The organism is Rahnella bruchi (assembly GCF_003614975.1).
GTDB lineage: Bacteria > Pseudomonadota > Gammaproteobacteria > Enterobacterales > Enterobacteriaceae > Rahnella > Rahnella bruchi.
Map to the genome: position 1 here is coordinate 1 of NZ_QZWI01000019.1, position 97,329 is coordinate 97,329.

Consider the following 97,329-nt stretch of genomic DNA (forward strand, 5'->3'; position numbering starts at 1 on the left):
AATGCGCGTGCAGAACCGCCGTAGGTTTTAGCCAGAACGGTAGTGATTGCTGCAGTCAGGGTAGTTTTACCGTGGTCAACGTGGCCGATAGTACCAACGTTAACGTGCGGTTTGTTACGTTCAAATTTTTCTTTAGACACGGCTATATTCCTTACTCTTGTGCTCTCCCTTCATAGAGAGAGCACGGGATCATTGTGTTTAAACCAGTGGCTTATTTGCCACGAGCTTCAATAACGGCCAGGGCCACGTTATTCGGCGCATCATCGTACTTCAGGAATTCCATGGAGTAAGATGCACGGCCTTTGGTCAGTGAACGCAGCTGAGTCGCATAACCGAACATTTCGGAAAGCGGAACTTCAGCATGAATCACAACGCCAGTAGCGTTAGATTCTTGACCTTTCAGCATACCACGACGACGGCTAAGGTCACCGATGACGTCACCAGTGTTCTCTTCCGGAGTTTCTACTTCAACCTTCATGATCGGCTCAAGCAGGACTGGTTTCGCTTTCTTAAAGCCATCTTTGAAGGCGATAGAGGCGGCCAGTTTAAACGCCAGCTCGGAGGAGTCAACGTCATGGTAAGAACCGAAGTGCAGACGCACGCCCAGATCTACTACCGGGTAACCCGCCAGTGGACCAGATTTCAGCTGTTCCTGGATGCCTTTGTCAATCGCACCGATGAATTCACCAGGAATTACACCGCCTTTGATTTCGTTGACAAACTCATACCCTTTCGGATTTGTGCCAGGTTCTAATGGGTACATGTCGATCACAACGTGACCGTACTGACCACGACCACCAGACTGCTTAGCGTGTTTACCTTCAACGTCGGTAACTTTCGCGCGGATAGCTTCACGGTATGCAACCTGCGGCTTACCGACGTTAGCTTCAACGTTAAATTCACGACGCATACGGTCAACCAGGATATCCAGGTGAAGTTCACCCATACCTGCGATGATTGTCTGACCAGACTCTTCATCAGTCCAAACGCGGAATGATGGGTCTTCTTTAGCCAGACGGCCCAGAGCCAGACCCATTTTTTCCTGGTCAGCTTTGGTTTTTGGTTCTACAGCAACGGAGATTACCGGTTCAGGGAATTCCATGCGCTCCAGAATGATCACGTTATCCGGATCACACAGGGTATCACCAGTAGTCACGTCTTTCAGACCGATCGCTGCAGCGATATCGCCTGCACGAACTTCTTTAATTTCTTCACGCTTGTTAGCGTGCATCTGAACGATACGACCCAGACGTTCGCGCTGTGATTTCACTGGGTTAAAGACAGTGTCACCAGAGTTGACGAGACCGGAATAGACACGGAAGAACGTCAAGTTACCCACGAATGGGTCAGTAGCGATTTTGAACGCCAGAGCAGAGAACGGCTCGGCATCGTCAGAATGGCGAACTGCAGGAGTGTCTTTACCGTCATCCAACAAACCGTTGATAGCTTCAACGTCGGTTGGTGCTGGCAGATACTCAACAACAGCATCCAGCATTGCCTGTACGCCTTTGTTTTTAAACGCAGAACCACAGGTAACCAAGATAACTTCATTGTTCAGAACGCGCTTACGCAGAGAAGCTTTGATCTCTTCTTCAGTCAGCTCTTCGCCACCAAAGAATTTCTCCATCAGCTCATCAGAGCCTTCAGCAGCGGACTCAACCAGTTTCTGACGCCATTCTTCAGCCAGTTCTTGCATGTCAGCCGGGATCTCTTCGTATTCGAAGGTCACGCCCTGATCAGCTTCGTTCCAGTTGATAGCTTTCATCTTCACCAGGTCAACAACACCGGTGAATTTTTCTTCCGCGCCGATTGCCAGTTGCAGAGGCACCGGAGTTGCGCCCAGACGTTTTTCAATCTGATCAACAACTTTCAGGAAGTTAGCACCCATACGGTCCATTTTGTTAACGAACGCGATACGTGGAACTTTATATTTGTTTGCCTGACGCCATACGGTCTCAGACTGTGGCTGAACACCACCAACAGCACAGTAAACCATTACCGCGCCATCAAGAACACGCATGGAACGTTCAACTTCAATGGTGAAGTCAACGTGTCCTGGGGTGTCGATGATGTTGATGTGGTGTGGTTCGAACTGCTTAGCCATACCTGACCAGAAACAGGTGGTCGCAGCGGACGTGATGGTAATACCACGTTCCTGCTCCTGCTCCATCCAGTCCATGGTGGCTGCGCCATCATGCACTTCACCGATTTTGTGGTTTACACCGGTGTAGAACAGAACACGTTCGGTAGTGGTTGTCTTACCGGCGTCGATGTGAGCACTGATACCAATGTTACGGTAGCGCTCAATGGGTGTTTTACGAGCCATTTGATTCCTCTATAACTAGGACGTTCAAGTTCAGTTAACCCAAGCGGGTTGGCTTCTTGAAGCGCCCGCTTGGTTAGCATAACTACTGCGAAGTGATTACCAGCGGTAGTGGGCGAACGCCTTGTTGGCTTCAGCCATACGGTGAACGTCTTCACGTTTCTTAACTGCAGTGCCTTTGTTCTCTGCAGCATCAGAAAGTTCGTTCGCCAGGCGGAGAGCCATGGATTTATCACCGCGTTTACGAGCAGCTTCAACGATCCAACGCATTGCCAGAGCATTACGACGAACCGGACGGACTTCAACTGGAACCTGGTAAGTAGAACCACCTACGCGGCGGGACTTAACTTCGACAGTCGGACGAACGTTGTCCAGAGCGACTTCGAAAGCTTCCAGGTGGCCTTTACCGCTACGTTGAGCCAGGGTCTCAAGAGCAGTGTAGACGATTGCTTCTGCAGTAGATTTTTTACCATCTACCATCAGAATGTTTACGAATTTTGCCAGCAGTTCGGATCCGAACTTAGGATCTGGCAGGATTTTACGTTGACCAATGACGCGACGACGTGGCATGGAAATACTCCGTTGTTAATTCAGGATTGTCCAAAACTCTAAGAGTTTATTTTGACAGTAATGTGAAAATGTTTGGCCTTACTTAACGGAGAACCATTAAGACTTCGGCTTTTTAACGCCGTATTTAGAACGAGATTGCTTACGATCCTTAACGCCTGAACAGTCCAGCGCGCCACGGACGGTGTGATAACGCACACCTGGCAAGTCTTTTACACGACCGCCACGGATCAGGATCACGGAGTGTTCCTGCAGGTTATGACCTTCACCGCCGATGTAGGAGGTAACTTCAAAACCGTTAGTCAAACGCACACGGCATACTTTACGCAGTGCGGAGTTTGGTTTTTTAGGGGTGGTAGTATATACACGGGTACATACGCCACGTTTCTGCGGGCAAGCTTCCAGCGCTGGAACGTTGCTTTTAACAACCTTCGTAGAGCGTGGTTTGCGTACCAGCTGATTAATTGTTGCCATTAAAAAGCTCCTGGATTTTGGTTCATAAACTACTTTGTAAACGCGTGATAAATCGCCCCACAAAAAGCATTAGCTAATATGGGGACGCAGAATTTTAGGGCTGAGCTAAGAGGGTGTCAAGAAATATACAGCACTTGAGTAAATCACCATGCTGTTTGCTGGGTGTGTTTCTCAGTCAGCGCGACGAATCCAGTATAGTCGATCAATGTGATTTTGTGCGAAATTTGACCAACCAATCCTCTGGCCGCCAGATCTTCGCTGAGTACATAGATTGACTGAACATGCTGGCTGAGCAGCTCACAAGCCTCGCTGCCATCAAGCGCTGCGAGTACACCATCCTGCATCAGCAAAAGTGCGTCGTCCTGAGCAACCAGCTTAACAATTAATGAGAAATCACATTGTTGCGGGGAACGGGCAAGAGTAAAAAGCATGGAATTTCCTGATTTAAAACGTCATCACCACATCAAAACTGGCCAGTCGACCGCGAATTTCAGCCGCAGACAACGGCTCCACATCAAGCACCCATTTGTGTCCCGCAGACAAGCCGCGTGACTTTAGCGAGTCTTCACAGACAAAGCACTGATCGACGTCGTAAAGTGATAACACGCCGAATGTGGCGATATAATTACGGGCGAGAATTTTTTCCGGCTGCTGTGCCGGCATGAGCTGAAAGACCCCATCAGCCATGAAAAATACGCCGATATCTTCCGTCAGAGCTGACGTTGCCAGCAGCGCATCAAGGCCTTCTCTGCCCGCCGAAGTGCCGTGCGGGCCCTGAGTAAATACAAACGCTATCTTCTTCATTGCCTGTTCCTGCCATAGTTCATCAGAACTGCACCATACGGTCACAGGTGAGAGACGCTTCTGCGAGACTGCCCAATCCGGTAAGAGCGAACCCAGCTTGTAAATTCGTCTGCCCGTGTCCCTGATTATGCGCCTCTGTTTCGTCTATGACTCCGCGTCGCAATGCCGCTGCTACACAAACATTGAGGGCAACCTGATGGTCTGCTGCCATGCGCTGCCAGGACCTGACGAGGTCAAATTCATCGGAAGCAGGTGCAGAAAGCATATTGCCATTGAGAACGCCTTCACGATAAAAAAACACGCTGTCCAGTTGATGGCCGCAGCTTATCAACGCCAGTGCGAACTGATAAGCAGCACTGGCTTGTTGTGTTCCATAGGCAGGACCGGTTACCAGCAGGCAATAACGCAGTTTCAACGCTCATTCCCCACCAGATCCCCGCTTTTAAACTGGCGGATATACAGGTAAACCGTATGTTTGGAAATATTCAGGCGGTCAGCAACCTGATTGATGGCATCTTTAATATCAAAAATACCCTTTTCATAAAGATTCAGCACAACCTGACGGTTCTTCGCGTTGTTAGAAACATTGCGATCCGCGTTCACTTCTTCGATGGTGAATTCCAGCGTTTGCGCCACCAGGTCATCCACAGATGACGCGAAGTTTACCGACGATGCCACTTCCTGAGTCTCAGGTGGCATAAAGGTCTGAATAATTTGCGAGAAAGGTACGTCGAGATTCATGTTAATGCACAGCAGACCAACGACGCGTTGCTCACGGTTACGAATGGCGATGGTGACAGACTTCATCAGCACACCACTTTTCGCACGGGTGAAATAGGCTTTGGACACATTGCTGTCCGCACCGGTCATGTCATGCAACATACGCAGAGCTAAATCGGTAATCGGTGAGCCGATCTTACGGCCGGTATGCTCACCATTTGCAATACGAACCGCTGAACATTTCAGGTCTTCCAGTGAATGCAGAACTATTTCGCAATGCTCACCGATGAGCATCGCAAGCCCGTCCACCACGGCCTCGTATGAAGACAAAATCTCATGATCGACCTGGCTGAACGGACGTTGGTCCAGCAAATCCAGTTCACCGGTTTCGCCAGTTATAAGCGAATTAGACATCGAAGCTACCACCCTCTCTATCGCGCCTTCCAACGGGAGTCAGGACGCATTATTCATCATTCCACGGTCGCTACTGTATCAAAAACACAGAAAAAACGGCCTTACGATTATATGGATCTGTGACGTTATGCCGGGGAAACAAAAGCGTCAAGTTATCATCATAGAGTAACCGCAATAAAATGAAGGTCAGGCCCGAAGAAAAGTTAAAGGCGAAAAAAAACCGCCGCATTTAGCGACGGTTTTCTGCAACAGCTCAATAGCAAATCAGTTTGCTTTTGGTGCCGCTTCAGCTTCAGCAGGTTTTTCAGCTGCTTTCGGGTCAGCCTTTGGTGCCGCTTTCACGTCCAGCAGTTCAACATCGAACACCAGAGTAGAGTTCGCTGGGATCCCAGGGACGCCAGTTTTGCCGTATGCCAGTGCTGGTGGAATGACCAGCTTGATTTTGCCGCCTTTCTTGATGTGTTTCAGGCCTTCGGTCCAGCCTGGGATCACACCATCAAGACGGAAGGACAGCGGCTCACCACGGGTATAAGAGTTATCAAACTCAGTACCGTCGGTCAGCGTACCTTTGTAGTTCACCACAACGGTGTCGCTGTCTTTAGGTGCTGCGCCAGCACCTGGTTTTTCTACCTGATACAGCAGGCCAGATTCAGTCTTCTTCACGCCTTTTTCTTTGGCGAAATCAGCACGGAATTTGTCGCCTTTGTCAGCGTTAGCTTTAGCGTCCTGCTCCATCTTAGCCTGTGCAGAAGCTTTCACACGGCCTTCGAAGGTTTGCAGAGTTTGCTCAATTTCCTGATCGGACAGTTTGCTTTTGTTAGCAAACGCATCCTGAACACCGGCGATCAGCTGGTCTTTATCCAGTTTGATGCCCAGCTTTTCTTGCTCTTTCAGAGAGTTGTCCATGTAACGACCCAGTGATGCACCCAATGCATAGGCAGCTTGTTCGTCGTCACTTTTAAACTTGGTTTTATCTGTTGCTGCAGGAGCAGCTGCAGCAGGGGCGGTTGCTGGCGCAGTTGCAGCAGCGGCCGGTGCTGTGGCTTCAGCAGCCATAACCTGAGTGGCATTCAGGGCAATCGCCATGGTGGTTGCCAGCAGAGTTACTTTAAACAGTGATTTCATCCATTTCTCCAAGACCAGAAGCGTATGACCTCTGGTAATAATTACGAAAGTTCGGCGGTTACTATAACTGCCCGTCTCACGACAAAACAATCTCTATACACGCCATTAGCGTCATATTCAGACCTTTTTTGCATCAATTAGTTTCGTCTAATCGTGAAGAACAAACGATAAAGCGCCGCAGGAGTCAGGCAATTCAGCAGGTTTACGGGTAGAATCGCCGGTCTACAATACAGTATGAGGTTCCGGTCAGTGCTCAACCTGATCAACTTGAGCCGCACAATGAGGTAATGATTATGGACTCAAACACCGTTGAACAACGTCTGGAGATGCTGGAAAACAAGCTGGCTTTTCAGGAAATTACAATAGAAGAGCTGAATATGATCGTCACACAGCATCAGCTTGAAATGAGCAGATTGCACGATCACCTGCGTCTGCTGACAGACAAACTCCGCGCCAGCCAGCCATCAATGATTGCCGATCAGTCGGAAGAAGCACCGCCGCCGCATTATTGATGCTGTTTCTGACGTAACAAAAAGGCGCCTTCCGGCGCCTTTCGTTTTTATCACTCTGCAGGCAAAGTAATAATTAGTGGCAGCCGCAGCCGCCGTTACCACCACAACCGCCTTTTTTACCGTGATCATGACCGTGGTCGTGATCATGGTCGTGGCCACCGCAGCAACCTTCACCGTGTTCATGGTCGTGACCATGATCGTGGCCGTGTTCGCCGTGAACGTGGCCGTGAGCCAGTTCTTCTTCGGTCGCTTCACGGATTGCCACCACTTCAACGTGGAAGTTCAGATCCTGACCTGCCAGCATGTGGTTGCCGTCGACAACAACGTGGTCGCCGTCAACTTCAGTGATTTCTACCGGAACCGGACCCTGATCGGTATCAGCCAGGAAACGCATACCCACTTCCAGCTCATCAACACCCATGAACACGTCTTTAGGAACGCGCTGAACCAGGTTTTCGTCGTAGTTGCCGTAAGCGTCGTTTGCGCCAACATGCACGTCAAAAACGTCACCAATGGCATGGCCATCCAGCGCAGTTTCCAGACCGGAGATCAGGGAACCATGGCCGTGCAGGTAATCCAACGGCGCGCTCACCGGAGATTCATCAACCAACACACCGTCTTCTGTACGTACCTGATATGCCACGCTGATGACCAGGTCTTTTGCTACTTTCATGATAACTCCTACCGTTGGAAACTCAATTTGTTGTCTGCGGGCGTTTCGTCACGCACGCAACTTCGCTTAAGGCTAATTCAGTGACGGCCACTTTTCGATGAGATCATCCTGAAAAGCGCGACCGGATAAATTTGGCGAAGAGTGTAGCGGAAATCCGCGTCTCTGTACTACCAGCATAAAAAAACACGAGCAATAACGCTACTTCGGATCGAAAATACCGATCACCTGCTCTTCCGGGCGAAGCTTCTTGCTGACCTGAGCATCGGTCTGACGCTGATGGTGCCCGCACTTTACACACTCCACCACTTCAACCTGATCTTCCTGCCATAAAGCCAGCGTATCCATCGCCTTACATTTCGGACATACCGCCCCAGCGATAAACCGTTTACGGGTTGTAGCCATGTTACTTCTCCTGAAATTTGCGACATTGCGTCCGGTCATTTTTCATTCAGACGGTAAAATTATTTTCCGCCTGCCGGACTATTCGTCGTCGTCCCAGCCATCAAGCTGACGACGTTCGTTATGCATTTCGCTCTGGAAGATATCCTCCAGCTCGCGCCGCGCTTCTTTCACACGGGAAATCTGCGCCACGTCACCGCGGTTTTGCGGCACCAGTTCACGTAGCATCCGCATATCGAGGCGACGGAAATGTTGTTGCGCGCGGTACGCACTGTGCGGATGCATGCCCAGCGTGACCAGCGCCTTTTTGCCTAATTCCAGCGCACTGGAGAACGTCTCACGGGAGAAATTCGCCACACCAGCCTGCAACAGCTCATGCGCCTCAACACGGCCACGAGCGCGTGCCAGAATATTCAGATGCGGAAAATGCTGCTGACACAAATGCACGATAGTCATGGTATCGGCGGGCTCATCACAGGTAATCACGATCGATTTTGCCTTTTCAGCACCTGATGCCCTGAGCAGTTCCAGCTCCGTCGCGTCGCCGTAATACACCTTATAACCGTAAGTTCGCATCAGCCCGACAGCACTGATATCGCGCTCCAGCACCGTGATGCGCATTTTGTTCGCCATCAGCAAACGGCCAATCACCTGCCCGAAACGTCCGAAGCCGACAATAATCACCTGCGGCTCATCATCCTGCACAAAATGCTTTTCGTCACTCTCTTCGCCATCGTTGTAACGACGCACCAGGATCCGGTCGACCCATTGCATCAGCAGCGGCGTGGTCATCATCGATAACGTCACCACCACCAGCAACAGCGAAAGCTGCGACGAGGAAATCACTTTCTGCGCGCCAGCGGCCGAAAAAAGCACGAAAGCAAATTCACCACCCTGACTGAGCACGGCAGAAAACTGCAAGCGTACGGATGTCCGCAGGCCAAATATGCGCGACAGCCCGTACAGCACCGCGCCTTTGACCGTCACCAGAATAATTACGCCCGCCAGCACCAGCAGAATGTGGGTGTAGAGCACGCCCAGATTCAACGCCATGCCAACGGAAATAAAGAACAACCCGAGCAGTAAACCCTTAAACGGCTCGATAGCGATTTCCAGTTCGTGCTGATATTCGCTTTCTGCCAGTAAAATCCCGGCGATAAATGTCCCGAGCGCCATCGAAAAGCCCAGCGTATCCATAAACAACGCCGAACCCAGCACCACCAGCAGCGCGGCGGCGGTAAACACTTCGCGCACCCCTGAAGCCACAATCAGCCGGAAAATCGGCCGCAGTAAATAGCGCCCGCCGATCAGCATGCCGCCAAAAGCCAGCACTTTCAGACCGATCATCTCCCAGTTATTGCTGCCTTCAGAACCGCCGGCCAGAATCGGGATCAGCGCCAGCGCCGGAATAACCGCGATATCCTGGAACAGCAGCACGGCAAAACCCAGCTGACCGCCTTCGTTACGGGTCATGCCTTTGTCACGCATCAGCTGCAATGCCATCGCCGTAGATGACATCGCCAGCCCGATACCGCCAATTACCGCGGCCTGCCAGGAAAATTTGGTCAGATATAACAATCCGCCGAGCACCAGTGCGGTGAGGATCACCTGCCCGGCACCGACGCCAAAAATTTGCCGCCGCAGCGCCCACAGTTTGCCGGGATTCAGTTCCAGCCCGATGATAAACATCAGGAAAACCACACCGAGTTCGGAGAAATGCAGAATTTCGTCTACATCACGGATAAAACCCAGTCCCCACGGACCGATGGCGATACCGGCCAGCAAATAGCCGAGCACCGCGCCAATCCCTAAACGTTGGGCAACCGGCACGGCAACGACCGCGGCGAACAGAAACAGCAGGATCGCCATGGGAATATTGGAAACATCCATTATGCAATCCCTCCGTGCGGCAACGGGGATTTCAGCCATTCGCCGTAAGCTTCGGCATGACTTTGCAGCACATCAGGTTTCTGACGGCGCGCCCAGTAAATGATGATTGGCGTCATCCAGTGCATATGGCACATAGCAGACGTCAGCTCGAACGGACGCATAATGTCGGACATCGGATAACGGTTATAACCACCCGCACGGTAAGCGCCCTCCGGTTCACCGGTAGTCACCACCGAACGCCAGTATTTTCCATTGAGAGCATTCCCGCCCGCACCGCTGGCGAAACCGCGCGCGAGCACGCGATCCATCCACTCTTTCAACAACGCCGGACAGCTGTAGGTATAAAGGGGGTGCTGAAAAACAATCACCTTATGTTCGCGCAGCAGTTGCTGCTCACGGTGAATATCGATAAAAAAATCAGGATAGTGGGCGTACAAATCATGCACGGTGACATGTTCAAGCTGTTGTGCTTGTTGCAGTAAAACGCGGTTGGCGACCGAATCGGGTGATTCCGGATGGGCATACAGCAGCAAAACCTTTGGTGGCTGCGACATCAATACCTCCAAAGCGTCGTCAGGGTGCGGTTTTTCCGTTACCATGCTTCGCAAAGACAAAATGGGACGCGATACGTCTTGTTTAGATCATTATCATGACAATTTAACATACTCTCAACACGGCGCTTTATGATTGTTTTCTCCTCCTTACAAATCCGACGCGGCACTAATGTGCTGCTGGACAACGCGTCTGCGACCATCAATCCCGGCCAGAAAGTCGGGCTGGTGGGCAAAAATGGCTGCGGTAAATCCACCCTGATTTCCCTGCTAAAAGGTGAAATGAGCGCCGATGCAGGCAACCTGACGTTTCCGACCAGCTGGGCGCTGGCCTGGGTAAATCAGGAAACGCCAGCGCTGGACGAACCGGCGATAGAGTATGTTATCGACGGCGACCGTGAATTTCGTCAGCTGGAAGCCCAATTGCAGCAGGCTAACGAGCGGGACGACGGCCATGCCATCGCCACGCTGCACGGCAAACTCGACGCCATTAACGCCTGGACCATTCCGGCGCGCGCCGCCAGCCTGCTCAGCGGGTTGGGCTTTACCCAAAATCAGTTACAGCAACCGGTGAAATCGTTCTCCGGCGGCTGGCGTATGCGCCTGAACCTAGCGCAGGCGCTGATCTGTCGTTCTGATTTACTGCTGCTCGACGAACCGACAAACCATCTGGATTTGGACGCGGTTATCTGGCTCGAGAAATGGCTGAAAAGCTACACCGGCACGCTGGTGCTGATTTCACATGACCGTGATTTCCTCGATCCCATCGTTGATAAAATTATGCACATCGAACAGCAGTCGATGAACGAATATACCGGTAACTACTCGTCCTTCGAACGCCAGCGTGCGACCAAACTGTCGCAACAGCAGGCATTGTTTGAAAGTCAGCAGGAAAAAGTGGCGCACCTGCAAAGCTATATTGACCGTTTCCGCGCACAGGCGACGAAAGCCAAGCAGGCGCAAAGCCGTATCAAAATGCTGGAACGCATGGAGCTGATTGCCCCGGCGCACGTCGACAATCCTTTTCATTTTAGCTTCCGTTCGCCGGAAAGTTTGCCCGATCCGCTGCTGCGGATGGAAAAAGTCAGCGCCGGTTATGGTGACACCACTATTCTGGAGTCGATCAAACTGAATTTGGTGCCGGGTTCGCGTATCGGCCTGCTGGGCCGCAACGGTGCCGGTAAATCCACGCTGATCAAATTGCTGGCCGGTACCATGCCGCCGCTTCAGGGTGACATCGGTCTGGCGAAAGGCGTCAAACTGGGTTACTTCGCCCAGCACCAGCTGGAGTTTTTGCGTGCAGAAGATTCGCCGTTGCAACATCTGGTTCGTCTGGCGAATAAAGAAACCGAACAGCAACTGCGCGATTATCTCGGCGGGTTCGGATTCCACGGCGATAAAGTCACTGACCCGACCGGGCGTTTCTCCGGCGGCGAAAAAGCCCGTCTGGTGCTGGCCCTGATCGTCTGGCAGCGCCCTAACCTGCTGCTGCTCGATGAACCGACCAACCACTTAGATCTCGATATGCGCCAGGCGCTGACCGAAGCGCTGATCGACTTCGAAGGCGCGATGGTAGTCGTCTCGCATGACCGCCACTTACTGCGTTCCACCACCGACGATTTGTATCTGGTTCACGGCGGTAAAGTGGAACAGTTCGACGGTGATCTGGAAGACTATCAGCAATGGCTGGTGGATATACAGCGTCAGGAAAGCCAGCAGGATGCACCGGCCAAAGACGGCGGCGTCAACAGCGCGCAGTCGCGTAAGGACCAGAAACGCCGCGAAGCTGATTTCCGCAATCAAACCCAGCCGCTGCGTAAGCAAATTACCAAACTCGAAGCGCAGATGGAAAAACTGAGTACCGAGCTGGCAACCCTCGAAGAGCGTCTGGCCGATTCCGCGATTTACGATATCAGCCGTAAAGCCGAACTGACTGAATGTCTGCAACAACAGACCAAAGTGAAAGGCGCGCTGGAAGAAACCGAAATGACCTGGCTTGATGCACAGGAACAGCTGGAAGAAATGTCGAAGGCCTTTGATCTCGACTAATTGACCGTCTGCCAGAAAATGGAAAGGAGCCACGAGGCTCCTTTTTCATTTTATCTTAATGCCAGATCAACAACACACAAGCCGCAGTCAGAATACCCATCGCGATGTTGAAGGTGTACCACGCACGCTTGCTGCGCAGCAGGCGACCAATCACGGTACCGAACCCGAGCCAGATGATCCCGGAGACCAGATTCACCAGGAACATCCCGAGGCTGATACCGGCAATCGAATGGTTATACGCTGCGCCTGCCAGACTGAAACTCGCCACCGCGCCCAGCCCCATCAGCCAGGCTTTCGGGTTCAGGAATTGCAGCAACCAGCCCTGATATAACCGGATCGGCTTCGGGGGTGGCGCGCCGGTTTCCAGCTTTTCATAGGCCGACGTCGCAATCTTCCACGCCAGCCACAGCAGATAAAGACTACCGGCGATTTTGAGGAAAAGGTGTAACGCAGGATAAACCGTGATCAGCCCGCCAACGCCGAAGGCCACCAGCAGCAAAATACTTTGCATGCCGAGCATAATGCCGACCATCAGCCAGATTGAGCGGAAGAAACCGAAGTTAGCGCCAGACGTGGTTAACAACATATTATTCGGGCCTGGAGTGATAGCGGCGACCCATAAAAATCCGAGCATTGAGAAAAATAAACCGAGTTCCATTTAATTTGGGTACTCCGACCCGAAAGATGTGCGATAGCATTGAAGCTAACAGCGTGATATTGATCGCACAAGAGCCTCTTAAGAGAAATTTATTCATCTTATGGTTGAATCCTTTCGTCCCCTGCGCGGGGCCAGTAATCCGCACATCCAGACGCTGTTACCACGACTGGTGCGTCGGCATGCAAAACTTAAACCTCACTGGCAAAGACTCGATACGCCGGACGGCGATTTCCTGGATTTAGCCTGGAGCGAAGACCCGGAAAAGGCGCGTCATAAACCACGCATGATCTTGTTTCACGGGCTGGAAGGCAGCTTTTACAGCCCGTACGCCCACGGTTTATTGCAGGCATGGAAAGACAAAGGCTGGCTCGGCGTGGTGATGCACTTTCGCGGATGCAGTGGCGAACCGAATAAACTTCAGCGGATTTATCATTCCGGGGAAACCGAAGATGCGCGCTTTTTCATTCGCTGGCTCAATGAAACCTATGGCGAAGCACCAACCGGTGCCGTCGGCGTTTCGCTGGGCGGAAATATGCTGGCCTGTTATCTCGGCCAGGAAGGCGAAAATTGCACGCTCAAAGCGGCTGTTGTGGTGTCTGCACCGCTGATGCTGGAACCTTGTGCCTACCGGCTGGAACAGGGTTCATCGCGAATTTATCAGCGTTATCTGCTCGATCAGCTCAAAGGCAATGCCTCGCGCAAACTGGCAAAATATCCGGGAACACTTCCCGTCACGCTGGCGCAGCTCAAAGCCATGCGTCGCATTCGTGATTTCGACGACGCCATCACTTCAAAAGCGCACGGCTTTACCGATGCGCTGGATTATTACCGCCGTTGCAGTGGTATGCCGCTGCTGGCGCAGGTCAGAACGCCGTTACTGATTATCCACGCCAAAGACGATCCGTTCATGACGCCGGACGTCATCCCAAAAGCCGAAGATTTGCCGGAGTGTGTGGAATATCAGCTGACGGAGCACGGCGGGCATGTCGGCTTTGTTTCCGGGAGCCTGCGTCATCCGAAAATGTGGCTGGAACAGCGCATTCCGGCCTGGATCGCCCCGCATTTAGAACCAACGACCGAACTTAAAAAGGAAGCATTGTTGTGATTATTCCCTGGCAGGATCTGGACGCCGAACTGCTCACAAGCGTGGTGGAATCCTTCGTACTGCGCGAAGGCACCGACTACGGCGAGCAGGAACGTTCTCTGGAGCAAAAAGTCGATGACGTGAAACGCCAGCTGAAAAGCGGCGAGATCGTGCTGGTCTGGTCAGAATTGCATGAAACCCTGAACATTATGCCCCGCGGCCAGTTTCGCGCCGGACAGGAAGAAGTGCCGCAGGATTGGTAGGCTCGATCTAAAAAGGCATTCAGACAGCCTGTCCCTCTTAGAATAATTATGGTAACAATGGGATTAATTATGCGCTTTGTTTTCGCCAATTTTGCGGGGATTCGGCATTAATCTGGCGTGACGTTATGGAGTAAGACCGACTATGTCAGCAAAACATCCTGTCATTGCAGTTACCGGCTCCAGCGGAGCAGGTACCACTACTACCAGCCTGGCATTCCGTAAAATATTTCAGCAGCTTGGCCTGCGTGCGGCTGAGCTGGAAGGCGACAGCTTCCACCATTTCACTCGTCCGGAAATGGATGCGGCGATCCGTAAGGCGCGCGACCTCGGTCGTCATATCAGCTATTTCGGGCCGGAAGCCAACGACTTTGGTCTGCTGGAAAAAAGTTTTATCGAATACGGTAAAACCGGTACCGGCCGTTCGCGCAAGTATCTGCATACTTATGACGAAGCCGTTCCCTACAATCAGGTGCCGGGCACCTTTACGCCGTGGCAGGCGCTGCCAGAACCGACAGATATTCTTTTCTATGAAGGGCTGCACGGCGGCGTCGTCGCGGACAAAATTGACGTTGCGGCGCAGGTCGATTTACTGGTCGGCGTGGTCCCTATCGTCAACCTTGAGTGGATCCAGAAGTTGGTGCGCGACACCGGCGAGCGCGGACATTCCCGTGAAGCGGTGATGGATTCCGTCGTCCGTTCGATGGATGACTACATCAGTTACATCACGCCGCAGTTTTCCCGCACGCATATCAACTTCCAGCGTGTGCCGACTATCGATACTTCGAACCCATTTGCCGCAAAAGCCATTCCTTCCCTTGATGAGAGCTTTGTGGTGATTCACTTCCAGGGGCTGGATGATATTGATTTTCCGTATCTGCTGGCGATGTTACAGGGGTCGTTCATCTCGCATATCAAAACGCTGGTGGTACCGGGCGGGAAGATGGGACTGGCAATGGAGCTGATTATGGCGCCGCTGGTGCAGCGCCTGATGGAAGGGAAAAAGATCGAATAACGGACTCAGGCGTCGTTCATCAGCAACTGACGGATAAACCCGACATGCAATGCGACGCCAATCTGAAGAGCCTCTTCATCCAGACGGAAGCGCGGGTTATGCACCCCATAAGTCGCACCGATTTTTTCATTCCCGCTGCCAATAAACAGAAAACATCCCGGCACTTTTTGCTGATAAGAAGAAAAATCTTCCCCGCCAAATAGCGGCTGAGTGACTTCGCACAGCGCCTGTGGCCCCAGCGTTTTTTCAATCACCTGACGCGCAATCGCGCAGGCCTCGGGATGGTTATCGCCGTTCACATAGCCGCGCGTCCAGCGCAGTTCGTATGTCGCGCCATGCGCCGCCGTAATCCCTGAAATGATCTGCTCCATCACCAGCGGCACCTGCTCGCGGACATTACTGTGATGTGTACGCAGCGTTCCGGCGAGTTTCACCCGCTCCGGAATGACGTTATAGCTTTCACCACTCTGGAAAGTGGCAATGGTCAGCACCGGCACCTGAAGCGGATCAATACGACGCGCCACGACATTTTGCAGCGCAGTGACAACTTCCGCGCCAATCACCACCGGGTCGATACACAGATGCGGCATGGAACCGTGCCCGCCTTTGCCGGTAATAGTGATATCGAAATTATCCGTGGAGGCGCAGAAAACGCCCTCTTTCAGCCCCACTTCGCCGGTCGGAGAATTTGGCATAACGTGCAGGCCGAAGATTTTCGCCACTCCGTCCAGCACGCCCAGATCCACCAATTCCTGCGCCCCCCCTGGCGGCACTTCTTCTGCATGCTGGAAGATAAACCGCACCGAGCCATGTAACTCTGAGCGGCATTGAGTCAGCACTTTCGCAGCACCCAGCAGCATCGCCGTATGGGCATCATGCCCGCAGGCGTGCATCACGCCAGGCACGGTGGAACAGAAGGGTTCATCGTTCTCTTCCTGAATGGGTAACGCATCAATGTCTGCCCGCAGCGCGTACATCGGCCCCGGATGTGCCCCTTTCAGATCGGCAATCACGCTGTTGGGCGTCAGATGCGTCAGGATAAGACCGCCGAAACTTTCCAGCTGCTCTGTGATGTAGGCCGCCGTTTTATACTCCTGAAAAGAGAGCTCAGGATGGGCATGAATATGTCTGCGCCAGCGCAGAACGTCAGTTTTGACTTCAGCCAGCATTGCATCGAAATTAAAAGTCATCACTCTTTTCCTCAGTTAAGCCACATCGCGCATTGGCGCACGAGGTTTCATTGCCAGCGGCAGGATAGCCAGACCGGCCACCACCATCGCCAGCGCCAGAAATACAAACGTAGAAAGGTAACCATGGCTGGCAGTGATGAGATATCCCATCGCAATCGGCGCCACAAATCCGCCAAGGGTTCCGCCGGTATTAATGATCCCCATCGCTGCGCCCATAACGTCAGAAGGCAGGCGCTTCATTGGCAACGTAAAGACAGTCACAAAGGACGCCATCAGGAAAACGTAGCCGAGGAACAGGAACAGTCCGGCCGTGACCGCCGATGACGACGTAAAGACCAGCCAGATGCATAACGCGCTGAGCAGTGCGCAGCAGAAAATCACTTTCGGCTCTTTGCCCTGCATATAACGCCCGACCAGCCAGCCGGTCGCCAGTGAAGATATCCAGATACCCAGTCCGCCGGTGGCAACCACCAGACCCGACACATCAAGTGACATACCGCGCTGCTGCACCAGATATTTTGGCAACCATGCCATCAGACCGTATGACGGAATATTGATACAGAAAATCGAGACAAACAGCAGCAGGACAATCGGGTTGGTCAGCAGATCGCGATAACTGGTTTTCACCCCCGCACTGATTTCCGCTTTTGGAGGGTTGGGCACCAAAATCACAATCGCGGCGGCAATGGCAAACGCCAGTAATCCGAGAATGGAGAAAGAACCGCGCCAGCCAAGGTGATCAAGACTGTACACCGCAATCAGCGGCCCGGCAGTCATCGCCAGTCCGGCTGAAGACAACAGAATCGACTGCGCAAAGGTGCGCTGCTCAACCGCAAAGTTGGTGACCACAGCTTTGGCGCAGGATGCGGGATAACCCGAATGACCGACCCCGGAAAGAAAACGGAAGGTCACCAGCAGTCCCAGGCTAAAGCCCAGCGCCCCGAAGCACAGCGCGAAGCCACCCAGCAGGAACAGCGACATACCGAGCACTTTTTTATAGCCGAACCTGTCATTCAGCCACCCCGCGGGGATCTGAAACAGTGAATAAGCCAGGAAGAAAATTCCGGTGATATATCCCAGCTGTTCAGGTTGCAGATTAAACTCACGTTCAATCGGCAGTAATGCAAAGCCCATAACCGTTTTGTCGATATACACCACGGCATAGCCGACAAATAGCAGGAAGATCATCAGGGAACGACTTTTCATAGCGGATATCCCTTTTTGTTATCACTACGCCAGAGATTCACCCTGTCGGGCAAAAGATAAAATGCGACACGCATCACGTAATCAACTGAATAACAACGCATTATTATTGAGTTACTGACGCTATCAGCTTTACAGCGCGGCCATAAGATGCAATTTTTAGGCGGGTGATGCTTTTTACTGATAGGGATCGAAGTGCGCTATTTGCCGAAATTACAGCAACTGAAGGTTTTCCAGCAGGTTATACGCAGTGGCAGCATTCGCGGCGCGGCGCGGGCGATGGGGCAATCGCAGCCAGCGGTCAGCCGGACATTACGTGAACTGGAACAAGCGCTCGATACTCAGCTGATTGTGCGCGGCCATCAGGGGATGGCGCTGACCGAAACGGGGCGGGCGTTTTCCCGCCGGATGCAGTTTATTCTCGAAGAACTCGAGCGAGCCGCCGATGAAATACGCCAGATTGACCAGTATTCTCAGGGTTCTGTTGCCATCGGATTATCCTCTCTGCTGGCGCTGACGGTTCTGCCAGGTCTGACCGGTGAATTCAAGGCGCAGTTTCCGCAGTCCAAACTGCTCATCAAAGAGGGACAACTCTCGACGTTGTTGCCCGCGCTGCGTGAAGGGAAACTGGATTTTGCGGTCGGTACCGCCGGACCGGGATTACCGCTGGAAGATCTGGTGCGTGAACCCTTGTTCAGCGCGCCTTTCGGCGTTATCGCCCGGTGCGGGCATCCGCTGGCAGGTGCCACCACGCTTGAGGAATTACAGGACGCACGCTGGCTGTTACCCGAAACGGATATGGGGTATTACCAGCAAATCAGGCTGTCGATGGGAGGATTTCATCAGCAGGCAGCAGAAATGCCGGTGCATACTGATTCGGTGGTGTGCGGGCTGAATATAGTGTTGCAGACTGATTATCTGACTATTGTGGCGCGGGCGATGAAAGCGCCATTCGGACTGGAAGACAAATTGTGTCTGCTCAATATCGACGCCCTCCCGCAGGCGGAGTATTGCGTGCTTTACTCGCAAAAATCGCCGCTGACGTTTGCCGCGCGACGATTTTTGGATTTACTGCGCAACCAGTGCCAGTCCTACGACTGGTCATGATTTATTCGACGCTTAACACTTCGAAGCTGTGAGTAATCGTTGCCGCTTTGCCGAGCATCAGTGAAACCGAGCAATATTTTTCGGCTGACAGGCTGACCGCACGCTCCACAATTTTATCGTTCAGGTCTTTTCCGGTGACGATAAAATGCAGGTTGATGTGCGTGAACAGGCGCGGTGCTTCTTCGCGGCGCTGTGAAGTCAGTTTCACTTCGCAGTCCCGCACGTCGTTGCGGCCTTTTTGCAATATAGACACCACATCAATGGCGCTGCAACCGCCTGCGGACATCAGTAACATTTCCATCGGGCTCGGTGCTTTATCGCCCGCATTGCCATCCATAGTAATCTGATGGCCTGAAGCTGATTCCCCTAAAAACGTCAGCCCTTCTACCCATTTTACGCGTGCGTGCATGTCATATTCTCCCGGTGAATAAATTCGTCAAACTTTCCCCTCAGACTACCCTTTCACCCAAAATCTGGCAACGTAACCCGATCGCCATCATGCTGAAGCGAGACAACAGAAGACAGCATTGCAAACCTGTGCTACAAACAAAGCCGAAACATACTTTCCAGTGAATTGCGGTGACGGTTTTCGCGGTTTAAGAACAGAACCCACGGTGATAACGGCAATAATCAGGCTGTTTCACTCCGACACCCGCTTGCAGCATTTCTGGGGAGTTATATGCTGAAAGGGCGCTTTTGATTTTGAAGTGCCATACAGGGAACTCTGAGCCCTGTGATTTTGGGCAGCGATAACAACAGAGGATAATAGCAAATGGTTCTCGGCAAGCCACAAACAGACCCGACTCTTGAATGGTTCCTGTCTCACTGTCATATACATAAGTATCCTTCTAAAAGTACGCTGATTCACCAAGGTGAAAAAGCCGAAACGCTTTACTACATCGTGAAAGGGTCAGTTGCTGTCCTTATCAAGGATGAAGAAGGCAAAGAAATGATACTGTCCTACCTTAACCAAGGTGACTTCATCGGCGAGCTGGGACTCTTCGAAGAAGGTCAGGAACGTAGTGCGTGGGTTCGTGCAAAAACTGCCTGTGAAGTGGCTGAAATTTCGTATAAAAAATTCCGCCAGCTGATTCAGGTTAACCCGGATATTCTGATGCGTCTTTCCGCGCAGATGGCAAACCGTCTGCAAGTGACGTCAGAGAAAGTCGGCAACCTTGCCTTCCTCGACGTAACAGGCCGTATCGCTCAAACTCTGCTTAATCTGGCTAAACAGCCTGATGCGATGACCCATCCGGACGGGATGCAAATCAAGATCACTCGTCAGGAAATCGGCCAAATCGTCGGTTGTTCACGTGAAACAGTCGGACGAATTCTCAAAATGCTGGAAGATCAGAGTTTGATCTCCGCACACGGTAAAACGATTGTCGTTTACGGCACACGTTAATCCATTAAAAATTGGCGCGGCAGAACACTGTCGCGCCTTTTTTTTGGGCTAATCTTTACCCATGACGCTATGGCGAAGACTGTTTTACCATCCGGAAGTTAACTACGCGCTGCGCCAGACGCTGGTGTTGTGCCTGCCTGTTGGTATCTGCTGGATGTTCGGCAGCCTGCAAATGGGCCTGCTGTTCTCTCTTTGTCCTGCCTGCTGCAACGTCGCGGGTCTGGATACCCCACACAAACGCTTTTTCAAACGCCTGATCGTCGGTGGCTCGCTGTTTGCCGTAAGCAGCATTCTGTTGCAAGTGATGCTGGAAAGCTGGCACATTCCCCTGCCACTCATCATGCTCTCGCTGGCGTTACTGCTGGGCGTGACCGGCGAAATCAGCCCGCTTCATGCACGGCTGTTGCCCGGCGCACTGGTCGCGACCATCTTCACGCTGAGTATGGTCGGCGTGCGCCCGATGTGGCAGGCGCCGGTGCTTTTCGCCGCAGGCACCGCCTGGTATGGTTTATTCAACTGGGCGTGGTTTCGTATTTCCAAAGAACAACCGATGCGCGAAACCCTCAGCCAGCTCTATCTGCAACTCGCGGATTACTTCGAAGCGAAATACAGCCTGCTGACGCAACATACCGACCCGGAAACGGCTTTACCGCCGCTGCTGACGCGCCAGCAGAAGGTCATCGACCTGATTGCCCTGCTTTATCAGCAACTGCACATGCTGCCGCAGCACGGACATCATCATCACCATAAGCGGCTGTTCCAGCGTTTTCAGGTGGCACTCGATTTGCAGGAACACATCACAGTGAGCCTGCATCAGCCGGAAGAAGTGCAGAAACTGGTCGAAGAAAGCCACGCCGAAGCGGTTATCCGCCGCAATGCCCAGGTGATTTCCGCCCGTTTGCGCGTCATTGCCGACGACATTCTTTACCACCGTTTATCCGAGCGTTTTACGATGGCTAACGAACTGGCCGCGCTGGAGAAAATCGCCGCACGCAATCCGGAGAATCCGGTCGGCCAGTTTTGCTATTACCATTTCAGCCGCATTGCGCGACTTCTGCGGACACAACGTCCGCTGTACCGCCGCGATCTGATGAACACTCAGCCCCGTTTGCCTTTCTGGCCTGCGCTGAAAAGTTATCTCTCGTTCAAATCCGCCGCGCTGCGCAACGCCGCACGTCTGGGGATCATTCTGGCGATTGGCAGCAGCCTTGGCCTGTTCTTTAATCTGCCAAAGCCTTACTGGATTTTGCTGACCATCATGCTGGTCAGTCAGAACGGCTATAACGCTACGCGCGTGCGTATCCAGCACCGTGCGCTGGGTACGCTGGCCGGATTGCTGATTGCCGCCGGATTACTGAAACTGGAATTACCCGAAGGCATCACGCTGATGTGTATGCTGGTCGTTACTTTGGTGTCGTATACGGTGCTGCGCAAAAACTACGGGCTGGCAATGGTCGGGATGACGGTCACGGCGGTGTACACACTACAACTGCTGGCGATGAACGGCGTGCATTTTCTGGTGCCGCGGCTGGTGGATACGCTGATAGGCTGCGCGCTGGCTTTCGGCGGCACCATCTGGTTGTGGCCGCAATGGCAAAGCGGATTACTGCGTCAGAATGCGCATCAGGCGCTGGAAACCTATCAGGATGCTATCCGCTTACTGCTTGAAGAAAATCCGGACACCTCGAAGCTCGCCTACACCCGTATGCAGGTCAATCAGGCGCACAACAAGCTCTTCACGTCGCTGAATCAGGCGATGCAGGAACCGGGGTTTAACTCACATTATCTGGCGGATATGCGCCTGTGGGTGACCCACAGTCAGTTTATCGTCGAGCACATCAACGCCATGACTATTCTCGCCCGCGAGCACTACATGCTGCCGGAGAAGCTGGCAACAGAATATTTGCAGACCTGTGAAATTGCGTTGCAGAGCTGTCAGCAACGGCTGATGTATGACGGGCCGGGAAATGAGAACACGCTGATCAATGCACCGGAACTCCATCCCGATATGCCGCTGACCGAAATGGAGCGCCATCTGCGGCGTGTGATTTCGCACCTCAGCGTGATGCATACCATTTCGTCACTGGCGTGGAAGCAGCGGCCCCATCATGGGATCTGGCTGACGCGGAAGGCGTGATTTATAACTCCCTCCCCTGCGAAGGGAAGGAGCAGTCAGCCCACAACCCTTGCCACAGCCTTCTCAAACCGCGCCATCCCTTCTTCAATATCTGCGAAGTCGATAATAAGCGATGGTGCAAACCGTATTACGTTGGGTCCTGCGACCAGCATCATCAGCCCGAATTCGGCGGCGGCGGCGTGGAAGTCGCCTGCGCGGTTTTTCCAGGCGTCGGAAAGCTCGGCGCCGATCAGCAACCCTTGCCCGCGGAACTCGCTGAAGATGTGATATTTCTGGTTAATGGCATCCAGCGCGCTGATGAATTTCTCGCGACGCTCGTTGATACCGGCCAGTACTTCCGGAGTGTTGATAATGTCCAGCGCCACCTCGGCAACCGCGCAAGCCAGCGGGTTTCCGCCGTAAGTGGTGCCGTGTTTACCCGGCTCCATCACCGAGGCTACTTCTTCGGTTGCCAGCATCGCTGAAACCGGGAAACCGCCGCCCAGCGCTTTGGCACTGGTGAGAATGTCCGGCGTCACGCCGTAATGCATATAGCTGAAAAGCTTACCGCTGCGCCCCATGCCGCTTTGCACTTCATCGAGCACCAGCAGCGCCTGATGTTTGTCACACAGCTCACGCAGACCTTGCAGGAACTCTTTAGTGGCCGGTGTCACCCCGCCTTCGCCCTGCACAGGTTCGACAACAATTGCGCAGGTGTGATCGTCGATTACGGCTTTTACAGCGTCCAGGTCATTGAACGGCACGTGCACAATGTCAGCCGGTTTCGGGCCGAAGCCATCGGAATATTTCGGCTGGCCGCCGACAGACACGGTAAACAACGTGCGGCCATGGAAAGCGTTATGAAATGCGATGATCTTAGTTTTGTAAGGACTGTGGCGGTGCGAAGCATAATAACGCGCCAGTTTAAAAGCAGCTTCATTGGCTTCAGCGCCGGAATTGGCGAAAAATACACGGTCAGCAAAAGTCGCGTCGATAAGTTTCTGAGCCAGTCGCAGTGCCGGTTCGTTAGTAAAGACATTACTGAGATGCCACAGAGTTTCCCCCTGTTCGTGCAACGCTTTTACCAGAGCAGGATGGCAATGGCCCAGCGCCGTCACCGCGATACCCGCGGCGAAATCAACGTATTCCTTGCCCTGCTGATCCCACACGCGGCTGCCTTTACCCTTCACCGGGATAAATTTCGCAGGTGAATAAACCGGCAAAATCACTTTATCGAACGTGCCCCGATCTACCGCTGATTTTTCTGCCATAACACTCCGCCCTTACTGATATTGATGTGAAAATATAATCATAAAATATGCATAAAAAATCACAAACAGGCAAACAGAAATCGCACCTGATGGGTAAGTAATTTTTTCAGTAGTATTAACTGATTAGATTTTAAGGAAATTATCCAGAAGCTGATGCCCCTGCTCACTCAGGATACTTTCGGGATGGAACTGAACCCCATGCAGCGGTAAGGTTTTGTGCATGATGCCCATAATTTCGTCGCGTTTGCCTTCACGCTCTGTCCACGCAGTGACATCAAAACAGTCCGGCAGCGTTTCAGGGGCGACCACCAGAGAATGGTAGCGGGTGACCGTCAGTGGGTTATTCAGGCCGACAAATACGCCCTGGCCGGTATGGCGGACCGGGGAGGTTTTACCGTGGATCGCCTGACGCGCCCGCACGATTTTTGCGCCAAATGCCTGCGCCATCACCTGATGACCAAGGCAAACGCCGAGGATCGGCAGGCTAGCGGAAAAATGAGTAATGGATTGCAGGGAAATACCCGCCTGATCCGGCGTGCAAGGGCCGGGAGAAATCACCAGGTGCGACGGCGCAAGTTGTTCAATATCAGTCAGCGTCAGCTGATCATTACGCATCACTTTCACCTCAGCGCCCAGTTCGCAAAAATATTGGTAGAGGTTGTAGGTGAATGAGTCGTAGTTGTCGATCAGCAGCAGCATAGTGTTCCCGGTAAAAGTCGAAAATTTACCGGGCAATTCTACGCATTTTTCGGCACAGGCTTCAGCATTTTGTGGTTCTGATCGGGCAGATCAATGCTCATCATCGATTTCACTGATCACTTTGTTGAAGATGGCGACCAGATCGGTTTCATCGCCAAACACCGCCGTTTTATTGGCGGCAAGCCAGCTTTCACGACTGATTTTGGACCAGTCAATGTCATAACCGGCGTGGATAACCAGCTGCTCGACAAAAATCCTCAGCACTCGCCCGTTGCCTTCGCGGAACGGATGGAGAAGATTAAGGCCGGTATAGTAATGCGCCAGCCTCTCCGCAAGCTTATCCAGCGGCAAACCGACCAGAAATCCTCTTCCTCCAGCTCCTGCATCAGACCATTGCCTTCATTTTCGATGTATTCGAAATGGCAAAACTGGGTATCGTCTTTGTAGATGTCAATCTCACGAAATTCCCCTGCCCACGGATAAATATCCTGAAAGAGCGACAGGTGGATGGCGCAAAGATGTGGCAATCCCATCACGGCCGGACCGAGTGGCATCGCCGCAGCCCGCAATGCCGTAAAGGCCAGTTCAGCCTGTAGCAGGCGATGGGCTTCGCGGATTTCGAGAGCGTTTTTCAGGACATTGATGCCGGGATAGTAATAAGGGTCTGCACCGGCCACGAGCTTATCGTTCATAGTGCCCCCTCAGTTCGGCCAGACGTTGTACGATTTTCTCGTTATCCAGAGACACGACTTCCACCTCAAGGCCATCCAGCGCGCTGCTGGCCTGAAAGTTCTGCCGTTGACGTTCGCGAAAGAGTTTTTCCTGCTGTCTGAGTGTCAGTTTCTTGGCCATATTTCCTCCCTGGTTACCGCCATCGGGCGCATACCTTGTGGAGTTAAGTATAGACAGAGAAAAAAGGACGCCGGAAAACGCCCCCTAAACTCGGATTAATCGAAAGATTACTTTTTACGGCCCCCCATAATCGAGCCGAGTACGCCGCGCAGGATCTGCCGGCCCAGGTCACGCGCCATACTTTTGGCCGCCACCTGCACCACGCCATCGCGTTTACCCCCGCGCGGACCGGTGCTGCCGAACAGAATTTCATTCAGCCCGCCCATCAGCCCGCCGCCGGAAGACGTTGGTTCTCGCGGTTTCTGCGTGCCTGTCTGCTGCGGCGTGGCGACCGTGCCGAAACCTTGTGCGGTAATTTTTTCATACGCCGATTCGCGGTCAATGCTGTCTTCATAACGACCATACAGCGGTGACTGATTAATCGCTTTATTACGTTCATCTTCGCCCAACATGCCCATTTTGGATTCCGGCGCGATCACCATCGCGCGCTGTACCACTTCCGGACGCCCTTTTTCATCGAGGAATGACACCAGCGCTTCGCCGACGCCAAGCTCAGTAATAGCTGTTTCAGCATCGAAAGCCGGATTGGCACGCAGGGTTTGCGCCGCCGCTTTCACCGCTTTCTGATCCCGTGGCGTAAATGCGCGCAAAGCATGCTGCACGCGGTTGCCAAGCTGGCCGAGCACGCTGTCGGGAATATCCAGCGGGTTCTGGGTCACGAAGTAAATTCCTACGCCTTTGGAGCGGATCAGGCGCACCACCTGTTCGATTTTCGTCAGCAAAGCCTGCGGAGCGTCGTTAAAAAGCAAATGCGCTTCATCGAAGAAGAACACCAGCTTAGGTTGTTCCGGGTCACCCACCTCCGGCAAATGCTCAAAAAGCTCGGCCAGCAACCACAGCAGGAAAACAGAATAGAGTTTCGGCTGATTGATGAGCTTATCCGCCGCCAGCAGATTGATGATGCCGTAACCGTTCTTGTCGGTTTTCATCAGATCATTGATGTCCAGCATCGGCTCGCCGAAGAACTGGTTGGCACCCTGTCCTTCCAGCGTCAGCAGTCCGCGCTGGATGGCACCGATGGAAGCAGAGGAAATATTTCCGTACTGCGTCTGGAACTGCTTTGCATTGTCGCCGGTAAACTGCACCATCGCGCGTAAATCTTTCATGTCGAGCAGCAGCAAACCGTTATCGTCGGCAATCTTAAAGACCAGCTGCAATACCCCGCTTTGCACCTCATTCAGATCCAGCAAACGCGCCAGCAGCAACGGCCCAAGATCGGAAATCGTCGCGCGGATCGGATGTCCTTTCTCACCAAAAATATCCCACGGGATAATGCTACACGCCTGTGGCTGCCAGCCGGTGACGCCGATACCGGCAAGCCGGGCATTGAGTTTTTCCGAGGGAACGCCTTCTGCGCCGATGCCGGACAGATCGCCTTTCACATCCGCCAGAAACACCGGAATGCCGATGCGGGAAAACTGTTCAGCCATTCTTTGCAACGTGACCGTTTTGCCGGTACCGGTCGCGCCGGTAATCAGTCCGTGGCGGTTGGCCAGCGCGGGGAGGATCACCAGATCCTGCACCGGTTTGCCTTCATTCATGGCTTTTGCAATCAGACGGGCTTCACTCATTTCATTTTCCTTGAAAGTGGACGCAGGGCGTTCCTTAAAACCTATTAGTCAGCGAGATGGGCGTCAAGAAAGGGTCGTAAAATGGGCAAGAAAAAGCCCCCGGCTGGCGGAGGCTTCATCTTCTACTACAGAAAGGAACTGCAAGCCTAAGAAATTAAGGCAGCACTTTCGCAGACAAAATCACAATCGGTGTAGCCGGCACGTTCTGGTAAGGCCCGACGTTGTCCGTTTTCACCTGTGACATTTTGTCTACCACATCCATCCCTTTAATCACTTTACCGAATACCGCATAACCGAAATCACGCTGACCGTGATCCAGGAAAGCGTTGTCCGCAACGTTGATGAAGAACTGGCTGGTTGCGCTGTCTTTATCCGCTGTACGCGCCATCGCGACGGTACCGCGCAGGTTACGCAGGCCGTTGTCGGCTTCGTTCTTGATAGGTTCTTTGGTCGCTTTCTGCTGCATATCAGCAGTAAAACCGCCGCCCTGAACCATAAAGCCCGGGATCACACGGTGGAAAATGGTGTTGTTGTAATATCCGCTCTGGGCGTAATCAACGAAATTCTTCACAGAAACCGGTGCCTTAGCACTGTCGAGTTCCAGTTCAATATTCCCTGCTGAAGTGGTCAGCATGACGTGAGTTTGTCCGGCAGCAAAAACCGGCGACATTGCAGTCAGGGAAAGCACTGCAGTTAAGGCCACCAAAGTACGTTTAAACATGACAATTCCTTTCCAAAAATACAAATAACAGATCCCACTGATTCTAAAGAGCCTTTAACCTCAGCGCCAGACCTTTACGGTTATTTACGCTTCACGGTAACTTTTTCAGATATTTCAAATTGTTACTGCCAAATTCTGCAAGGTTAGCTGTTGAAATCAACGGGATAATCTTTATCAAGATGAATGGTTGTTTTTGCTGGCTGAGTTTCGGCTATTACCGAACCCTGACGAACAGAGTATCTCACAGGAACTTGCCTGCGCACCGCGTCAAAACCGCTTTCTGCGGGCAGGATCACCAGACTGGCGGCGTTGCCACTTTCCAGACCGTAACCGTGCAGATTCATGGTGCGCGCACTGAAAGTCGTAATCAGTTTCAGCCCGTCGTTAATTTGCTGATAGCCCATCAGCTGGCAAACATGCAACCCCATGTGCAGCACCTGCAACATATTAGAAGTGCCCAGCGGATACCACGGGTCGAACACATCGTCATGCCCGAAACAAACGTTAATCCCGGCATCCAGCATCTCTTTGACGCGCGTAATGCCGCGACGTTTCGGATAGGTATCAAACCGCCCTTGCAGGTGGATATTCACCAGCGGATTCGCGACAAAGTTGATACCGGACATCTTCAGCAAACGGAATAACCGCGACGTGTAAGCGCCGTTATAAGAATGCATCGCCGTGGTATGGCTGGCCGTCACCCTTGCGCCCATGTTTTCGCGCAGCGCAAGTGCCGCGACCGTTTCAACAAAACGTGACTGCTCGTCGTCAATTTCATCGCAATGCACATCGATAAGCGCATTGTATTTCTTCGCCAGCGTGAAGGTTTTGTGCAGTGATTCCACGCCGTATTCGCGGGTAAATTCGAAGTGCGGGATTGCGCCCGCGACGTCTGCGCCCAGCTTCAGCGCCTCTTCCAGCAGGGCTTCGCCGTCAGGGTAGGACATTATGCCTTCCTGCGGGAACGCCACAATTTGCAGCGTCACCCACGGCGCGACTTCGGCTTTCACTTCAAGCATCGCTTTCAGCGCAGTGAGCGTCGGGTCAGAAACATCAACGTGTGTGCGCACATGTTGAATGCCGTTGGCGATTTGCCATTTCAGCGTCTGCCACGCGCGCTGTTTGACATCTTCATGGGACAGCAACGCCTTGCGTTCTGCCCAGCGCTCAATGCCTTCGAATAATGTCCCGGACTGATTCCACGCTGGCTGACCGGCAGTCTGAGTGGTATCGAGGTGAATATGCGGCTCGATAAAAGGAGGTATTGCCAGCCCGCCTTCGCCGTCCAGAATATGTTCGCCGTAATCGGCATTATCCAGCTGAGAAGCAATACGGCGGATCACGCCGTCTTCGATATCTATTTGCCACAGCCCTTCCCGGTCGGGCAGGCGTACATTCTTAATGGTACGCAAAGGAGTTTTCGTCACGCGTTACCTCATCGTTTTCAGAAAGACTTCATCGTCAGAAATTTTAAAGCCAATCTTAGAACAATAGCCTGAAAGTGTTTATAAATCGAAAGGTTACATAAAAACTCAATTAAATCAGTCAAATACCACCTAAGGGGTATATTGGGAGCGGCTTGATTTGTATCAATACCCCCCGTTTCGCGCGCGTTATGTTTAGCCTTAGAAAATCAAAATTGAGGCAATTATGAGCAAAGTCAGACTCGCGATAATAGGCAACGGCATGGTGGGCCATCGCTTTATCGAAGATTTACTGGATAAAGCAGAACCGGGCCAGTTCGAGATCACGGTATTGTGTGAAGAACCGCGCGTGGCCTATGACCGCGTGCATCTTTCCTCCTATTTTTCCCATCATACCGCCGAAGAACTGTCACTGGTTCGCGAAGGCTTCTACGAAAAACACAACGTCAATGTGCTGATTGGTGAACGCGCCATTACGCTCAACCGCCGGGAAAAAGTGATTCATTCCAGCAGCGGACGGACGGTGTATTACGACAAACTGATTATCGCGACCGGTTCCTACCCGTGGGTTCCGCCAATCACCGGTTCTGACGGTCAGGATTGCTTTGTTTACCGCACCATTGAAGATTTACATGCGATTGAATCCTGCGCCCGTCGCAGCAAACGCGGTGCCGTGGTTGGCGGGGGTTTGCTGGGTCTGGAAGCGGCAGGCGCGCTGAAAAATCTTGGCGTTGAAACACATGTTGTTGAATTCGCACCCGGTCTGATGGCCGAACAGCTCGATGTCATGGGCGGCAGCCAGCTGCGCCAGAAAATCGAAAGCATGGGCGTGCAGGTTCATACCGCAAAAAACACCAAACAAATTGTTCAGGGCGGCACTTCTGCCCGTAAAACGATGGAATTTGCTGACGGCACCTTCCTCGAAGTCGATTTCATCGTGTTCTCCACCGGTATCCGTCCGCAAGACAAACTGGCGCGCCAGTGTGATTTAGAAATCGCTCCGCGCGGCGGCATCGTGATTAATGACCAATGCCAGACCAGCGATCCGGACGTGTACGCCATCGGCGAATGCGCCTCGTGGAATCAGCGCACTTTCGGTCTGGTCGCTCCGGGCTACAAAATGGCACAGGTCACCGCCGACCATCTGCTCGGTCGCGATAACGCTTTCACCGGCGCAGACATGAGCGCCAAACTGAAGCTGTTAGGCGTTGATGTGGCCGGTATCGGCGATGCGCACGCCCGCACGCCTGGCGCACGCAGCTACGTTTATCTCGATGAAAGCAAAGCGCTTTATAAACGTCTGGTGGTCAGCGAAGATAATAAAACGCTGCTCGGCGCGGTTCTGGTCGGTGATACCAGCGATTACGGCAACCTGCTGCAACTGGTGCTGAACAGCATTGCGTTGCCGGAAAATCCGGATGCCCTGATCCTGCCCGCCCACGCAGGCAGCGGCGGCGCGGTGATCGGTACCGATGCCTTGCCGGAAAGCGCGCAAATCTGCTCATGTTTTGACGTCACCAAAGGCGACATCATCAAAGCGGTTCAGGGCGGATGCCATACCGTGGCGGCACTGAAATCAGCGACCAAAGCCGGTACGGGCTGCGGCGGCTGTATTCCGCTGGTGACACAGGTTCTGAATGCCGAGCTGAGCAAACAGGGCATCGAAGTTAACAATCATCTGTGTGAGCACTTCGCCTATTCGCGTCAGGAGCTTTATCACCTGATCCGCGTGGAAGGCATCCGTTCATACGATGATTTGCTGAACAAATACGGCAAAGGTTACGGCTGTGAAGTCTGTAAACCGACCGTCGGCTCACTGCTGGCGTCGTGCTGGAACGATTATATTCTCAAGCCACAGAACACGCCGTTGCAGGATACCAATGATGTGTTCCTCGCCAATATGCAAAAAGACGGCACCTATTCCGTGATCCCACGCTCGCCGGGCGGTGAAATCACTCCGCAAGGTTTGCAGGCGATTGGCAAAATCGCGGCGGAATACAATCTCTACACCAAGATCACAGGTTCGCAACGCATAGGGATGTTCGGCGCGCAGAAAGACGATTTACCGGCTATCTGGCAGAAACTGATCAACGCCGGATTCGAAACCGGTCAGGCCTACGCCAAAGCATTACGCATGGCGAAAACCTGCGTTGGCAGCACCTGGTGCCGTTACGGTGTGGGAGACAGCCTCGGGTTCGGCATCAGTCTGGAACACCGCTACAAAGGCATCCGCACGCCGCACAAAATGAAGTTCGGTGTGTCCGGCTGTACCCGCGAATGCTCAGAAGCTCAGGGCAAGGACGTCGGGATTATCGCGACAGAAAACGGCTGGAATCTGTATGTCTGCGGTAACGGCGGGATGAAACCACGTCACGGCGATTTACTGGCCGCCGATCTGGATAACGATACCCTGCTGCGTTATCTGGACCGCTTCATGATGTTCTACATCCGCACCGCCGATAAGCTGCAACGCACCTCGGTCTGGATGGACAACCTCGAGGGCGGCATCGACTACCTGCGTAAAGTCATCATCGACAACAAACTCGGGCTTAACGATCAGCTGGAAGCCGAACTGGCACGCCTGCGCGAATCGGTCATCTGCGAGTGGCAGGAAACGCTGAACGATCCTGCGGCGCAAACCCGCTTTACCCACTTTATCAACAGCAGCCAGCGCGATCCGAATGTGCAGTTCGTCGGTGAACGTCAGCAGCATCGTCCGGCGCGCCCTGACGAACGTATTCCGGTGACACAAATCGCCGACGGGGAGGAAGTATTATGAGCCAGTGGTTAACGCTTTGTTCTGTCGGTCAGATCCTGCCGGGCTGCGGTGTTTGCGCACTGGCAGGCGAACAGCAAATCGCCCTGTTCCGTCCGTATGCCGATGAGCAGATTTTCGCGTTGTCGAATACCGACCCGTTCGCGCAGGCCAGCGTGCTGTCTCGCGGGATTATTGCAGAACACCAGGGCGAGCTCTGGGTGGCCAGTCCGCTGAAAAAACAACATTTCCGCCTGAAAGACGGCCTTTGTATGGAAGATGAAACGCATTCAATTTCCGCCTACGAAGTGCGTGTCCGCGGCGGGAATATTGAGCTGAATACCGCCAGTCTTCAGGCACAAAGCTGCTAAACTCCGCGCTTTCCACGCCGCCTCCGGGCGGCGTTGTTCTTTGTTTAAAATAATGTCGCTTTAAGAACGCTGTCTCAGAGAATATTTGCTATGGATTACCTGCCCCTTTTTTGTCAGTTAAAAAACAGAGCCTGTTTGCTGGTCGGTGCCGGTGACGTGGCTGAACGTAAAGCGCGCCTGCTGCTCGATGCTGGCGCAAAACTAACGGTTAACGCCCTCACCTTCACGTCGCAATTTCAAATCTGGGCAGATGAAGGCAAAGTCCACCTGCTGAAAGGCGAATTCTCCCCGCTGCTGGTGGATGAGAAATGGCTGGTTATCGCCGCGACTGATTCAGACGTCGTGAACCAGGAAGTCAGCGAAGCCGCTGAACATCGCCGCGTGTTCTGTAACGTGGTAGATGCGCCGGAAAGCGCCAGCGTGATCATGCCGTCGATCATTGACCGTTCACCGCTGATGATCGCCGTCTCTTCCGGTGGCAATGCGCCGGTACTGGCGCGCCTGCTGCGTGAGCGTCTGGAATCAATTTTGCCGCAGCATCTGGGTAAATTGGCACAGGTCGCTGGCGGATTACGCGCTCGCGTTAAAACACATTTCACCGATGCCTCCGACCGCCGCCGTTGGTGGGAAAAGCTGTTTAATCATCATCGTCTGGCACAATCACTGGCCAATAATGACGACGCGCAAAGCGGGCAATATCTCGAAGAACTGTTCAGTGAACCGGTCGATAAACATGGCGAAGTCATTCTGGTCGGTGCCGGACCAGGCGATGCAGGATTGTTGACTCTGAAAGGCTTGCAGCAGATGCAGCTGGCCGATGTTGTGGTTTATGACCGGCTGGTCTCTGACAGCGTGATGAATCTGATTCGCCGTGACGCTGAACGGATTTTCGTCGGCAAACGGGCGGGGCATCACTGTGTTCCACAGGAGCGGATAAACGAGATCCTGCTGGAACAGGCGCAGATGGGCAAACGTGTTGTACGGCTTAAAGGCGGTGATCCGTTTATCTTTGGCCGCGGCGGCGAAGAACTGGAAGCTCTGAAAGCTGCGGGTATCGCATTTTCCGTGGTGCCGGGTATTACGGCGGCCTCCGGTTGCTCAGCCTACAGCGGCATTCCGCTCACTCATCGTGATCATGCTCAAAGCGTGCGGCTCATTACCGGCCATGCGAAGCAGGATGGGGTTTTGGACTGGGCCTGTCTGGCCCAGGATCAGCAAACGCTGGTGTTTTATATGGGCCTGACGCAGGCCGGGGAGATCCAGCGCCGTCTTCTGGAAAACGGGCTGGCAGTAGAAACGCCTGTCGCGCTGGTTGAAAACGGCACCAGTCAGACGCAGCGCGTGGTCACCGGCAGCCTTACTGAGCTCGAAAATCTGGCGAAACAGGTACAGAGCCCGAGTTTAATTATTGTGGGTACCGTAGTAAGTTTGCGACCGAAACTGAACTGGTTTGCCAGCGAAACCCTTCTCTGACGCTTTTTTGCTCAAAAAAACTCCATTTATTTTATTAATCAATTCAGAGAAGTGAATTCAAGTTCACTTCTCACCCTCCACTTATAAGACAAATCTCATAACAGAATATAATTCCTGTTATCTCATCTTTGACATTCTAAATTCAAAATAATCAACCCATACAAATGGAATATTCAGAATCTTCACCTTAAACTTTAATTACGCCAACTGTGGCGTAATCTCCCGTGGAGGGTCAAATCATGCGCCATACCATTCATGTTGGTCATGTTAACAAGATTGCCCTGGCAATCTTAGTCGCCCTGTCACTGGCTGCCTGTAGCGGCAGTGGCGGCGGCGGTTCTTCTCATACGGCAAAAACATCCACTACCGGATCGGCAACCACCGGTGATGGAACCACTTCAGGCAGTGACGGAACCACCACCGCAGGCAACGGCAGCAATACCGGAACAGGAACCACCACTACAGGTGATGGCACCACTACCGCCGGAAACGGAACTGGAACGGGAACGGGAACCGGAACAGGGACAGGCACCGGAACAGGGACGGGAACGGGAACGACGTCTACCACACTCGCTACCGGCACCATCCTGAGCAATGCCGGTGGAGCAGTCAGTGGCCTGGGAACACAGGTCAGCAGCATCGCCAGCCAGACACCGGTTGGTAACCTTCCGGTCGCAGGCACCGGCGTTGTCACCATCATCGACAGCACAGGTAAAGCCGTTACGGACGTCGGCAGCGGTGTGCAAAACGGTGTGGGTCAGCTTGGCACCAATCCTAATGCCATCGGGACGACCGTCGCCGGCGTTCCCATCGCCGTGGCTGATTTAGGCACAGGTGTTTCTGGCCTCGGAACTTCGCTTTCGGCCAATACCCCCGGAACCCCGGTCAGCGGAGTGACAGCAGCAGCCGGCGGGCTGGTCAATAACGTCGGGAAAGTCGTGACGACGACGGGTAACGGATTAGCCACCAACGTGCAAAGCGGCGCGCTTTCCGGAGTGACGACGGCTGCAACCGGCGTAGTCACGCCTGTTGTCGCACAGGTACAAAACACCACCCAAACGGTGGGCGGTGCGACGGGTCTGGGCACTCCGGTTAATGGCTTGCTGAATCAGGTCGGGACAACGGTCAGCAATACAGGAACACAGCTCTCTGCCAGCACCCCAGCGCTGGCAGGTCTGGGGACAGCGGTTACGGACACCGGGCAGGCTGTTTCTAAAACCGGCACCATTCTGGTTCCGGCCAGCAGTACCACGACCACCACGGCCAGTAATTCTGGCGGTATATCGGCGGGTGCAGGTGCCTCGGTCTCGCAGTCAGGCGGTTTGCTTGCGGGTGTGGGTACCACCGTTGGTGGGATCACCGGCGGACTTGGCCTGAAGTTGAATAAAACACAGTAATTTTTAGTGGTAAAAAGCCCGTTCTCCGACTCTGCCGGAGAGCGGGTTTGCCCCCTCTGCTCAACTTTTGCCTGTGCGTTCAAAGGAATGTTTATGAGAATAAAATCCTGCATAGTGGCTTTATTGGGTTCTGCCATTGGTTACAGTTCGGCAGATATGTTTCCTACCCTGATCGACCCGAATAACCCGGCCAAACTGGCTGAGCCCATTTCACAGCCTCCGGCCAAATCACAAAAAATCAATCTTCCCCCTCAAAAAGCAACGCCAGGCCTGACTCCTCAGACACTGGTTGATGTAAAACACATTCAGTTTGTCGGCGGGACTCAATATCCGCTGGACTCTCTGGCCGCGCCCTTCGCCCCCTTTATCGGTAAGAAGGTACCGGTGTCGTCGTTGCTGGCAGCGACGGATTCCATCACGCAGCGCTATCATCGCGACGGATTTATCCTCTCCTATGCCTACATTCCGGCGGATAATTTCAAAGACGGCGTGCTGAAAATTGGTCTGGTCGAGGGGTACATTTCCGGCACCCAAATCCACAGCGACAATCAGCAGGTCGGCCGCTGGCTGAGCAAATTATCGCAACACATCATGGCGGAGAAACCGCTGACCCAGGACACCTTCGAGCGCTATACCCTGCTTATGGAGCGCACTCCCGATACAAAAATCAGCGCCTCAGCTAAAAACCCGGACAACATTTATGGCGCAACCACCCTGAATGTCGACGCCACACGCCCGCGAAACTGGAATATTGCCACCGCCGTTGACACCCGCAAGGGCGACAGCTCTGCGGTGGTTAACGCCACGCTTAGCGGCCTGAGCACCTACGGCGAACAACTGGGTATTGCGACGTTAATTCCGCTGGAAAGTGATACCCGCAAAACCTATGCCGGTCTGAACTATCAGCAATATCTCGGCGACGACGGTTTGCTGATGCAACTCAAAGGCAGCTATTACCAGCAAAAAGATAAGGATTACAACACTATTCTCTTTCTGCCCAACGGCATCACCGTGGGCTCACAGGATAAGCAAACCCAATATAACGGTGGCGTGGTATTCAGCTATCCGTTGCAGCTGACGCGCAAAAAACAGTGGACGGTCAGCGGCGGTCTGGATTATCTCGACAAAAAATATGAGTACGATTTACTGGCAAGACTCGGCGATCAGAAACTGCAATTACCCCAGGTAAGCCAGCGGATACGTTATCCTGCGGCAGAACTTTCCCTGACCGGATATCGTGAATACGATCAGGCGTACTGGAATACCACGTTCAACGTTCGTCAGGGGATCGACGGACTGGGCGCAACCAATTCGACACCCAACGCCGATCTGACCTTTACCCGCTGGAAATTTAATGGCGACTCGGCCTATCTGTTTGATAAAAAATGGCGGCTCAGTGCGTCGGTTGAAGGTGACTGGTCGGATAATGACTTACCGGAGCCGGAGCGGGTGAACTTTGGTGCCCTGCATTACGGACGCGGCTATCCGGACAGCGACGCGCAGGGTGATTATGGCGTCGGCGGGCAGGTGGAAATGCGCTATATCCATAGTCTGGAACAGGGAGTCTGGCTGAAAACTATTCAGCCGTACGCGGTAGTGGATGCGGCGCATACCGGTTTCAATCAGCAGGGGTTACCGAAGCAGAATCTGTCGTCATATGCCATCGGTGTAATGTTTGGTGATAACCGCCATTACACGTTATCTGTGGAAGCCGCGCGACCGATTGGCGACGCGCCGCTCGACAGTTCATCCCGCGACTGGCGTTATAATGCAACCTTCACCTACAACTTCAGTGCCGGATCCTGACGCCCTGAAAATAAAAAACCACGTCCAGAGACGTGGTTTTTAGGTTTGGTACCGGACCAGAATTATTCGTAGCTGACGAAACCGATAGCTTCATAGGCTTTCTTCAGCGTTACGCTGGCACGGGCGCGGGCTTTCTCTGCACCCTCTTTCATCACCTGTTGCAGATAAGCTTCGTCACTGCGGAAGCGGTTAAAACGCTCCTGCACTTCGGTCAGCATCCCTGAAACCGCTTCGGCCACAGCGCCTTTCAGATGACCATACATCTGGCCTTCGAATTCCGCCTCAAGCTCAGGAATCGCTTTGCCGGTGACACCGGAAAGAATATCCAGCAGGTTAGAAACGCCTGGCTTGTTCTTAATGTCATAACGGATGACGGGTGGCTCTTCGGAATCCGTCATCGCGCTTTTGATTTTCTTAGTCACCGCTTTCGGATCTTCCAGCAGGCCGATAACGTTTTTACGGTTATCATCAGACTTGGACATCTTCTTGGTCGGTTCCTGTAGGGACATCACGCGGGCACCAGACTTCGGAATGAACGGCTCAGGCACGGTAAACACATCGCCATACAGCGCGTTGAAACGGGCAGCGATATCGCGGCTCAGTTCCAGATGTTGTTTCTGGTCTTCACCGACCGGCACCTGATTGGTCTGGTACAGCAGAATATCGGCCGCCATCAGCACCGGATAATCGAACAGACCGGCAGTGATGCTTTCGCTGTTGGAGGTCTCATAGCGGGCAGACTTGTCTTTAAACTGCGTCATACGACCCAGCTCACCGAAATAGGTGTAGCAGTTCAGCGCCCAGCTCAGCTGGCTATGTTCAGGAACATGAGACTGCACGAAGATGGTACTTTTCTTCGGATCAATGCCGACCGCCAGATACAGCGCCAGCGTGTCGAGCGTCGCTTTGCGCAATTTTTCCGGATCCTGGCGCACGGTGATCGCGTGCAAATCGACGATGCAGTAAATGCATTCGTAATCGTCCTGCATTTTGACCCATTGACGCAGCGCACCCATGTAGTTGCCAATGGTCAATTCGCCGGAGGGCTGTGCGCCACTAAATACGATGGGTTTACTCATTTTATGCTTCCTGATCTTTTAAAGATGACAGCCCTAATGCGGGCAAAAGGTCGGCGAAATGGTCCAGCACGCGATCGGGTTTGGTCAGCGCGATAGTTTCACCATAGTTATAACCATAGGTCATGCCAACACACGGGCAGCCTGCGGCCTGTGCAGCATGAATATCATTGCGGGAATCGCCCACGAACACCATTTCACTGGCACGCAGACCCAGCAACGCTAACGTCATATAGACCGGCGCCGGATGCGGTTTTTTCGCCACGACATCGTCGCCGCCAATCACTACGGTGAAATAGCTGTCGATGCCCAGCGATTGCAGTAAAGGCGCGATGAAAGGCGTGGGTTTATTAGTCACCAGCCCCATAGGTATTCCGGCTGCGGCCAGAGCGGCCAGCGTCTCTTTCACCTGCGGGTATAAACGGCTGCCACCTGCGGCGGTATCGGCGTAATAGTGATCGAATTTATCGCGCACTTTCTGCAGAAATTCAGGCGACAAATCGCCTTCGGCCCATCTCACGGCGCGCTCAACCATGATATCCGCGCCGTTGCCAATCCAGGTGCTCAGGCGCTCAACGCCAGCAGCAGGCAGGCTGAAATCTTGCAGCGCCCGATCCATCGCTTGCGAAAGACCTGGCGCGCTGTCAACCAGCGTACCGTCGAGATCAAACCCTAAACCGAGGGCTTTCAGCGGCTCAGTCATGAGTGGCCTTAGCCAGCTCGCTGCGCATGTGGTCGATAACGGTACGGTAATCAGGCTGATTGAAGATGGCAGAACCGGCCACGAACATATCTGCACCCGCTGCAGCGATTTCGCCGATATTTTCGGCCTTCACACCACCGTCAACTTCCAGACGAATGTCATAACCGCTGGCATCAATGATTTTGCGAACCTGACGCAGTTTATCGAGCGTGCCTGGAATAAACGACTGACCGCCAAAGCCAGGGTTAACCGACATCAGCAGGATCACATCAAGTTTATCCATCACGTAATCGAGATAGCTCAGCGAAGTGGCAGGGTTAAACACCAGACCGGCCTTACAGCCGTGGCTTTTAATCAGTTGCAGCGAACGATCAACATGCTCAGAGGCTTCCGGATGGAAGGTGATGTAAGTGGCACCGGCCTCGGCAAAATCCGGGATGATGCGATCAACCGGTTTAACCATCAGATGAACATCGATCGGTGCAGTAATACCGTAGTTGCGCAGCGCTTTCAGCACCGCCGGTCCCATCGTCAGATTGGGTACGTAGTGGTTATCCATCACATCAAAATGGACAACATCTCCGCCAGCTTCCAGTGCTTTGGCCGTGTCCTCACCCAGACGGGCAAAATCAGCCGACAGAATGGACGGTGCAATCAAAAACTGTTTCATCCGCTTCTCCAAACGATAGGGTTATCGGTGGATTACCGCTGAACGGCAATCACCGGTAGAGCGCTAAAAGTTCATTCACCATGCTGCGTTTTGCAGCTTTACTGCTGATAGTACGCCGCGCCGAAACACGGTGCAGGTCTGCCTCTGCGTACCATTCCAGCGTTTGTGGTGTTTCGTGGTTGGAAATCAGCACCGGCACATCATTCTCATGGGAAAGCTGATACGCCAGCCGCGCCAGATTGCGCTGATCATCCATACTAAAACTGTTGGTGTGGTAAGCCGTAAAGTTTGCGGTCGCAGAAAGCGGGGCATACGGAGGGTCGCAATACACCACCGAGCCAACCTGCGCTTTCAGCAAAGTGTCCTGATAATGCTCACACACAAACACTGCATTTTTCGCTTTTTCAGCAAACCAGTGGAGCTCATCTTCCGGGAAATATGGCTTTTTATAACGGCCAAAAGGCACGTTAAATGCCCCACTGAGATTGTAACGGCACAGGCCGTTATAACAATGGCGGTTGAGATAGAGGAAAAGCACGGAACGACGATAAGGGTCGCTGCTGGCATTAAACTCAGCCCTCAGGACGTAAAAACGCTCTGATTCATTAAACTCTGGCGTGAAAAGCACACGGGCATCACGCACAAATTCCGCAGTGCGTGTCTTCACAATGTTGTAGAGGTTAATCAGGTCGTTGTTGATGTCCGCCAGAATATAAGCGTCATACTCGGTATTCAAAAATACCGAACCCGCGCCAACAAAAGGCTCAATCAGGCAATCTCCCGTCGGAAGATGACGTTTGATGTCATCAATCAACGGGTATTTGCCGCCAGCCCACTTCAAAAACGCGCGGTTCTTCTTCATGCCGTCAGTTAGCTACTTATACAATTCACAGCCGCGGATTGTATCCTGTTTTTAGACAGCAAATCGCGTTGAGATCAGTTTCATTTTTTCAGGTCTTGCTGTACCTGATGTACAGGTTTGACCCACGGTTTTTTCGCCTGAACTTCCGCAGGCAAGCTGGAAATGGCACGTTTGGCTTCTGCAGAAGAAGCATAGTTACCACTGACCAGCACAAACCACGGCTTCCCGTCGCGGGCTGTCTGATAGACCAGATAATTCTTCAGACCTTGCTGTTTAGCAAAAGCGTTCAGCGAGTTTGACTGAGATGCACCGCTTAATTGCAGAGTAAAGTGGGTGCTCGGCGCAGTTTTGATGGCCGATGCACTGCCGGAAGACGCGACAGAAGTTGACGCCGCCGGAGCTGATGCTGCCGATGATTTGGAAGCCTGCGGTTTCGCTGCATGTGCAGTGGAGTTCGTCGCAGCAGGTTTATGCTCTGCCGGTTTCGCCGTGTGCGCAGTCTGCGGATTACGAACGACCGGAGCCGGACGACTATGCGAGACAGATGGCTGAGAACCCGCCGGTGCCTGAGTGCGGGCAGAACCGTTAACGGTCGCCGGCGCCGTTGGCAAAGAAGTCAGTGACTGCGCAGCAGGATTCGTACCGCCCTGCGCGGCATTATCGACCTGATTTTGCTGGGAAGATAATGCATCACTCATATCGCCAGGCAAATCCACACGCTCTTTCGCCTGACCGTTATCCGGAACTGGCTGGGCTTCTGTTGGTGTGGAGGAAACCGGCGGTAAACCGATACTCTTCGGTTGCTGGCCATCAGCAGGCTGCTGACCATTAACGGCCTGTGCCGTATTAGCCTGAGCTTGTGCAGAAGGCTGAGCAGGTGCTGCAGCATCGTTACCGGCAAGATTAATGTCTTTCGGTCCGTTGTTCTGCTGGGCTGGTTGATTGGATGTTGGCGACTTCATGGCAGAGCCGATGCCGACAATCAGCAATACCAGCACCACAATACCGATGCCGATCATCACGTACTGGCGGGATACAGCAACTTTTGGAATGGAAGGAGACGGTTTGCGGGCGCGCGGCGGGCGGCGATCGCTGGTGTCTGGCTTGAGATCGTCTTCCGGTGTTAAATCATCCATCTAAAACCTCCAACCCGGCTAAAAGCCTTAACTGGCTTTACGCGGAGCAACTATCCTGACTAAAAATAAAGCTTTGCTGGGCATTGGTGAAATCGGTCGTTATCTGGCCAAAATGATGGCCGCAGTCTTAACGGCAATCTTCAATCGAAGCCAGCACCATTTCATGTGATACGCCGGAGCGTACTTCAGACTGACCAATAGCTTTTGGCAAAACCAGACGCAGCTCACCAGCCAGCACTTTCTTATCACGCATCATGTGCGGCAGATAAGACGGTGCGTCCATCACTTCGGGACCGGTCACTGGTAAACCTGCGCGAGTCAGCAAGGCTTTCACCCTGGCAATGTCGCCCGGACTGAATTGCCCCAGACGATGAGCTGTATAACAGGCCATCATCATCCCGGCCGCCACAGCTTCGCCATGCAACCAGTTGCCATAACCCATTTCTGCTTCAATAGCATGGCCGTAAGTATGGCCCAGATTCAGCAAGGCGCGCAGTCCGTTTTCACGTTCATCGGCCGCCACAACCTCAGCTTTCAGCTCGCAGCAACGACGGATGCAGTAAGCCAGCGCGTTCATATCCAGCGCCAGTAAAGCTTCCATGTTGTCTTCAAGCCAGATAAAGAAGTCGGCATCTAAAATAATGCCGTATTTGATGACTTCCGCGAGACCCGATGACATTTCACGGGCAGGCAGAGTTCTGAGACAGTCGAGATCAACCACCACCGACGCAGGTTGATAAAACGCGCCGATCATGTTTTTCCCGAGGGGATGGTTTACCGCTGTTTTACCGCCAACAGAGGAATCGACCTGAGAAAGCAGCGTGGTTGGCACCTGAACAAAGCGCACACCACGTTGATAACTGGCTGCGGCGAAGCCGGTTAAATCACCGACAACGCCGCCGCCAAGGGCGACAAGCGTGGTATCACGTCCGTGCGGCTTTTCAAGCAGCGCGGAGAACACGTCATTTAGAACAGCCAGGGATTTGTATTGTTCACCATCAGGCAAAATCACCTGATCAACACGAACGCCTGCCTGCTCCAGCACTGAACGGATTGCATCCAGATAGAGAGGGGCGAGGGTTTCATTGGTCACTATCATGACCTGATCGCCTGCCTTTACCGGCATAAAAGAAGCCGGATCGTGGAACAATCCGGCAGCAATCGTAATGGGGTAGCTACGTTCCCCTAACGTTACGGTAATCCTCTCCATGTCGTGCTCTGTGACCTTCTTTAACTGACACCCTCAGGCAATGATGGACACCAATAATCAGTTACTTTCCAGCATGTTAATAATCTGGTTAGCAACAACTTTGGCACTTTGATCATCGGTACGAATAGTGACGTCGGCAATCTCTTCATACAAAGGATTGCGCTCTCTCGCCAGTGCTTCAAGCACTTCACGTGGCGGAGCACTCACTTGTAATAATGGACGTTTTTTGTCGCGTTGTGTACGCGCCAGTTGTTTTTCGATGGTAGTTTCAAGATAGACGACAACGCCACGCGCTGACAAACGGTTACGGGTTTCACGTGATTTCACGGAACCGCCACCTGTCGCCAGAACAATGCCTTGTTTTTCGGTCAGTTCGTTGATCACTTTTTCTTCGCGGTCGCGGAATCCGTCTTCGCCTTCTAAATCAAATACCCAGCCCACATCAGCCCCGGTACGTCGCTCAATTTCGTGATCGGAGTCGAAAAACTCCATATTGAGTTGCTGAGCTAACTGTCGACCAATAGTGCTTTTGCCGGCACCCATAGGCCCAACCAGAAAGATATTGCGTTTCTCTGCCATGTTTTTCGGTATTACTAAGACAATTCGTTGATGATAACCCGCCCCGCCAATCAAATTAGCGGCGGGACCTAAACTGAAACCTCATGAGCGATATAGTGCGAGATCAGAAAAAAATTATCTCAACACTCTTGGTAGTTTGGCAACCGAATAAATCACTTTGCACGCCGCAGGAGGGAAACCGTACGTTTTTATCGGCGTGTCTGTCGTAATAAAAAGATCACGGTGCTCAATTCGGTAACCCTTGTAAGCTAAATCGACGGCAGCGTCAAACGCAGAAGCCTCTTGCGACACAAAAAGTTGCATGCGCTCAATGTTATTGTGCAATTTACGTTAAGTCAGAATACCCGCCTACTGCGTATGGATTAGGGTCGGAGTGATGAAAATTACCAACTCACGCCGCTGTTCATTTGTGTACTGGTGTTTAAACAAGGAACCGACCACCGGAATATCACCCAGCACCGGCACTTTGGTGTCAGTTTTTTGATTTTTACGCTGGAATATCCCGCCGAGCACAATCGTTTCTCCGTCCTTCACCGTCACCTGAGTTTTAATTTCCTGCTTGTCGATAGCCAGCGCCTCGCCTTCTGACTGTTTGATACTTCTTCCCGGCATATTCTGGCTTATCTGTAACGCCATCTGGATACGCCCGTCACGTAAGATTTTCGGCGTTACTTCCATTCCGAGCACCGCTTCTTTGAATTCAATCGACGTGCTACCACTGGCTCCGCTCGAAACCTGATAAGGAATTTCGGTCCCCTGCTTGATACTGGCCGTTTGCATATGGGCCGTCATCAGTCGCGGGCTGGCGATAATATCCACCTTGTCTTCCTGCTCAAGAGCGGTCAGTTCAAGATCCAGGATCCGACCGCTGATGTGCGCCAGATTAAAGCCCGCCGTGAATATCGGGTTTTCTACCGGCATCCCCATACTGAAATTGTTCAGGCGTACAGCTTTCGTGATCGGCTCATCACCGTTAAACCCCCATTGCACGCCCAACTCCCGCAGGCTTTCGCTGTTCATCGTCACGATATGCGCCGCCAGTTGTACCTGCTGCAACGGAAAATCCATTTCTTTTACCCATGGCGCAACAGCGTCTAACGCCTCCTGCGTGTCGCGTAATAACAAGGTATTGGTGCGGGTATCGGCTGAAGCATTGCCTTTCACCGAGAGCAAAGTCCCTTTCTGAGCATTCAGGCTCTGTGCAGTCTCTTTGGCATCTGCATACTGGAGCGGCACGGTCATGCTCATGATCGGGCTGTTCAGCGCCAGTTGTTCGGCTGCATCTTCCCTCTGCTGTCGCTGAATCAGCGGATCAACGACCGGAGACACCAGTAAAACATTGCCCTGCAACTCGCTGGTGAGATGATTCATTTTCAGGATGATATCGAGCGCCTGCTGCCACGGAACCTCTTTGAGCCTGACGCTGATTTGCCCTTCCACTCCCGGAGCAGTGACCAGATTAAGTTGCCGCGAATCCGCCAGTGCCTGCAAAACCATTCCGACGGGCGATGACGGAAACTCAAGAGAAATAAGCGCAGGGGCGGCCTTCAGCGGGCTGAGGTACAGACAAAGCAGAGCAAGAGCCCCTTTCATATTGATGTATTTCATTATTTTCCTTTCCATGGAGAATCGTTTTGCTTTCCTAAACGAAGTGTCTGACGCTGCAAACCGCACCGTGGTTCGATGAGACTGAGTTCTGCCTGCGAGGCGTTCAGTGTGTCGACTGTCCATGCGGGCGCTCCAATCTGATTACCAGCCTCGACTTTTGTCCAGTGACCATCAGGTGAAAGCAGCCAGCCAGATTGCCTGCCATCCGCCTGCGAGATGCCGCTCAGGATCCATTCAGACATCGCAGAAACGCCAAGACACGCTGAGGGAGCCAGGGGTGAGAACGGATCACGCGCGATCACCGCAACGGGGGAGGTAAAAGCAAATTCTCCTGCACGGGTCGTTTGTGTTAGCAGAACCGAGGCTTTTAAACCTGATGCAGTCATCCTGACCTCCGGCTCACTGAACGCAGGATGCTCCGGACGTTGCAGCAAGGCATAAAGAAAACGTGTGAGACCGGCAAACGTCAGCTGCAAATCCAGGGTTCCTTGTTCCTCTGTTTTTGCCTGTAACGCAGGCGACCAGCGAAGCAACTCTGCTCCGGCGTCTTTCAGCGGCTGAGCAAATTGTTGCGATAACGGCAAATTTTCCTGCACAAGTACTGCGTTACTTTGCAATTGCTGCCTGAGAACGCCCAGCGGAGGTAAACGCAGTAAAACCCTCTGCGACTGAAAAACGGTACGTTGTGCGACCCCAATCGCCTGCTTCAGTGCCTCCTGTTGCTGCCACAATCCGCGAAGTCCGGATAAATAAAGCAACAGCATCAGAACCAGCATACTGGCGATCAGAGACAGCACCTTTTGCCAGGCCGGTTTCTCCATCAGCGGCCCGAGGCGGTCGGACAAAAGCATCATCATGGTGCTTTCCCCTGTGCCGTCGCCGGAGGGATAAACTGAAACTGTGTTTTCATCACGAAGCTCAGTATCTGGTCGGACTGCTGCTGAACATCTGAAAGACTGACCTTGCCAAGTAACCCGCTGGTGGCCAGTACGTCCCGGAAAGACAAAATATCGTGATAAAACCTCCCTTCTCCCTTTAACGTCAGCGCTTCCTGATGTTCTGTTATTTCAGTCAATCGCACGTCTTCCGGGATCTGCGCAGCCACTAATTCCAGTAACCGGAGATAATCCTGGCTCCGCTTCAGCTGCTGAAAAGCAGCCTGCTCCTGCGCCTTCAGAGTTTTTACCTGTGCCGCAGCCGCGTTCACCTCTTGCTTCTGACGCGATAACACCTGAACAGAAGCATTCAGTGCCGACAAATGCAGTTGCAGCAGTGCCCTTTCCTGAACGAGCAAGGCAGTAAGCATCAGAAAAGCGATCGTCATGGCAGCAGGAAAAAAGACAAATATTTTTAGCCAGTAACGGCTCCGGCGTTGCAGGCGGAGTCTGCGCCATGGCAATAAATTCACCTGCAGCATTAGTGATCGTCCTGTCGCAGTGCCAGCCCGACTGCGGGCGCAAAATCACCTGGGTTTGCGGGCAGTGGCGCGGATAGCTGCGCAAAGGCGCTCAGCGGTGACCAGCACTGCATCGCCGGAGGCGGCGGTGTTCCGCTGAAAAAACATTCGCTGTGACATAGTGCCGCCGCACGATATTGCAGACGGATGCGTTCTGACAGTGACGCGTCTTCAGGTGTGGCCTCGGACAAACCAAACTGAAATGGCAAACTGTGTGGCGAGGCCCAGAGGAATCCGTCATCAAGCGGATGGACCAGCAGCGCATCACCGGGAAGACCGGCAGCAAACGCCGCCACCTGAAGTGCGCAGGGAGTCAACTCAATAGCATCCGGATAAAGCCGCGCCTGCGACAGACATTCCATCCACTGCTGGATTTCCTGTTGTCTGGCCGCCGTGACCACTACCTGATTGTCGCCGTGAGGATCTGCGCGGTAGTCCATCACCAGATGTTCCATGCCCAGCGGAAACGTTTTAGCCGCATGAGCAAAGACAAACGCGCTGCGGGCAGGTTCACGTAAACGGATATCCGGCGCCGCCATCCGTTGCTGCATAATTCGTTGTGCGGGAAGGGTAATTCGCAGAGAAAATGTCGTCGGGAGCATTTTTCGCCAGCACGATAAAATGGCGATCAGCGGCGCGGTCTCATGTAGTATCCCCTCCCGCAATGTGAAAGAAGGCAGCGGATGCTGCCACCAGTGACGTAATTGCCAGCCATTTCGCCGCCGCTGAACGGCGATCGCTCGGGCAAAACCGGCTTGAATATCCAGACCTACCTGCCATGCTTGTAGTCGCATTTTCGCCCAATCTCCATATCGTCAGGTAAATAAAAGAACGTATCCATGTTGCTGGCTTGCCTTTATACTACCGCGCGGTTGTTTATAAACTGCCCAATTGACACTTAATGGGAATTCTCAGGTGAAGTTCGTAAAGTATTTATTGATTCTTGCAGTGTGTTGCATTTTGCTGGGAGCCGCCTCGATATTCGGTTTGTATAAATATATCGAGCCTCAGTTACCCGATGTGGCCACGCTTAAAGACGTGCGTCTGCAAACCCCTATGCAGGTTTTCAGTGCTGATGGCGACCTGATCGCCCAATACGGCGAAAAACGTCGTATCCCGCTGAAACTCGACCAGATCCCACCGGAGATGGTACATGCGTTTATTGCGACTGAAGACAGTCGTTTCTATGAGCATCACGGCGTGGATCCTATCGGTATTTTCCGTGCGGCTTCCGTTGCGCTGGTGTCCGGGCACGCCTCACAGGGCGCGAGTACCATTACTCAGCAGCTGGCCCGTAACTTTTTCTTAAGCCCTGAACGCACGCTGACCCGTAAAATTAAGGAAGCGTTTTTGGCCATCCGCATCGAACAGATGATGTCCAAAGATGAAATCCTCGAGCTGTATCTCAACAAGATTTATCTCGGTTACCGTGCCTATGGCGTGGGTGCCGCTGCACAGGTTTATTTCGGTAAAGATGTCAGCCAGCTGACGCTGAGTGAAATGGCGGTGATTGCCGGTTTGCCCAAAGCGCCGTCAACCTTTAACCCGTTGTATTCCCATGACCGTTCGTTAGCACGCCGTAACACTGTGCTGGCCCGTATGCTCGATGAGAAATACATCACGCAGGCACAGTACGACCAGGCCCGCGCCGAGCCGCTGGTGGCGAATTACCACGCTCCGCGCATTGAGTTCTCTGCACCGTATCTGACAGAAATGGTGCGTCAGGAAATGGTGAAACGTTACGGCGATAACGCTTATAACGATGGTTACAAGGTTTACACCACCATTACCAAGAAAACTCAGCTGGCAGCGCAGGAAGCCTTGCGTACCAACGTCCTCAATTACGATATGCGTCACGGCTACCGCGGTCCGTCCAACGAACTGTGGAAAGTAGGCGAACCGGCCTGGGATCAGGACAAAATTGTTCAGTCGCTGAAAACACTGCCAGTCTATGGTCCGCTGTTCCCTGCGGTGATCACCGCAACGGATGACGCGCAGGCGACCGCGACCATGTCTAACCGAGCAGTGATCAGTCTGCCGTTCAGCGGCATGCGCTGGGCACGCCCTTATCGCAACGACAATGCTCAGGGTTCGACGCCGAAAAAAGTGTCTGATGTGGTACGTCCTGGTCAGCAGATCTGGGTGCGTAAAGTGGGCGATGTCTGGTGGCTTGCGCAGGTTCCGGACGTCAACTCAGCTATCGTTTCACTTAATCCAAACGACGGTGCGGTGGAAGCGTTGGTCGGCGGTTTTGACTTCAACCAGAGCAAATTCAATCGTGCTAATCAGGCGGTTCGTCAGCTCGGTTCAAACATCAAACCGTTCCTGTATACCGCAGCAATGGACAAAGGCCTGACGCTGGCGACCATTCTCAATGACATGCCTATTACCCGCTGGGATGCCGGTGCCGGTACAGACTGGCGTCCGAAGAACTCACCACCAACGTATTACGGCCCGATCCGCTTACGTCGGGGTCTGGGTGAGTCTAAGAACGTGGTGATGGTGCGTGCAATGCGTGCGATGGGTGTGGATTACGCGGCAGAATATCTGCAACGTTTCGGCTTCCCGGCTTCTAACATTGTGCATTCCGAATCTCTGGCGCTGGGTTCAGCTTCTTTCACCCCATTACAGGTTGTGCGTGGTTACGCCACGCTGACTAACGGCGGTTATCTGGTTGACCCGTATTTCATCACCAAAATTGTGGATGAGTCCGGTCAGGTTCAGTTTGAAGCGAAACCTAAAATTGCCTGCCGCAGCTGTAATATTCCGGTGATTTACGGCGATACTCAAAAATCTGCCGTGCTGTCAGATGACAACGTAGAAAACGTTGCAACATCGACCAGCAGCAACAATACCAGCGTTCCGACTCCGCAACTGGAGCAGGTACCGCCTAACTCACCTCAGGTTGATGCCGCGCAGCAATACGCGCCGCACGTGATCAGCACTCCGCTTTCGTTCCTGATAAGCGATGCACTGAACTCCAACATCTTCGGTGAACCAGGCTGGATGGGCACCGGCTGGCGTGCGGGGCGTGACCTCAAACGCCACGACATAGGCGGCAAAACCGGTACAACCAACAGTTCGAAAGATGCGTGGTTCTCAGGTTATGGCCCGAATGTGGTGACCTCAGTCTGGATTGGTTTTGACGATCACCGCCGGGATCTGGGCCGTTCAACGGCTTCAGGCGTGATCCCTGATCAGATTTCCGGTGCAGAAGGCGGCGCGAAAAGTGCTCAGCCAGCCTGGGATGATTACATGAAAGCCGTGCTGGACGGTGTGCCGGAACAGCCACAAACGCCGCCACCAGGCGTTGTAACCGTCACTATCGATAAGAGTACCGGTAAGTTGTCTGACGGCGGCGGTAACAGTCGTCCGGAATACTTCATCGACGGGACTCAGCCGACAGAACATGCCGTGCATGAAGTCGGGACAACCATCATGGATAACGGTCAGGAACACGAACTGTTCTGATTCATAAGCTGTAAAGCAAAAAGCCGGTCTGCATCAAGCATGACCGGCTTTTTTAATGGTGTGTTATCAGAGGTTCAGCGCGCGTTGCGCGTCAGAAAATCATGCGCAAGGAACAATGCGCTGACGTTACGGGCTTCGCAAAAGTCAGGGTGTTGCAGCAATTCCATCATTCGTGAAATCGGCCAGCGAGTTTGTGGCAACGGCTCCGGTTCATCGCCTTCCAGACTTTTCAGGTAAAGATCTTTGGCAATGACGATATTCATGCGGCTGGAAAAATAGGAAGGTGCCATCGTCAGTTTGGCCAGCACATCAAAATGTCGGGCGCCAAAGCCAACTTCTTCCATTAATTCGCGGTTAGCCGCCTCCAGAATGCTCTCGCCCGGATCAATCAGCCCTTTGGGAAAACCCAGTTCATAGCTTTCGATGCCAACAGCATATTCCTGGATTAACACCAGCTCATCATCAATGACAGGAATAATCATCACCGCTTCACGATCGGTTGGCCGCATACGTTCGTAAACACGCTCGGCCCCGTTGCTGAAAGTCAGATCAACGGATTCGATGGTAAATAAACGCGAACGGGCAACGGTTTCCACCTTGGTGATTTTCGGTTTTTGCAGGTGTTGTGTCATTTCATCCCCAACTTATTATTCACCTGACCAGAGGTGTTCTAATGGGTTCGTTTTTCTGTTTAAAGACCGCTATCAGTGAGCATTGTGCGTTATTGAGAACCAGAATCGCAATCTTTACTGCAAACCGGTTCTGCCCGCACTCATTTTTTGCACAAAAAGTCCCTAAAAAATCAGCAAAAAAAGCGTAAAAAGCACCCGAACACTCACGGTGGTCACATTTTTGCTTTAACAAAAACTCTGACACATCAAAATAGGATTATACCGATACCAGACAGTTCTTAAATGCAGGTATCCTCTACCGTGGTATTTTTGTGCATAATATTCAGCCAAAGAATAATAAAATTCCTACCTAAAGGGCACTCGCGCGCAGAATGTACATTCCATTTATGTATAATACTTTCACAGAGTTGACGTAAGTCACCCACGTCTGAACGGGGATCGGATGAGCACAGTAGTCGTGACATTGGTGTTGTTGTGTATCGCAATCATTGCCACAGCGTCTTATTTTTGGCTTGTATTGCGCCGCCGCCAACGCGACGAATCTGTCGTGCGTTTTTCCGCACCGAGCCAGCGCAAGCTTTCACAAAAAGAACGCGATGCCGTAGAACGTTATCTGCGTCAGCATGAAGGCCTCGGGCAGACGCCGATCACCCACCGTAATAATCTGATTATCCTGCAAGATAAACTGACGCTGACCACTAAAAGCGAAAACGTTTACAGCCTGAAACGCGCGATCACCCGCTATGGCGTGGCGAGCGAAGATCCAAACAAATGGCGCTACTTCCTTGATGCGACCGAAATTCATCTGCCGCCTTTCTGGGAGCAGTACATTGCGCAGGAAAACGAAGTTGAGCTGATCAAAACCCAGACCCTGCCGCTGGTGATATCCCTCAACGGCCATACTCTGGCCGATCATGTCTATGAAGGGCCGGTGCCGGTTTCGGCAGTGATACCTTCTCAGCCGCAAAACGCATCCATCCGGCATGAAGAAAGTGAACATATTGAACTGGTCAAAGTGCGCAGCGAAACCCGCGAGGAACGCGCCCTGACCCGTTCGAACGGCGTCAAAGAAGCATTGGCCGTTTCCGGTATTCTCCTGTTGTTGTTCATTACGTTGCAAAGTCCGGTGATATTTCTCCCGTGGATCCTGATGATTGCCGCAGCGCTGGCGGGCTGGGTTATCTGGCGGGTGGTGTCTGAGCGTTTTGGTAAAAACCGTAAAGAAATTCATTGCCTGCGGGGTTTGCCTAAACGCTGGGGATTGTTTGGCGAATCCAAGCAAGGTGATATCAGCAATATTTCCCTTGGCGCTATCGACCTGATTTATCCGTCACACTGGCAACCCTATATTGGCCGTGATCTGGGTCAGCCGACTGATGTCGAAGTGTATATGAACAGCCAGGTTGTCCGTCAGGGCGGCATTTTGTCATTGCATGATGAGGTCAAAAAATTCCCGCTTCAGCTTTGGGGCAAAAATCTGGTGCTGGCCACCAGCGCGTTCCTTCTGCTGCTGGCATTACTGGTTTATGTTCCTCTGGGCCTGCCGCTGAAGCTCAGCATCGCCTGGCTTCAGGGCGCGCAAAGTACCCAGGTTAACAGCGTTCAGGATCTGGAAAAGACCACGCTTCGCGTCGGTGATACTCTGAAAGTTCAGGGGACAGGCATGTGTTATGTGCCGCCGTCAGCCACCCGTACAACCTCCGGTTATATGCCTTTCGATTGTTCAGCAATCTACTGGAATAACGCCACGCCGCTGCCTGTTCCCCAGTCAGAAATCATTGAAGCGGCTACGGCGTTGCAAACTACTGTTAATAATCAGATGCATCCCGGTGAAAGCCCGGAGCAAAACATCAACCCGCAACTGGCTACCGCGATTGAGAAATCCGGCATGATCCTGCTGGATGACTTTGCAGATATCGTCCTGAAAACAGAAGCGTTGTGCGGGAACAGCAATGATTGCGTTCGACTGAAAAACGCGCTGGTGAATCTCGGGAATTCAAGTAACTGGAACTCGCTGGTCAAGCGAGCAAAAGCAGGTTCATTACAGGGCATCAACGTGCTGCTGCGCCCGGTAAGTGCGCAGTCGCTGAGTGAACTGGTGAATAACGCCACCTCGTCGTTCTTCATGCAGGAAACACGTCGTGCGGCTGACAGCCTAAACAGCCCCCCACCGGGAGGTTTCTTAATCAGCAACGATGAAGGCCGCGATTTAATTGAGATGCCGGTGCCACCGGTCGGGTTGTACGCCAATCCGCCGCAGGATCAGTGGAAGCAGCTGCAACATTTATCCACCCTGCTGCTTCACACCCCGTTCAGTGCGCAGGGTGTGATCACCAGCATCAGCGTTGATGCCAACGGAACCCGCCATATTTCATTGCACAGCGAACCCGACATCTCCACGCTGTGGCGTTATCTGGGCACCAGCTTACTGCTGTTCCTGTTATTCGGCATTTTGCTGGTGAACAGCGTGTTGTTTATCCGCCGCTTCGTAAAAGATAAGCGTCGTATTGATGATATCCAGCAACACTACAATTCGTGTTTTCATCCAACGCTCACGCCTGTGATGCCTCACATTCCTGGCTGAAAACCACTGGGTGGCTCTGCGCCACCCAGTGAGATTATGCTACCCTGATGCCCTTCCCTGCTTTTACTTTTTCTCTCCTGCGGCGCCCGCACCACCTCAGCCGCCAGGACATGGAGTTTTCATGCCCCCTGATTTTAACTGGAATTGCATTGATACCGTATTGCTGGACATGGATGGCACATTGCTGGATCTGGCGTTCGACAGCCAGTTCTGGTTGCAGGATGTGCCCTTAGCACTCAGCCAGCAACGGTCTATTCCGCTTGAAAATGCCCGTCAGGTCATTCATGAGGAATATCTGGCTGTGCAACACACCATGAACTGGTATTGCTTTGATTACTGGAGCGAGCGGTTGGATATGGATATCTATCAGATGACCACTAACATCGGCAAAAATGCGCGACTGCGTGACGATACGCTCCCATTTCTGACGCATCTTCGTGCAAGCGGACGTCAGACTATTTTGCTGACTAATGCGCATCCGCATAGCCTGTCCGTTAAAATTGAGCATACCGGTTTAGACCAGCACCTTGATTTATTACTTTCCACCCACACATTTGGTTATCCGAAAGAAGATCAGCGCTTGTGGTCGGCAGTACAAAAGCAAACGGGCTTTGATCCTGAACGGACGTTATTTGTCGATGACGGTGAACCCATCCTGAATGCGGCAAAAACCTTCGGTATCCGCTATTGTCTGGGTATAGAAAATCCGGATTCGACCATGGCAGATAAGTCATTTCAGAGCCATCCCTCAATTAATGACTTCCGTAGCCTGTTGCCTTCGATTCACCCCGTAACAGGCCCGGCTTAATCATTCCGGCAGGTTCAGGGGAGAAAAATGAAAGGTAAAAAGGACGACGACGATAATGCAGTACGTCTCGATAAATGGCTCTGGGCGGCTCGTTTTTATAAGACCCGCGCGCTGGCACGCGAGATGATTGATGGCGGCAAAGTGCATTACAACGGTCAGCGGGGGAAACCCAGCAAGCTGATGGAACTGAATGCCGAAATCACGCTGCGTCAGGGAAATGACACGAAAACGATCACCGTTCTGGGGCTAAGCACTCAGCGCCGCAGCGCGGAAGACGCACAGAAAATGTATCAGGAAACCGACGCAAGCATTGCCAGCCGGGAGAAAATCTCCGAGGCGCGCAAAATGAATGCAATGCCGCATCCGGACAGACGTCCGGACAAAAAGGAACGGCGGACCCTGATCAAATTTAAATATGGCGATTCTGAATAAATCGCCACAAAGAGAGAAAATTATGTCTAATCACGACCAACTGCATCGCTACCTGTTCAATCATCACGCCGTTCGCGGTGAACTGGTCTCGCTCAAAGAAACCTTCCAGCAGATTGTTGCCGGTCATGACTATCCAGCAGAAGTGCGTAATCTGCTGGGCGAAATGCTGGTAGCGACCAGCCTGCTGACTGCGACCCTGAAATTCGACGGCGATATCACCGTACAGCTGCAGGGCGATGGCCCGCTGAAACTGGCCGTGATTAACGGGAATAACAAGCAGGAACTGCGCGGTATCGCACGTCTGCAAGGCGATATCACCGAAGGCAGTTCGCTGAAAGAGATGATTGGCAACGGCTATATGGTGATCACCATTTCTCCGACCGTCGGCGAGCGTTATCAGGGCGTGGTTGGTCTGGAAGGTGAAAACCTGGCGGAATGCCTGGAAAACTACTTCATGCAATCCGAACAGCTGCCAACCCGCATTTTCATCCGTACCGGTGAAGTGGAAGGACAGCCAGCGGCAGGCGGTATGTTGTTGCAGGTTCTGCCCGCTGAAGATACCGATCCGGAAGAATTCAGCCATCTGGCGCAGCTGACCACCACCATCAAGGCCGAAGAGCTGCTGAATCTGCCAGCTAACGAAGTGCTTTATCGTCTGTATCATCAGGAAGAAGTCACCCTGTACGAACCGCAGGCAGTCTGTTTCCGCTGTACCTGTTCACGGGAACGCTGTGCGGGCGCGCTGCTGACGCTGCCGGATGAAGATATTCTCGAGATGTTGGAAGCTGACGGAAAAATCGAAATGCACTGCGATTATTGTGGTGCAGACTATGAATTTGACGCGATGGACATGGCGACGCTGAAAGCTGGCGGAGATGTTCACTCCGGAGATGATCACGTTCACTGATCGCTAACAGGCTAATATTGAGGGATTTTTCATCGAAAAGTCCCTTTTTTGTTTCTTTTGCATAACCTTTTCACATACCTTTCGAGTTTTTCATCACAATTCTGGAAAAACATTTACATCTCCCGTTATTCTTTGAGACTTGTCGCGGTTAAAACGCGACAAATACCTACAATAACAACTGATTTATCCCTACAGAGGGATTCAAAGTTCAGTGAGGAGCAGGGAAATGCCTACGACTATCGGGATCACCGCCGAAAAACTCGCCCTTTATGGGATCCATCAGAATAGCGAAATCGTCTATAACCCTGATTACGAAACTCTTTTCAACGAAGAGACGGCGCCGGGTCTCGAAGGCTTTGAGCGCGGGCAGGTAACAGAACTGGGTGCAGTCAACGTTGATACCGGTATTTTCACGGGTCGTTCGCCGAAAGATAAATACATCGTCCGCGATGACACCACCCGCGATACGCTGTGGTGGTCTGATCAGGGCAAAGGTAAAAATGATAACAAGCCGATGTCACAGGAAACCTGGACGTCACTGAAGGCTCTGGTCAGCAAGCAGTTGTCCGGCAAACGCCTGTTTATCATTGATGCTTTCTGCGGCGCAAATGCCGACTCCCGTCTGAAAGTCCGCTTTATTACCGAAGTTGCCTGGCAGGCGCATTTCGTCAAAAACATGTTTATCCGCCCGACTGAAAGTGAGCTGGAAAACTTCGAACCCGACTTCATTGTGATGAATGGGGCGAAATGTACTAATCCTGACTGGCAGAAACAGGGGCTGAACTCAGAAAACTTCATCGCTTTTAACCTGACCGAACGTATCCAGCTGATTGGCGGCTCGTGGTATGGCGGCGAAATGAAGAAAGGCATGTTCGCCGTCATGAATTATCTGCTGCCATTGCAGGGTATTGCATCCATGCACTGTTCGGCTAACGTCGGCGAAAAAGGCGATGTCGCGGTATTCTTCGGGCTTTCCGGCACAGGTAAAACCACGTTGTCGACTGATCCAAAACGCAAACTCATCGGCGACGATGAGCACGGCTGGGACGACGATGGCGTCTTCAATTTTGAAGGCGGCTGCTACGCCAAAACCATCAAACTCAGCAAAGATGCTGAACCGGAAATCTTCAAAGCGATCAAACGCGACGCATTGCTGGAAAACGTAATGGTCAGCGCAGACGGCAAAATCGATTTTGATGATGGCAGCAAAACCGAGAATACCCGCGTTTCTTACCCGATTTACCATATTGAAAATATCGTGAAGCCGGTTTCCAAAGCCGGGCACGCCAGCAAAGTGATTTTCCTGACCGCAGATGCTTTTGGTGTCCTGCCGCCGGTTTCGCGCCTGACGGCTTCGCAGACGCAATATCATTTCCTTTCCGGTTTTACAGCCAAACTGGCGGGCACTGAGCGTGGCGTTAATGAACCGACCCCGACATTCTCCGCCTGTTTCGGTGCCGCATTCCTGATGTTGCACCCGACGCAATACGCAGAAGTTCTGGTGAAACGTATGGAAGACGCGGGCGCGCAGGCTTATCTGGTGAATACCGGCTGGAATGGCACCGGCAAACGCATCTCGCTCAAGAACACTCGTGCGATTATCAACGCCATTTTAGATGGCACTATTGATGATGCCGAAACGTTCACTCTGCCGATGTTTAACCTGGCCGTTCCGATTGCGTTACCGGGCGTCGACGCTCATATTCTGGATCCGCGCAATACTTACGCCAGCCGCGAACAGTGGCAGGAAAAAGCAGAGCATCTGGCGCAGCTGTTTATTGATAACTTCGATAAATATACCGATACCCCGGCGGGCGCCGCATTGGTCAGCGCCGGACCGAAGCGGTAAGCGGCAATAATCCCTCATCAGGCGCGGGCTTCCGCGCCTTTTTTATTGCAACCGATCCGGCAGCATTTCAGAATGAGTGCATTGCTGTCAGAGGAACCTCATATGGCGACCATTACCGTTCGTAATCTCGATGACGATGTGAAAGAACTGCTGCGTATCGCGGCGGCCAGAAAAGGCCATTCTATGGAAGAAGAAGCGCGTTTAATCCTGAAACAGGCGTTAGTCCCTACGCAGCCTGACTTTGGTCTGGGCAGCCAGCTCCGCCAACGTTTCTCCACCGTGATTGCAGAGCCACTGGAACTGCCACCCGAATGATTATTCTCAACACTGCCGTCATTCTTGAGATGATCAATCCCAGACCACAAAAGAACGTTCTGCAATGGCTGGACGCACAGGACACCACACAGCTGTACCTGACCAGCCTGAGCGTGGCGGCCCTTTTCACCTGGGTTGAAACATTGCCGGTTCATCAGCCAAAAACCGCGCTTTCAGAAGCGTTGCTGGAGATGCTGAATCAGGATTTTGCCGGTCGCTTATTATCGTTTGATGCGGCAAGCGCACTGTATTACCCGCAGGTGGCGGCTGCATCAAAAGCGGTCAATATTGAGATGCCGGAGCGTGATATTCAGCTGGCGGCTATCTGCCTGAATCATCAGGCGACTTTGGCGACGGATCATGCCGACGTGTTTTCTCACACAAGCGTCGAACTGGTTAATCCGTGGGATGCGGGGGATACACCGAGATGGCGGGAAGAAGCGGCAGAATATTATGTGATGAGCAGGAAGAGCTGAACTGTGGATTGCCATCCGAACAGGCCTTAGGTCAAGACCGTGAGCTGCCGCCCACTCAGGCCTTAAGGGTGGCTTATCGCCACCCCCCTTAATCAAACCAGTTTCTGCTGAACCGCCACCGCTTTCAGCATCTCCACCGGTAACGGCAGATATGCCCGGATCCGTAATCCTCCCCGGTCACTCTTGCCGATATCCAGCGTGCCTGAATGAGCATCCACAATACGCTGAATAATTGCCAGGCCCAGCCCGGTTCCGCTGGTGGTTCGGGCGCTTTCACCACGCACAAACGGCTGGAAGAGATGTTTAAGCTGGTCCGGCTCAATTCCCGGGCCATCATCTTCAACCTGGAACCATGCACGCTGGAGTTCACGACCGCTGCTGACTTTAATCCAGCCATCGCCGTAACGGGCGGCGTTTACCACCATATTCACGACTGCACGCTTGATTGAAAGCGGGTGCGCATTCACCAGCAATTCACCGTCCGCCAGATCAGAGTCTATTTCACGCTCGTAACCACTTTCTGTCGCGATCACTTCACCCAAAATACCGTTGAGATCGGTGATTTCTGTCGGCATTTCCTGACCGGTGCGCAGATAGTCGATGAACTGCTCGATGATGGCGTTGCACTCTTCGATGTCTTTGTTGATCGACTCGGCGAGATAACCATCACCATCACTCATCATTTCAGTCGCTAAGCGAATACGCGTCAGTGGTGTTCGTAAATCGTGGCTGACACCGGCCATCAGCAAGGTACGGTCATCGGCCAGCAATTTGACACCGGCCGCCATCTGGTTGAACGCCCGCGTCACAGAACGCACTTCAGACGCGCCGTATTCCCGTAACGGCGGAGGAATAATGCCTTTACCCACCTGTAACGCCGCGTGCTCCAGTTCGACCAGGGGTCGGTTCTGAATGCGGATAAACAGCCACGCTCCACCTATCGCCAGCAACATGATGGCCAGCGTGTAGCGGAACAGCGGGGAAAAATCGCCTTGATGAATTTCAGTAAGCGGAACGCGTACCCAGATGTCAGGTGACAGCCAGGTTTTCAGCCACACAACCGGCGTATTTTTATTCACCTCGACGCGCACATCAGTAGGACCACCGAGCTGCTGCGCCATCTGCTGACTGAGGAATTCGTAATGCTGCGCCCAGCGCAGACCACTCTCCTCGGCTGCAGAGTTGGTGTAAAGGGAAATGCCCAGTTCGCGGTAAATTTCGCGACGAAATGCCGGTGGAACGGCCAGCAACGTACCATCTTCCAGCTGCAAGCGATCGGTCATCAGCATACGTACTTCGTATGCCAGGACCTTATTGAACTGCTGCAGGCTGGGAAGAATGGCGAAGTTAAGCACCACCAGATAGGTCGTCACCAGGCTGACGAACAGCAGGGTGACGATTAATAACAGTGTTCGGGCAAACGAGCTACGCGGTGAAAAGCGTATTCGTTTCATGCCTTACTGCCGTCCGGCACAAATACGTAGCCCAGACCCCATACGGTCTGAATGTAACGCGGATGCGCTGGATCTTCTTCTACCATGCGACGAAGACGGGAAATCTGCACATCGATAGAACGTTCCATCGCACTATATTCACGACCGCGTGCCAGATTCATCAGTTTGTCACGGGACAGCGGTTCGCGCGGATGGCTCACCAGCGCTTTCAGCACGGCAAACTCACCGCTGGTCAGCGGCATAGGCTCGTCTTCACGGAACATTTCGCGGGTACCGAGATTCAGTTTGAATTTACCAAACGAAATCACCGCTTCTTCCTGAGAAGGCGCACCCGGCAACTCATTCGCCTGACGACGCAATACGGCGCGGATACGGGCCAGCAGCTCACGCGGGTTAAACGGTTTTGGAATGTAGTCGTCGGCACCAATTTCCAGGCCCACGATACGGTCAACTTCTTCGCCTTTTGCGGTGACCATAATGATCGGCATCGGGTTACTTTGGCTGCGCAGACGGCGGCAGATGGACAAACCATCTTCGCCAGGCAGCATCAGGTCAAGAACCATCAGATGGAATGACTCACGGGTCAGCAGGCGATCCATTTGTTCAGCATTGGCAACGCTACGCACCTGGAAGCCCTGTTCAGTCAGATAACGTTCCAAAAGTGCGCGAAGGCGCATGTCATCATCGACCACCAGAATCTTGTGATTTTCTTGCATTTAAATCTCCCAAAGGCGTGAATGCCTGAAGCTTGTATTGTTAGAAATGTCAGCTAAAACAGACAGCGTTTAATGGTATATATTCTAGACGAAATTGTAACAATGATTATGGATTTCCTAATTTATCAACAATATCAGAGGAATCTTCTGCCACCTAAGATTGGTTTGTTACGGTTTGTCGTCATGAGGCTCCGGGCATCCACTACGTTCAACCTTCACCGCTGTTCATAAATCGCCCAGCCTTGCCTTTGTAGACAGTTAAGCGATATTTTATGAAACTAAATTTTCCCTAAAACAGCTCAATATATAACCCTCGGCCTGTACCTTAGTATTTTAAGAAACGGGTGTGTTCATACGTTTTCTATTAAATCGTTTAATTAACAAATACACTCAATTAATATTTTTGCATTTTAAATTTCCGAAAAATATAATGATCAATATCATGAATTAAATGCCAACAACGAATCATGGAAACAAATATATAATTTCTGTTTTCATATAAAAAACCCTCACAATAAAATCCCACCCTGTTCAATCGATAAAACAGTTGATAGACTCCGCTTTACACAGACGCTTCATTAATATTGCCTACCTGGCTTCAGGTGCATCTGTGATCCAACCTTTCAATTTTTTATTTCAGAATGGATGCAAAATGAAAAAGACAAATAAGCTCATGACTGGCGTTTTACTCCTGGCGTTAGCGGGAAGTAGTTATGCAATCGATGGGAGAATAAACTTCACTGGCGCTATTATTAAAACGGCCTGTGTCATTAATAATGGCAGCGATGTTGATGTTCAGTTAGGGACTTATTCCGCTGCTCAATTTCAGCAAATCGGTGACACTTCTCCTGAAATCCCCTTTACCCTGCCGCTGACAAATTGCCCTGTAGCACAAAAAGACACTGATCCGGTGCCGCACTTTGTCATCTGGATGGAGGCTGAAGCTGTGGATGCGACTCACCCGAATCTGGTCAAACTAGGGAACGCCTTTGGTGATCCGATGGCAGACGGTGTAGGTATTCAGATTATGGATGCGGCGACAAAACAAGTCATGCTTCTCAACACGCTGCCAACATTGAGTTATGACATCAAAACAGCCACGATGAATGTCAATCTTCTTGCGAATTACCAGTCATTCAAAAATCCAACCGATATTACCGCTGGACCGGCAGATGCCAGTGTCACCCTGGATTATCGTTAAAAACAGTACTCCCGGCAGATTCTTTACAGAATCTGCCAATAAATTTATCAGCCTTACCTTTTATTCATATCACTTATCCGAGAGTAATAAAGGCATGTGTGAACCGATACGCTTTATTATTAAAATCTCTATAATATTTTTTACTTTCATTCAGGTAAGCTATGGTGGAGGAATTCTTGTCGGCCAGACCCGTGTCATTTATGATGCTGATAAAAAAGAAGCCTCATTGCCACTAAGTAATAAGTCTGAAAAAAACCCTTTCCTTATACAGTCATGGATCGAGAACGGTGATACTAAAACGCGCGGGCCCTTTATTGCAACGCCACCACTGTTTCGCCTCAATGCAAATGAAGACAGTAACTTACGCATTTCATATACAGGAGGTGAATTACCTAAAAATAAAGAATCTGTATTTTATATTAATGTAAGGGCAATTCCATCAACACCTAAAAACAGTCTCAATGAACTCAGACTCATTATAAATACCCGGATAAAACTCTTCTACAGACCGTCTGGTCTGGAAGGAAAACCGTATGACGCTTACAAATTGCTGCAATTTTCCCGCACGTCAGATGAGCTGACTATTAAAAATCCCACGCAGTTTTATGTGGTTTTCAGCTATCTCAAGGTCGGAACCACCCTGTTTAAAGATGTGGAAATGGTCGCTCCGGGCGGACAACTCACCGTCAAACTGCCGGAAAGTAATCATAGCAATACCATTGAGTGGAGCTCGATTAATGATTATGGGGGCGACTCCCGGCCAGAAAAACGAACGCTTTAGCAGTCACCAAAAAACAATCAGTCAGATAAGCCTTTTGAAGTTCAGGGACGATAACAATGGATCACCCTCCGTTTCTAAAACATCCGGCCCGCTGCCGGCACCAGTTTCATCAGCACCGTTTGTTTTTGCTGTTCTGCATGACTGGTTTTGTGAATATCAGCGTAATGGGGGTTAAACCGGCGAGGGCTGCAGAAACAGTTTATTTTGATCCCCACTACCTAAAGCGTACCGGTCAGGAAACGGGGAGTGTCGACCTTTCGGTATTTACTCTTAGCGATAAAGCTCAGGTTCCTGGCCTCTATGACACCGCGATTTATGTCAATCATGACAAAGTCCTGCAACAGAAAATCTGGTATGACGCCTTGCCTGACGGATCCCTGGCTCCACAAATTTCGCCTGACCTGCTGCGGGCCCTGGGCGTGCGGGTCGATGCTTTTCCGGCATTATCCCGCCATCAGCACGATGCACCGCTAGGGGCTTTAACAGAATATATACCTGCTGCAACTGCCACTCTGGATTTTAACCGCATGAGGCTCGAGGTCAGCATTCCGCAGGCCGCGATGGATAAAAAAGCGAACGGCTATGTTGATCCCCAAAGATGGGATGATGGCGTACCGGTGCTGTTTTCCAATTACTCATTTTCCGGTGCTCAGCGTAAGAATCAAAATAGTAACAATGACTCAAACCAGTATCTGAATCTGCAGAATGGATTTAACGCGGGCGCATGGCGCTTTCGTAACTACAGCACTTACAGCAGCAGCGATGGACAGCAACGCTGGGACGCTATCGCCAGCTATGTCCAGAGAGACATCAAACAGCTCAAATCTCAATTGCTCATCGGGGAAAGTGCAACACCAGGTGATTTGTTTCCGAGTTTACAATTTAAGGGGATTCAGCTTTCCTCTGACGACAATATGCTACCTGGCAGCCAGCGCGGATTTGCCCCGACTATCCGGGGCATCGCCAGTTCTAACGCAGAAGTTACCGTCCGGCAGGATGGCTACATTATTTATCAAACCTATGTCGCGCCGGGTGCCTTTGAGATAAACGATATTTATCCCTCTTCTTATAGTGGCGATATGGAAGTCACCATCAAAGAAGCCGATGGCAGCGAACGTAAATTCAATCAACCGTTTTCCGCTGTACCGATCATGCAACGTCCGGGTCGCCTGAAATACAGCACCACATTCGGAAAATATCGTTCCACCGATAATGAGGATAAAGAACCTGACTTTGCACAGGGAACGGTGATATATGGCATCTCCAATGAAATTACCGTTTACGCTGGCACACTGGCCTCACCCGATTATCTATCTGGCCTGGTGGGCACAGGGTTCAGTCTGCTGTCTCTGGGATCTGTTTCTTTCGATGTAACCCACGCGCAAACTCAGCAGGACGACGGGCAGCGCGAAAGCGGGCAGTCCTATCGCATCCAGTATTCAAAAAACGTTGAATCTACTGATACCAATCTCACTCTCGCCAGCTACCGCTATTCGACCAGTAAATTCTATGATTTTGATGAAGCCAATCAGCGGCAAAATGACAATGATTCAGAAGATAATCATAAACGCAGCAAGCTCCAGCTCAGCATTAACCAGACGATATGGGAGGGCGCCAGCTTATATGCCACCGCTTACCAGCAAAGCTACTGGGGTGAGAGTGAGCAGGAAAAAAACCTCTCGTTCGGACTCAACACCAGCCTGAATGGGATCAGCTATAACCTTTCATACTCCTACAGCAAATTGCAGGGAGAAGAGGATGATCAGCAGATAGCCCTGAATATCCGCATTCCGCTTAGCCGCTGGCTACCTAACAGCTGGGCTACTTACAATGCAACCCATCAGAAAGGGGCGGAAACCCGGCAGCAAGCTGGACTCACTGGCACATTGCTTGATGATAACCGGCTCAGTTACTCGCTCCAGCAAAGTCATGCTAATCAGGGCGGCAGTGATAGCAGCAGCCTGAATGCCTCATATCGTTCAGCGTACGGCACGCTCAATACCGGTTATTACTACGATAAAGAATCGCAGCAAACCAGCTATGGTCTGGCCGGTGGCATCGTCGCGCATTCGCATGGCATCACACTTTCCCAGCCATTAGGGGACTCGTTTGCGCTGATTGATACTAATGGAGCGAGCGGCGCGCGCGTGCAAAATATTCCCGGCGTCAAAACCGACTGGCGGGGCTTTGCCGTGGTGCCTTATCTCACGTCCTATACCGAAAATCATATTGTTCTGGACACTACCACACTGCCTGCCGACGTTGATGTCACGCAAAACTCCGAACTGGTCATTCCGAACAAAGGCGCCATGGTCGTCGCACATTTTGATGCGCACGTTGGCGTTCGCGCATTGATTACGCTTATCCAGCCGGGCGGTAAAAAAGTGCCTTTTGGCGCAGTCGCCGTAAGCGAAGACCAGACGCAGGAAAACATCGTTGACGATGGTGGCGTATTGTATTTATCCGGGATCAAAACGGATGAACCGACAGTTATCCACGTGAAATGGGGCACTACCGCCAGTCAGCAATGCAAAGCCACGCTTAATCTGCAACCAGCGGCTTCTCAGATTCAGTCGGTAACAGCCTCATGTCTTTAAGGAAATTCACATGAAAATCACCAAACCTGGAACCTCCGTCGCTTTCGTCGTAATGACTGCGTTTCTCGCCGGGATTTATTCTGCGCAGGTTCGGGCCGGAGTCGCCACGTGTGAACCGGCGAATGGCAGCGCAGTGTCTTATGAAAATACGCTGATACGTAATTTACTCAGTCAGGATAATGTCAAAGGTGCATCCCTCAACCAGGCAATGAACAGCCCTCAGCAAAGCTATCACATCAGTTGTGATTGCACGGATTCAGATGCCTCCGGAGCCAACGGTGTCCTCATCATGTATAGCCTTGTGTCCTCACTGCCGCTTGGACATGCGACCAATTACTATAAAATTACTGATCATCTTGATCTGATGACGCAAATCACTCTTCCCAAAAATGGTGATGTGACCGTCCCCACCAGTAAAGCCGTCAGTGACAGCATTCATCACTGGGACAAAGACGGCACCGGTATTTGTCAGCAGCAAAAGACTCAGGATACCTTTGTCACCGGCTCGCAGGGTGTACTGACGTTTTATCTCACGACACCGTTTGTGGGTGAAATATCTATCCCCAGAACAGAAATCGCCAGAGTCTATGCTTCTTCGGCAACCACCGTGACGACTGCGCCGCCGCTAGGCGCTCCTGTTGCAATTCTTTATATCAGCGGGACACTGACCGCCCCGCAAAGCTGTGAAATCAATCAGGGTGAAGTTATCTCCGTTAATTTCGGCACCATTCAGGCCAGCCACTTCACTAAATTGAATAATGCACCGGATAATTTCCGGCCAGTGACATTTGATATCAGATACGACTGCACATCTCAGGGATTACCGGTGATCCCCACAGGTGACAAATTACTGATGCTGTTAGATGGTGCAGACGTGGAAAATCAATATTATCTGGTTGCGCGGCGCAGGCCTTCTGACAACAAAGCTGATATCGGCATTGTCGTCGAAGATTCTTCGGGAATTTATATGCCATTCCTACAGGGCGTGTTACCGATGAACCAAAACGGACTTGGCAAAATTACTCTCACAGCGATGCCGATAAATCTGGTGGGGGGCGAACTTGATACCGGTGATTTCCAGGCAATGGCCACCCTGAGAGTAGACATACGCTAAAACACAGATCACGCAGGCAGCGACGCCTGCGTGGCTGGCCACTAGTTCACAATCTCAATACTGATCAACCGGCTGTCCGCCCGTCCGTGATCGTCCACGGCGCGGATGCGATATTGGCCGTTGTTAATGGGCTGCCAGTCGATGGCGGATTTGCTGGCCGAGCTGCCAAGATAAATATCATCCACAAACCAGTACACCGTTTTACTGTCCGCATCGGTTACGGCGTTAAATGAAATCCGGTCGCGGCCCTGCTGAGACTGGCGCAGCGTATAAGTGGTGTTTTTCAGTGGCGAGGTAATGCGCGGCGGATTTCCGCTCACGTCCACGCCCTCATCTTTGCAGTGATTCACCGGCGGTTTGCGTTTGGGTAATCCGGCCTGAGCAAATACGTTCGCCAGATCCGATGGCCAGAACTCAAACACTTCCGTGCGTGTCCCGTTCTCGTCATAAGGCGGGCAGGCGACCTCTCCGGTCAGTTTATCGAGCCGTACCGGGCGATAAACGGTATCGACTTTTATCGGAGACTTGCCGGGAATAAACCAGGTTTTGCCTTTCTGCTGACACCACGGCGTCGGTAAATCACCGCTGGCAAGGCAGATATCCACCCGCTTCAGCCCTTTCGGGAGCGACCGTTTAGGCTCCTGCACGTCAGGATAACTGGCAGTAATGCTGTCGATAATATTGAAGAACAGCGGCGCGGCGGCGTCGGCACCGACAAACACGTTATTGCCTTTGCTGTCGAAATTTCCCTCCCATACCACTAAAACGTACGGGCCGAAAATACCGACACTCCATGCATCGCGAAAGCCCCAGGACGTACCGGTTTTCCAGTACACCGGCAGCGAGGACGGTGCCTGAGCCAGCGTATCGCCCGGACGGCGGTGCTGACGCAGCATATCCAGCGTCATAAAGCTGGCTTCTTCACTCAGCAATCGGACAGGAGTCTTCTGTTGCGGATCGGTTTTCTGCATGCGCAGCGGTTGTAACACACCGCGGTTCGCCATCAGGGCATACAATTTTGCCAGTTCCTGCATCGTCACTTCGCCGCCACCCAGCACCAGCGACAGGCCATAATGGTTTTCACTGGCCATATCGGCCACACCGGAAAGCCTCAGGAACTGATAAAACGTCGGCTGGCGCAGCTGAGATGCGACGTAAACGGCAGGGATATTACGGCTGAAATTCAGGGCATCGGTCGCGGTCACCGGGCCGAGAAAACGCCGGTCAAAATTCTCCGGCGCGTAAGCACCAAAAGCGGAAGGCACGTCTTTCAGGATAGTCATCGGATGCAGGACGCCCTGCTCCATCCCCAGCGCATAGATAAAGGGCTTGAGTGCTGATCCCGGCGAGCGTTTGGCATTAGTGCCGTTCACCTGCCCCTGGATATCGCGGTCGTAATAATCGGCGGATCCCACCAGCGCACGCACGCCCATATCGCGGGTATCGACCAGCAGAACGGCGGCGTTGTGAATACCACGGCTTTGATTGCGGGTGATAAACGCGTTGACCTGTCGCTCAGTCAGCCTTTGCAAACCGGCGTCTATCGTGGTGTCCGTCCGGGTATCCGTACCGGCAAACTGCTGATTCTGCTGGCGAAGCTGCTCGATAAAATGCGGCGCGATATAGGGCATCTGTTCCGGCTGACGCAGCGCCAGTGGCAATCTGAACAGGGAAATCTGGCTGCTGTCTGTGGCGTAATAATTTTGCCAGCGGACGAAAAGGCGGTTTCTCGCCTGTATCAGCGCACTGCCGATAACGCCAGTTTTAGGGTCAATGCGATAACTCGGCGATTGTGGCAAAACCGCCAGCGTCAGCGCTTCGGGTAAAGTCAGGTCTTTCGGCGCTTTATCGAAATAAATCAGGCTGGCCGCGCCGATACTCTCGATGTTGCGGCCATACGGCGCACTGTTCAGATAGGCTTCAAGAATATCGTGCTTGGAATAGCTCAGCTCAAGCTGTACCGCCCGCAGGACTTGCAAAATTTTGCCCGACGGAGTGCGGGTATTCAGATGCCAGTGCATTCGCGCCAGCTGCATGGTGATGGTCGATCCGCCCTGCATTTTTCCGCCCGCCACATAACTGCGCCAGAATCCACGCATCAGACTCAACGGATTGAAACCGGGATTGTAGTAAAACCAGCGGTCCTCATGCAGCAACAACCCTTTCACCGCCAGCGGCGAAATTTGCTCCAGTGGCGTCCACAAACGATAACGATCGTCATTAGCCAGCGTGATACGCATCAGCGTGCCCTGCCGGTCGTAATAAGTTGAGGAGAAGGGCTGCCCCTGAGAAAGAGGCGGATGCGGCCAAAGCCGGCAAGCCAGTACGATCAGCGCCAGTAAAAATACCGCCATCGCGATATTTTGCAGCAGACGTTTTGCTGTTTTGGAAAAGGCAGGAAAAGAGATCATCTTGCTACTCAGAACAGGTTACGCCCCGCCGTGAACGACGGGGCTACTGCGTTTTGTTATTTTTTAGCAACAGCCGCTTCGTCGGCTGGCACGACGATCAACTTTTTGTCGCTGACGGAAAGCGCCTGAACCTCACGGTCATACATCGCTTCACCGTAAGCTGGCGGGATCACAAAACTGCCGGTGTTGGTGGCTTTGATCTGATACACAAACTCCTGCACATCGGTGCTGGCGCTGCCGTAAATCACTACGCGGTCCTCACGAATATCGCTGTAATCCGGCGCCCAGGTGGAACCTGAGGCCGCCAGCGGTGACTGCCACGACGCAGAAGCTTCTGCGTCACTGTTTTCGTCACTGCTGTCAGATTCCGGTTCCGGTGGCGTTTGCTGAACCACTTCGAAGCCGCCCGGCAGCAAATCGACAATCGCCAGATTGCTTTTGCCTTCCTCTGAATTAGCACGGACTTTCAGATGCACGTTGATCTTCTGCCCCAGCGTGACCTGCGTGACCGCATTGCCTTTTTCATCCGTGTAATCGCGGGTAATTTCCAGACCGCGTGAAATCGCTTTCTTCGGTGGGGAAAGATCGTAACCGGCCTGTGTTACCACATACCAGGCGGGCGCATCGTTGCCGTTTTCAATGCGAAGTGCCTGCGTATCCGCAGTGAAACTGGCTTTAGCAAACAGCCCCTGAACCTGTGAAATCAGCTGCGGTTCCACATTTTTGGTTTTGCTGATTTGCGTGATTTTCAACGCGTCCGGTACCGTGGCCTGCGCCGCGACTTCGGCAGAATAACTCTCCAGCGCCAGAATACTCATCGCCGAAGAATACGTCGTATAGCGTTCCTCTTTCAGTGCCTTAACCATATTTTCCAGCACCTGCGGCGGGATAGCGGAGACTTTTTCCGGGAAGTGGCGGGTGATCAGATACAACCGCGTCGCGTCCTGCACCAGTGGATCGAAATAGCTCTGCGTCCACCAGGCTTTGTCATACGCCTTGCTCAGTTGCTTCCACGTTGGCTGCAACAGGGTGTTCGCTTCATCATCCATTTTCAGCAGACGATAAGATGAGGCCAGATACATCGCACTGAGATCGGTTTTCCAGGTGTCCGGATAACGTTGCTGCAGGGTGTCCTGCACCGAGGCCAGCGAACTGGTGGTGATTTCACCCTGACGCGTCAGCAGATACACCGCCCAGGCGCGCAAACGAAGCGTATATAAATCATCATTCTGATTCGCCGCCAGTTCGCGCAGCGCCGAATTAGCCTCTTCGAGCATACCTGCCGGTAAGGCGACGCCAGCGGCTTTCGCTTCCAGCAGATATTGCACCACATAAGGCGTGACAAACGGATCGGTTTGCGGCGACGAACGCCACAGGCCAATCGCGCCACTGTCATTCTGACGTGAACGCAAGACCGCCAGCATATCTTTCAGCTGCTTGCTGTTTTCGGCCTGACTCTGCACGCCTTTCATCTCCGGATGGAGAGTGCCGAGTATCAGCGGAACGGAACGGCTGACAATCTGCTCAGAACAGTAGTACGGATAGTTCGCCAGATATTGTGACAACCCGCTGGTCAGCACCAGCGGCGAGTTGGAGACCGCCGCAGTCCGCACCGAATAGGCATCAAACATCTGACGCAGGTTATCGACGTTCTGACTGCGGCCGCTCATGCGTCCCATCACCGATTGCGTACGGAACGGCATCGCCGGACGCACCGAGGTGCTGATCGTCCGGCGGCTGGTTTTATCAGCATATTTTTCATCTAAAACCCGTGCTTCAAACACCAGCGGCGCATCGCCCGGCAAAGCCTTAGCGCGCAGACGGAAGTTAATCACGCCTTCGCGTTTCTCAGCCAATGAGATGTTCTGATCGGCTTTACCCACTACTTCAAGTTGCGGCGGCACGCTCAGGTGAATCGCGACCGGAATGCTTTTTCCGTTCAGCCCCTCGAGGTTATTGCTGACCCCGACGCTGACGTCAAACTCATCGCCCGGTGCCACCATCGACGGCACATTCGGCGTCATGATGAAGTTATCGCGCACAGTCGCAGAAGTCTGCGCCTTACCGATTTTGTCTGGCGTAACGGAAATCGCCATCACGCGGATTTTACCGTTGAAGTAATCCGGCACCTGATAATCGAACTGCTTCTCGCCGTTCACTTCAGTAATGCCTGACCAGTACGCCACCGGTTTATCGCGCTTACGCTTGAACGGATTGACGTTCAGATCCAGCCCTTCTCCGGCATCTCCGCCCGGCGCTGCGGCCAGCTGCATCAGCTTGCTGAATTCCGGCAGGATAAGATCGAGGATCTGTGAGCTTTCCACACCCAGCTCGCGCTTGCGGAAGAAGTATTCCAGCGGGTCTTTCAGGCGATAACGCGCCACCTGCAAAATCCCCTCATCGACAGCGAAAAGCGCGACCTGCTGCGGACCGTCCGTCATCACGGTCATCGCCAGATTTTCACCCGGTTTTATCACTTCCGGCGCATCGACTTCGAGGTAGTTCTGGCGCGCTTTAGTGCTGATTTTAAACGGCATCACGCCGTAGCTCAGCGGGCTCATAAAGATTTCATTGGAATTCACATCACGAACGAACTGTACGTTGATGTAGCCATTGCCTTCCATTCCCGCAGGAACGCGGATTTTCTGCACCGAACTGGTGGTATCGGTGTGGAACCATTGCCAGCTGTAAACTTTATCTTTCTCAATAGTGATCAGCCCGCTGCCGGTATACGGCGCGTTGATGGCCACTTCAATTTCTTCACCCGGCTGATATTGTGCCTGATTGAGTTTCAGTTTTAGCTCGGCATTACGGTCCAGTGAACGGCTCAGATTGGCGTTACCGGCCACGGTGTAGCCGATGCGGTTCAGCACATTGCCTTTCGCATCTTCGACTACCAGCACGAAATCACCCGGTTTATCTGTCGCCAGCGTCAGGTCATTACCCTGCGTGGCCAGTGACAGCGGCTGTTCCGACAGCTGAACCTCTTTCATTTTTGACTGGTATTTGTAAACGCCAGAATCCTGTTTAGTCAGCACAGAGATATATTTCTGCTCGACGAGCGCAACTTTCAGATCCGGTAACGCAATCTTATTCAGCGAAGGATCGACCGCAATCACGTTCAGATGACGAACGGCGTTGTGATTGATGTAACCCAAATCGCCGTCGGCTTTCACCCCGACCAGATAGTCATAAGGCGAAACCAGTACCCGCGCCGTCGCGGCTACAGAACGGCCACCACCGGCCACAAAGGCTTCGGAAAGCAGTTGCAGCTGATAGGTCGCATCCGCGTAAGATTTCAGATCCAGCCCGATAGTCGCCGCGCCTTTTTCATCGGTGGTACGGTCTTCCAGTTCTGTTTCAAAACCGTCGTTGTTCTGGCGGTTCTCGTAGAACGCGTAATCCGGGAACTGATCGAAGCTCGGATACATCGGGCGCAGCGTCAGTTTTGACGTCACACGTCGATCCTGCGCAGGCGTGCCAAACAGGTTCTGCACATCAATATTGGCCTGCAACTCAGACGGTTTCACCCAGCCTTGTTTACGCTCCGGCGTCAGTTGCAGCTTCACCTTCAGCTGATCCGGTTCGAATTCTTTGACGTTGACCGGGGTATGGCCCAGCAAAGTCGAAGACTCATTATCTTTGCCGATGAGATACAGATAGACGTTCCATTCACCAGTCGGAGAATTATCGTCAGTCGTATAACTCAGCTCATTGAAACCGCTGGCACCGAGCGTCAGCGGGATCGTGCTCATCAGCTTGTCGCGCGGGTCATGAATTTCGGCACGCACCGGCACACCGGCCAAGCCGTTACTCCAGTCGGCAGCGCGGGTAATCAGACCGATATTGAACGTATCCCCCGGACGATAAACGCCACGATCGGAGAACAGATAACTGCTCAGCGTACGCGGGTCGTTCGGCGTGATTTCACCATCAACATCAAAACGGGAGAAATCGAGGCCGCGGTCGTTATTTCTGTCCGCAGGCAGGAAGGACACATCGCCCTCTTTTTCGACCAGGAACATCACCGGCTGGCGCTCGCTGGTATACACGTCCAGCGCAGGGAAACGCACATGGCCGTCTGCGCCGGTCATTTGCGTCAGCAAGGTCACGCCATTTTTGGCAATGACCGACACTTTCGCATTCGCCACCGGCGTGCCGCTGTGAATCGACTGCACAAATACGTCGCGGGTTTTATCCTGCGAACGCTTGGCAATAATCCCCAGATCGGTAACTACCACAAAGCGTGAATCGCCCACTGGTGCTTCGTCTTCGCTCTGGTAATCGTCCTGATATACATTGCCGTCGTCATCCGCTTCCGGTTTCACTTCTTTCTTCTTCGGATCCCATTCCGACAGCGTCAGCAGGAACACACCACGGTGTGAAGACGGATCTGTGGAGAGATAACGCGAGAGATCGACGCCCTGATAATTCACTTCACCCGGCTTGTCGTTGTTTACAGCAGTCTGATACTTAAAGTGTTCGGTAAAATACTCGTCATTGAGACGGTTAAATTCTGCCGATGAATACTGGCGGCTTTTGAATGACACGATGTGTTGCAGCTGGCCTGGGATCACCCGTTTGATATCCAGACGCATCCCCGGCACGTTGCGCGCCGCGACGCTGATCTGCTTATCGCCATTTACCGACAGCAGCGAGCCCTGCGACATAAATTGCAGGGATTTCGGATAATCTGGCACCGCAACAATCCGGTAAACTTTTTCCGGCATTTTGTAGCCACCGGAAGAGGTCAGAATGTTGTCGATTTCCACCAGCATGGCGCGGTGCGCCGGTGCATCAAAGCGGAAACTGAACTGTGGCTGATAATCACTTTCGGCGTCATTGAGCTGAATATTCAGCGGCGTGGACTGCGCGAGAACATTATTTTCCACGCTGTCGACTTCCCAGCTGGCGTAATCATCCGGGCCTTTGGCTTCATGCTGATCGTTCGGATTGTGCTGTGGCAGTAACCAGACTTTGACTGCCTGGCGGATATCTTTGTCTTTGACCGCATCGCTGAACCCAACGATCAGCGCACGCTGACCTTTCGCACCGTCGGCATCCACTACCTGCGCGCTGGCTTCGTTAAGCATCAGGCTGTAAAGCGTCGGCACGGACACCACGCCATTTCGGGCTTGCGTGGTCGGTGCAGAAGGCACCGACGCTTTCACGCCCTCACCGATTGTCACCCGCACGGAACCGCCGTGATCGAGCGATTTCAGGGGTTCTGAATGCACCCAGGCATTGATTTTTTTCTGGTCGTAGACCACGGAATAATTGAGTTTCGACTCCGTTTTGGCTTTCCCTTCTGTCAGACCAAGCGAAATCTGTTTTTCAAAACTGGCAACATCCACCGGTGCATTGAACTTAACGTTAAAAATCGCGCTACGTTTTTGCGGGTCCTGCGGATCCTGATAGTACTCGGCCTGCCCCAGCTGATAATCGAAAGCGGGAGCGGTGAATTCATAACGGGTTTTCGCCAACTTGATTTGAGGGGCGAGGAGGACGTCAGGTGTGAAATTGACTTCATATTTCGTGCCCATCGGCAGCGGATTTTTAGGTGAGAACACTAAAGTGTAGCCGCTTACCCATTTCCATTCGCCTTCGGCAGAAGGTTTCAGGGATATCCCTTTTTCAACGACTTTACCTACGTCGGTAATCGGCGCCACGGAGTTGCGGAAATTGAAAATTGCCTGCTGCGGCGCAGGTTTTTGCGCAGCATAATTGATGGATTCCGGGCCGCTTACGCGCACACTGGTGTCCTGATAAACCATCGGCGCCGGTTCGATGGGTTGTGGCCGGTTGAGCCACCAGTGCCAGCCGTAAACACCCGCGCCCGCAACGCACAGCAAAACCAGAATTGCCAGACTGATGGCTTTGGGGTACTTATCCACTCCGCCTTCAAGACGTGTAAAACCACGCTTAAGCCAGCCGGACATTGCCGTCCACCAGGCAGGCGCACGCCAGTCGATGTTGCCGACGATCGGTTTAAAAATGCGGCCCAGCAGACCCGCAACAAAGGCCAGCACGCGCAAGATGCCTTTTATCAATGTAAAAGGCAGACGAAGTAAGAATTTTAATAAATCCATTTGTACCTGTACCCCATCCCTATTGACGTATAAACGCGAGTGATATTTTTATTTAATTCATTGTATTACGTGAAATATCTGAAGGTAAAAAAACGTAAGAAACCGCACAAAAGGATAATAGCTCTCCGGCTAAAAAGCCATCATATAAAGCTTAGCAGTGAGCCGGGTTTTTCGGTCAATTTGTGCGCTGTCCAAAACGCGATTGTGTGAAACAATGGCGGCAGATTTCTGTGCAGGAAAATAGTGGGAAAGTGACCGGTAATATGAAAACGAAACTGATTACCCGTGAAGGCTACGACAAGCTCAAAACTGAGCTGGATTTCCTGTGGCGCGATGAGCGTCCGGAAGTGACCAAAAAAGTCACCTGGGCGGCAAGCCTGGGCGACCGCAGCGAAAATGCCGATTACCAGTACAACAAAAAACGGCTGCGTGAAATTGACCGCCGTATCCGTTACCTGACCAAATGTATGGAACAACTGCGCATTGTCGATTATTCGCCTCAGCAGGACGGCAAAGTGTTCTTTGGCGCCTGGGTTGAAGTGGAAAATGACGACGGCGACATCAAACGCTTTCGCATTGTCGGTTATGACGAAATTTTTGGCCGCAAAGACTACATTTCTATCGATTCCCCCATGGCGCGCGCCCTGCTGAAAAAAGAAGTCGGCGACAGTCTGGTGGTGAGCACGCCGGTTGGCGACGCGACCTGGTACGTCAACGAGATTGACTACGGGAAATGATCAGCTAACTCTCAAAACGCGCAGGCAGGCGGCCTGATGACTGGCATTTTTAGTCTTCAAACCGTATAACTGTGCCCTGCTTTTTTAAATGAAAGAACCGATACCAGACCTATGAATGATCAACTGAGCCGCATTATCGCAAGTGAATTGCAGGTTCGCCCGGAGCAGGTTGCTTCCGTGGTGCGTCTGCTGGATGAAGGTAATACCGTGCCCTTTATTGCGCGGTATCGTAAGGAAGTCACCGGTGGGTTGGATGATACCCAGCTGCGTCAGTTGGACACCCGTCTGGGTTATTTGCGTGAGCTGGAAGACCGCCGCCAGACTATCCTCAAGTCCATTGATGAACAGGGTAAACTCAGTGAAGATCTGGCGAAAGCCATTAATACCACGCTGAGCAAAACCGAGCTGGAAGACCTGTATTTGCCGTTCAAACCGAAGCGCCGCACGCGCGGGCAAATCGCTATCGAAGCCGGGCTGGAGCCACTTGCAGAATTGCTGTGGAACGAGCCGCAAAACGAGCCGGATGCAACTGCCGCAAAGTTTATCGATGCAGATAAAGGCGTGGCGGATACCAAAGCGGCGCTGGATGGCGCGCGCTACATTCTGATGGAGCGTTTCGCTGAAGATGCGGCGCTGCTGGCGAAAGTCCGTGAATACCTGTGGAAAAATGCCCATCTGACTTCCCGCATGGTCGATGGCAAAGAGCAGGAAGGCGCGAAATTCCGCGATTACTTCGACCATCACGAACCGATTTCTCAGGTGCCTTCGCACCGTGCACTGGCCATGTTCCGCGGCCGTAACGAAGGTGTCTTGCAGCTGGCGCTGAATGCCGATCCGCAGCATGACGAACCGCCAAAAGAAAGCTACGCCGAACAGCTGATCATCGACCATCTGGGGCTGCGTCTGAATAATGCGCCTGCCGACGTCTGGCGTCGTGCCGTGGTCAACTGGACATGGCGCATCAAAGTGCTGCTGCACCTTGAAACCGAGCTGATGGGCACCGTGCGTGAACGTGCTGAAGATGAAGCGATCAACGTTTTTGCCCGCAACATGCACGATTTACTGATGGCAGCACCGGCAGGTATGCGCGCGACCATGGGTCTCGATCCGGGCTTACGTACCGGTGTGAAAGTCGCCGTTGTGGATAACACCGGCAAACTGGTGGGTATTGATACCGTTTATCCACACACCGGTCAGGCCGCGAAAGCCGCACAACAGGTTGCAGCGCTGTGCATCAAACATAATGTCGAACTGGTCGCTATCGGTAACGGTACCGCATCCCGCGAGACTGAGCGTTTCTTCGTCGAGCTGCAAAAACAGTTCCCGGCGGTAAAAGCACAGAAAGTGATTGTCAGCGAAGCCGGTGCCTCTGTGTATTCCGCTTCCGAACTGGCGGCGCTGGAATTCCCGGATCTGGACGTTTCCATTCGTGGTGCGGTCTCTATTGCGCGCCGCTTACAGGATCCGCTGGCAGAGTTGGTGAAAATCGATCCGAAATCCATTGGTGTCGGCCAGTATCAGCATGACGTCAGCCAGTCACAGCTGGCGAAAAAACTCGATACCGTAGTGGAAGACTGCGTGAACGCCGTGGGTGTGGATCTCAATACCGCCTCCGTTCCCCTGCTGACCCGCGTGGCCGGTCTGACCCGCATGATGGCGCAGAATATCGTTAACTGGCGCGACGAGAACGGTCAGTTCCGTAACCGCGAACAGCTGCTGAAAGTCAGCCGTCTGGGGCCGAAAGCGTTTGAGCAGTGCGCGGGCTTCCTGCGTATCAACCACGGCGACAACCCGCTGGATGCCTCAACGGTTCACCCGGAAACCTATCCGGTGGTCGAACGCATTCTGGCAGCAACACAGCTGGCGCTGAAAGAGCTGATGGGCGATTCGAATGTGCTGCGCGGTCTGAAAGCCAGCGAATTCACCGACCAGCAGTTCGGCATGCCGACCGTTACCGATATCATCAAAGAGCTGGAAAAACCGGGCCACGATCCGCGTCCTGAGTTTAAAACCGCGACCTTTGCCGATGGTGTGGAAACCATGAACGACCTGATGCCGGGCATGATCCTTGAAGGCTCCGTCACCAACGTCACCAACTTCGGCGCGTTCGTCGATATTGGCGTGCATCAGGATGGACTGGTTCACATCTCATCACTGGCGAACAAATTCGTTGAAGATCCGCATACCGTGGTGAAAGCCGGCGATATCGTGAAAGTGAAAGTGATGGAAGTCGATCTGCAACGTAAACGTATCGCGCTGACCATGCGTCTCGATGAGCAACCGGGCGAAGCACCGGCACGCCGTTCATCCGCACCTGCGGCAGGCGATAACCGCGACAACCAGAAACGTCCTGCGCAAAACAAACCAGCTGGCCGCAATGCCGCACCTGCTGGCAATAATGCAATGGCCGATGCCCTGGCTGCTGCACTCAGCAAAAAACGTTAATTTTTCGCGTTTCCCCCCATACACGAAAGCCGCTGATATTCAGCGGCTTTTTTTATGTGTCTTTTTTCGACACTTTTTAAACTCAATCCTAATGAATCAATCACTGAGGTAAATCAATAAATCGTCACGGTTGCAGGCATAGGATAGCCATGCGGTGGAGAAACCCGCGAAGAGGAACACCTCTTTTCTTTTGTCTCCTTACGCGTACTAATTATGATAACTATTCTCGTTTGTACTTCTTTGCGTATTTACTACGCCGTCAGTTTCACACTGACAATTTTGCACCAGGGACAATTTCTGAGCAGTTTGTTCGCAACATAAATCGCTAATCAGTGGACTCACCGGGCAGGGACGCACGGCGCAGCAAGACCAAGCGTCGTCACCCAATAACGCCTGACATCCTCGCGAGGAACTATGCAACTTCAATCGAAACGTGCTTATAAAATCACCGGCTTTTCTCATGAAATCAGCCCGGCCTATCGTCAGAAACTGCTTTCTCTCGGCATGCTTCCGGGATCATTCTTCAACATCATTCGCGTGGCGCCGATGGGCGATCCGGTGCAGATAGAAACGCGCCGCACCAGTCTGGTCGTTCGCAAAAAAGACCTCGACCTCCTCAAGCTCGAGATGCTGGCCTGATTATTAATGATGAATGCTTTTGCAAGATTGTTTAGCGCGGCCTCTTAAGGTTTTCCGCGTTTTTTCCCTTTCTCACACGTAGATCTGAACGTATGAAAGCACTGACTATTGGCCTGATTGGTAATCCAAATTCAGGTAAAACGACCCTTTTCAATCAGTTAACGGGTTCACGACAACGCGTAGGTAACTGGGCTGGCGTCACCGTAGAACGTAAAGAAGGCCAGTTCGCGACAGCAGAACACCAGATTACATTGGTGGATTTACCGGGTACCTATTCGCTGACCACCATCTCCGAACAAACCTCGCTCGATGAGCAGATCGCCTGTCATTACATTCTGAGCGGCGACGCGGATCTGATGATCAACGTCGTGGATGCCTCAAACCTTGAGCGCAACTTATACCTGACCCTGCAATTGCTCGAGCTGGGCGTTCCGTGCATCGTCGCGCTGAACATGCTCGACATCGCCAAAATTCAGAACATCAATATTGATATTCCTGCGCTGTCTGCTCGCCTTGGCTGCCCGGTGATTGCCCTGATTTCTACCCGCGCCAGCGGTATCAAAGAACTGAAAGCGGCTATCGATGAATTGCCACAAGTAGCAGCGCTGGAACGCGTGAAATACCCTCCGGTTTTGCAACAGGAAGTGGAAGTCCTGGCCGCTGAAATGCCGCAGGACATGGCGCTGCAACAGCGTCGCTGGCTGGCTTTGCAAATTCTTGAAGGGGATATTTACAGCCAGACGCATGCAGGCAACGCGCAGGCATTATTGCCGCAGGTGAAAGTCAGGCTGGCGGAGCAAAAGCTGGAAGATCCGGCGCTGCTGATTGCCGATGCGCGTTACCAGAGCATTGCGTCACTGTGTGCAGACGTCAGTAACTCGCACCTCACCGCCCCAAATAAGCTGACGCAAGTGCTGGACCGCGTGATCCTCAACCGTTTCCTCGGTGTGCCGATTTTCCTGCTGGTGATGTACCTGATGTTCGTGCTGGCGATCAACATCGGCGGCGCGCTGCAACCGATTTTCGACATCGGCTCGGCGGCGATTTTCATTCAGGGTATGCAATGGGTGGGTTTCACCTTGCACTTTCCGCAGTGGCTGACCATTTTCCTCGCCCAGGGTGTGGGGGGCGGTATCAATACCGTTCTGCCGCTGGTGCCGCAAATCGGCATGATGTATCTGTTCCTCTCCTTCCTTGAAGATTCCGGTTACATGGCCCGCGCGGCCTTCGTGATGGACAGGCTGATGCAATCGCTTGGTCTGCCAGGGAAATCCTTCGTGCCGCTGATTGTCGGTTTCGGCTGTAACGTGCCGTCCATTATGGGTGCCCGCACGCTGGATGCGCCGCGTGAACGTCTGATCACCGTAATGATGGCACCGTTTATGTCCTGCGGTGCGCGTCTGGCGATTTTCGCCGTCTTCTCTGCCGCCTTTTTCGGGCAGGATGGCGCATCGGTGGTGTTCTCTCTGTATCTGCTGGGCATTGTCGTCGCCATCCTCACCGGCCTTCTGCTCAAATACACCATCATGCGCGGTGAAGCCTCGCCGTTCGTGATGGAGCTGCCGGTGTATCACGTTCCGCATCTGAAAAGCCTGCTGCTGCAAACCTGGCAGCGTCTGAAAGGCTTCGTGCTGCGCGCCGGTAAAGTCATTGTGATTGCGAGTATTTTCATTGGCGCACTGAACAGCTTCTCTTTCAGCGGTCAGGCGGTGGATAACATTAATGATTCCGCGCTGGCTTCAGTCAGTAAAGTGCTGACGCCGGTGCTGGCACCGATGGGCGTCCACACTGATAACTGGCAGGCGACGGTCGGTCTGGTCACCGGCGCGATGGCGAAAGAAGTGGTGGTGGGTACGCTCAATACGCTATACACCGCAGAACACATTCACAATGAAGAATTCGACGCTGCAAACTTCCATCTGCTTGATGAGCTGGGGGGAGCCGTGAACGAAACATGGCAGGGCCTGAAAGATACCTTCAGCATCAGCGTACTTTCCAATCCGATCGAAGCCAGTAAAGGCGATGGCGAAATGGGCGTCAGTTCGATGGGCGTGATGAGCACGAAATTCGGTACCGCCATTTCGGCTTACAGCTACCTGATTTTCGTATTGCTGTACGTGCCTTGCGTGTCGGTCATGGGTGCGATTGCCCGTGAAACCAGCCGCAGCTGGATGACGTTCTCCATCTTCTGGGGACTGAACGTGGCGTATTCCCTGGCGACCCTGTTCTACCAGGTGGCCACTTTCAGCAGCCATCCGGCGTACAGTGCGGGCGTTATCCTTATCGTGCTGTTGTTCAACGCCATCGTACTCACCTGTCTGCGCAAGGCTCGCAGCCGTGTCAGTCTTCATTTGCAGCCGCGTAATATTGCGGCCTGTTGTGAACCGGCTACCGGCAGCGACTGCCACTAGGAGACACGATGACTACGCTAATTCAGGTTCGCGACTCTCTTGCGCTGGCTGGCAGGGCGGATGCCCGCCAGCTCAGCCTTCAGCTGAATGCACCGCAGCCGCTGGTGCAGGCCATGCTGGAGCGGCTGGTGGCAATGCGCAAAGCAGAAACGGTAGAAGCGGATGACAGCTGTCTGAGCGGCAGCTGTAAAAGTTGTGCCGAGGGCAAGAAATGCCTGACGGTGTCCTACTCACTTATCCGCTAATGCCCTGACTGAATAGTCGCGCTGCGGCTATTCAGTTATCATCGTCAGGTCGCAACGGCCATCAATGCGCCGCAGGAGCCTGTATGATCGACAGTGAAATCACCTTCCGTAAACTCGAAATTTTCCTCGCCTACATGGAAAAGCAAAACATCACCCGCGCAGCCGAGCAGCTGGGTCTGAGCAGCGTGAGCGTGCATCGTGCCCTGCATTCGCTTGAAGAAGGATTACGCTGTCCGTTGTTTATCCATCGCGGCCGTAATCTGCTGCCTCTGCCCGCTGCCGAAGCGTTGCTGGAACATGCCACGCAGGTGATTGAGCAGATGGAACACGGGATCCAGGCAACGCAGCGCGCCGCCGGTTTTGGGGATAAACGCCTGAAAGTCGGCACCTTATATTCTCTGACGCTGGAAACCATTCCGCGCCTGATTATGGGGCTGAAACTGCGCCGTCCGGAGCTGGAACTGGAGCTGGTGATGGGGTCTAACAGTGATTTGCTGCACAAACTGGAAGACGGTCAGCTGGACGCCATCCTGATTTCGACCAGTGATTCGAGCGTGGATGCACAGCGCTACGATCAGTTACCTCTTTTTCAGGATGATATTTTTCTTGCCGCACCCGCCAGCGCAGAGCTGGCCTGCGAAGGAACAGCGGATTTACGCGATTTTAAAAAGAAGAAATTCGTTTCACTGGCAGAAGGGTTTGCGACTTACCACGGATTTCAGGAAGCCTTCCAGATCGCCGGTTTTGAGCCAGACATTGTCACGCGGGTGAACGACATTTTCTCAATGCTGAGTCTGGTACAAGCGGGCGTCGGATACACGTTGATTCCCGGCAGGATGAAGGGCGTGTATGAAAATACGGTGAAACTCCTGCCGCTGGCCGAAGCCTACCAGATGCGCCAGACCATTTCGCTGGTCTTCCCGCACAGCCGCGAGCACGATCCGAACCTCCTCGCCCTCGCCGCTGAAAGCCGGATGTACGCGCTAGCGAGCAGAAAGCGCTGAGAGACGTTCACTGTTTTGCGCAATCAATACGACCGGCCAATGCGTTTTATCAGGATGATCGCTCCAGATAGCAGACTCAGGAATGCTAACACCGTCATATCGCATTTTCGAACCGTCATAAGGATAAAATTGTCCTTTATCGGTATCAAGTATGAAAACCAATAATCCCGCTGAATCCTGCGCAAGGCGTTTCCACAGGGCGCGGCCGCCGGTGTAATGATCGTTATCACTCATCAAAGTGAGATGCTTGTTTACCACCAACGTTTCATACAATAACGTCGCCAAACGGTAATCCCGCATTCCAGAATTAACCACCACGCCTTCAACCTGAAATGCTTTATCGTCCTCCCAGAACTGGCGCACCTCAAGCAAGTCATGGTTGTTTTCCCTGCGTGCAAGCTCCAGCGTCGCTACGACGTGGTGTCGTTTTTCGCCCCGGTTGTCAGTTCTGGTTTGTGCTTCTGCAATAGCAATAAACGGAATTTTTTCATCATAGATGATCAACATATCAATGTTGTTGAATCGTATCTCATCGATAATTTCAAACCGTCTGGCAAGAGTGGCTGGACTGTACGACCTTTCAAGCACGATCATTTGCGAATCCCCGCGAATTAAAACTGGCATGATATCCCTTCGTTCAGAGTGGTTGGACAATAGCACATTGCACAAAAATCAAACAGCGCAAGGCGTTTCAACACCAACCTATCATGCCTTTAATTAGCGCTCATTTTCCCGTAACCGCGCTGCGAGACGTCCCGCAACATGCATGCCTGACTGGCATAAAGAGAGCGCTTCGCCCTGATCCATCGCGCGGCGGGTCAGACCGGTCAGCACTGCACCGGGTGGCATTTCAATCGCAAGGCGCACATCGCGCTCATACGCCGCGACCATCGCATCACGCCAGTTGACGGTGCGCGCCATGTTCATCGCCAAATCGTCGGCAATTTTTTCCGGCTGCCAGTACACTCGCCCTGTCGTTCCGCTGAGATAACCGCAGGTCGGGCGGGAAATGTGAATCTCTTTAAATGCCCCGACCAGCTTAGCCGCAGGCTCATCCAGCAACGCACAATGCGACGGCACGCTGACCGCCAGCTGATGCGTTTTCTGCGCGCCCAGCCCTTTTGCAAGCTGCATCACTTGCGCCATCGCGGCGTCGCTGCCGGCAATTACCAGCTGGTCTTCAGCGTTGATATTGGCGAGATACACCGGTGATTCAGCGTTGTTCACCTGCGCCACCAGTTCTTCCACCTGACTCTGACGCAGACCGGTAATGGCCGAAAGACCAAAACCCTGCGGATAAGCCTGCTGCATCAGTTCACCGCGCAGGGCGACCAGACGCACGGCATCATCAAAGTCGAGCGCTCCGGCAATCACTGCGGCAGGGAACGCACCAATCGACAGTCCGCTGCAAAAATCGGTTTCGATACCGTCGGCCTGACACTGTTTTGCCCAGATAACACCGGCAATCAGCAGACAGAGCTGTACGGCGCGGGTAGAGCGCAGAGTATCGGCGGTGTCGAGCAGCAGAACATCTTCGCCCAGTGCGAGGCTGGCCCGTTTTATGAGGGAATGCGTGAGGGGGTTATCCGGCAGGCGATGCAACATCTGTGGCACCTGCGGGCCCTGTCCGGGGAAGGTAAATAGGATTTTCATCGTGCTCCTTGCTTCTTTTAGCCGGGTTCAGTCCGCCGGCAATTGCCACGGGTCACGCACCAGTTGCGGGCCGGATGCCGTTTTCAGCATGACGTCACCGCCGCGCAGCCATTCACTGAGAGCAAATCCGCCCTGTGGCGTATTGATCTGGACATCGGTGCGGCAGGGAAGCCGCTGAAGCTGGGCGTAAAAATCAGAGAACCGGGAGGCGTCCACCGGCGTGTCACAGCGCACCAGTAAATCGAGATCGCTTTCAGCATGCATGACCGGAAGATCGCTGACCAGCGCGTAGGCACAGCTGCCTGTCACACCCCATGAAAAAGGCAGTTGCAGGCTGCACAATGTGATCAGCGCCTGCACCGGTTGCTGCGAAACGAAAGGTGAATGCAGCAACGCATTCACATCACTGACCAGAAATTGCGGAGTGACAACCCGCACCACCGCCGCCGGATCAATCCAGGCGGCGGCACGCTGAATGCGGGTCATCCCGCGAATACCCACAGGGATTGCGCCATCCGCACGCTTGTCGCGACGAACCACCAGCGGCAGCGATGCGCGCCAGCCGGTGTTTACCCACGCCGGTAAAATGTCATCGCTTTGCAAAGCGGAGCGGTCGCTTATCCAGACAAAATCATGGGCACGCGGGTCACACATATTCAAACCTTTCTGATTAGTGCAGAGCTGCCGTCAGGGAGATGAACAGCGGCAATGTCACGATACACAATACGGAGCTTATCAGCAGTGAAGCTTCTGCATCCGGAGACTGAACCCCGAAACGGTTACCGAACACGATACCGAAGAAACCAGCAGACAGCGCAATCATCAGGATAGCCGTGACCGCAATCTGGCCGCTCAGACCGAACGCCAGAACCAGACCCCATGCAATAAATGGCTGGACGAGGTTTTTCGCCACACAAGACAACAGCACCGGAGCGTTAATTTTCAGTTTACGCGCTGACAGGATAACACCGGTCAGGAACAGCGCAGACGCGGTCGCTGACAGGCCCAGCGGCTTAATCGATGCCAGGAAAATTTCCGGCATTTTAATGCCAATCGCTGACAAAATCACACCCAGCAGCGGTGCCCAGACAATCGGTTTTTTCACTGAACGCCACATCAGAACCGGCAGCAGTGCCAGGGAAGAACCCTGATTTTCGCCACTCAAACGCGCTTTCTCACGTTCGAGGATCAGCAGACAGAACGGCGTCATCAGCACGGAACCGCAGGCGATAGAAACCGCAACCGACAGTGAAGTCGACGGCGCGCCCCCCATCACACTGCTCAGAATTGGCAAACCGAGTGCCGCATAGTTTGGCAGTGCCACGGTCAGCGTCAGAACGGCAGCGTCCTGCGGAGTCTTTTTAAAGACTTTGGTGCAAATAAAGTAAATCGCCGCATAGGTTATCCACATGGCCAGAACCAGCACCAGGATCAGCGGTGACTGTTCCACAATGCCCGACCACGGGGTCTGTACGGTCGCTGCAAACAGCGCAGCGGGTAAAGCAAAATCCATCACGAAAATATTAAGTAAAGAGACATTCTGGTTATCCACCATTTTCGCTTTCCCGGCATAAAAACCGAGGATCATGATGACGAAAATAGGGGCAAGCGCGTGCAATATTACGTAAGTCATAGCGTTTTTCCTGAGGCAAAAAATGAATGCTCAGTCGGCGCCGGTGCGATGGTTTTTTTAGTATGACAGTCCAGTTGCAGACGACAGCAGGTCACCGTCCTGACAAAACGTCAGGGCGGGAACCCGCAATGCGGCTGCGTCACGCTGTTTGCAGGTGCGTTACCGGTTGAGACTGAAAGTTTTAACGAATTACCATTCCTGACGCATCAGCTGGCGAACGCGCTGCGAACTTGCGCGGTTTTCTGCACCCAGACGGTTGCTGAGGCTAACGCCTTCTTTGCGAGCGTCCTGGATGTTTTGCCAGACAGCGTTTTGTACGCTGGTGATGTCATCGGGTGTTGCCTCATCCGGATCAGCGATGTCGAGCAGTTGCGACAGCAGCCCCAGAGTGGCGTAGTTTTCGATGTCATAAGCCATCGGTGGAATGGTCGCGGCCAGTTTTTCCAGCGCGTCTACGGAGCGTAAAGTGATACGCGCGGCAGATTCTTTCCCCATCGCATGGATCATGACGCCATTGTTTTTGAAGGCGATCAGCTTGTTAGCCTGATAACCGTGCGCCAGAAACGCACCGGACATCGCTTTGCCGACAATCAGCCCGACCACCGGATGCCCGGCCAGACGAGCTTTGGCGTAAGCGCCTGCGGCACCGGCCAGCGCCTGATGAATGCCGAAGGCTTCTTCACGGCGGCCATAGGCCTGACTTGGCACATCAATCACCGCCACGATGGCGCGCTTGGTGCTGGCTTTGGCGTCAGCATCAATCACATCATTGACCACTTTTGCCAGATTCCAGCCTTCGAGCAGGCCGACTTCGCCGCCCGCAGCACGCGGATACTGATTATTTTTGTCCGGTACCACGGTGATGAAACGCACTGGCTGGTCATTCATCTTGCCGTCTGCCGCTTTCACGGAAGGGCAAAGACCGGTTACCGGTGTGGCGTCTTTGGTCAGTTGTGCGAACCAGTAATAACCCCGGCTGGCTGCATTGTTTGCTACGTTGCTCATGCGCGATCCTCCCGGTTAAACAAGGCTTCCGTCACTTCACGGCTGGCCTGCTGCGCGGTGTCAAAACCGGTCAGTTTTGGCAGGTAATAATCATAATTATCAGAACGATGTGTCGCAGGTACGCCCGCCTGAATAAAGGCCAGCACGCTGTCTTTCACTTCATTCAGGGAATCTTTCACCAACGCATCGACAAAACCGCTGTGATAACGCACTTCACCACCGGTCATGCTCCAGATAAACGGACGATCGCGGGAATCGTATTCATCAATACCGGCTTCCTGTTCGATAACCTGCGGGCCGTTCAGACCGAGACGGGCTTCGCGGGTCACAATCAGATAGCTGCACAGCGCGGCGGCAATCGACATCCCGCCAAAGCAACCGACGGTACCGGCAACCACGCCGATCACCGGCGTATAGCGGCGTAAATCGACAATCGCGGCGTGAATATCCGCGATCGCTGCCAGACCCAGGTTGGCTTCCTGCAAACGCACCCCGCCGGTTTCGAGCAGCAGAACGGCCTGCGTCGGAATACCGTTGCGGTTATCTTCTGCGGCCAGTTCCAGCGCAGCGGCCATTTTGGCACCGGACACTTCGCCCATGCTGCCGCCCTGGAAGCTGCCTTCAATCGCGACGACCACTGCGGGCTGGCCGTTAATCTGGCCTTTTGCGACGACCATGCCGTCATCGGCCTGTGGCACGATGCCCTGCGGTTCCAGCCACGGAGACATAATACGTTCGAAAGGCCCGAGCAGTTCGCGGAAAGTCCCGGCGTCCAGCAGTTTGCGGGCGCGCTGACGGGCGCTCAGTTCGATAAAGCTCTGATCCTGAACGGAAGTATCAGTTGGCATGTTCAGCCTCCTCAAAGACCTGTTCAATACGCAGACGGGCAACACCTGGAGTGGCGCCAAAGTCATTAATGTCGAGACGACCTGACGGTAATTCGCGCAGCGCATTCAGGCGGTTAAAAAAGTTCTGCCATAAGGTATGGCTGCCGTCGACGGATGTGGTGACGATAATTTTCAGCGCATTGGCTGTATCAGGTTCATACAGCGCTTCTAAATCGCCGGAACCTACCACGCCTGCTTCGGCGCGGCCTGCCAGCGGTTTTGCCGCCGGGTAGTTAAATTCAAAACGTTCCATAACACCTCTTTGTACTGATGTTAGTTAATTCGTATCCGGCTCAGACCACGCTCACGCGGTCGAGAAACAGCGTCGCAGCCAGTAAATCAGCGGCACCGCCGGGCGATGTGTTGTCTGCCAGCATCCGGCGTTCGAGATGACGTAACAGTTGTTTACCCGCCATCGTGCTCACCCCACCGGCTTGCAGCACTGCGCGCGCGCCCTGATGCATGGCGTCCAGTGCCGGCAAACCACCGCGTGACAACACGCAGGTATCCGCCAGTGTGGTCATCACCGCCAGTAAGGCATCAACCTGCGATTCGCTTTCGCTCGCGCCGCGTGCCCGGCTGTGATGAAGCTGCGGCAGTGCGCGGTCGATAATGTGCGGAAAACCACTCTGTGCTTCTTCACGGGCACCCGGCACCTGATAGCGCTGCACGGCGTGCGAACCTTTACTGAATTTTTTCGGGCTGAAAGCGTCGGGTAACGCTGCAATTTTTGCGGCGCGCTGCGCGATACTCTGCGGCAGCAAACGTTCCGGCTGCATGGCGACGGCGCTGACCAGCAGCCCCATTGCCCAGATAGCGCCCCGATGAGTATTCACTCCGCCAGTTTCGGCCATCATTTGGGCTTCGCCTGCACGTCCTAAACGACCCACTTCCTGACGCAGGGCGATATCCGCCGGGCGTTGCCAGCTGTGTAAAGCCAGCAAGTAGAAAGTGGATGTCAGGCTGCGCGCCGAACGCACCATCAGATCCAACGTTAAATCCTGATGTGCGCCGGAACTCCGGCTGTCTACCAGACCCGGTTTCGGGCTAAGCCGCGCTTCGTCGATCAGCGCCTGCGTCGCCGTTTCTGCCAGCCTTTCGGCCAGTTCTTCCGCTGTGAGTACAGCGCCAATCGTTAAAGTCTGCGGCATCTTGATTACCAGCTACGGAATTTGGCTGGCGGGTTATACAAGCCGCCGGACCAGTCAACCAGTTCGCTCACGCTGCCTGCCGCCAGTAAAGAACGGGTGGCGTCGGTGCGGCGAATGCCCATATCTTCCGGGAAGACCACCAGTTCCTGACGGCGCAGGTCGGCAACGCGTTTGGCGTCAACACCCAGACCGATGTCAGTGATACCGGCCACCGCAGCAACCATCGCGCGGCGTTCTTCCAGAGAGCGGGCGCGGTGCAGATAAGCGATCCCCTCTTCGGTCAGCACGTGCGTCACGTCGTCGCCGTAAATCATCACCGGTGCCAGCGGCATACCGGATTCTTTACCCACATCGACGGCTTCGAGTTTCTCAACGAACGTCGGTTTGCCACCGGCCTGGAAGGTTTCGACCATCTGTACGACCAGTTTTTTACCGCGTGCCATCGGATCCGGCTCTTCGATCATGTCGAGCCAGGCTGGGGTGGAGTGACGACGACCGTGCGGGTCATGTCCCATGTTGGGTGCGCCACCGAAACCGGCCAGACGACCACGGGTCACGGTAGAGGAGTTCGCCAGGCCATCGACCTGCAGGGTGGAACCGATGAACATATCCACCGCGTACTGGCCTGCCAGCTGGCAGAACGCACGGTTGGAACGCATGGAACCGTCGGAACCGGTAAAGAACACGTCCGGACGGGCACGGATATACTCTTCCATCCCCAGTTCGCCGCCGAAGCAGTGAACGGTTTCCACCCAGCCGCTTTCAATAGCCGGGATCAGCGTCGGATGCGGATTCAGCGTCCAGTGTTTACAGATTTTGCCGCGCAGACCGAGCTGCTCGCCGTAAGTTGGCAGCAGCAGTTCGATAGCCGCGGTGTTAAAACCGATACCGTGATTGAGCGACTGCACGTTGTGTTTAGCGTAGATGCCTTTAATCGCCATCATCGCCATCAGTACGTGAACCGGTTTAATCAGACGCGGGTCGCGGGTGAACAGCGGTTCAATGAAGAACGGCTTGTCGGCGACGACCACGAAGTCGATCCAGTCGCCCGGAATATCCACACGCGGCAGATCGGTGTCTTCTTCAACCAGCTCATTAACCTGCGCAATCACGATGCCGTTTTTAAAGGCAGCGGCTTCGACCAGCGCTGGCGTGTCTTCGGTGCTTGCGCCGGTATACAAGTTACCTTTGCGGTCCGCTTTGAAGCCGGCGATCAGTGCGATGTTCGGCACCAGATCGACGTAAAGACGGGAATAGAGCTCGATGTAGGTATGGATCGCACCGATTTCCATCTGGCCGTCTTCCAGCAACTGCGCAATACGCAGGCTTTGCGGGCCGGAGAATGCGAAATCAAGCTTGCGGGCAATACCGCGTTCGAAGAGATCCAGATGTTCAGCGCGGCTGACGCTGGGCATGATCATATGTAAATCATGCAGCTTCTCAGGGTTCACTTTTGCCAGTGAACGGGAAAGGAAGTCAGCTTGTTTTTGGTTGTTCCCTTCCATCACCACACGGTCACCGGAGGCGATCAGCGTTTCGAGGATAGGAATAATTTTGTCGGTGGGTAAGACTTTACCCTCGGCCACGGAACGGACACTGTCGATACGCCGTTGTTTTTCGCTGCGGCGGGTGTCCCACACTTTCGTGGTCTGCGGATGTTGCGGCATGCCAAACCTCCCTGGGTTGAGCTTGCTGAAGTTTTCCCGGCGTGATGAAAAAAAGAGGACGGTGGGAAGTTTCAGTCAAGTGGCGGTTGCATCACAATTGACCTGTTTAATTAGCGTGTTAAGTGTAGGAAGCGGTGAGATAACCATCAATTAAGGGCACTGACACTTCGTTACTCTGAGAGTAACGATTGAAGGGAATTCTTTAAAAACAGTTTGATACAGAACAAGGAATGAGAGCAATCACGCAAAAACAGGCGAAAAAAAGGGATGCACCAGGCATCCCTCTTTTGCAGATCAGAGAATTATTTGAAAACTTCTGCGGTCGCAGTGATTTTCTTTTTCTCCTGCGCAGCGATGACGACGTAGTATTTCCCGCCTTTTTCATCAGCCAGTTTGGAAAGCTCATCTTTAGCATCCATTGGCGCAGTGTATTCATTGCTGGTGGTGACGGTACCCAGGCTGGTGTAACCCTTTTCTTTGGCGTCTTCTTTGCTGATCATCTCAGCGGCCATTGCGTTCACAGAGAATAAACCTGCCAGAACAGCTGCAATAATAATTTTATTTGATTTCATGACATTACCTCTAAATTGGATGAGTAATTTTGGAAGAAAGCAGTCAAGATATGAACGGCAGGTGAATCTGTGCTGGCACGAACCTTCCTGGTCAACCACCAGATTTCTCCCCAGAGACACAAACGGGCGATGGAAAACCTTCCCCCTCTCACCTCCGGCATCTATCGGCTTAAGTATTAATCACCTTCGGGAATTATCCAGAAATTAGTAAAAAATATTTACATTGATTTTCATTCTGTAATCAGGAACGACGCAACAAGCTCACAAAATGCGTCCGAATGAGAGATAAACGGCGCATGCGCTGCTTTTTCAATGATTTCCGAACGCGAGTCCGGAAGTAACGCATCCAGCAAGGGCACCACTTTTCGCGGCACCAGTCCGTCGAGCGCGCCGTAAATACGCAACACAGGCAAGGTCAGCTTCGTCATAGGCTGGCGCAAATCGGCAGTGCGCAAAATCTCCAGTCCCCCATTGAGCACGGCTGCTGGTGGCATGGGTAAATTCAGGACAACCGATTTCAGCAAACGGGCATCCTGACGCGCGCTGTCACTGCCCATCGTCTGCAATGCCAGAAAGCGCTCGACCGTGCGCTGGAAGTCTTCGCTCAGCTGATGCTGGAACCCCTGAAGCACATCAGGGCGTATTCCAGGCCAGTTCTCCTGAGCAGTGAAGCAAGGCGAAGACGCCACGGTGATCAGTTTTTCCACGCGCTGTGGTGCGCTCAGTGCAATCTGGCTGGCGACCAGTCCGCCCAGCGACCAGCCCATCAGCGAGGCCTTTGGCGGCATAACCGCCAGAACTGCTTCGGCCATTTCCGCAAGCGTCATCGCCCCGAAACCCTCACTGCGGCCATAGCCCGGCAGGTCGATCAGATGCAGACAAAATTGCGGCGCAAGTCGCTCTGCGGTGTAACGCCAGACTTCGGCATTCAGCCCCCACCCGTGAAGCAGCACAAGATGGCGATCTCCCTCGCCAAATGTCTCCTGGTAAAGCGTGTTCATAGCGTATTGTCCGTGTCTGTCTGAATGGCAAAAGGAACCCGCCACTATGCTAACAATTGCCAGCCGCTGTTGGCTATGCCAGTGTCCGCTACATCTCGCCGTTCAGGGCATTTGCAGCCTGTGCCAGAAAACGCTACCCGCTGCACCGCCTTGCTGCCTGCGCTGCGGATTACCGTCCTCCGGCGGCAAGACCGATTGCGGGCGGTGCTTGCTAAAACCCCCACCATGGGACGCGATGATCTTCGCCAGCCCTTATGAAATGCCGGTAAGCGGACTAATTTTGCGGTTCAAATTCTCCGGCCAACCGGAACTCGACACCGCACTCGCCCGTCTGCTTCTGCTGCGCTGGCAGGAACGTTACCGGATGTGCAGTCTGCCCAGACCCGACGTGCTCCTCAGCGTGCCGCTGCACCAGAAGCGCTATTTTTCACGTGGCTACAATCAGAGTGAATTGCTGGCAAAGCCGCTGGCGCGCTGGCTGCATTGTGAATATTTGCCCGATGCCCTGAGCCGTGACCGGCGAACACCGCCGCAGCAAAGCCTGACCGAGGGCGAAAGAAAGTGGAATTTGCGCAAAGCCTTTACGTGTCATGTCAGTCTGCGGGGTAAACACGTGATGCTGCTGGATGACGTGGTGACGACCGGCAGCACAGTGCATGAAATCAGTAAAATACTGCGCAATCAGGGAGTTGCTTCCATTCAAGTTGCCTGTGTCTGCCGCACATTACAGACATGAGCACGTGCTGCTAACACCGGCGCAACACTGAGGGTGACGGGTAAAAACAAAGGGCGTATTATAACCAACTAGAGTAGTCAACTATTGAGCGAATGTTATGATCCTTATTACCGATGCTGCCCAAGAGCACTTTGCCAAATTGCTGGCAAGCCAGGAAGAAGGCACCCAAATCCGCGTATTCGTGATCAATCCCGGTACGCCGACCGCAGAATGCGGTGTCTCCTATTGCCCACCTGACGCCGTAGAAGCGACGGATACCGAACTGAAGTTCGAGAAACTGTCTGCTTTTATCGATGAATTAAGCGCGCCTTATCTGCAGGACGCTGTCATCGACTTCGTCACCGATCAGCTCGGTTCTCAGCTGACGCTGAAAGCGCCGAACGCCAAAATGCGTAAAGTGTCTGACGACGCACCGCTGATGGAACGTGTTGAATATCAGCTGCAATCGCAGATTAACCCGCAGTTAGCCAGCCACGGCGGTCGTGTTTCCCTGATGGAAATCACCGACGACGGTATCGCTGTTCTACAATTCGGTGGCGGCTGTAACGGCTGTTCCATGATTGATGTCACCCTGAAAGACGGCATCGAGAAAGAACTGCTGCAAAACTTCCCAGAGCTGAAAGGCGTTCGTGACCTGACTGAACACCAGCGCGGCGAGCACTCCTTCTACTGATCACCCGTTGATCAGCCGGAACATAAATAGCACCCTTCCGTTGGGTGCTTTTTTTATGCCTGCCTGCGCTGGTTCACATCACTGAGCAGCGCATCAATATGCTCATCACCAAACATCTCCTCCAGCGTTCGCGTCAGTTTTCTCCGCCAGTTGGGGTATTCATTATTGGTGCCAGGCACATTAACCGGCGTGTCCATATCCAGCCAGTCTTCCGGTTGCAGGCCGAGTAACGCGCTGGCACTGTCCGCCAGATAACGCTGTAGCCCGCAGTTAATCACCGGCGTCATCGGCATGCCCGCCGCCATTTTGCTGGTCGCTTTCGGCACACATTCTTCAAGATGCAATGCATTCAGCAAACCCTGCTTGCTGTGCTCACGCTCCCCGCGCAATTTCTCCAAAACCTGCGGGTCCGGATAAACACCCAGCGACGCCCCAAGCGTTAAATCCCCACCTTCCCAATAACCGCGCAGCGTGGGTAAGTCATGGGTGGTGACTGTCGCCATTGCCTGCGCAACATACTTTTCCGGCGGCCGGTAGAGGAAGTTTTTATCGTGCTCGAAATACAACACTTTGTAGGAGTACACTCCGCTGTTTCGCAGGCTGGCGATAATCTCTTTTGGTACGGTACCGAGATCTTCCCCAATCACCATGCATTGATGCCGCTGGCTTTCCAGCGCCAGCACACCGAGCAAATCCTCCAGTGGATAACGGACATACGCGCCATTCCCGGCCTCCTGATCCGCAGGTATCCACCACAAACGCAGCAACCCCATTACGTGATCGATCCGCAATGCCCCGCACTCCGCCATATTCGCCCGCAGCAAATCAATAAATGGCTGATAGGCACGGGCTTTCATTTCATGTGGATCAATGGGTGGAAGGCCCCAATTTTGCCCCTGCGGCCCGAGGATATCCGGCGGGGCGCCGATGGTTGCTTTCAGGCAATACAGCGCCGGATCCGACCAGGTTTCCGCCCCGCCCTGCGCCACGCCAACGGCCAGATCACGGTACAAGCCGATGGGCATTTTCAGCCCGACACTGCGCTGATAGCATTCAGAAAACTGCAAATGCGCCAGCCATTGCTGCCACTGATAAAACTCAACTTCGCTGGCGTAGCGTTCACTGAACTCCGTCACGTCAGCACTTTGGGCATCGCGATAGGCTTGCGGCCACACCGGCCAGCCCCACTGGCCCAAATCCAGGTCCCGCAGATGCACATGCAGCGCGTCAAACAATGCCTGTTGCCGCAGACTGTCACCGCCCACTTCGACGAAACGCCGGAATTCCTGCTTACGCGGACTGTTTCCCGGCAGCTCACAAAACAGCGGCCAGGCGAGTTTCAGCGCTGCGGATTTCAGCGCCATGACCAGCGGGTAATCGACATAATCAGTGCTTCTGGCCTGCAATAACGCATCATGCGTTTCTATGGAATTCCACCATGTTTGCGCAGCAGTGCTGGCGGTAAATTCTTCGACGGCGTTCACGTCGATATAGGCCAGATTAAGCCAGCGACGGGACGACGGACTGTATGGGCTGGCACTTTGCGGATTCGCCGGATACAGCGAATGAATGGGGTTCAGCCCGACGAACGCCCCGCCACGCTTTCCGACTTCTTCGACCATTTTTTTCAGGTCGCCGAAATCACCCACGCCCCAGTTATTTTCAGAACGCAGCGTGTAAAGCTGGACCGTCGCGCCCCATAGTTTTTTGCCCGCCAGCAGTGCGGGCGGTTCAAAACAGCGCGGCGGGACGACGATAATCCGGCACGACCAGACGTTATCATTTTGCGCTAACGTCAGCTGATGATAACCGGCGGGCAGCGCTGCGCCGAGGTTCAGCACTTTGCCTGCCTGAATCTCACCCTGCGATTGTTCGCCATTTTCCCGGATCAGTTGCCAGCTGAATGCACCGCTGACTTCCGGCGTCAGCAACACCTTTTTTCCTTGCGTAAAGACTTTGACTGGCGGCACCGGCGTAACTTCAGGCACAGACGTCGGATCACGTCCCATCGCCGCCAGTAAAGCTGCCCGAGTGTCATCGGATACTGTTTCGACGTCATCGGTCATATTGATAAAACTGTCTAAAATCCCAGCCCGTCGGGCTGCCTCAACGAGTTGCTTATCCTCCATGTCTGCTCCTATCGTTTGGCCTGCCAGATACGCTGCTGGTAATCGCGGATGGAACGGTCAGCGCTGAACATGCCGACGCGCGCCGTATTCAGCAACGTGCGGCGTGTCCATTCATCAGCATTGCGGAACAGAGTATCGACCTGTTTTTGCGCTTCACAATAGTCCGCAAAATCCGCCAGCACCAGATAGGGATCGCCGCCATCGAGCAGGCTGTGAAGCATCAGGTCAAAGGCTTTCTTATCGCCATTAGCGTAAAAACCGCTGGCCAGCTCGTCGAGTATTGCTTTGAGATGTTTATCTTTTTTCACCAGCGCTTTTGGCTTGTAGCCTTTTTTCAGCCGGGCTTTCACTTCATCGACGGTCAGGCCAAAGATAAAGATGTTGTCCTCGCCGACCTGTTCGGCAATTTCGACGTTTGCCCCGTCGAGCGTGCCGACGGTCAGCGCGCCGTTCAGCGCCAGTTTCATATTCCCGGTACCCGAAGCCTCTTTGCCTGCGGTAGATATCTGCTCTGAAACATCCGCAGCCGGGATCATCAGTTCAGCCACCGAGACACAATAATCGGGAATGAACACCACTTTGATGCGATCGGCGACGATCGGATCGTTGTTGATCTTCTCCGCCACCTGATTGATCGCATAGATAATATTTTTAGCGAGGTAATAACCGGGCGCGGCTTTGGCACCGAACAGGAAAACACGCGGCACGATATCGAGTTTCGGGTTATCGCGGATCTGGCGATATAAGGAAAGAATGTGCAGCAGATTGAGATGCTGACGTTTGTACTCGTGCAGACGTTTAATCTGCACATCGAAAATCGCGTCCGGATTGAGCCTGATCCCCATGCGATGCCAGACGTATTCCGCCAGCCGCACTTTGTTGTCATGCTTAATTTTGCGGTACTGCTTACAGAATTTTTTGTCTTTAACGCCGTCTTCCAGACCTTTCAGCAGATCCAGATTGCTTACCCAGCTGTCGGTTTTCAGACGCTCATCAATCAGCGCGGAAAGCGCCGGATTACACTGTTTCAGCCAGCGACGCGGCGTGATGCCGTTAGTCACATTGTGGAATTTTTGCGGCCACAGCTGGTGATATTCCGGGAACAAATCTTTTACCACCAGATCTGAATGCAGTGCCGCCACGCCATTTACGGCAAAACCGGCGACGACGCAGAGATTCGCCATACGCACCTGTTTGTCGTGATGCACAGCCAGCTTTGCCCAGACAGCCTCATCGCCCGGCCACTCTTTGCTGACCAGTTTTTTAAAGTTAGCGTTGATCTGTTTGATTATCTGGAAATGGCGCGGCAGCAGACTGCGCACCAGCCGCTCGTCCCAGGTTTCCAGCGCTTCCGGCATCAGCGTGTGGTTAGTGTATGCAAACGTGCGGCTGGTAATGTGCCAAGCGTCATCCCAGCTCAGCTGATGCTCATCGAGCAGCACGCGCAGCATTTCAGGAATGGCGATGGTCGGGTGAGTATCATTGAGCTGGATAACTTCATAGTCCGGCAGTTCACTGATTTTGCGGCCAAGAAAATGATGACGCCGCAGAATATCGGCCACAGAGCAGGCGCACTGAAAATACTGCTGCATCAGACGCAGGCGTTTACCGGCCTGATGGTTATCGTTCGGGTACAGCACTTTGGTGAGTTTGGCGGCTTCGACGCCCTGCTGTTCCGCTTTCAGAAACTCGCCGTCATTAAACTTTTCGAGATCAAACGGATGTGGATGTGTGGCTTCCCATAAACGCAGCGGCTGCGTGATGCCGTTGCGATAGCCCATCACCGGCAAATCCCAGGCCTCACCGCGCAAGGTGAATTCCGGTTCCCAGCGCGAAACGCCTTGTTCGTTTTTCACGACTTTACCGCCGATGCCGACACTGACCGCCAGCGAACTGTTATGGCGGAACCACGGGTATTCGTTGCGGTGCCAGTCGTCCGGCGACTCTTTCTGTTTACCATCGACAAAGCGCTGGCGGAATAAACCGTACTGATAATTCAGGCCGTAACCGATTCCGGGCTGCCCGACCGAAGCCATTGCATCAAGATAACAGGCCGCCAGCCGTCCCAGCCCACCGTTGCCCAGTGCGGGGTCGATTTCTTCTTCCAGCAGGTCTGTCAGATTGATATCAAACTGTTCCAGCGCTGTGGCAATTTTTTCGTACCAGCCGAGGTTAATCAGGTTGTTGCCGGTGAGACGCCCGACCAGAAACTCCATCGAGATATAGTTAACGTGGCGGGTGATTCTTTTGCTTTTGCTGCCGCCGGTGTCATTTTGCGGCGGTAACTGTTCAGCGACGGCGGCACTGACCGCGTGCCACCACTGATGCCGGGTCATATCTGAGGCTGAAGTGAGTCCGAATGCTTGCCACTGGCGGGTGAGCGCCGCCAAAAAAACATCCTGCTTGAACGTGTTCTTCGACATAGGGCAGTCTCTTTTCTGTCTGATGGGACGGAATGCTTCCGTGAGAAAAAGTGTGATCTCGCTATCTATGTATAAACCCTATGCTGGAAAAATGCTCACTTCGGGGATGAGGAAAAATGCATGAAATCATGTCGTAGGGAGGGAAGAGAGGCCCTTAAAACCCCCTCCCAGCCTTCCCCCTTCGCAGGGGGAGGAGCAAGGACTCGATCGGCTCCCTCCCCTGCGAAGGGGAGGGTTGGGGT

85 protein-coding genes and 1 pseudogene are annotated in these 97,329 nt (G+C 53.1%); 33 read left to right on the forward strand and 53 right to left on the reverse strand.

Going from position 1 to position 97,329, the window contains the following annotated elements; translation table 11 throughout:
- The 9 genes from D5398_RS22200 to fkpA all read right to left on the reverse strand — a co-directional run.
- A partial coding sequence (locus tag D5398_RS22200; protein WP_228389065.1) for a GTP-binding protein occupies positions 1 to 140 on the reverse strand: 140 nt, incomplete at its 3' end.
- Positions 141 to 211: 71 nt separating this feature from the next.
- Entirely contained in the window at positions 212 to 2,326 is a 2,115-nt protein-coding gene (gene fusA / locus D5398_RS22210; RefSeq protein WP_120509562.1) for an elongation factor G, read from the reverse strand.
- A gap of 96 nt (positions 2,327 to 2,422) precedes the next feature.
- Positions 2,423 to 2,893 carry a 30S ribosomal protein S7 gene (gene rpsG, locus D5398_RS22215; RefSeq protein WP_005969574.1) on the reverse strand — a complete coding sequence of 157 codons (471 nt, stop codon included), beginning with the start codon at positions 2,891 to 2,893 and terminating at the stop codon, positions 2,423 to 2,425.
- Between the two features lie 96 nt (positions 2,894 to 2,989).
- Complete coding sequence (gene rpsL / locus D5398_RS22220) at positions 2,990 to 3,364, reverse strand: 30S ribosomal protein S12 (protein ID WP_009638963.1); 375 nt, start codon at positions 3,362 to 3,364, stop codon at positions 2,990 to 2,992.
- Between the two features lie 143 nt (positions 3,365 to 3,507).
- Positions 3,508 to 3,795, reverse strand: a complete 288-nt coding sequence (tusB, locus tag D5398_RS22225; protein WP_120509563.1) for a sulfurtransferase complex subunit TusB — start codon at positions 3,793 to 3,795, stop codon at positions 3,508 to 3,510.
- A gap of 13 nt (positions 3,796 to 3,808) precedes the next feature.
- Positions 3,809 to 4,168, reverse strand: a complete 360-nt coding sequence (tusC, locus tag D5398_RS22230; RefSeq protein ID WP_120509564.1) for a sulfurtransferase complex subunit TusC — start codon at positions 4,166 to 4,168, stop codon at positions 3,809 to 3,811.
- Between the two features lie 22 nt (positions 4,169 to 4,190).
- The gene (gene tusD / locus D5398_RS22235; protein ID WP_120509565.1) at positions 4,191 to 4,583 is read right to left on the reverse strand and encodes a sulfurtransferase complex subunit TusD; all 393 of its coding nucleotides are present in this window, start codon (positions 4,581 to 4,583) and stop codon (positions 4,191 to 4,193) included.
- On the reverse strand, positions 4,580 to 5,302 hold the full coding sequence (locus D5398_RS22240; protein WP_162940816.1) for a helix-turn-helix transcriptional regulator: 723 nt from the start codon (positions 5,300 to 5,302) through the stop codon (positions 4,580 to 4,582). Before D5398_RS22240 ends, tusD begins: the two co-directional genes overlap by 4 nt.
- Before the next feature lie 264 nt (positions 5,303 to 5,566).
- Positions 5,567 to 6,427 carry an FKBP-type peptidyl-prolyl cis-trans isomerase gene (gene fkpA, locus D5398_RS22245; RefSeq protein ID WP_120509566.1) on the reverse strand — a complete coding sequence of 287 codons (861 nt, stop codon included), beginning with the start codon at positions 6,425 to 6,427 and terminating at the stop codon, positions 5,567 to 5,569.
- Between the two features lie 293 nt (positions 6,428 to 6,720).
- Here fkpA and D5398_RS22250 point away from each other — a divergent pair, with 293 nt between their 5' ends.
- The gene (locus tag D5398_RS22250; RefSeq protein ID WP_120509567.1) at positions 6,721 to 6,939 is read left to right on the forward strand and encodes a protein SlyX; all 219 of its coding nucleotides are present in this window, start codon (positions 6,721 to 6,723) and stop codon (positions 6,937 to 6,939) included.
- A gap of 73 nt (positions 6,940 to 7,012) precedes the next feature.
- On the opposite strand, the gene slyD is transcribed toward D5398_RS22250, so the two are convergent.
- From slyD to kefG, 4 genes are all read right to left on the reverse strand, one after another.
- The gene (slyD, locus tag D5398_RS22255; RefSeq protein WP_120509568.1) at positions 7,013 to 7,612 is read right to left on the reverse strand and encodes a peptidylprolyl isomerase; all 600 of its coding nucleotides are present in this window, start codon (positions 7,610 to 7,612) and stop codon (positions 7,013 to 7,015) included.
- 198 nt (positions 7,613 to 7,810) lie between these two features.
- A complete protein-coding gene (locus D5398_RS22260) occupies positions 7,811 to 8,014 on the reverse strand; it encodes a YheV family putative zinc ribbon protein (RefSeq protein ID WP_013573660.1) in 204 nt (67 codons plus the stop codon).
- Between the two features lie 78 nt (positions 8,015 to 8,092).
- Complete coding sequence (kefB, locus tag D5398_RS22265) at positions 8,093 to 9,901, reverse strand: glutathione-regulated potassium-efflux system protein KefB (protein ID WP_120509569.1); 1,809 nt, start codon at positions 9,899 to 9,901, stop codon at positions 8,093 to 8,095.
- Positions 9,901 to 10,455, reverse strand: a complete 555-nt coding sequence (gene kefG, locus D5398_RS22270; protein WP_120133978.1) for a glutathione-regulated potassium-efflux system ancillary protein KefG — start codon at positions 10,453 to 10,455, stop codon at positions 9,901 to 9,903. The genes kefB and kefG overlap by 1 nt, the downstream gene beginning before the upstream one ends.
- A 129-nt stretch (positions 10,456 to 10,584) precedes the next feature.
- On the opposite strand from kefG, the gene D5398_RS22275 reads away from it, so the two are divergent.
- Positions 10,585 to 12,501, forward strand: a complete 1,917-nt coding sequence (locus D5398_RS22275) for an ABC transporter ATP-binding protein (RefSeq protein WP_120509570.1) — start codon at positions 10,585 to 10,587, stop codon at positions 12,499 to 12,501.
- Positions 12,502 to 12,556: 55 nt separating this feature from the next.
- Here D5398_RS22275 and D5398_RS22280 read toward each other — a convergent pair whose 3' ends face one another.
- Complete coding sequence (locus D5398_RS22280) at positions 12,557 to 13,159, reverse strand: LysE family translocator (protein WP_120509571.1); 603 nt, start codon at positions 13,157 to 13,159, stop codon at positions 12,557 to 12,559.
- A 100-nt stretch (positions 13,160 to 13,259) separates the two neighbouring features.
- On the opposite strand from D5398_RS22280, the gene D5398_RS22285 reads away from it, so the two are divergent.
- The 3 genes from D5398_RS22285 to D5398_RS22295 all read left to right on the forward strand — a co-directional run bounded on the left by D5398_RS22285 (position 13,260) and on the right by D5398_RS22295 (position 15,518).
- Positions 13,260 to 14,264 carry a hydrolase gene (locus D5398_RS22285; protein ID WP_120509572.1) on the forward strand — a complete coding sequence of 335 codons (1,005 nt, stop codon included), beginning with the start codon at positions 13,260 to 13,262 and terminating at the stop codon, positions 14,262 to 14,264.
- A complete protein-coding gene (locus D5398_RS22290; protein ID WP_120509573.1) occupies positions 14,261 to 14,506 on the forward strand; it encodes a YheU family protein in 246 nt (81 codons plus the stop codon). Before D5398_RS22285 ends, D5398_RS22290 begins: the two co-directional genes overlap by 4 nt.
- A 142-nt stretch (positions 14,507 to 14,648) precedes the next feature.
- Complete coding sequence (locus D5398_RS22295; protein ID WP_112288608.1) at positions 14,649 to 15,518, forward strand: phosphoribulokinase; 870 nt, start codon at positions 14,649 to 14,651, stop codon at positions 15,516 to 15,518.
- A gap of 5 nt (positions 15,519 to 15,523) precedes the next feature.
- Here the strand turns inward: D5398_RS22295 and D5398_RS22300 are convergent, their stop codons facing one another.
- Together D5398_RS22300 and D5398_RS22305 are read right to left on the reverse strand one after the other, a co-directional pair.
- Entirely contained in the window at positions 15,524 to 16,708 is a 1,185-nt protein-coding gene (locus D5398_RS22300; RefSeq protein ID WP_120509574.1) for a M20 family metallopeptidase, read from the reverse strand.
- Between the two features lie 15 nt (positions 16,709 to 16,723).
- The gene (locus D5398_RS22305) at positions 16,724 to 17,914 is read right to left on the reverse strand and encodes an MFS transporter (RefSeq protein ID WP_120509575.1); all 1,191 of its coding nucleotides are present in this window, start codon (positions 17,912 to 17,914) and stop codon (positions 16,724 to 16,726) included.
- Positions 17,915 to 18,106: 192 nt separating this feature from the next.
- On the opposite strand from D5398_RS22305, the gene D5398_RS22310 reads away from it, so the two are divergent.
- On the forward strand, positions 18,107 to 19,018 hold the full coding sequence (locus D5398_RS22310) for a LysR substrate-binding domain-containing protein (protein WP_120509576.1): 912 nt from the start codon (positions 18,107 to 18,109) through the stop codon (positions 19,016 to 19,018).
- A gap of 1 nt (position 19,019) precedes the next feature.
- Here D5398_RS22310 and D5398_RS22315 read toward each other — a convergent pair whose 3' ends face one another.
- On the reverse strand, positions 19,020 to 19,427 hold the full coding sequence (locus D5398_RS22315; RefSeq protein ID WP_120509577.1) for an OsmC family protein: 408 nt from the start codon (positions 19,425 to 19,427) through the stop codon (positions 19,020 to 19,022).
- Positions 19,428 to 19,790: 363 nt separating this feature from the next.
- Here D5398_RS22315 and crp point away from each other — a divergent pair, with 363 nt between their 5' ends.
- Positions 19,791 to 20,423 carry a cAMP-activated global transcriptional regulator CRP gene (crp, locus tag D5398_RS22320; RefSeq protein WP_013573634.1) on the forward strand — a complete coding sequence of 211 codons (633 nt, stop codon included), beginning with the start codon at positions 19,791 to 19,793 and terminating at the stop codon, positions 20,421 to 20,423.
- Between the two features lie 61 nt (positions 20,424 to 20,484).
- Positions 20,485 to 22,560: a YccS/YhfK family putative transporter gene (locus D5398_RS22325; protein ID WP_120509578.1), complete on the forward strand. Its 2,076-nt coding sequence runs from the start codon at positions 20,485 to 20,487 to the stop codon at positions 22,558 to 22,560.
- Between the two features lie 35 nt (positions 22,561 to 22,595).
- Here D5398_RS22325 and argD read toward each other — a convergent pair whose 3' ends face one another.
- From argD to D5398_RS22360, 7 genes and pseudogenes are all read right to left on the reverse strand, one after another.
- A complete protein-coding gene (argD, locus tag D5398_RS22330; protein WP_120509579.1) occupies positions 22,596 to 23,810 on the reverse strand; it encodes a bifunctional acetylornithine/succinyldiaminopimelate transaminase in 1,215 nt (404 codons plus the stop codon).
- Positions 23,811 to 23,933: 123 nt separating this feature from the next.
- Positions 23,934 to 24,509, reverse strand: a complete 576-nt coding sequence (locus tag D5398_RS22335) for an aminodeoxychorismate synthase component II (RefSeq protein ID WP_120509580.1) — start codon at positions 24,507 to 24,509, stop codon at positions 23,934 to 23,936.
- Between the two features lie 90 nt (positions 24,510 to 24,599).
- A pseudogene (locus D5398_RS22340) lies at positions 24,600 to 25,201 on the reverse strand (putative adenosine monophosphate-protein transferase Fic).
- The gene (locus D5398_RS22345; RefSeq protein WP_120133952.1) at positions 25,191 to 25,361 is read right to left on the reverse strand and encodes a YhfG family protein; all 171 of its coding nucleotides are present in this window, start codon (positions 25,359 to 25,361) and stop codon (positions 25,191 to 25,193) included. The pseudogene D5398_RS22340 and the gene D5398_RS22345 overlap by 11 nt, the downstream one beginning before the upstream one ends.
- 107 nt (positions 25,362 to 25,468) lie before the next feature.
- Positions 25,469 to 26,992, reverse strand: coding sequence for a helicase HerA-like domain-containing protein (locus tag D5398_RS22350; protein ID WP_120509581.1), 1,524 nt, complete (start codon positions 26,990 to 26,992; stop codon positions 25,469 to 25,471).
- Positions 26,993 to 27,146: 154 nt separating this feature from the next.
- Positions 27,147 to 27,713 (reverse strand): peptidylprolyl isomerase A, encoded by a 567-nt coding sequence (gene ppiA / locus D5398_RS22355; protein ID WP_120509582.1) that lies wholly within the window; start codon positions 27,711 to 27,713, stop codon positions 27,147 to 27,149.
- Positions 27,714 to 27,856: 143 nt separating this feature from the next.
- Complete coding sequence (locus D5398_RS22360; RefSeq protein ID WP_120509583.1) at positions 27,857 to 29,140, reverse strand: cytosine deaminase; 1,284 nt, start codon at positions 29,138 to 29,140, stop codon at positions 27,857 to 27,859.
- Between the two features lie 223 nt (positions 29,141 to 29,363).
- Between D5398_RS22360 and nirB the strand changes: the two genes are divergently transcribed.
- The 5 genes from nirB (at position 29,364) to D5398_RS22385 (ending at position 36,939) form a co-directional block, all read left to right on the forward strand.
- Positions 29,364 to 31,916, forward strand: a complete 2,553-nt coding sequence (gene nirB / locus D5398_RS22365) for a nitrite reductase large subunit NirB (RefSeq protein ID WP_120509584.1) — start codon at positions 29,364 to 29,366, stop codon at positions 31,914 to 31,916.
- Positions 31,913 to 32,263, forward strand: a complete 351-nt coding sequence (gene nirD / locus D5398_RS22370) for a nitrite reductase small subunit NirD (RefSeq protein ID WP_120509585.1) — start codon at positions 31,913 to 31,915, stop codon at positions 32,261 to 32,263. Before nirB ends, nirD begins: the two co-directional genes overlap by 4 nt.
- Before the next feature lie 90 nt (positions 32,264 to 32,353).
- Entirely contained in the window at positions 32,354 to 33,736 is a 1,383-nt protein-coding gene (cysG, locus tag D5398_RS22375) for a siroheme synthase CysG (RefSeq protein ID WP_120509586.1), read from the forward strand.
- A 239-nt stretch (positions 33,737 to 33,975) separates the two neighbouring features.
- Complete coding sequence (locus tag D5398_RS22380) at positions 33,976 to 35,133, forward strand: collagen-like triple helix repeat-containing protein (protein WP_120509587.1); 1,158 nt, start codon at positions 33,976 to 33,978, stop codon at positions 35,131 to 35,133.
- Between the two features lie 87 nt (positions 35,134 to 35,220).
- Positions 35,221 to 36,939, forward strand: coding sequence for a ShlB/FhaC/HecB family hemolysin secretion/activation protein (locus D5398_RS22385; RefSeq protein ID WP_425272774.1), 1,719 nt, complete (start codon positions 35,221 to 35,223; stop codon positions 36,937 to 36,939).
- A 62-nt stretch (positions 36,940 to 37,001) separates the two neighbouring features.
- Here D5398_RS22385 and trpS read toward each other — a convergent pair whose 3' ends face one another.
- From trpS to pilM, 11 genes are all read right to left on the reverse strand, one after another.
- Positions 37,002 to 38,018: a tryptophan--tRNA ligase gene (trpS, locus tag D5398_RS22390; protein WP_112288630.1), complete on the reverse strand. Its 1,017-nt coding sequence runs from the start codon at positions 38,016 to 38,018 to the stop codon at positions 37,002 to 37,004.
- Position 38,019: 1 nt separating this feature from the next.
- Positions 38,020 to 38,718, reverse strand: coding sequence for a phosphoglycolate phosphatase (locus D5398_RS22395; RefSeq protein WP_120509589.1), 699 nt, complete (start codon positions 38,716 to 38,718; stop codon positions 38,020 to 38,022).
- Positions 38,711 to 39,388, reverse strand: a complete 678-nt coding sequence (gene rpe / locus D5398_RS22400) for a ribulose-phosphate 3-epimerase (protein WP_120133941.1) — start codon at positions 39,386 to 39,388, stop codon at positions 38,711 to 38,713. Before rpe ends, D5398_RS22395 begins: the two co-directional genes overlap by 8 nt.
- 49 nt (positions 39,389 to 39,437) lie before the next feature.
- Positions 39,438 to 40,250, reverse strand: coding sequence for an adenine-specific DNA-methyltransferase (gene dam, locus D5398_RS22405; protein WP_120509590.1), 813 nt, complete (start codon positions 40,248 to 40,250; stop codon positions 39,438 to 39,440).
- Between the two features lie 80 nt (positions 40,251 to 40,330).
- Entirely contained in the window at positions 40,331 to 41,386 is a 1,056-nt protein-coding gene (locus D5398_RS22410; RefSeq protein ID WP_120509591.1) for an SPOR domain-containing protein, read from the reverse strand.
- A gap of 127 nt (positions 41,387 to 41,513) precedes the next feature.
- Positions 41,514 to 42,596: a 3-dehydroquinate synthase gene (gene aroB / locus D5398_RS22415; RefSeq protein ID WP_120509592.1), complete on the reverse strand. Its 1,083-nt coding sequence runs from the start codon at positions 42,594 to 42,596 to the stop codon at positions 41,514 to 41,516.
- A gap of 57 nt (positions 42,597 to 42,653) precedes the next feature.
- Positions 42,654 to 43,175 (reverse strand): shikimate kinase AroK, encoded by a 522-nt coding sequence (gene aroK / locus D5398_RS22420; protein WP_014333540.1) that lies wholly within the window; start codon positions 43,173 to 43,175, stop codon positions 42,654 to 42,656.
- A 348-nt stretch (positions 43,176 to 43,523) separates the two neighbouring features.
- On the reverse strand, positions 43,524 to 44,783 hold the full coding sequence (gene hofQ / locus D5398_RS22425; protein WP_120509593.1) for a DNA uptake porin HofQ: 1,260 nt from the start codon (positions 44,781 to 44,783) through the stop codon (positions 43,524 to 43,526).
- Positions 44,783 to 45,640, reverse strand: a complete 858-nt coding sequence (locus D5398_RS22430; protein WP_120509594.1) for a pilus assembly protein PilO — start codon at positions 45,638 to 45,640, stop codon at positions 44,783 to 44,785. The genes hofQ and D5398_RS22430 overlap by 1 nt, the downstream gene beginning before the upstream one ends.
- Complete coding sequence (locus tag D5398_RS22435) at positions 45,637 to 46,200, reverse strand: PilN domain-containing protein (protein WP_120509595.1); 564 nt, start codon at positions 46,198 to 46,200, stop codon at positions 45,637 to 45,639. The genes D5398_RS22430 and D5398_RS22435 overlap by 4 nt, the downstream gene beginning before the upstream one ends.
- The gene (gene pilM, locus D5398_RS22440) at positions 46,200 to 47,033 is read right to left on the reverse strand and encodes a pilus assembly protein PilM (protein ID WP_120509596.1); all 834 of its coding nucleotides are present in this window, start codon (positions 47,031 to 47,033) and stop codon (positions 46,200 to 46,202) included. Before pilM ends, D5398_RS22435 begins: the two co-directional genes overlap by 1 nt.
- Before the next feature lie 121 nt (positions 47,034 to 47,154).
- Here pilM and mrcA point away from each other — a divergent pair, with 121 nt between their 5' ends.
- On the forward strand, positions 47,155 to 49,710 hold the full coding sequence (gene mrcA, locus D5398_RS22445) for a peptidoglycan glycosyltransferase/peptidoglycan DD-transpeptidase MrcA (RefSeq protein WP_120509597.1): 2,556 nt from the start codon (positions 47,155 to 47,157) through the stop codon (positions 49,708 to 49,710).
- A gap of 74 nt (positions 49,711 to 49,784) precedes the next feature.
- Here the strand turns inward: mrcA and nudE are convergent, their stop codons facing one another.
- On the reverse strand, positions 49,785 to 50,342 hold the full coding sequence (gene nudE, locus D5398_RS22450) for an ADP compounds hydrolase NudE (protein ID WP_120509598.1): 558 nt from the start codon (positions 50,340 to 50,342) through the stop codon (positions 49,785 to 49,787).
- Between the two features lie 442 nt (positions 50,343 to 50,784).
- Between nudE and D5398_RS22455 the strand changes: the two genes are divergently transcribed.
- From D5398_RS22455 to D5398_RS22485, 7 genes are all read left to right on the forward strand, one after another.
- The gene (locus D5398_RS22455) at positions 50,785 to 52,926 is read left to right on the forward strand and encodes an intracellular growth attenuator family protein (protein ID WP_208646053.1); all 2,142 of its coding nucleotides are present in this window, start codon (positions 50,785 to 50,787) and stop codon (positions 52,924 to 52,926) included.
- 121 nt (positions 52,927 to 53,047) lie between these two features.
- Positions 53,048 to 53,734, forward strand: coding sequence for a GMP/IMP nucleotidase (yrfG, locus tag D5398_RS22460; protein WP_120509599.1), 687 nt, complete (start codon positions 53,048 to 53,050; stop codon positions 53,732 to 53,734).
- 27 nt (positions 53,735 to 53,761) lie between these two features.
- Positions 53,762 to 54,166, forward strand: a complete 405-nt coding sequence (gene hslR, locus D5398_RS22465; protein ID WP_120509600.1) for a ribosome-associated heat shock protein Hsp15 — start codon at positions 53,762 to 53,764, stop codon at positions 54,164 to 54,166.
- Between the two features lie 22 nt (positions 54,167 to 54,188).
- Positions 54,189 to 55,073: an Hsp33 family molecular chaperone HslO gene (gene hslO, locus D5398_RS22470; RefSeq protein ID WP_120509627.1), complete on the forward strand. Its 885-nt coding sequence runs from the start codon at positions 54,189 to 54,191 to the stop codon at positions 55,071 to 55,073.
- A gap of 226 nt (positions 55,074 to 55,299) precedes the next feature.
- Positions 55,300 to 56,922, forward strand: coding sequence for a phosphoenolpyruvate carboxykinase (ATP) (pckA, locus tag D5398_RS22475; RefSeq protein ID WP_120509601.1), 1,623 nt, complete (start codon positions 55,300 to 55,302; stop codon positions 56,920 to 56,922).
- Between the two features lie 102 nt (positions 56,923 to 57,024).
- On the forward strand, positions 57,025 to 57,237 hold the full coding sequence (locus D5398_RS22480; RefSeq protein WP_120509602.1) for a FitA-like ribbon-helix-helix domain-containing protein: 213 nt from the start codon (positions 57,025 to 57,027) through the stop codon (positions 57,235 to 57,237).
- Positions 57,234 to 57,713 carry a PIN domain-containing protein gene (locus D5398_RS22485; RefSeq protein ID WP_120509603.1) on the forward strand — a complete coding sequence of 160 codons (480 nt, stop codon included), beginning with the start codon at positions 57,234 to 57,236 and terminating at the stop codon, positions 57,711 to 57,713. The genes D5398_RS22480 and D5398_RS22485 overlap by 4 nt, the downstream gene beginning before the upstream one ends.
- Before the next feature lie 92 nt (positions 57,714 to 57,805).
- Here the strand turns inward: D5398_RS22485 and envZ are convergent, their stop codons facing one another.
- Together envZ and ompR are read right to left on the reverse strand one after the other, a co-directional pair.
- Positions 57,806 to 59,167: a two-component system sensor histidine kinase EnvZ gene (gene envZ / locus D5398_RS22490; RefSeq protein ID WP_120509604.1), complete on the reverse strand. Its 1,362-nt coding sequence runs from the start codon at positions 59,165 to 59,167 to the stop codon at positions 57,806 to 57,808.
- Complete coding sequence (ompR, locus tag D5398_RS22495) at positions 59,164 to 59,883, reverse strand: osmolarity response regulator transcription factor OmpR (RefSeq protein ID WP_009635740.1); 720 nt, start codon at positions 59,881 to 59,883, stop codon at positions 59,164 to 59,166. The genes envZ and ompR overlap by 4 nt, the downstream gene beginning before the upstream one ends.
- A 652-nt stretch (positions 59,884 to 60,535) precedes the next feature.
- On the opposite strand from ompR, the gene D5398_RS22500 reads away from it, so the two are divergent.
- The 4 genes from D5398_RS22500 to D5398_RS22515 all read left to right on the forward strand — a co-directional run bounded on the left by D5398_RS22500 (position 60,536) and on the right by D5398_RS22515 (position 65,576).
- Positions 60,536 to 61,084: a fimbrial protein gene (locus D5398_RS22500; protein ID WP_120509605.1), complete on the forward strand. Its 549-nt coding sequence runs from the start codon at positions 60,536 to 60,538 to the stop codon at positions 61,082 to 61,084.
- Positions 61,085 to 61,178: 94 nt separating this feature from the next.
- Positions 61,179 to 61,865 (forward strand): fimbrial biogenesis chaperone, encoded by a 687-nt coding sequence (locus D5398_RS22505; protein ID WP_120509628.1) that lies wholly within the window; start codon positions 61,179 to 61,181, stop codon positions 61,863 to 61,865.
- 56 nt (positions 61,866 to 61,921) lie between these two features.
- Positions 61,922 to 64,462 carry a fimbria/pilus outer membrane usher protein gene (locus tag D5398_RS22510; protein WP_120509606.1) on the forward strand — a complete coding sequence of 847 codons (2,541 nt, stop codon included), beginning with the start codon at positions 61,922 to 61,924 and terminating at the stop codon, positions 64,460 to 64,462.
- A 10-nt stretch (positions 64,463 to 64,472) separates the two neighbouring features.
- Positions 64,473 to 65,576 carry a fimbrial protein gene (locus D5398_RS22515; RefSeq protein WP_244216816.1) on the forward strand — a complete coding sequence of 368 codons (1,104 nt, stop codon included), beginning with the start codon at positions 64,473 to 64,475 and terminating at the stop codon, positions 65,574 to 65,576.
- A gap of 41 nt (positions 65,577 to 65,617) precedes the next feature.
- On the opposite strand, the gene pbpC is transcribed toward D5398_RS22515, so the two are convergent.
- Both pbpC and D5398_RS22525 read right to left on the reverse strand, forming a co-directional pair.
- The gene (gene pbpC, locus D5398_RS22520) at positions 65,618 to 67,987 is read right to left on the reverse strand and encodes a penicillin-binding protein 1C (RefSeq protein ID WP_120509607.1); all 2,370 of its coding nucleotides are present in this window, start codon (positions 67,985 to 67,987) and stop codon (positions 65,618 to 65,620) included.
- Between the two features lie 56 nt (positions 67,988 to 68,043).
- Complete coding sequence (locus D5398_RS22525; protein WP_120509608.1) at positions 68,044 to 74,076, reverse strand: alpha-2-macroglobulin family protein; 6,033 nt, start codon at positions 74,074 to 74,076, stop codon at positions 68,044 to 68,046.
- Positions 74,077 to 74,339: 263 nt separating this feature from the next.
- On the opposite strand from D5398_RS22525, the gene greB reads away from it, so the two are divergent.
- From greB to D5398_RS22555, 6 genes are all read left to right on the forward strand, one after another.
- The gene (greB, locus tag D5398_RS22530; protein WP_120509630.1) at positions 74,340 to 74,813 is read left to right on the forward strand and encodes a transcription elongation factor GreB; all 474 of its coding nucleotides are present in this window, start codon (positions 74,340 to 74,342) and stop codon (positions 74,811 to 74,813) included.
- Positions 74,814 to 74,924: 111 nt separating this feature from the next.
- Positions 74,925 to 77,258, forward strand: coding sequence for a Tex family protein (locus D5398_RS22535; RefSeq protein WP_120509609.1), 2,334 nt, complete (start codon positions 74,925 to 74,927; stop codon positions 77,256 to 77,258).
- Between the two features lie 414 nt (positions 77,259 to 77,672).
- Positions 77,673 to 77,897, forward strand: coding sequence for a ferrous iron transporter A (feoA, locus tag D5398_RS22540; RefSeq protein ID WP_120509610.1), 225 nt, complete (start codon positions 77,673 to 77,675; stop codon positions 77,895 to 77,897).
- A gap of 92 nt (positions 77,898 to 77,989) precedes the next feature.
- On the forward strand, positions 77,990 to 80,308 hold the full coding sequence (feoB, locus tag D5398_RS22545; RefSeq protein WP_120509611.1) for a Fe(2+) transporter permease subunit FeoB: 2,319 nt from the start codon (positions 77,990 to 77,992) through the stop codon (positions 80,306 to 80,308).
- Between the two features lie 8 nt (positions 80,309 to 80,316).
- Positions 80,317 to 80,553 carry a FeoC-like transcriptional regulator gene (locus D5398_RS22550; RefSeq protein ID WP_120509612.1) on the forward strand — a complete coding sequence of 79 codons (237 nt, stop codon included), beginning with the start codon at positions 80,317 to 80,319 and terminating at the stop codon, positions 80,551 to 80,553.
- Positions 80,554 to 80,636: 83 nt separating this feature from the next.
- Complete coding sequence (locus D5398_RS22555; protein WP_120133914.1) at positions 80,637 to 81,557, forward strand: LysR family transcriptional regulator; 921 nt, start codon at positions 80,637 to 80,639, stop codon at positions 81,555 to 81,557.
- On the opposite strand, the gene D5398_RS22560 is transcribed toward D5398_RS22555, so the two are convergent.
- The 11 genes from D5398_RS22560 to bioH all read right to left on the reverse strand — a co-directional run bounded on the left by D5398_RS22560 (position 81,537) and on the right by bioH (position 91,126).
- On the reverse strand, positions 81,537 to 82,181 hold the full coding sequence (locus D5398_RS22560; protein WP_120509613.1) for a hypothetical protein: 645 nt from the start codon (positions 82,179 to 82,181) through the stop codon (positions 81,537 to 81,539). The two genes, D5398_RS22555 and D5398_RS22560, sit on opposite strands and share 21 nt — an antisense overlap.
- 93 nt (positions 82,182 to 82,274) lie before the next feature.
- Positions 82,275 to 83,210, reverse strand: coding sequence for a malonate decarboxylase subunit epsilon (mdcH, locus tag D5398_RS22565; RefSeq protein ID WP_120509614.1), 936 nt, complete (start codon positions 83,208 to 83,210; stop codon positions 82,275 to 82,277).
- Between the two features lie 27 nt (positions 83,211 to 83,237).
- Positions 83,238 to 83,864 (reverse strand): malonate decarboxylase holo-ACP synthase, encoded by a 627-nt coding sequence (locus D5398_RS22570; RefSeq protein WP_120509615.1) that lies wholly within the window; start codon positions 83,862 to 83,864, stop codon positions 83,238 to 83,240.
- Between the two features lie 16 nt (positions 83,865 to 83,880).
- Positions 83,881 to 84,843, reverse strand: a complete 963-nt coding sequence (locus D5398_RS22575; protein ID WP_120509616.1) for an AEC family transporter — start codon at positions 84,841 to 84,843, stop codon at positions 83,881 to 83,883.
- 189 nt (positions 84,844 to 85,032) lie between these two features.
- Entirely contained in the window at positions 85,033 to 85,848 is an 816-nt protein-coding gene (gene mdcE / locus D5398_RS22580; protein ID WP_120509617.1) for a biotin-independent malonate decarboxylase subunit gamma, read from the reverse strand.
- Positions 85,845 to 86,696, reverse strand: a complete 852-nt coding sequence (locus D5398_RS22585) for a biotin-independent malonate decarboxylase subunit beta (protein WP_120509618.1) — start codon at positions 86,694 to 86,696, stop codon at positions 85,845 to 85,847. Before D5398_RS22585 ends, mdcE begins: the two co-directional genes overlap by 4 nt.
- Positions 86,686 to 86,988: a malonate decarboxylase subunit delta gene (locus tag D5398_RS22590; RefSeq protein WP_120509619.1), complete on the reverse strand. Its 303-nt coding sequence runs from the start codon at positions 86,986 to 86,988 to the stop codon at positions 86,686 to 86,688. Before D5398_RS22590 ends, D5398_RS22585 begins: the two co-directional genes overlap by 11 nt.
- A 40-nt stretch (positions 86,989 to 87,028) precedes the next feature.
- Positions 87,029 to 87,886, reverse strand: a complete 858-nt coding sequence (locus D5398_RS22595; protein WP_120509620.1) for a triphosphoribosyl-dephospho-CoA synthase — start codon at positions 87,884 to 87,886, stop codon at positions 87,029 to 87,031.
- Between the two features lie 5 nt (positions 87,887 to 87,891).
- Positions 87,892 to 89,553, reverse strand: coding sequence for a malonate decarboxylase subunit alpha (mdcA, locus tag D5398_RS22600; protein WP_120509621.1), 1,662 nt, complete (start codon positions 89,551 to 89,553; stop codon positions 87,892 to 87,894).
- Positions 89,554 to 89,855: 302 nt separating this feature from the next.
- Positions 89,856 to 90,125 carry a YdgH/BhsA/McbA-like domain containing protein gene (locus tag D5398_RS22605; protein ID WP_120135270.1) on the reverse strand — a complete coding sequence of 90 codons (270 nt, stop codon included), beginning with the start codon at positions 90,123 to 90,125 and terminating at the stop codon, positions 89,856 to 89,858.
- A gap of 230 nt (positions 90,126 to 90,355) precedes the next feature.
- Positions 90,356 to 91,126: a pimeloyl-ACP methyl ester esterase BioH gene (bioH, locus tag D5398_RS22610; RefSeq protein WP_120509622.1), complete on the reverse strand. Its 771-nt coding sequence runs from the start codon at positions 91,124 to 91,126 to the stop codon at positions 90,356 to 90,358.
- A gap of 46 nt (positions 91,127 to 91,172) precedes the next feature.
- On the opposite strand from bioH, the gene gntX reads away from it, so the two are divergent.
- Both gntX and nfuA read left to right on the forward strand, forming a co-directional pair.
- Complete coding sequence (gene gntX / locus D5398_RS22615; protein ID WP_120509623.1) at positions 91,173 to 91,862, forward strand: DNA utilization protein GntX; 690 nt, start codon at positions 91,173 to 91,175, stop codon at positions 91,860 to 91,862.
- A 97-nt stretch (positions 91,863 to 91,959) separates the two neighbouring features.
- Positions 91,960 to 92,535, forward strand: a complete 576-nt coding sequence (gene nfuA / locus D5398_RS22620) for a Fe-S biogenesis protein NfuA (protein ID WP_120135273.1) — start codon at positions 91,960 to 91,962, stop codon at positions 92,533 to 92,535.
- Between the two features lie 53 nt (positions 92,536 to 92,588).
- Here the strand turns inward: nfuA and malQ are convergent, their stop codons facing one another.
- Complete coding sequence (gene malQ / locus D5398_RS22625; protein ID WP_120509624.1) at positions 92,589 to 94,664, reverse strand: 4-alpha-glucanotransferase; 2,076 nt, start codon at positions 94,662 to 94,664, stop codon at positions 92,589 to 92,591.
- Between the two features lie 8 nt (positions 94,665 to 94,672).
- Positions 94,673 to 97,087 (reverse strand): maltodextrin phosphorylase, encoded by a 2,415-nt coding sequence (gene malP, locus D5398_RS22630; protein ID WP_120509625.1) that lies wholly within the window; start codon positions 97,085 to 97,087, stop codon positions 94,673 to 94,675.
- Positions 97,088 to 97,329 lie beyond the last annotated feature (242 nt).

Excerpts from the sequence above, each read along its gene's own strand:
- fusA (WP_120509562.1), bottom strand. The coding sequence starts at position 2,326 with ATGGCTCGTAAAACACCCATTGAGCGCTACCGTAACATTGGTATCAGT.
- rpsG (WP_005969574.1), bottom strand. The coding sequence starts at position 2,893 with ATGCCACGTCGTCGCGTCATTGGTCAACGTAAAATCCTGCCAGATCCT.
- rpsL (WP_009638963.1), bottom strand. The coding sequence starts at position 3,364 with ATGGCAACAATTAATCAGCTGGTACGCAAACCACGCTCTACGAAGGTT.
- tusB (WP_120509563.1), bottom strand. The coding sequence starts at position 3,795 with ATGCTTTTTACTCTTGCCCGTTCCCCGCAACAATGTGATTTCTCATTA.
- tusC (WP_120509564.1), bottom strand. The coding sequence starts at position 4,168 with ATGAAGAAGATAGCGTTTGTATTTACTCAGGGCCCGCACGGCACTTCG.
- D5398_RS22240 (WP_162940816.1), bottom strand. The coding sequence starts at position 5,302 with ATGTCTAATTCGCTTATAACTGGCGAAACCGGTGAACTGGATTTGCTG.
- fkpA (WP_120509566.1), bottom strand. The coding sequence starts at position 6,427 with ATGAAATCACTGTTTAAAGTAACTCTGCTGGCAACCACCATGGCGATT.
- D5398_RS22250 (WP_120509567.1), top strand. The coding sequence starts at position 6,721 with ATGGACTCAAACACCGTTGAACAACGTCTGGAGATGCTGGAAAACAAG.
- slyD (WP_120509568.1), bottom strand. The coding sequence starts at position 7,612 with ATGAAAGTAGCAAAAGACCTGGTCATCAGCGTGGCATATCAGGTACGT.
- D5398_RS22260 (WP_013573660.1), bottom strand. The coding sequence starts at position 8,014 with ATGGCTACAACCCGTAAACGGTTTATCGCTGGGGCGGTATGTCCGAAA.
- kefB (WP_120509569.1), bottom strand. The coding sequence starts at position 9,901 with ATGGATGTTTCCAATATTCCCATGGCGATCCTGCTGTTTCTGTTCGCC.
- kefG (WP_120133978.1), bottom strand. The coding sequence starts at position 10,455 with ATGTCGCAGCCACCAAAGGTTTTGCTGCTGTATGCCCATCCGGAATCA.
- D5398_RS22275 (WP_120509570.1), top strand. The coding sequence starts at position 10,585 with ATGATTGTTTTCTCCTCCTTACAAATCCGACGCGGCACTAATGTGCTG.
- D5398_RS22280 (WP_120509571.1), bottom strand. The coding sequence starts at position 13,159 with ATGGAACTCGGTTTATTTTTCTCAATGCTCGGATTTTTATGGGTCGCC.
- D5398_RS22285 (WP_120509572.1), top strand. The coding sequence starts at position 13,260 with ATGGTTGAATCCTTTCGTCCCCTGCGCGGGGCCAGTAATCCGCACATC.
- D5398_RS22295 (WP_112288608.1), top strand. The coding sequence starts at position 14,649 with ATGTCAGCAAAACATCCTGTCATTGCAGTTACCGGCTCCAGCGGAGCA.
- D5398_RS22300 (WP_120509574.1), bottom strand. The coding sequence starts at position 16,708 with ATGACTTTTAATTTCGATGCAATGCTGGCTGAAGTCAAAACTGACGTT.
- D5398_RS22305 (WP_120509575.1), bottom strand. The coding sequence starts at position 17,914 with ATGAAAAGTCGTTCCCTGATGATCTTCCTGCTATTTGTCGGCTATGCC.
- D5398_RS22315 (WP_120509577.1), bottom strand. The coding sequence starts at position 19,427 with ATGCACGCACGCGTAAAATGGGTAGAAGGGCTGACGTTTTTAGGGGAA.
- crp (WP_013573634.1), top strand. The coding sequence starts at position 19,791 with ATGGTTCTCGGCAAGCCACAAACAGACCCGACTCTTGAATGGTTCCTG.
- D5398_RS22325 (WP_120509578.1), top strand. The coding sequence starts at position 20,485 with ATGACGCTATGGCGAAGACTGTTTTACCATCCGGAAGTTAACTACGCG.
- argD (WP_120509579.1), bottom strand. The coding sequence starts at position 23,810 with ATGGCAGAAAAATCAGCGGTAGATCGGGGCACGTTCGATAAAGTGATT.
- D5398_RS22335 (WP_120509580.1), bottom strand. The coding sequence starts at position 24,509 with ATGCTGCTGCTGATCGACAACTACGACTCATTCACCTACAACCTCTAC.
- D5398_RS22345 (WP_120133952.1), bottom strand. The coding sequence starts at position 25,361 with ATGGCCAAGAAACTGACACTCAGACAGCAGGAAAAACTCTTTCGCGAA.
- D5398_RS22350 (WP_120509581.1), bottom strand. The coding sequence starts at position 26,992 with ATGAGTGAAGCCCGTCTGATTGCAAAAGCCATGAATGAAGGCAAACCG.
- ppiA (WP_120509582.1), bottom strand. The coding sequence starts at position 27,713 with ATGTTTAAACGTACTTTGGTGGCCTTAACTGCAGTGCTTTCCCTGACT.
- nirB (WP_120509584.1), top strand. The coding sequence starts at position 29,364 with ATGAGCAAAGTCAGACTCGCGATAATAGGCAACGGCATGGTGGGCCAT.
- nirD (WP_120509585.1), top strand. The coding sequence starts at position 31,913 with ATGAGCCAGTGGTTAACGCTTTGTTCTGTCGGTCAGATCCTGCCGGGC.
- cysG (WP_120509586.1), top strand. The coding sequence starts at position 32,354 with ATGGATTACCTGCCCCTTTTTTGTCAGTTAAAAAACAGAGCCTGTTTG.
- D5398_RS22380 (WP_120509587.1), top strand. The coding sequence starts at position 33,976 with ATGCGCCATACCATTCATGTTGGTCATGTTAACAAGATTGCCCTGGCA.
- D5398_RS22385 (WP_425272774.1), top strand. The coding sequence starts at position 35,221 with ATGTTTATGAGAATAAAATCCTGCATAGTGGCTTTATTGGGTTCTGCC.
- trpS (WP_112288630.1), bottom strand. The coding sequence starts at position 38,018 with ATGAGTAAACCCATCGTATTTAGTGGCGCACAGCCCTCCGGCGAATTG.
- D5398_RS22395 (WP_120509589.1), bottom strand. The coding sequence starts at position 38,718 with ATGACTGAGCCGCTGAAAGCCCTCGGTTTAGGGTTTGATCTCGACGGT.
- rpe (WP_120133941.1), bottom strand. The coding sequence starts at position 39,388 with ATGAAACAGTTTTTGATTGCACCGTCCATTCTGTCGGCTGATTTTGCC.
- dam (WP_120509590.1), bottom strand. The coding sequence starts at position 40,250 with ATGAAGAAGAACCGCGCGTTTTTGAAGTGGGCTGGCGGCAAATACCCG.
- D5398_RS22410 (WP_120509591.1), bottom strand. The coding sequence starts at position 41,386 with ATGGATGATTTAACACCGGAAGACGATCTCAAGCCAGACACCAGCGAT.
- aroB (WP_120509592.1), bottom strand. The coding sequence starts at position 42,596 with ATGGAGAGGATTACCGTAACGTTAGGGGAACGTAGCTACCCCATTACG.
- aroK (WP_014333540.1), bottom strand. The coding sequence starts at position 43,175 with ATGGCAGAGAAACGCAATATCTTTCTGGTTGGGCCTATGGGTGCCGGC.
- hofQ (WP_120509593.1), bottom strand. The coding sequence starts at position 44,783 with ATGAAATACATCAATATGAAAGGGGCTCTTGCTCTGCTTTGTCTGTAC.
- D5398_RS22430 (WP_120509594.1), bottom strand. The coding sequence starts at position 45,640 with ATGATGATGCTTTTGTCCGACCGCCTCGGGCCGCTGATGGAGAAACCG.
- D5398_RS22435 (WP_120509595.1), bottom strand. The coding sequence starts at position 46,200 with ATGCTGCAGGTGAATTTATTGCCATGGCGCAGACTCCGCCTGCAACGC.
- pilM (WP_120509596.1), bottom strand. The coding sequence starts at position 47,033 with ATGCGACTACAAGCATGGCAGGTAGGTCTGGATATTCAAGCCGGTTTT.
- nudE (WP_120509598.1), bottom strand. The coding sequence starts at position 50,342 with ATGACACAACACCTGCAAAAACCGAAAATCACCAAGGTGGAAACCGTT.
- D5398_RS22455 (WP_208646053.1), top strand. The coding sequence starts at position 50,785 with ATGAGCACAGTAGTCGTGACATTGGTGTTGTTGTGTATCGCAATCATT.
- yrfG (WP_120509599.1), top strand. The coding sequence starts at position 53,048 with ATGCCCCCTGATTTTAACTGGAATTGCATTGATACCGTATTGCTGGAC.
- hslR (WP_120509600.1), top strand. The coding sequence starts at position 53,762 with ATGAAAGGTAAAAAGGACGACGACGATAATGCAGTACGTCTCGATAAA.
- hslO (WP_120509627.1), top strand. The coding sequence starts at position 54,189 with ATGTCTAATCACGACCAACTGCATCGCTACCTGTTCAATCATCACGCC.
- pckA (WP_120509601.1), top strand. The coding sequence starts at position 55,300 with ATGCCTACGACTATCGGGATCACCGCCGAAAAACTCGCCCTTTATGGG.
- D5398_RS22480 (WP_120509602.1), top strand. The coding sequence starts at position 57,025 with ATGGCGACCATTACCGTTCGTAATCTCGATGACGATGTGAAAGAACTG.
- D5398_RS22485 (WP_120509603.1), top strand. The coding sequence starts at position 57,234 with ATGATTATTCTCAACACTGCCGTCATTCTTGAGATGATCAATCCCAGA.
- envZ (WP_120509604.1), bottom strand. The coding sequence starts at position 59,167 with ATGAAACGAATACGCTTTTCACCGCGTAGCTCGTTTGCCCGAACACTG.
- ompR (WP_009635740.1), bottom strand. The coding sequence starts at position 59,883 with ATGCAAGAAAATCACAAGATTCTGGTGGTCGATGATGACATGCGCCTT.
- D5398_RS22500 (WP_120509605.1), top strand. The coding sequence starts at position 60,536 with ATGAAAAAGACAAATAAGCTCATGACTGGCGTTTTACTCCTGGCGTTA.
- D5398_RS22505 (WP_120509628.1), top strand. The coding sequence starts at position 61,179 with ATGTGTGAACCGATACGCTTTATTATTAAAATCTCTATAATATTTTTT.
- D5398_RS22510 (WP_120509606.1), top strand. The coding sequence starts at position 61,922 with ATGGATCACCCTCCGTTTCTAAAACATCCGGCCCGCTGCCGGCACCAG.
- D5398_RS22515 (WP_244216816.1), top strand. The coding sequence starts at position 64,473 with ATGAAAATCACCAAACCTGGAACCTCCGTCGCTTTCGTCGTAATGACT.
- pbpC (WP_120509607.1), bottom strand. The coding sequence starts at position 67,987 with ATGATCTCTTTTCCTGCCTTTTCCAAAACAGCAAAACGTCTGCTGCAA.
- D5398_RS22525 (WP_120509608.1), bottom strand. The coding sequence starts at position 74,076 with ATGGATTTATTAAAATTCTTACTTCGTCTGCCTTTTACATTGATAAAA.
- greB (WP_120509630.1), top strand. The coding sequence starts at position 74,340 with ATGAAAACGAAACTGATTACCCGTGAAGGCTACGACAAGCTCAAAACT.
- D5398_RS22535 (WP_120509609.1), top strand. The coding sequence starts at position 74,925 with ATGAATGATCAACTGAGCCGCATTATCGCAAGTGAATTGCAGGTTCGC.
- feoA (WP_120509610.1), top strand. The coding sequence starts at position 77,673 with ATGCAACTTCAATCGAAACGTGCTTATAAAATCACCGGCTTTTCTCAT.
- feoB (WP_120509611.1), top strand. The coding sequence starts at position 77,990 with ATGAAAGCACTGACTATTGGCCTGATTGGTAATCCAAATTCAGGTAAA.
- D5398_RS22550 (WP_120509612.1), top strand. The coding sequence starts at position 80,317 with ATGACTACGCTAATTCAGGTTCGCGACTCTCTTGCGCTGGCTGGCAGG.
- D5398_RS22555 (WP_120133914.1), top strand. The coding sequence starts at position 80,637 with ATGATCGACAGTGAAATCACCTTCCGTAAACTCGAAATTTTCCTCGCC.
- D5398_RS22560 (WP_120509613.1), bottom strand. The coding sequence starts at position 82,181 with ATGCCAGTTTTAATTCGCGGGGATTCGCAAATGATCGTGCTTGAAAGG.
- mdcH (WP_120509614.1), bottom strand. The coding sequence starts at position 83,210 with ATGAAAATCCTATTTACCTTCCCCGGACAGGGCCCGCAGGTGCCACAG.
- D5398_RS22570 (WP_120509615.1), bottom strand. The coding sequence starts at position 83,864 with ATGTGTGACCCGCGTGCCCATGATTTTGTCTGGATAAGCGACCGCTCC.
- D5398_RS22575 (WP_120509616.1), bottom strand. The coding sequence starts at position 84,843 with ATGACTTACGTAATATTGCACGCGCTTGCCCCTATTTTCGTCATCATG.
- mdcE (WP_120509617.1), bottom strand. The coding sequence starts at position 85,848 with ATGAGCAACGTAGCAAACAATGCAGCCAGCCGGGGTTATTACTGGTTC.
- D5398_RS22585 (WP_120509618.1), bottom strand. The coding sequence starts at position 86,696 with ATGCCAACTGATACTTCCGTTCAGGATCAGAGCTTTATCGAACTGAGC.
- D5398_RS22590 (WP_120509619.1), bottom strand. The coding sequence starts at position 86,988 with ATGGAACGTTTTGAATTTAACTACCCGGCGGCAAAACCGCTGGCAGGC.
- D5398_RS22595 (WP_120509620.1), bottom strand. The coding sequence starts at position 87,886 with ATGCCGCAGACTTTAACGATTGGCGCTGTACTCACAGCGGAAGAACTG.
- mdcA (WP_120509621.1), bottom strand. The coding sequence starts at position 89,553 with ATGCCGCAACATCCGCAGACCACGAAAGTGTGGGACACCCGCCGCAGC.
- D5398_RS22605 (WP_120135270.1), bottom strand. The coding sequence starts at position 90,125 with ATGAAATCAAATAAAATTATTATTGCAGCTGTTCTGGCAGGTTTATTC.
- bioH (WP_120509622.1), bottom strand. The coding sequence starts at position 91,126 with ATGAACACGCTTTACCAGGAGACATTTGGCGAGGGAGATCGCCATCTT.
- gntX (WP_120509623.1), top strand. The coding sequence starts at position 91,173 with ATGCTAACAATTGCCAGCCGCTGTTGGCTATGCCAGTGTCCGCTACAT.
- nfuA (WP_120135273.1), top strand. The coding sequence starts at position 91,960 with ATGATCCTTATTACCGATGCTGCCCAAGAGCACTTTGCCAAATTGCTG.
- malQ (WP_120509624.1), bottom strand. The coding sequence starts at position 94,664 with ATGGAGGATAAGCAACTCGTTGAGGCAGCCCGACGGGCTGGGATTTTA.
- malP (WP_120509625.1), bottom strand. The coding sequence starts at position 97,087 with ATGTCGAAGAACACGTTCAAGCAGGATGTTTTTTTGGCGGCGCTCACC.